Origin of the sequence: Noviherbaspirillum aerium (genome assembly GCF_008929045.1) — a bacterium.
GTDB classification, from domain to species: Bacteria; Pseudomonadota; Gammaproteobacteria; order Burkholderiales; family Burkholderiaceae_D; genus Noviherbaspirillum; species Noviherbaspirillum aerium.
The window spans coordinates 512,452-625,434 of the sequence record NZ_VFAH01000001.1; the positions used below are offsets into that span (position 1 = coordinate 512,452).

At 60.7% G+C, this 112,983-nt stretch carries 103 protein-coding genes and 4 tRNA genes (2 of these 107 cut by a window edge); 71 read left to right on the plus strand and 36 right to left on the minus strand.

Features of this window, described 5'->3' with window-relative positions:
* Positions 1-101 carry the 3' end of a hypothetical protein gene (locus FH061_RS02290; protein WP_151632528.1) on the plus strand. It extends 319 nt beyond the left edge of the window, so the window shows 101 of its 420 coding nt (coding positions 320-420); the start codon falls outside the window, past its left edge; its stop codon occupies positions 99-101.
* Positions 102-275: 174 nt separating this feature from the next.
* Here the strand turns inward: FH061_RS02290 and FH061_RS02295 are convergent, their stop codons facing one another.
* Positions 276-830, minus strand: a complete 555-nt coding sequence (locus tag FH061_RS02295; protein WP_151632530.1) for a fasciclin domain-containing protein — start codon at positions 828-830, stop codon at positions 276-278.
* A gap of 137 nt (positions 831-967) precedes the next feature.
* Complete coding sequence (locus tag FH061_RS02300) at positions 968-2,242, minus strand: NAD(P)/FAD-dependent oxidoreductase (RefSeq protein ID WP_151632532.1); 1,275 nt, start codon at positions 2,240-2,242, stop codon at positions 968-970.
* An 89-nt stretch (positions 2,243-2,331) separates the two neighbouring features.
* Between FH061_RS02300 and FH061_RS02305 the strand changes: the two genes are divergently transcribed.
* From FH061_RS02305 to FH061_RS02315, 3 genes are all read left to right on the plus strand, one after another.
* Complete coding sequence (locus tag FH061_RS02305; RefSeq protein WP_192804871.1) at positions 2,332-2,715, plus strand: nucleotide pyrophosphohydrolase; 384 nt, start codon at positions 2,332-2,334, stop codon at positions 2,713-2,715.
* 306 nt (positions 2,716-3,021) lie between these two features.
* Positions 3,022-3,831, plus strand: coding sequence for a hypothetical protein (locus FH061_RS02310; RefSeq protein ID WP_151632534.1), 810 nt, complete (start codon positions 3,022-3,024; stop codon positions 3,829-3,831).
* A 171-nt stretch (positions 3,832-4,002) separates the two neighbouring features.
* Positions 4,003-5,169 (plus strand): ABC transporter substrate-binding protein, encoded by a 1,167-nt coding sequence (locus FH061_RS02315; RefSeq protein WP_151632536.1) that lies wholly within the window; start codon positions 4,003-4,005, stop codon positions 5,167-5,169.
* 40 nt (positions 5,170-5,209) lie between these two features.
* Here FH061_RS02315 and FH061_RS02320 read toward each other — a convergent pair whose 3' ends face one another.
* The 5 genes from FH061_RS02320 to dnaA form a co-directional block, all read right to left on the minus strand.
* The gene (locus FH061_RS02320) at positions 5,210-5,629 is read right to left on the minus strand and encodes a hypothetical protein (protein WP_151632538.1); all 420 of its coding nucleotides are present in this window, start codon (positions 5,627-5,629) and stop codon (positions 5,210-5,212) included.
* Positions 5,630-5,634: 5 nt separating this feature from the next.
* Positions 5,635-6,474: a DUF6402 family protein gene (locus tag FH061_RS02325; RefSeq protein ID WP_151632540.1), complete on the minus strand. Its 840-nt coding sequence runs from the start codon at positions 6,472-6,474 to the stop codon at positions 5,635-5,637.
* Positions 6,475-6,751: 277 nt separating this feature from the next.
* A complete protein-coding gene (gene gyrB, locus FH061_RS02330) occupies positions 6,752-9,250 on the minus strand; it encodes a DNA topoisomerase (ATP-hydrolyzing) subunit B (RefSeq protein WP_151632542.1) in 2,499 nt (832 codons plus the stop codon).
* 245 nt (positions 9,251-9,495) lie between these two features.
* On the minus strand, positions 9,496-10,602 hold the full coding sequence (gene dnaN, locus FH061_RS02335; protein WP_151632543.1) for a DNA polymerase III subunit beta: 1,107 nt from the start codon (positions 10,600-10,602) through the stop codon (positions 9,496-9,498).
* A 234-nt stretch (positions 10,603-10,836) separates the two neighbouring features.
* Positions 10,837-12,261 (minus strand): chromosomal replication initiator protein DnaA, encoded by a 1,425-nt coding sequence (gene dnaA, locus FH061_RS02340; protein WP_225984450.1) that lies wholly within the window; start codon positions 12,259-12,261, stop codon positions 10,837-10,839.
* A 492-nt stretch (positions 12,262-12,753) separates the two neighbouring features.
* Between dnaA and rpmH the strand changes: the two genes are divergently transcribed.
* The 5 genes from rpmH to mnmE all read left to right on the plus strand — a co-directional run bounded on the left by rpmH (position 12,754) and on the right by mnmE (position 16,766).
* Positions 12,754-12,888 carry a 50S ribosomal protein L34 gene (gene rpmH, locus FH061_RS02345; protein ID WP_057289000.1) on the plus strand — a complete coding sequence of 45 codons (135 nt, stop codon included), beginning with the start codon at positions 12,754-12,756 and terminating at the stop codon, positions 12,886-12,888.
* A 30-nt stretch (positions 12,889-12,918) separates the two neighbouring features.
* Positions 12,919-13,299, plus strand: coding sequence for a ribonuclease P protein component (gene rnpA / locus FH061_RS02350; RefSeq protein ID WP_151632545.1), 381 nt, complete (start codon positions 12,919-12,921; stop codon positions 13,297-13,299).
* The gene (gene yidD, locus FH061_RS02355; RefSeq protein WP_151632546.1) at positions 13,296-13,556 is read left to right on the plus strand and encodes a membrane protein insertion efficiency factor YidD; all 261 of its coding nucleotides are present in this window, start codon (positions 13,296-13,298) and stop codon (positions 13,554-13,556) included. Before rnpA ends, yidD begins: the two co-directional genes overlap by 4 nt.
* A 29-nt stretch (positions 13,557-13,585) precedes the next feature.
* The gene (gene yidC, locus FH061_RS02360; RefSeq protein ID WP_151632547.1) at positions 13,586-15,244 is read left to right on the plus strand and encodes a membrane protein insertase YidC; all 1,659 of its coding nucleotides are present in this window, start codon (positions 13,586-13,588) and stop codon (positions 15,242-15,244) included.
* Positions 15,245-15,383: 139 nt separating this feature from the next.
* Positions 15,384-16,766, plus strand: coding sequence for a tRNA uridine-5-carboxymethylaminomethyl(34) synthesis GTPase MnmE (gene mnmE, locus FH061_RS02365; RefSeq protein ID WP_151632549.1), 1,383 nt, complete (start codon positions 15,384-15,386; stop codon positions 16,764-16,766).
* A gap of 285 nt (positions 16,767-17,051) precedes the next feature.
* Here the strand turns inward: mnmE and FH061_RS02370 are convergent, their stop codons facing one another.
* The 4 genes from FH061_RS02370 to FH061_RS02385 all read right to left on the minus strand — a co-directional run bounded on the left by FH061_RS02370 (position 17,052) and on the right by FH061_RS02385 (position 20,819).
* A complete protein-coding gene (locus FH061_RS02370; protein WP_151632551.1) occupies positions 17,052-17,273 on the minus strand; it encodes a hypothetical protein in 222 nt (73 codons plus the stop codon).
* A gap of 247 nt (positions 17,274-17,520) precedes the next feature.
* Positions 17,521-18,495 (minus strand): CAP domain-containing protein, encoded by a 975-nt coding sequence (locus tag FH061_RS02375; protein WP_151632553.1) that lies wholly within the window; start codon positions 18,493-18,495, stop codon positions 17,521-17,523.
* A 234-nt stretch (positions 18,496-18,729) separates the two neighbouring features.
* Positions 18,730-20,139 carry a sensor histidine kinase gene (locus FH061_RS02380; protein WP_151632987.1) on the minus strand — a complete coding sequence of 470 codons (1,410 nt, stop codon included), beginning with the start codon at positions 20,137-20,139 and terminating at the stop codon, positions 18,730-18,732.
* Entirely contained in the window at positions 20,139-20,819 is a 681-nt protein-coding gene (locus FH061_RS02385; protein WP_151632555.1) for a response regulator, read from the minus strand. Before FH061_RS02385 ends, FH061_RS02380 begins: the two co-directional genes overlap by 1 nt.
* Positions 20,820-21,138: 319 nt before the next feature.
* On the opposite strand from FH061_RS02385, the gene FH061_RS02390 reads away from it, so the two are divergent.
* Both FH061_RS02390 and FH061_RS02395 read left to right on the plus strand, forming a co-directional pair.
* On the plus strand, positions 21,139-22,062 hold the full coding sequence (locus FH061_RS02390) for a tripartite tricarboxylate transporter substrate binding protein (RefSeq protein ID WP_151632989.1): 924 nt from the start codon (positions 21,139-21,141) through the stop codon (positions 22,060-22,062).
* A gap of 111 nt (positions 22,063-22,173) precedes the next feature.
* On the plus strand, positions 22,174-23,223 hold the full coding sequence (locus FH061_RS02395) for an AbrB family transcriptional regulator (RefSeq protein WP_151632557.1): 1,050 nt from the start codon (positions 22,174-22,176) through the stop codon (positions 23,221-23,223).
* A 60-nt stretch (positions 23,224-23,283) separates the two neighbouring features.
* Here the strand turns inward: FH061_RS02395 and FH061_RS02400 are convergent, their stop codons facing one another.
* Positions 23,284-23,922 carry an NAD(P)-dependent oxidoreductase gene (locus FH061_RS02400; RefSeq protein ID WP_151632559.1) on the minus strand — a complete coding sequence of 213 codons (639 nt, stop codon included), beginning with the start codon at positions 23,920-23,922 and terminating at the stop codon, positions 23,284-23,286.
* 123 nt (positions 23,923-24,045) lie between these two features.
* Between FH061_RS02400 and FH061_RS02405 the strand changes: the two genes are divergently transcribed.
* Positions 24,046-24,963: a LysR family transcriptional regulator gene (locus tag FH061_RS02405; protein ID WP_192804872.1), complete on the plus strand. Its 918-nt coding sequence runs from the start codon at positions 24,046-24,048 to the stop codon at positions 24,961-24,963.
* Positions 24,964-25,098: 135 nt separating this feature from the next.
* On the opposite strand, the gene FH061_RS02410 is transcribed toward FH061_RS02405, so the two are convergent.
* Together FH061_RS02410 and FH061_RS02415 are read right to left on the minus strand one after the other, a co-directional pair.
* A complete protein-coding gene (locus FH061_RS02410; RefSeq protein WP_151632563.1) occupies positions 25,099-25,650 on the minus strand; it encodes a hypothetical protein in 552 nt (183 codons plus the stop codon).
* Complete coding sequence (locus tag FH061_RS02415) at positions 25,647-28,265, minus strand: chemotaxis protein CheW (RefSeq protein ID WP_151632565.1); 2,619 nt, start codon at positions 28,263-28,265, stop codon at positions 25,647-25,649. The genes FH061_RS02410 and FH061_RS02415 overlap by 4 nt, the downstream gene beginning before the upstream one ends.
* A 394-nt stretch (positions 28,266-28,659) precedes the next feature.
* Between FH061_RS02415 and FH061_RS02420 the strand changes: the two genes are divergently transcribed.
* A complete protein-coding gene (locus tag FH061_RS02420; protein ID WP_151632567.1) occupies positions 28,660-29,418 on the plus strand; it encodes an L-asparaginase in 759 nt (252 codons plus the stop codon).
* Here the strand turns inward: FH061_RS02420 and FH061_RS02425 are convergent.
* From FH061_RS02425 to FH061_RS02435, 3 genes are all read right to left on the minus strand, one after another.
* On the minus strand, positions 29,375-29,965 hold the full coding sequence (locus tag FH061_RS02425) for an MOSC domain-containing protein (RefSeq protein ID WP_151632569.1): 591 nt from the start codon (positions 29,963-29,965) through the stop codon (positions 29,375-29,377). The two genes, FH061_RS02420 and FH061_RS02425, sit on opposite strands and share 44 nt — an antisense overlap.
* Positions 29,962-31,125 carry an MFS transporter gene (locus tag FH061_RS02430; RefSeq protein ID WP_151632571.1) on the minus strand — a complete coding sequence of 388 codons (1,164 nt, stop codon included), beginning with the start codon at positions 31,123-31,125 and terminating at the stop codon, positions 29,962-29,964. The genes FH061_RS02425 and FH061_RS02430 overlap by 4 nt, the downstream gene beginning before the upstream one ends.
* A gap of 105 nt (positions 31,126-31,230) precedes the next feature.
* On the minus strand, positions 31,231-31,668 hold the full coding sequence (locus FH061_RS02435) for a CBS domain-containing protein (RefSeq protein WP_151632573.1): 438 nt from the start codon (positions 31,666-31,668) through the stop codon (positions 31,231-31,233).
* 398 nt (positions 31,669-32,066) lie between these two features.
* Between FH061_RS02435 and FH061_RS02440 the strand changes: the two genes are divergently transcribed.
* A complete protein-coding gene (locus tag FH061_RS02440; RefSeq protein WP_151632575.1) occupies positions 32,067-32,486 on the plus strand; it encodes a DUF2917 domain-containing protein in 420 nt (139 codons plus the stop codon).
* Here FH061_RS02440 and FH061_RS02445 read toward each other — a convergent pair.
* Positions 32,464-33,450: a D-2-hydroxyacid dehydrogenase family protein gene (locus FH061_RS02445; protein WP_151632577.1), complete on the minus strand. Its 987-nt coding sequence runs from the start codon at positions 33,448-33,450 to the stop codon at positions 32,464-32,466. The two genes, FH061_RS02440 and FH061_RS02445, sit on opposite strands and share 23 nt — an antisense overlap.
* 353 nt (positions 33,451-33,803) lie before the next feature.
* Between FH061_RS02445 and FH061_RS02450 the strand changes: the two genes are divergently transcribed.
* Positions 33,804-35,660, plus strand: a complete 1,857-nt coding sequence (locus FH061_RS02450) for a phosphoenolpyruvate carboxykinase (GTP) (protein WP_151632579.1) — start codon at positions 33,804-33,806, stop codon at positions 35,658-35,660.
* A gap of 553 nt (positions 35,661-36,213) precedes the next feature.
* Positions 36,214-37,152 carry a DUF808 domain-containing protein gene (locus FH061_RS02455; RefSeq protein ID WP_151632581.1) on the plus strand — a complete coding sequence of 313 codons (939 nt, stop codon included), beginning with the start codon at positions 36,214-36,216 and terminating at the stop codon, positions 37,150-37,152.
* Positions 37,153-37,185: 33 nt separating this feature from the next.
* Here the strand turns inward: FH061_RS02455 and FH061_RS02460 are convergent, their stop codons facing one another.
* Entirely contained in the window at positions 37,186-38,091 is a 906-nt protein-coding gene (locus tag FH061_RS02460; protein ID WP_151632583.1) for a LysR substrate-binding domain-containing protein, read from the minus strand.
* 166 nt (positions 38,092-38,257) lie between these two features.
* Here FH061_RS02460 and FH061_RS02465 point away from each other — a divergent pair, with 166 nt between their 5' ends.
* Both FH061_RS02465 and FH061_RS02470 read left to right on the plus strand, forming a co-directional pair.
* Entirely contained in the window at positions 38,258-39,106 is an 849-nt protein-coding gene (locus FH061_RS02465; RefSeq protein WP_151632585.1) for a CmcJ/NvfI family oxidoreductase, read from the plus strand.
* 2 nt (positions 39,107-39,108) lie between these two features.
* Complete coding sequence (locus tag FH061_RS02470) at positions 39,109-39,747, plus strand: 2-hydroxychromene-2-carboxylate isomerase (protein ID WP_151632587.1); 639 nt, start codon at positions 39,109-39,111, stop codon at positions 39,745-39,747.
* Here the strand turns inward: FH061_RS02470 and FH061_RS02475 are convergent.
* Positions 39,741-40,712, minus strand: coding sequence for a pyridoxamine 5'-phosphate oxidase family protein (locus FH061_RS02475; RefSeq protein ID WP_151632589.1), 972 nt, complete (start codon positions 40,710-40,712; stop codon positions 39,741-39,743). The two genes, FH061_RS02470 and FH061_RS02475, sit on opposite strands and share 7 nt — an antisense overlap.
* Positions 40,713-40,720: 8 nt before the next feature.
* Entirely contained in the window at positions 40,721-41,350 is a 630-nt protein-coding gene (locus FH061_RS02480; protein ID WP_151632591.1) for a glutathione S-transferase family protein, read from the minus strand.
* A 136-nt stretch (positions 41,351-41,486) separates the two neighbouring features.
* Here FH061_RS02480 and FH061_RS02485 point away from each other — a divergent pair, with 136 nt between their 5' ends.
* The 3 genes from FH061_RS02485 to FH061_RS02495 all read left to right on the plus strand — a co-directional run bounded on the left by FH061_RS02485 (position 41,487) and on the right by FH061_RS02495 (position 46,582).
* Positions 41,487-42,389: a LysR substrate-binding domain-containing protein gene (locus tag FH061_RS02485; RefSeq protein WP_151632593.1), complete on the plus strand. Its 903-nt coding sequence runs from the start codon at positions 41,487-41,489 to the stop codon at positions 42,387-42,389.
* 160 nt (positions 42,390-42,549) lie between these two features.
* The gene (locus tag FH061_RS02490) at positions 42,550-44,118 is read left to right on the plus strand and encodes a methyl-accepting chemotaxis protein (protein ID WP_151632595.1); all 1,569 of its coding nucleotides are present in this window, start codon (positions 42,550-42,552) and stop codon (positions 44,116-44,118) included.
* Positions 44,119-44,419: 301 nt separating this feature from the next.
* A complete protein-coding gene (locus FH061_RS02495; RefSeq protein ID WP_151632597.1) occupies positions 44,420-46,582 on the plus strand; it encodes a DUF1631 family protein in 2,163 nt (720 codons plus the stop codon).
* 78 nt (positions 46,583-46,660) lie between these two features.
* On the opposite strand, the gene FH061_RS02500 is transcribed toward FH061_RS02495, so the two are convergent.
* Positions 46,661-47,995, minus strand: a complete 1,335-nt coding sequence (locus FH061_RS02500; RefSeq protein WP_192804873.1) for a hypothetical protein — start codon at positions 47,993-47,995, stop codon at positions 46,661-46,663.
* A gap of 398 nt (positions 47,996-48,393) precedes the next feature.
* On the opposite strand from FH061_RS02500, the gene FH061_RS02505 reads away from it, so the two are divergent.
* Positions 48,394-48,960, plus strand: a complete 567-nt coding sequence (locus FH061_RS02505; RefSeq protein ID WP_151632601.1) for an NnrU family protein — start codon at positions 48,394-48,396, stop codon at positions 48,958-48,960.
* Positions 48,961-48,974: 14 nt separating this feature from the next.
* Here FH061_RS02505 and FH061_RS02510 read toward each other — a convergent pair whose 3' ends face one another.
* Positions 48,975-49,874, minus strand: coding sequence for a LysR substrate-binding domain-containing protein (locus FH061_RS02510; protein ID WP_151632603.1), 900 nt, complete (start codon positions 49,872-49,874; stop codon positions 48,975-48,977).
* A gap of 89 nt (positions 49,875-49,963) precedes the next feature.
* Here FH061_RS02510 and FH061_RS02515 point away from each other — a divergent pair, with 89 nt between their 5' ends.
* Positions 49,964-51,130, plus strand: a complete 1,167-nt coding sequence (locus FH061_RS02515) for a mandelate racemase/muconate lactonizing enzyme family protein (protein ID WP_151632605.1) — start codon at positions 49,964-49,966, stop codon at positions 51,128-51,130.
* Positions 51,131-51,928: 798 nt separating this feature from the next.
* Here the strand turns inward: FH061_RS02515 and FH061_RS02520 are convergent.
* Positions 51,929-54,103, minus strand: a complete 2,175-nt coding sequence (locus FH061_RS02520) for a bifunctional diguanylate cyclase/phosphodiesterase (RefSeq protein WP_151632607.1) — start codon at positions 54,101-54,103, stop codon at positions 51,929-51,931.
* Between the two features lie 382 nt (positions 54,104-54,485).
* Between FH061_RS02520 and FH061_RS02525 the strand changes: the two genes are divergently transcribed.
* From FH061_RS02525 to FH061_RS02560, 8 genes are all read left to right on the plus strand, one after another.
* Positions 54,486-55,310 carry a substrate-binding periplasmic protein gene (locus FH061_RS02525; RefSeq protein WP_151632609.1) on the plus strand — a complete coding sequence of 275 codons (825 nt, stop codon included), beginning with the start codon at positions 54,486-54,488 and terminating at the stop codon, positions 55,308-55,310.
* A 37-nt stretch (positions 55,311-55,347) separates the two neighbouring features.
* The gene (locus tag FH061_RS02530) at positions 55,348-57,021 is read left to right on the plus strand and encodes a GGDEF domain-containing response regulator (protein ID WP_151632611.1); all 1,674 of its coding nucleotides are present in this window, start codon (positions 55,348-55,350) and stop codon (positions 57,019-57,021) included.
* 184 nt (positions 57,022-57,205) lie between these two features.
* Complete coding sequence (locus FH061_RS02535) at positions 57,206-58,771, plus strand: class I adenylate-forming enzyme family protein (protein ID WP_151632613.1); 1,566 nt, start codon at positions 57,206-57,208, stop codon at positions 58,769-58,771.
* 97 nt (positions 58,772-58,868) lie between these two features.
* On the plus strand, positions 58,869-59,732 hold the full coding sequence (locus FH061_RS02540) for an acyl-CoA thioesterase (RefSeq protein ID WP_151632615.1): 864 nt from the start codon (positions 58,869-58,871) through the stop codon (positions 59,730-59,732).
* A 56-nt stretch (positions 59,733-59,788) separates the two neighbouring features.
* Positions 59,789-60,562: a TSUP family transporter gene (locus FH061_RS02545; RefSeq protein WP_151632617.1), complete on the plus strand. Its 774-nt coding sequence runs from the start codon at positions 59,789-59,791 to the stop codon at positions 60,560-60,562.
* A gap of 154 nt (positions 60,563-60,716) precedes the next feature.
* The gene (locus tag FH061_RS02550) at positions 60,717-61,715 is read left to right on the plus strand and encodes an LLM class flavin-dependent oxidoreductase (RefSeq protein WP_151632619.1); all 999 of its coding nucleotides are present in this window, start codon (positions 60,717-60,719) and stop codon (positions 61,713-61,715) included.
* Between the two features lie 20 nt (positions 61,716-61,735).
* Positions 61,736-61,972, plus strand: a complete 237-nt coding sequence (locus tag FH061_RS02555; protein WP_151632621.1) for a hypothetical protein — start codon at positions 61,736-61,738, stop codon at positions 61,970-61,972.
* A 198-nt stretch (positions 61,973-62,170) separates the two neighbouring features.
* Entirely contained in the window at positions 62,171-63,904 is a 1,734-nt protein-coding gene (locus tag FH061_RS02560) for a monovalent cation:proton antiporter-2 (CPA2) family protein (protein ID WP_151632623.1), read from the plus strand.
* Between the two features lie 24 nt (positions 63,905-63,928).
* On the opposite strand, the gene FH061_RS02565 is transcribed toward FH061_RS02560, so the two are convergent.
* Positions 63,929-64,810, minus strand: coding sequence for a response regulator (locus FH061_RS02565; RefSeq protein WP_151632625.1), 882 nt, complete (start codon positions 64,808-64,810; stop codon positions 63,929-63,931).
* 176 nt (positions 64,811-64,986) lie between these two features.
* On the opposite strand from FH061_RS02565, the gene ltaE reads away from it, so the two are divergent.
* The 3 genes from ltaE to FH061_RS02580 all read left to right on the plus strand — a co-directional run bounded on the left by ltaE (position 64,987) and on the right by FH061_RS02580 (position 67,396).
* Positions 64,987-66,054, plus strand: coding sequence for a low-specificity L-threonine aldolase (gene ltaE, locus FH061_RS02570; RefSeq protein ID WP_151632627.1), 1,068 nt, complete (start codon positions 64,987-64,989; stop codon positions 66,052-66,054).
* Between the two features lie 46 nt (positions 66,055-66,100).
* A complete protein-coding gene (locus tag FH061_RS02575) occupies positions 66,101-67,027 on the plus strand; it encodes a hypothetical protein (RefSeq protein WP_225984451.1) in 927 nt (308 codons plus the stop codon).
* 126 nt (positions 67,028-67,153) lie between these two features.
* Positions 67,154-67,396, plus strand: coding sequence for a DUF2061 domain-containing protein (locus FH061_RS02580; protein ID WP_151632629.1), 243 nt, complete (start codon positions 67,154-67,156; stop codon positions 67,394-67,396).
* 63 nt (positions 67,397-67,459) lie between these two features.
* Here the strand turns inward: FH061_RS02580 and FH061_RS02585 are convergent, their stop codons facing one another.
* The gene (locus FH061_RS02585) at positions 67,460-67,930 is read right to left on the minus strand and encodes a Dps family protein (protein ID WP_151632630.1); all 471 of its coding nucleotides are present in this window, start codon (positions 67,928-67,930) and stop codon (positions 67,460-67,462) included.
* 175 nt (positions 67,931-68,105) lie between these two features.
* Here FH061_RS02585 and FH061_RS02590 point away from each other — a divergent pair, with 175 nt between their 5' ends.
* Positions 68,106-68,546 carry a GFA family protein gene (locus tag FH061_RS02590; protein WP_151632632.1) on the plus strand — a complete coding sequence of 147 codons (441 nt, stop codon included), beginning with the start codon at positions 68,106-68,108 and terminating at the stop codon, positions 68,544-68,546.
* 40 nt (positions 68,547-68,586) lie between these two features.
* On the opposite strand, the gene FH061_RS02595 is transcribed toward FH061_RS02590, so the two are convergent.
* Entirely contained in the window at positions 68,587-71,004 is a 2,418-nt protein-coding gene (locus tag FH061_RS02595; RefSeq protein WP_151632634.1) for a penicillin-binding protein 1A, read from the minus strand.
* A 317-nt stretch (positions 71,005-71,321) separates the two neighbouring features.
* Between FH061_RS02595 and FH061_RS02600 the strand changes: the two genes are divergently transcribed.
* The 4 genes from FH061_RS02600 to FH061_RS02615 all read left to right on the plus strand — a co-directional run bounded on the left by FH061_RS02600 (position 71,322) and on the right by FH061_RS02615 (position 72,724).
* Positions 71,322-71,714 carry a hypothetical protein gene (locus FH061_RS02600; protein ID WP_151632636.1) on the plus strand — a complete coding sequence of 131 codons (393 nt, stop codon included), beginning with the start codon at positions 71,322-71,324 and terminating at the stop codon, positions 71,712-71,714.
* A gap of 1 nt (position 71,715) precedes the next feature.
* On the plus strand, positions 71,716-71,973 hold the full coding sequence (locus FH061_RS02605) for a DUF5985 family protein (RefSeq protein WP_151632638.1): 258 nt from the start codon (positions 71,716-71,718) through the stop codon (positions 71,971-71,973).
* Positions 71,974-71,977: 4 nt separating this feature from the next.
* On the plus strand, positions 71,978-72,238 hold the full coding sequence (locus FH061_RS02610; protein WP_225984452.1) for a DUF5985 family protein: 261 nt from the start codon (positions 71,978-71,980) through the stop codon (positions 72,236-72,238).
* A gap of 63 nt (positions 72,239-72,301) precedes the next feature.
* On the plus strand, positions 72,302-72,724 hold the full coding sequence (locus tag FH061_RS02615) for a hypothetical protein (protein ID WP_151632640.1): 423 nt from the start codon (positions 72,302-72,304) through the stop codon (positions 72,722-72,724).
* 107 nt (positions 72,725-72,831) lie between these two features.
* Here the strand turns inward: FH061_RS02615 and FH061_RS02620 are convergent, their stop codons facing one another.
* On the minus strand, positions 72,832-73,260 hold the full coding sequence (locus FH061_RS02620) for a hypothetical protein (protein ID WP_151632642.1): 429 nt from the start codon (positions 73,258-73,260) through the stop codon (positions 72,832-72,834).
* A gap of 14 nt (positions 73,261-73,274) precedes the next feature.
* On the minus strand, positions 73,275-73,592 hold the full coding sequence (locus FH061_RS02625) for a hypothetical protein (protein ID WP_151632643.1): 318 nt from the start codon (positions 73,590-73,592) through the stop codon (positions 73,275-73,277).
* A gap of 177 nt (positions 73,593-73,769) precedes the next feature.
* On the opposite strand from FH061_RS02625, the gene FH061_RS02630 reads away from it, so the two are divergent.
* Positions 73,770-74,747 (plus strand): LysR family transcriptional regulator, encoded by a 978-nt coding sequence (locus FH061_RS02630; RefSeq protein ID WP_151632645.1) that lies wholly within the window; start codon positions 73,770-73,772, stop codon positions 74,745-74,747.
* 617 nt (positions 74,748-75,364) lie between these two features.
* Positions 75,365-75,532, plus strand: coding sequence for a hypothetical protein (locus tag FH061_RS30265; protein WP_192804874.1), 168 nt, complete (start codon positions 75,365-75,367; stop codon positions 75,530-75,532).
* A gap of 91 nt (positions 75,533-75,623) precedes the next feature.
* On the opposite strand, the gene glmS is transcribed toward FH061_RS30265, so the two are convergent.
* Positions 75,624-77,441, minus strand: a complete 1,818-nt coding sequence (gene glmS / locus FH061_RS02635) for a glutamine--fructose-6-phosphate transaminase (isomerizing) (RefSeq protein ID WP_151632647.1) — start codon at positions 77,439-77,441, stop codon at positions 75,624-75,626.
* 155 nt (positions 77,442-77,596) lie between these two features.
* Between glmS and FH061_RS02640 the strand changes: the two genes are divergently transcribed.
* A complete protein-coding gene (locus FH061_RS02640) occupies positions 77,597-78,061 on the plus strand; it encodes an Lrp/AsnC family transcriptional regulator (protein ID WP_151632995.1) in 465 nt (154 codons plus the stop codon).
* 123 nt (positions 78,062-78,184) lie between these two features.
* On the opposite strand, the gene glmU is transcribed toward FH061_RS02640, so the two are convergent.
* The gene (gene glmU, locus FH061_RS02645) at positions 78,185-79,543 is read right to left on the minus strand and encodes a bifunctional UDP-N-acetylglucosamine diphosphorylase/glucosamine-1-phosphate N-acetyltransferase GlmU (RefSeq protein WP_151632649.1); all 1,359 of its coding nucleotides are present in this window, start codon (positions 79,541-79,543) and stop codon (positions 78,185-78,187) included.
* 18 nt (positions 79,544-79,561) lie between these two features.
* On the opposite strand from glmU, the gene FH061_RS02650 reads away from it, so the two are divergent.
* Positions 79,562-80,449: a DUF6279 family lipoprotein gene (locus FH061_RS02650; RefSeq protein WP_225984453.1), complete on the plus strand. Its 888-nt coding sequence runs from the start codon at positions 79,562-79,564 to the stop codon at positions 80,447-80,449.
* A gap of 86 nt (positions 80,450-80,535) precedes the next feature.
* Here the strand turns inward: FH061_RS02650 and ttcA are convergent, their stop codons facing one another.
* Genes ttcA through FH061_RS02665 form a run of 3 tightly spaced genes read right to left on the minus strand, consistent with a single transcriptional unit; the run spans position 80,536 to position 82,645 of the window.
* Complete coding sequence (gene ttcA / locus FH061_RS02655) at positions 80,536-81,456, minus strand: tRNA 2-thiocytidine(32) synthetase TtcA (RefSeq protein WP_151632651.1); 921 nt, start codon at positions 81,454-81,456, stop codon at positions 80,536-80,538.
* 14 nt (positions 81,457-81,470) lie between these two features.
* Positions 81,471-81,863 carry a dihydroneopterin aldolase gene (locus FH061_RS02660; protein WP_151632653.1) on the minus strand — a complete coding sequence of 131 codons (393 nt, stop codon included), beginning with the start codon at positions 81,861-81,863 and terminating at the stop codon, positions 81,471-81,473.
* A 14-nt stretch (positions 81,864-81,877) separates the two neighbouring features.
* The gene (locus FH061_RS02665; RefSeq protein WP_151632999.1) at positions 81,878-82,645 is read right to left on the minus strand and encodes an SDR family oxidoreductase; all 768 of its coding nucleotides are present in this window, start codon (positions 82,643-82,645) and stop codon (positions 81,878-81,880) included.
* Between the two features lie 126 nt (positions 82,646-82,771).
* Here FH061_RS02665 and FH061_RS02670 point away from each other — a divergent pair, with 126 nt between their 5' ends.
* The 5 genes from FH061_RS02670 to FH061_RS02690 all read left to right on the plus strand — a co-directional run bounded on the left by FH061_RS02670 (position 82,772) and on the right by FH061_RS02690 (position 87,739).
* Positions 82,772-83,926: a class I SAM-dependent methyltransferase gene (locus FH061_RS02670; protein ID WP_192804875.1), complete on the plus strand. Its 1,155-nt coding sequence runs from the start codon at positions 82,772-82,774 to the stop codon at positions 83,924-83,926.
* A 51-nt stretch (positions 83,927-83,977) separates the two neighbouring features.
* Positions 83,978-84,172 carry a DUF2905 domain-containing protein gene (locus FH061_RS02675; protein ID WP_151632655.1) on the plus strand — a complete coding sequence of 65 codons (195 nt, stop codon included), beginning with the start codon at positions 83,978-83,980 and terminating at the stop codon, positions 84,170-84,172.
* Positions 84,173-84,185: 13 nt separating this feature from the next.
* Positions 84,186-84,401, plus strand: a complete 216-nt coding sequence (locus tag FH061_RS02680) for a DUF2905 domain-containing protein (RefSeq protein WP_151632657.1) — start codon at positions 84,186-84,188, stop codon at positions 84,399-84,401.
* Between the two features lie 117 nt (positions 84,402-84,518).
* Positions 84,519-85,949 carry a DHA2 family efflux MFS transporter permease subunit gene (locus tag FH061_RS02685; protein ID WP_151632659.1) on the plus strand — a complete coding sequence of 477 codons (1,431 nt, stop codon included), beginning with the start codon at positions 84,519-84,521 and terminating at the stop codon, positions 85,947-85,949.
* 161 nt (positions 85,950-86,110) lie between these two features.
* Complete coding sequence (locus tag FH061_RS02690; RefSeq protein WP_151632661.1) at positions 86,111-87,739, plus strand: response regulator; 1,629 nt, start codon at positions 86,111-86,113, stop codon at positions 87,737-87,739.
* Positions 87,740-87,757: 18 nt separating this feature from the next.
* Here FH061_RS02690 and arsC read toward each other — a convergent pair whose 3' ends face one another.
* Entirely contained in the window at positions 87,758-88,111 is a 354-nt protein-coding gene (gene arsC, locus FH061_RS02695; RefSeq protein WP_192804876.1) for an arsenate reductase (glutaredoxin), read from the minus strand.
* Positions 88,112-88,279: 168 nt separating this feature from the next.
* Here arsC and FH061_RS02700 point away from each other — a divergent pair, with 168 nt between their 5' ends.
* The 14 genes from FH061_RS02700 to rpoC all read left to right on the plus strand — a co-directional run bounded on the left by FH061_RS02700 (position 88,280) and on the right by rpoC (position 103,612).
* Entirely contained in the window at positions 88,280-89,251 is a 972-nt protein-coding gene (locus tag FH061_RS02700) for a gamma-glutamyl-gamma-aminobutyrate hydrolase family protein (RefSeq protein WP_151633005.1), read from the plus strand.
* Between the two features lie 159 nt (positions 89,252-89,410).
* Positions 89,411-89,496: transfer RNA gene (locus tag FH061_RS02705), tRNA-Tyr, on the plus strand.
* Between the two features lie 50 nt (positions 89,497-89,546).
* Positions 89,547-89,620: transfer RNA gene (locus FH061_RS02710), tRNA-Gly, on the plus strand.
* Between the two features lie 83 nt (positions 89,621-89,703).
* A tRNA-Thr gene (locus tag FH061_RS02715) sits at positions 89,704-89,778 on the plus strand.
* A 74-nt stretch (positions 89,779-89,852) separates the two neighbouring features.
* On the plus strand, positions 89,853-91,043 hold the full coding sequence (tuf, locus tag FH061_RS02720; RefSeq protein WP_151632663.1) for an elongation factor Tu: 1,191 nt from the start codon (positions 89,853-89,855) through the stop codon (positions 91,041-91,043).
* Positions 91,044-91,121: 78 nt separating this feature from the next.
* Positions 91,122-91,197, plus strand: a tRNA-Trp gene (locus FH061_RS02725).
* A 39-nt stretch (positions 91,198-91,236) separates the two neighbouring features.
* Entirely contained in the window at positions 91,237-91,620 is a 384-nt protein-coding gene (gene secE, locus FH061_RS02730; protein WP_151632665.1) for a preprotein translocase subunit SecE, read from the plus strand.
* Positions 91,621-92,199, plus strand: a complete 579-nt coding sequence (nusG, locus tag FH061_RS02735) for a transcription termination/antitermination protein NusG (protein ID WP_151632667.1) — start codon at positions 91,621-91,623, stop codon at positions 92,197-92,199.
* Between the two features lie 157 nt (positions 92,200-92,356).
* Positions 92,357-92,788, plus strand: a complete 432-nt coding sequence (gene rplK, locus FH061_RS02740; RefSeq protein WP_057293073.1) for a 50S ribosomal protein L11 — start codon at positions 92,357-92,359, stop codon at positions 92,786-92,788.
* The gene (gene rplA, locus FH061_RS02745; protein WP_151632669.1) at positions 92,788-93,483 is read left to right on the plus strand and encodes a 50S ribosomal protein L1; all 696 of its coding nucleotides are present in this window, start codon (positions 92,788-92,790) and stop codon (positions 93,481-93,483) included. The genes rplK and rplA overlap by 1 nt, the downstream gene beginning before the upstream one ends.
* Before the next feature lie 298 nt (positions 93,484-93,781).
* Complete coding sequence (gene rplJ, locus FH061_RS02750; protein ID WP_151632671.1) at positions 93,782-94,279, plus strand: 50S ribosomal protein L10; 498 nt, start codon at positions 93,782-93,784, stop codon at positions 94,277-94,279.
* 68 nt (positions 94,280-94,347) lie between these two features.
* A complete protein-coding gene (rplL, locus tag FH061_RS02755; protein ID WP_119769705.1) occupies positions 94,348-94,725 on the plus strand; it encodes a 50S ribosomal protein L7/L12 in 378 nt (125 codons plus the stop codon).
* 357 nt (positions 94,726-95,082) lie between these two features.
* A complete protein-coding gene (gene rpoB, locus FH061_RS02760) occupies positions 95,083-99,189 on the plus strand; it encodes a DNA-directed RNA polymerase subunit beta (protein ID WP_151632673.1) in 4,107 nt (1,368 codons plus the stop codon).
* Between the two features lie 175 nt (positions 99,190-99,364).
* On the plus strand, positions 99,365-103,612 hold the full coding sequence (rpoC, locus tag FH061_RS02765) for a DNA-directed RNA polymerase subunit beta' (RefSeq protein WP_151632675.1): 4,248 nt from the start codon (positions 99,365-99,367) through the stop codon (positions 103,610-103,612).
* Positions 103,613-103,737: 125 nt separating this feature from the next.
* Here rpoC and FH061_RS02770 read toward each other — a convergent pair whose 3' ends face one another.
* Positions 103,738-105,531, minus strand: coding sequence for a phosphoethanolamine transferase (locus tag FH061_RS02770; protein ID WP_151632677.1), 1,794 nt, complete (start codon positions 105,529-105,531; stop codon positions 103,738-103,740).
* Positions 105,532-105,956: 425 nt separating this feature from the next.
* Between FH061_RS02770 and rpsL the strand changes: the two genes are divergently transcribed.
* From rpsL to rplB, 9 genes are all read left to right on the plus strand, one after another.
* Positions 105,957-106,340 (plus strand): 30S ribosomal protein S12, encoded by a 384-nt coding sequence (rpsL, locus tag FH061_RS02775; RefSeq protein ID WP_151632679.1) that lies wholly within the window; start codon positions 105,957-105,959, stop codon positions 106,338-106,340.
* Between the two features lie 160 nt (positions 106,341-106,500).
* Entirely contained in the window at positions 106,501-106,971 is a 471-nt protein-coding gene (gene rpsG / locus FH061_RS02780) for a 30S ribosomal protein S7 (protein WP_119769701.1), read from the plus strand.
* A 125-nt stretch (positions 106,972-107,096) separates the two neighbouring features.
* On the plus strand, positions 107,097-109,199 hold the full coding sequence (gene fusA, locus FH061_RS02785) for an elongation factor G (RefSeq protein WP_151632681.1): 2,103 nt from the start codon (positions 107,097-107,099) through the stop codon (positions 109,197-109,199).
* Between the two features lie 90 nt (positions 109,200-109,289).
* Positions 109,290-110,480 carry an elongation factor Tu gene (gene tuf, locus FH061_RS02790; protein WP_151632663.1) on the plus strand — a complete coding sequence of 397 codons (1,191 nt, stop codon included), beginning with the start codon at positions 109,290-109,292 and terminating at the stop codon, positions 110,478-110,480.
* A gap of 89 nt (positions 110,481-110,569) precedes the next feature.
* Positions 110,570-110,881, plus strand: coding sequence for a 30S ribosomal protein S10 (gene rpsJ / locus FH061_RS02795; protein ID WP_019139724.1), 312 nt, complete (start codon positions 110,570-110,572; stop codon positions 110,879-110,881).
* A gap of 170 nt (positions 110,882-111,051) precedes the next feature.
* Entirely contained in the window at positions 111,052-111,756 is a 705-nt protein-coding gene (rplC, locus tag FH061_RS02800; protein WP_404822416.1) for a 50S ribosomal protein L3, read from the plus strand.
* Between the two features lie 3 nt (positions 111,757-111,759).
* Complete coding sequence (gene rplD, locus FH061_RS02805; protein WP_151632685.1) at positions 111,760-112,380, plus strand: 50S ribosomal protein L4; 621 nt, start codon at positions 111,760-111,762, stop codon at positions 112,378-112,380.
* Positions 112,377-112,694 (plus strand): 50S ribosomal protein L23, encoded by a 318-nt coding sequence (gene rplW, locus FH061_RS02810; RefSeq protein ID WP_151632687.1) that lies wholly within the window; start codon positions 112,377-112,379, stop codon positions 112,692-112,694. Before rplD ends, rplW begins: the two co-directional genes overlap by 4 nt.
* Positions 112,694-112,983: the 5' end (the start) of a 50S ribosomal protein L2 gene (gene rplB, locus FH061_RS02815; protein ID WP_151632689.1), read on the plus strand. It continues 538 nt past the right edge of the window; the window shows 290 of its 828 coding nt (coding positions 1-290); the start codon lies at positions 112,694-112,696; its stop codon lies beyond the right edge, outside the window. Before rplW ends, rplB begins: the two co-directional genes overlap by 1 nt.

Genomic DNA, 112,983 nt, shown 5'->3' on the forward strand with positions numbered 1-112,983 from the left:
TCGCACGTTATGGCGTCGGCGCTTTGACGCTTTCCAACGGCCGCCTCAAGGGCAAGACGATGTTTCTTCATTGCGCGAAATGCGAGGAATGGAATCGCTGACGCAGGCATGGCTGCGAGTGACGGCTCATCGCTTATTACTCGCATGTTCGCCGCAGCACGCGGCCGGCCTTGTTGGCAGCCGGCCGCGTGCCAGTCTGCCGCCGCATGCCGCGGGCATGCATATCGGAATCATGCCCGCCCCGGCAGGAGCAGGACATGAAGTCCGGCACCTACTTACTTCGGCATCAGCACCGTATCGATCACATTGATCACGCCGTTCGACTGGTACACGTCATAGGTGCTGATATTGGCGGCACCGCCCTTTTCATCCATCACCTGAATGTTGTGCATGCCGTTCATCACGAACGTGAGCTTGCCGCCGCCGGCTGTCGCCAGGGTGGCCTTGCCGTTCTGCTTCTTGATCTCGCCCTGCAAGGCATTGAAGTCATACTTGCCCGGCACGACGTGATACGTCAGCACCTTGGTCAGGGTTTCCTTGTTCTCGGGCTTGACCAGCGTATCGACGGTGCCGGCAGGCAGCTTGCCGAACGCGGCATTGGTCGGCGCGAAGACCGTGAACGGCCCCTTGCCCTTGAGCGTGTCCACCAGGCCGGCCGCCTTGACGGCGGTGACCAGCGTGGTGTGATCGGCGGAATTGACGGCGTTGTCGACGATGTCCTTGGTCGGGAACATGCTCTGTCCGCCTACCATCACGGTATTTTCCGCGATGGCGAAAGGTGCGGCGGCGAGAGCTGCGGTAACGACGAAAGCTTGGGCGATTTTGCGCATGAGGTGTTCTCCTTCGGTATCGAGTGTTGTTAGAGACTGCGAAGGGATATACGCCAACACCGCGCAAGCGGATTCAAGAATTTTCAGCGGGGTTTAGCCGGTGTACCAGGGCTCGGCGGTCTTCGCCGGCCCGGCATTCAGAATCGTGCAATGCTGAAAGGCGCAAAGCGGGCCATGTCGAATTGTCCGCGCATGCCTTGCGCAATCCAGCGCGCGGTATTGATCGATCCGGTCACGCCGAGATGGCCGTGTCCGAATGCGCACCACAGTCCCGGATGGCCCGGCACCGGGCCGAGGACCGGAAGCGAGTCCGGCAGGCAGGGACGATGTCCCATCCATGCCGATGCCGCATCAAGCCGCAGTCCGGGAAGGCCTTCCCGGCCCGCCGCGCCGAGCAGTTCGGAGCGGCGCTCGCTCGGCGGCATCGACAGACCGCCGAATTCGACTGTGCCGGAAATCCGCAGGCCGGTTTCCATCGGCACCATGAATACCTTGCGGTCGGCAAGTACGAGCGGCCTCGAGATGGACACGCCGGGGTCCGTCACATGCAGGTGATAGCCGCGCTGGCTCTCCAGCGGCACGCGCAGGCCGAGCGTGCGCAGCAGATCGGCGGACCAGATGCCGGCGGCAATGACGAGCTGCTCCGCCTGGAGACTGGACTGCGCGCCTTCCACCTGCCATGTGCCGCCCGGGCTGGACGAAGGCATCCGCCGCACGCGCCGCACGCTGTCGCGGATGAATTGCACACCCTGCCGGCGTACCGCATGCGCAATTGCGCCCGCGTAGAGGAAGGGCTCCGTTACGGCGCCCTGCTCCGGCATGAACACGCCTGCGCGGTAGACATCGCTGACGGCGGGTTCCAGTGCGCGGACGCCCCTGGCATCCAGTTGTTCGATGCGCACGCCATGCCTTTCGCGCAGGCGCCAGCTTCCCGCATCCTTGGCGAGTGCCGCCGTATCGCGATACAGGTGAAGCTGGCCGGTCTGCACCACCCGCTTGGGACAACCGATCTCGCGCGCGAGTGCCTGGTGATGTTCCAGTGCGCCGGCAAACAGATCCTGCAACGCGCTCGCTATCTGCTCGACACGCTGCGGCGTGGCGGATGCGACAAAGCGCCGCAGCCAGGGTGCCGCGCGCAGCCAGTAATGCCAGGGTACGTGCAGCGGACTGTCGACATCGAACAGCATGCCGGCCGCACTCTTCATGATGCCCGGCATGGCCAGCGGCGCCACGGAACCGGCGGAGATGGCGCCGGCATTCCCGAATGAACATTGGGATCCGGGTTCCTCCGGGTCGATGATGCTGACCTGATAACCGGCCTTGCGCAATTCATGCGCAACACACAAGCCGACAATGCCGGCGCCGATGACGACGACCGAAGACGCCGATGATGCTTGCCTTGTTTTCTCCATCCGGCAATGCTAACCCGTTGCGGCCGCTGATGCTGGCAGCAGCCGCAAAAGCGGTGCACACTGACGCGAACTCAACGAAGGGAAACGATATGGCCGACCTGGAGGCAATCCGAACGATGCTCATCCGCTTTCGCGACGAGCGCAACTGGAAACAGTTTCACAACCTGAAGAACCTGATCATCTCGCTCAATCTCGAAGCGGCGGAACTGCTGGAACTGACCCAGTGGAAATCCGATGAGGAATTGCTGCGCCTTTCCTCGACGGATGCCAGCTTCCGCGAGCAGCTTGCCGACGAGTGCGCGGATGTCCTGCTGTATCTCCTGCTGGTGGCGGGGGAAGGCGGCATCGACTTGCTGAAGGCGGCGGAAGACAAAATACGAAAGAATGCGGAGAAATACCCGGTGGATCAATCGTATGGGTCTGCTGCGAAATACACCGAGCTCAAGCAGCGAAGCAGGAAAGGCAGGTCCTGACTGGCGCGGTATTGGAACGATATTGCCATCACGTTGCCTTCATTGCCGTGGCGCCGCTGCGATGGAAGACACCGCGCGAGCCGTCGCAATCAGGCGGGTAAGTGGCTGATCAAACGTATTTATCTTCATCGATTCGGGCCTGTCGCGCAAGCCGGGAATGCAACATGCATGTCAATGTGGCATTAGAGGAACAGCGCACTTAATGAAAATCAAAGCCGGCGCAGTTCGCCGAAGACGCCTCGAATAGTCGATTAATCTCGACTAACCCCAAACGGGGATTCATCACAATTCGCTTCGAGGTGTTACATGAAATCAGGGATTCAAGGCTTTATCGGTGCATGCATCTGCGTTCTTCTGGCTGGCTGCGGAGGCAGCGAGCCCACCGCTTCATCAGGTTCTTCTGCAAGCCTGCCATCTACTGTCGCCGTGAGCGGCAACGACACTGCAACGTCGCCATCCGCGGCTGAAAGCCGTACCGCATCGACTACGTTCGCCGCCATGCTGCTTGAGGCGCCGGCCGACGGCGGCGCGCCCAAGGGCACCGTTCGCCTGCAGGTGCGCGGCAGCGGGCTGGAAAATGTCGAACTTCTTCCGACCGGCAGCTACCTGCCCAGGCTCGGCGTATTCACCATCTCCGCCGACAAGACACTGGCATGGCTGGATTTCGACACGACCTCCCTGCCCAACGGCGAACTGCTCGCCCGCATCGTGGCCTTCAGCGCGCCGGCAGGCCAGGGCGGCATGGCGGTCGAGGTGATGCCGACGCGTCGCTGGTACCTGTTCAATGATCCGCAGCCCGCCCTCAAAGGCGCCATCCCTGCCGCCTTCTACATGCCGCAGGTATTGCTCACGATGGCGGATCTCCCGTATGTCAATCCGCAGCCCCTGCGCGACATGATGGCCCTTGGCGATGGCGCGTATCAGCAAATGCTGAACAGCGACGGCGCACGCGTGCGGCAGACGCTGCGCACCTATCTTCCCGCGCATGTCGTCCTGATTCCTGCACCGAGGGGATTCATGGGGCCGTGGGACTCCTGCCTGCAGTCGCTGGGCGCTCCCGCCTGCCGCAGTGCCATGAGCTCGATGATTTCACTCATGGACAACAAGCCGCATTGAACATAGCAAGCCCTCTCTACCCACGGACTCCTTCCCGGATTCCTTCCAAGTATGGCAACAGCATGAGAAGTCGGGCCGTGCGTGAAACGCGGCCCGCAGTCGTCAAGTCTCTCTTCGGACGAACAAAGGCATGGGCTTTATAATCTTCACTTTCTTAGCGAAGGAAAGTCCATGCCCTCTCCCATGCGCCGCCTGTCCGCTCTCTTGTCCCTCAGCCTTGCGATGGCGGCAGCACCGTCCTTCGCGCAGATCAAGATCGGCATCACCATCTCCTCGACCGGCCCTGCCGCCGCCATCGGCATTCCGACCAAGAATGCGATGCTGCTCTGGCCCAAGGAAATTGCCGGTCAGAAGGCCGAGTACATCATCCTCGACGATGCATCCGACGTGACCAATGCCACGCGCAACATGCGCCGCCTCACCGCCGAAGAGAAGGTGGACGCGGTGGTAGGGCCGGTCACCACGCCGAATGCCTTGGCAATGCTGGACATTGCCGCGGAAACGGAAACGCCGATGATCGCACTGGCGGCATCTTCCGCCATTGTCGAGCCGATGGATGCGAAGCGCTTCTGGGCATTCAAGATGCCGCAGAACGACTCCCACATGGCCACCATCATCACGCAGCACATGTCCGACAACGGCGTGAAGACGGTCGGCTTCATCGGCTTCGCCGACGCCTACGGCGAAGGATGGTGGCGCGAGTTTTCCAAGGTGGCGGAGATCCGCAAGCTCAAGATCGTCGGCAGCGAGCGCTATGCGCGCACCGACACCAGCGTCACCGGGCAGGTTCTCAAGCTGATATCTGCGCAGCCGGATGCGATCCTGGTCGCAGGTTCGGCAACGCCAGCGGTACTGCCGCAGAAGACGCTGGTCGAACGCGGCTACAAGGGACGCATCTACCAGACGCACGGCATCGGCACGCTGGACTTCCTGCGTGTCGGCGGCAAGGATGTCGAAGGCACTTTCTTCCCTTCCGGCCCCGGCGTGGTAGCAAAGACCCTGCCCAATTCCAATTCCATCAAGAAGACCGGAATGGATTTCCTGCGCCGCTATGAAGCCGCCTACGGCCCCGATACGATGACGCAATTCTCGGCCGATGCCTGGGGTGCTTACCTGCTGCTCGAAAACGCGATGCCGCAGGCGCTCAAGAGCGCCAAGCCCGGCACGAAGGAATTCCGTGCCGCGCTGCGCACGGCAATCGAGAATACGAAGAACCTGATGGTGCCGCAAGGCGTGATCAACATGAGCCCGAAGGATCATGTCGGCCTGGATCAGCGTTCGCGCGTGATGGGAAGGATTGTCGGCAACAAGTTCACGTACGCCTACGGCGGCGAATAGAACCATTCAGCCCGACACCAAAAGGCCCGGTGGTTGCGATTCACCGGGCCTTGTTTTTTCGGAGCCGGTTGCTGATCCATGGCGCCAGGCAAGCCGCGAGCAGCAGCATGCCGTTTGCCGCCAGCAGCCAGTAAAGCTCCATTTGCGTAGGCGACAGCGCAGGCGCCGCATGGGCATCATCATGGTTGGACGGATAGGTTGCCAGGAAATAGAGTATCGATGCGATGCATGCGGCCAGGGTAATGCTCAGCATCTGGCGCGCGGCAAACACCCGAAACAACGCGCTGACGCAGAGAATGGCAATCCCGCCATAGGCAACGCCAAGCAGCAGCCGATCGAACGCGCCGGCGGACCAATGAAAACTGATCGTATCCTTGACCTCGACATATCCGGCGAAGGCAATGGCGCTCAGTAGCGAGACAAGCAATAAGCAGGAAGTGCTCAGTGTACGGAAGACCATGGCGCTCAAATCCTCATGATCAAGGGTTTTGCGAGCGACTTGGTCAGGATGTCGGAGAAGACGACAAAGTCTCCGCCGCGCGCATGTTGCCTTCGCCATTCCCGGAAGCTGCGGTTCTCGACGAACACCTTGCCGGTGCTGTACAGGGTTGATGCGCCTTCGCGCCCCCAGTGGCCAAGAGGCTCGTCATCCGCCGTAAAGTCATAGTTATCGCGCACGTAAAAGTGAAGCGCATGGACTTCGACCTGGTGGGAACAGCCATCGCCCCGTTTCGGCAAGGGTTGCACAAAGCCGCTCACAGCCATATGCAGGGTGAAACTGCCGAGCGCGCAGTCGAGTGCATCGGTGCTGTTGCTGAAACCGACGCTGATCATGTTCAGGTGAGCGGTCTCGTGAAGAGCAACGACATCGTTCGTGTTGCCAATTGCGCGGCGGGCCCCGGTCAGCAATCCTGAACGCATGAGCACCCTTTTCAGTTCCCGTTCTGCGGCTGGCGTCTGCGTGCGCTGCAACTCCAGCAGCGACATGGCCTGCGCTGCGCGGGCAAACCCGGCCAGCCATGACATCTTCAGAATGGCGGTATCGATATTTTTCCTCGAGACTGCGCGAAAGTCGACCGTACCTGACTTCCATGAAGGCGGCAGTACAAAGGGAGGGCTGTTGAACCAGCGTTTCATCAATGCAGCCCCGACAGCGGCATTCATCCGGGACATGACGTCCGGGATCTCGACCAGCTGAAAGTCCTTGAAACATGCTTCGTTGGATTGCGCCAGGGTGGCGGCTTCGGTAGAGACGACGCGCATGACGTTCGCATAGGTGCCGCGCAATGCTTCACTGATCGACATTGCCATCCTTTCAACAAAAGAGGGTTGAGGATAACAATGAAGTTGATACTGTTGCAACTTGACCTGTCTATCTGGTGTTGGGCATTTGCCGAATCCGAGGCTGAATCGCCAGGTAGTACTCTGCATCAGCCATATCGATTGATGTCAGTCCACCCATCCACCCGCATCAATGACAAAGGGCCAATCGACAACCGACTGGCCCTTCCTTTTTTCGCTCATCGCAAGGTGGACTCGCTGCTCCGCTCAGGCAAGCTTTGCGACAGTCCGCAATCTCGCATCAAACGTCGATATTGCCCGCCTGCAGCGCATTGAGCTCGATGAAAGCCCTGCGCGGCTCGACGTCGTCGCCCATCAGTGTGGTGAAGATCTGGTCGGCTGCGATCGCATCCTCGATCTGCACTTTCAGCAGGCGGCGTACGGTCGGATCCATCGTGGTTTCCCACAGCTGCTCGGGGTTCATCTCGCCCAGTCCCTTGTAGCGCTGCTTGGACACGCCGCGTTCGGCTTCGTCGCGCAGCCAGGACATCGCTTCGTGGAAGTCGCGGATCGCGAATTCCTTGGCCTTGTCGCCCTGGCCGCGGCGCACGATCGCGCCCGGGCCGATCAGGCCCTTGAAGGTGGCGGCGGCGCTGGACAATACCTGGTAGTCGGGGCCATGGACGAAATCGGCATCGATGGTGCTGATCTTCAGGTTGCCGAAGTGGCGGCGCTGGATGCGCAGCATGTGCTTGTCGGACAATTCGTCGGATTTTACGAGCACTTCGACGTCCGGATCGTTGATGGCCCGGGTCAGCGCCTGTGCCGAGTCTTCCGCATTGGCCACGGTGTCGAGATTGAGCGTCACGCCGGTCATGATGGCCGACAGCGCCGCATCGTCGACCGCGCGCGACAGGCGCATGATGATGGCATTGGCGGTGTTGTACTGGCGGACCAGCTCCGACAGCGAGTCGCCGATGATCGGCTGGCCGTTTTCCGTCGGGATGAGCGCGGCATCGTTGAGCGCAATCTGCATCATGTACTGCGCTTCCTCGACATCATCCTTGAGGTAGCGCTCGTCGCGGCCATGCTTGACCTTGTAGAGCGGCGGCTGGGCGATGTAGACATGGCCGCGCTCGACCAGCTGCGGCATCTGGCGATACAGCAGCGTCAGCAGCAGGGTGCGGATGTGGGCGCCGTCGACGTCCGCATCGGTCATGATGATAATGCGGTGGTAGCGCAGCTTCTCGACATTGAATTCATCCGGTCCGATGCTGGTGCCGAGCGTGGCGATCAGGGTCGTGATCTGCTCCGAGGACAGCATCTTCTCAAAGCGGGCCTTCTCGACGTTGAGCACCTTGCCGCGCAGCGGCAGGATGGCCTGGAACTTCCGGTCGCGGCCCTGCTTGGCGGAACCGCCCGCGGAGTCGCCCTCGACGATGTAGAGTTCGCACAGCGCCGGATCCTTTTCCTGGCAGTCGGCCAGCTTGGCGGACAGGCCGAGGCCGTCCATCACGCCCTTGCGGCGGGTCAGCTCGCGCGCCTTGCGGGCGGCTTCGCGGGCGCGCGCGGCTTCGACGATCTTGCCGCAGATGATCTTGGCATCGTTCGGCTTTTCCATCAGGTAGTCGGTGAGCGTCTTGGCGACGATTTCCTCGACCGGGCCGCGCACTTCGGACGACACCAGCTTGTCCTTGGTCTGCGAGCTGAACTTCGGCTCGGGCACTTTCACCGACAGCACGCAGGTCAGGCCTTCGCGCATGTCATCGCCGGCGATTTCCACCTTGGCTTTCTTGGCGAAGTCGTTTTCCTCGATGTATTTGTTGATGACGCGCGTCATCGCCGCGCGCAGGCCGGTGAGGTGGGTGCCGCCGTCGCGCTGGGGAATGTTGTTGGTGAAGCAGAGCACCTGCTCGTTGAAGGCGTCGTTCCACTGCATGGAGACATCGACGCTGATCAGCGTGCCCTGCTCGGACATCTTTTCGCCGGTGGCCTGGAAGACGGTCGGATGCAGCACCGTCTTGGCCTTGTTGATGTATTCGACGAAACCGCGGGTGCCGCCTTCAAATGCGAAATCCTCTTCCTTGCCGGTGCGCTGGTCGGTCAGCTTGATGTGCACGCCGTTGTTGAGGAAGGACAGTTCGCGGATGCGCTTGGCGAGGATGTCATAGTGGAATTCGACGTGGGTGAAGATTTCCTCGTCGGCCCAGAAATGCACCTCGGTGCCGCGCTTGTCGGTTTCGCCGATGACCTTGATCGGCGAGGTAACGACGCCGTCTACGGTTTCCATTTCGCGGTTCTGGACGACACCCTTGGAAAACTCCATGGTATGCACCTTGCCGTCGCGGCGGATGGTCAGCTTGAGCAGCTTGGACAGGGCGTTCACGCAGGAGACGCCCACGCCATGCAGGCCGCCCGAGACCTTGTAGGAATTCTGGTCGAACTTGCCGCCGGCATGCAGCTCGGTCATCACGATTTCGGCGGCGCTGCGCTTGGGATCGTGCTTGTCGTCCCACTTGATGCCGGTAGGAATGCCGCGGCCGTTGTCGGTGATCGAGATGGAATTATCGGAGTGGATGGTGACATGGATCTCGCTGCAGTAGCCTGCCAGCGCTTCGTCGATCGAGTTGTCGAGCACTTCGAACACCAGGTGATGCAGGCCGGTGCCGTCAGACGTGTCACCGATATACATGCCGGGGCGCTTGCGTACCGCTTCCAGGCCTTCCAGGATCTGGATGGAGGAGGCGCCGTACTGGCTTTGTTGCGGTTGCGGGATGGTTTCTTGTGGAATCGCGGACATGGCTGCTTTCTGATGAAACGAATGACGGCTAAAAGAACGATCCGGCTGCCGGTTCCGCCTCTTGCGGAGGCGGGCGCGGGAAGAATTGTCCGCGCAGATCACTGAATCTGCGCCAAACCTGCTTCCTCGCGGCGTTTTCCGATGCGGGAGACCGCTCGGCAGCCGGAAATTAATATTTCTTAAATGCGGCAAAGGGGCTCGCTTGACTGCAGCGGCCCCCTTTGCTTGCTTCCTTGTTCAATGAATCAAATACGCATCGGCATCACGACATACTTGAAGTCGCCGTTCTCCGGCACGGTGATCAGTGCCGACGAGTTGGCGTCTCCGAGCGCAATGTTGATGTTGTCGCTTTTGAGGTTGTTCAGTACGTCGAGCAAATAGGTCACGTTGAAACCGATATCGATGCTGTCGCCGCCGTAATCGATTTCGAGCTCCTCGACCGCTTCTTCCTGATCGGCGTTGGTCGAGCTGATCTTCAGGCTGCCCGGGCTGATGATGCAGCGCACCCCCTTGAACTTGTCGCTGGTCATGATGGCCGCGCGCTGCAGGGAATGCAGCAGCGTCTGGCGGTCGATCGTGAAGTTGTTCTTGTAACCCTTGGGGATCACGCGGGTATAGTCGGGAAACTTGCCTTCGACGAGCTTGGAAATCAGTTCGATGTCGGCAAAGCTCAGCTTGACCTGGTTGTTGGCGATCTCGAGGTCGACCGTCTGGTCGCTGTCTTCGAGCAGGCGCTGCAGTTCCAGGATGGTCTTGCGCGGAATGATGACTTCCTGGCGCTCGAAATCCTGGTCGGTCTCGACCTGGCAGAACGCAAGACGGTGGCCGTCGGTGGCGACCGCGATCACGTTCTTGCCGTCGACGACCAGCAGCAGGCCGTTCAGGTAATAGCGGATGTCCTGCTGGGCCATCGAGAAATGGACCATGTTGAACAGATGCTTGAGCGTCTTTTGCGGCAGGGTGACCTTGGCATTGAAGTGCTCCGCCTGGGCGACCGTCGGAAACTCTTCCGCGGCCAGCGTCTGCAGGGCGAAGCGCGACTTGCCGGACTGGACCGTCATGCGCTTGTTGGCCAGCGACAGCGTCACGTCGCCGGAATCCGGCAGCGCGCGCAGGATATCGAGCAGCTTGCGTGCCGCCACCGTGGTGGCCGCCACTTCGGCGCCGGCGCCTACGTCGGCATGCGTGGTGATCTGCACTTCGATGTCGGTCGACAGAAAAGACACCTTTTCGCCGTCCTTACGAATGAGGATATTGGCCAGAATCGGCAGCGTGTGCCGACGCTCGACAATACCACTCACAATCTGCAGCGGCCGGAGAAGCGTGTCGCGTTGGGTTTTCACCAATTGCATGCTTTTTATCCTTGTGTGAGTTGAGACGATGCTGTGAATCGGAGAAAAGGCCGGTCGCTTTGCAGCTTCTGCGGGAAGTGACGCGGGCCTGATTTCATTAGCGCTGAATACCCTCTATTCTGACAGAAAAAGGTTCCCTTCAATGAAATAGAAGGTCGGTTTGTTAACGGAGTGGCAAGGAAACTTCACGCCCCCGGCATGCGACTTATCCACAAGCCGCCGGGCAGCCGCGGATCAACCCTTGAGCGTCTGTTCGAGCACATGCAGCTCGTGGTTGACTTCCGGGTTCTTGCTGCGGTCGGCAGCGATCTTGCGCACCGCATGCAGAACCGTCGTGTGGTCGCGGCCGCCAAACAGCTCGCCGATCTCGGGCAGGCTCTTCTGCGTCAGTTCCTTTGCCAGATACATCGCAATCTGGCGCGGACGGGCAATGTTGGCCGGACGCTTCTTGGAATACATGTCGGCCACCTTGATGTTGAAAAAGTCGGCGACCGTCTTTTGAATATTCTCGACCGATATCTGCCTATTTTGGACCGAAAGCAGATCTTTCAATGCTTCCTTGACAACGTCGATCGTAATATCTTTGCCGTGGAAACGGGAATAGGCGAGGATTTTCCTCAATGCGCCTTCCAGTTCGCGCACGTTGGAACGCAGATGCTTGGCAACGAAGAAGGCAACGTCGTCCGACAGAACAGCGCCTTCCTGTGCAGCTTTCTTGAGCAGGATGGCAACACGCATTTCCAGCTCGGGCGGCTCCACCGCGACCGTCAGGCCGGAGTCGAAACGGGAGATCAGGCGGTCATCCATGCCGCTGATTTCCTTGGGATAAGTATCGCTGGTGATGATGATCTGCTTCTTCGCCGCGATCAGCGCTTCGAAGGCGTAGAAGAATTCTTCCTGGGTGCGGCTCTTGCCGGCGAAGAATTGAATATCATCGATCAGCAGCATGTCGAGCGAATGATAGTAACGCTTGAAGTCGTCGAAGCCCTTGCGCTGGTAAGCGGTCACTACGTCGCGAACATACTGTTCGGCATGGATGTAGCGGATCCGGACATTGGGATTCTCGCCGAGCAGCTGATTGCCGATGGCATGGATCAGGTGGGTTTTTCCGAGTCCGACGCCGCCGTACAGAAACAGCGGGTTGTAGGATACCCCGGGGTTGTTGGCCACCTGGATTGCCGCGGCGCGGGCCAGCTGATTGGCCTTGCCGGTGACGAAGCTTTCAAAGGTCAGCGCGGCGTTGATCTTGCTCTGGTCGCGCTTTTTCGTATCCTCGATAACGATGTCGGCACGCTCGATCGGGTCCGGGATATCGTCGAGCGGATTGCCTTGGGCATGCTGGGCAGCCTGACTGTTGGCGGAAGGCTGGCCGGCAGCTGCCGAAGACGGCGGGGAAACCGGCTTGCGCGCGTTGTTTCCTCGCGGATCGAGCACGAACTGCACGTCAATGGGAGCTTCCCAGTACTCATGCGCCAGAGTGGTGATGCGGCTGGCGAACTGGGTTTTCACCCAGTCGAGCTTGAAGCGGTTCGGCGCTGCGATGCGCAGGCGGCCTTCTTCGAAGTCGAGCGGAGCCAGCGGCTTGATCCAGGCGCTGAACTGCTGCGGCGTGAGTTCCTGCTCCAGCATAGCGGAGCAAGTCTGCCAAAAATCTTCCATGTACTTTTCTGTTGTCTTGTTATGTGGAACAGACTTGGCCTGCATCCGGCACCGCTTCTCCCAAAACCTGCCCCTTGGCGCCGGCATCTGCCTGCCGGACGGTTCCAAACAGGGGGAAAAGAGGCTTTCCGACCTTGAAGGCGGTCCACACGGGAGAGCTATTCTAACCTCGGGAACTTGAGTTATCCACAGGCTGCGTCATTTTTCCTACACAATAAATTGCTTGCCATCCGCAGGAATTTCGGCATGCGCGAGCCGATCCGCACGGTTGTTCTTATTTAATGCAAGGAAATATATACCAAGTATTCACGACGCCGTAATGGCAATGCCAAACTACCAATTTGCACTTTGCGTTTGCCTAAATAATTGACAGGGAAATGCAAAACAGTGTCTAATTGCGGGTTCACTGCCTGTTGCGTTTTGTGTATAGCGCACAAAACAAGAATGGGCCGCTGATGATTCCACCCATTTTTGCTGAATAGCGAGACCAACATGAAACGTACTTACCAACCTTCCGTCGTCCGCCGCAAGCGCACCCATGGCTTCCGCGCACGTATGGCAACCCGCGGTGGCCGCGCTGTCCTCAACGCTCGTCGCGCCAAGGGCCGCAAGCGCCTGGCCGTCTAAGCCACGTCAGTCCAACCGACGCTGCCAGCCGTGGGCGAATCTCGTTCACACAGCTACGCACGCGATCGGCGAATCGTTAAAACGGATGATTTTTCATCCGTTTTTCGTTTGCGGCCTGTCTACCGGACCGCACATTTCGTCCTCTACGCGCGCAGCAACCAGTTGAGCCATGCCAGGCTCGGCATTGTCGCTGCCAAGCGCTTTGCGCCGCGCGCCGTTACCCGCAATACCATCAAGCGCGTCACGCGCGAGCTGTTCCGCCAGTCCGAACTGCCGCCGATCGACTGCATCGTCCGTCTTTCCAGACCCGTGAACGCCAAGGCCGATCCGGCTACCACGTCCGGCCTGAAAGCCGTGCTGCGTGCCGAACTCTCTCAGTTGCTGCTTTCCCAGACCCGGGCGCGAAAATGAAATCGGTTTTGCTGCTACTATTGCGCGCGTACAAGTTGGGCATCAGCCCATTCCTCGGGCCCAAATGCCGTTTCCACCCAAGCTGCTCCGAATACGCGACCGAAGCCATCCGGGAACATGGCGCGGCGGCGGGCAGCCTGCTGACGGCAAAACGCTTGTGCAAGTGCCATCCATGGCATCCCGGGGGATTCGATCCGGTGCCGGAAAAGAAACCTGCCGCGCCGGAAGACAAAACTTGCAGTTGCCATCATCACTGAATTTTCCTGACCACTGACTGACTATATTTATGGATATCCAACGTACCGTCCTGTGGGTTGTGTTCTCGTTGTCCCTGCTGCTGTTATGGGATAACTGGATGCGCCACAACGGCAAGCCCTCGATGTTCTTCCCGGGCACCACCCAACAGGCAGCCAAGCCGGCCGCGGCAGGCGGCAACCCGGTCAAGGGCGACGTGCCCCAGGCCAGTGCGGGCGCAACGCCAGGCGCCAGCGCCGCGGCCGTTCCCTCGGGTGCACCTGCGGCAAAAAGCGAGATCATCACCATCACCACCGACGTCGTGAAGGTGGATGTCGACACCATGGGCGGCGAGATCAAGCGTCTGGAACTGCTCAAGCACAAGGACGCCACCGATCCGACCAAGAACATGGTCTTGTTCGAAGCGGGCGGCAAGCATACCTATATCGGCCAGACCGGCTTGATCGGCGGCGATTTCCCGAATCACAAATCGGTCTTCAGCGCCCGTCCGGGTCCGCGCACGCTCGACAACAACGAAACGGTGCAACTGGTGCTTGAGGCGGAGCAGGGCGGCGTCAAGCTGATCAAGACCCTGAGCTTCAAGCGCGGCGATTACACCATCGGCACGCGGCACGAAGTGGTCAACAACAGCGGCGCACCGATCAACCCGTCGCTGTATCTGCAGCTGGTACGCGATGGCAACAAGCTGGAAGGCGAGTCCTATTTCTACAGCACCTTCACCGGTCCGGTGGTCTACACCGATGTGGAAAAATTCCAGAAGATGACCTTCGAGGAAATTGCGGAAGGCAAGGCAAAGCATGTGACCAAGGCCAACGACGGCTGGGTGGCGCTGGTCCAGCATTATTTCGTGACCGCGATCCTGCCGCCGCAAAATGTGGCGCGTGAAATCTATACCAAGAAAATCGGCGACAACCTGTACTCGACCGGCACTATCCTGCCGGTCGGCACGGTCGCTCCCGGCGCTGCCTCCGCCATTGATTCGCGCCTGTATTCAGGGCCGCAAGAGTCGGACACGCTGGAAAAGCTGGCGCCTGGCCTGGACCTGGTCAAGGATTACGGCATCCTCACCATCATCGCCAAGCCGATCTTCTGGCTGATGGTGCAGATCCACAAGGTGCTCGGCAACTGGGGCTGGACCATCATCGCGCTGACCGTGCTGATCAAGCTGGCCTTCTTCCCGCTGTCGGCCGCAAGCTACCGCAGCATGGCGAAGATGAAGACCGTGACACCGAAGATGCAGTCGATCCGCGAGCGGTTCAAGTCCGATCCGGCCAAGATGAACCAGGCCATGATGGAACTGTATCGCACCGAGAAAATCAATCCGCTGGGCGGCTGTCTGCCGATTCTGGTGCAGATTCCGGTCTTCATCGCGCTGTACTGGGTGCTGCTGGCGTCGGTGGAAATGCGCAATGCGCCATGGCTGGGCTGGATTCAGGATCTGGCCGCACCTGATCCGTGGTACATCCTGCCGGTGCTGATGGCGGTCTCGATGTTCATCCAGACCAAGCTCAATCCGACACCGCCGGACCCGATCCAGGCCAAGGTGATGATGTTCATGCCGATCGCATTCTCGGTGATGTTCTTCTTCTTCCCGGCCGGCCTGGTGCTGTATTGGGTCGTCAACAACGTGCTGTCGATCGCGCAGCAGTGGGTGATCACCAAGAACATCGAAAGCGGCAAGACGGCATAATTGCTCCTGCCGCCGATAAAAAGCCCGTGCGCTGCACGGGCTTTTTTATTGGTCTTTCTAGGCTGTGTTTGTGGTAAATCGGCACCTTGCCGCACTCCGGCAGTTGCCGGCCGCAAACTTCGAAAACTACAATCGATTCATGAATTACGACTCTTCTCCTATCGCAGCTATCGCCACCGCACCCGGACGGGGCGGTATCGGCGTGGTGCGCGTCTCCGGCAAAAACCTGAGCGCCGTCATGTCCGCCGTATGCGGCACCGTCGGGCTGCAGCCGCGCCACGCCACCTATCTGCCGTTCCGCAATGCCGACGGCAGCGTGATCGATCAGGGGATCGCCCTGTATTTCAAGGCGCCGCACTCCTATACCGGCGAAGATGTGCTGGAACTGCAGGGCCACGGCGGCCCGATCGTGATGCAGATGCTGCTCGCGCGCTGCCTGGAAGCCGGCGCCGATATCGACCTGCGACTGGCGCAGCCCGGCGAATTCACCCATCGCGCCTTCCTCAACAACAAGCTGGACCTGGCCCAGGCGGAAGCGGTAGCGGACCTGATCGAAGCCTCCACCGAAGCGGCCGCAAAATCGGCTTCGCAGTCGCTGTCGGGCGTGTTCTCGAAAGCCATCCATGAACTGGTCGACAAGGTGATCCACCTGCGCATGCTGGTGGAAGCCACGCTCGATTTTCCGGAGGAGGAAATCGACTTTCTGGAAAAATCGGACGCGCGCGGCCAGCTGGAACGGATCCGCGCCAACCTGGCGGAAATCTTCGAGAATGCGTCGCAAGGCGCGCTGCTGCGCGACGGATTGAATGTCGTGCTGGCCGGACAGCCGAATGTGGGCAAGTCGTCATTGCTCAATGCGCTTGCCGGCGCCGACGTCGCAATCGTGACCCCGATTGCCGGCACCACGCGCGACAAGGTGACCGAAACCATACAGATGGAAGGCATTCCTCTCAACATCATCGACACCGCCGGAATCCGCGACGCGGGCGATGAAGTGGAACGCATCGGCATTGAGCGGACCTGGGGTGAAGTGCACAAGGCCGACGTTATCGTCCACCTGCTCGACGCCAGCCGCGGGCCGACCCGGGCCGACGAGGAGATTGTCAGCCGCTTTCCGCCGAACGTGCCGGTGCTGCGCATCTGGAACAAGATCGACTTGTCCGGCCACAAGCCGGCAATCGACCGCATGAGCGACGCCACCCATATCTACCTGTCGGCGGCGGACCGCCGCGGCATCGACCTGCTGCGCGCCGAACTGCTGCGGGTGGCAGGCTGGCAGCAGACCGGTGAATCCCGCTTCCTGGCGCGCGAACGGCATCTGCTTGCACTGAGGGCGGCGCGGGATCATCTCGACATGGCGGCCGATTATGTAGTTCAGGGCAGCCAGACCAGCGACCAGGCACTGGACCTGCTCGCCGAGGAATTGCGGATTGCCCAGGAACGGCTCAACAGCATCACCGGCGAATTCACCTCCGACGACTTGCTTGGGGTGATTTTCAGCCGGTTCTGCATTGGAAAATGACTACGGTCGTCGCCGCTCCTTGATGCGCACCTCGCGCAGACGCAGCGAGCGGCGCATCGCCAATGTGGTGCCGATCAGCACCAGATAACTGCCAAACGCGATAACGATATCGAACATGTCGCACTCCTTATGGTCGCTTGCCGGAGTTAGATGCAAGAGCCGTTCCCGCAGCCCTGGTTTTGATCAAGGAAAAATATTCCTGACATATCATTGACTTAGGGTAATTTCTCGTCGCTTATCCACATGCTTGTCCACCGGATTTGTGAACAAGTCGATGCGAAAAAATCAGGCGGTCACATCCGCAAGAAGGCGATGGGCAAGGGCGGTGGCCTGCTCAAGCGCCTGTTCCGGGCTGTCCGAAGGTGCGGCGACGGTATGCCGGGCTTCCTCGCTTGACTTGCCTCGCTCCCGGCTGACCAGCACGACTCCCTGGAACTGACCGTTGTCCAGCTCCTGGATGTCAGCCTGCGCGACCCAGTCTGCCTTGGTGTATTTCACTGCTGCCATGGCGTTCTCCTTTGTTCACATCTTCAAGTCGATATAGGACTATGCGAAGCGCCAGATGTTCGCGCCTGCCCCCATTTTGACCATGAAGAAAAAACCCTTTGGAAACAATGCATTAAGCATGTTGGTCCGGCCTTATCCACAGGATTGGGCACAGGAAATGTGAACAATGCGGGCAGGCTGGACGGAAAGAGAAACGGCACCCCGAAGGTGCCGTTTCCAAGGCAATGCCCAGTTGGGACGCTTACTCTTACTGGGTCGTGAAGGACCAGCTGCGGTTGATATTGCTGGACCAGGGCACGTTGTTGGCGCCGATTCCCGATACCTTGCCGACGAAGCGGACATCGTAGACCGTACCCGCGGTCAACGGTGTAAGCGGAACGATCGCGGCGGCCGACTCGGGCGTCTGCGGATCATCCACCTTTCTCAGCAGCCGGGCAGGCAATGCATTGCCGCCGCGCGGCGTGATGGTGAAGGTTTGCACTTCGATGCTGTCGGTGATGTTGGCATGCACGCTGACCGGGTAACCCACTTCATTCGCATTCGGGACCGGGTCCGGCGATTCATTGTCACTGAAAAAATTGCGCGGTACCCGGGTCTGATCGGCTACCGGATAATGCACGATGTTTCCTTGCGCCAATCCGCCGTTCAGCCCCAGCGCGGTGAAATTGGTCGTGAAGTAGGTGAGTCCGCCAGAACGGCCGGCGGAGCCGACGCCGGCTTCCTTGAACATCGGCTCGAAAATCACGAAGCGGTGGTAGATTGCCGCGATCAGGTCTTCGGCGGCATTGGCGCCGGAAGTGTCTGTGGTGGCGGAAATCACTTCGCCGTAGGCGAAGCCGGCACTGGAGGTGAGCGGATAGCCGGCCGCGCGCAGACGGTCGCCGGCGGTACGTCCGGTGAAGCCTGGCTTGCCTACGGTTTGCTCATGGGTGATCGTGTCGTTTTCACGCTGATAGACCGAATGGCCGAGCGCCGCGCTATCGATCACCGTATTGCGGTTGACCGCCTGGATGCCGAGCTGGCGGCGGCGGAAATTGAACCAGTTGAACCCGTCGGTCGCGGTATTGCCGGTTGCCTGCGGAACTCCCGTGTCCTGGGGAGCGACCGATGCTGCGGCATTGGCAGAGGTGGTGACGCTGTTGTTTTCGCCGCCACCGCCGCAGGCGGTCAAAATCAGCGACGAGAGAAGGAGGGGGATGATCGAGCGCTTTGTTCGCCCCATGAGGATTCCTTTGGCAAATTGAGTATGCTGAGACGGCATACCGTAAAGATAAAACGCCGGTTAGACGGCGGGTATTACATTCAGTTGCAGCTGGTCCGGAAATTATGGGCATGAGACCGCCTTCGGACAGTTGCCGGCGGCGCGGATAATGAGGTCGGCAAGCAGGCATGGCTTTCCACCCTAGTCCAAAACAGGGCCGCTCGTGTTGATGTATCCATAGCTTCGGTCAAAACATCAGGCTGGCAGGAGCGGAAAACGGATGCTGACTTTCAGTCCGGGGCCTTGCCGGCCATCCGACAGTGTTATCGCGGCCTTGTGCATTGCGGCAATATCCCGCACGATGGTGAGGCCGAGGCCGCTGCCATCGGCATTGGCAGCCTGGGATGATGCCGCGCGGTAAAAAGGGGCGAACACCTTGTCGCGCTCCGTCTGCGCGATGCCCGGGCCGTTATCTTCGATTTCCAGCAGGCCGCCGCCGTCGGCGCTGACGCGCAGGCTCACCTTGCCGCCGGCGGGCGTATAACGGATGGCATTGTCGACCAGATTGGAAATCATCTCGTGCAGCAGCAGCGGATTGGCCAGCACCATCACCTCGCCGCCGGCGTCCAGCTCGAGGTCGATCTCCTTGCGCACCGCCTGCAGCGCCAGGTCGAGACCGACCTGGCGGGCGGTTTCCACCAGCGATACCGGCTGCAGGTCGGCAACCGCGGCGCCATGCTCGGCGCGGGCCAGCGTAAGCAGCCGGTTGGCCAGGTGCACGGTGGCATCGGTGGTGCGCGCAATGCTTTCGACGATGTCGCGCATGGCCTGGGGATCATTGGCCCGCAATGCCAGTTCGGCCTGGGTCTTGAGAACGGTGAGCGGCGTGCGCAGCTGGTGCGAGGCATCGGCGATGAAGCGGCGCTGGCCGGAAATGAGGGTTTGCAGGCGCGCCATGTAATCGTTCATCGCGGCAACCAGCGGGCGTACTTCGCGGTGCACCAGGTCGGGGTCGAAATTGGACAGATCGGTGGGCGAGCGCGCCTCCACGTCCGCGGTCAGCTGCATCAGCGGCCGCAGTACGAAGCGCACCGCGAACCAGGCCAGCACCGCCGCGGCGAGCACCAGCAGCGCCTGGCGCGACAGGGTGTCGAGCAGGATCTTGCGAGACAGTTCATGCCGTCCCTGCAGCGTTTCGCCGACTTGAATCAGCGCGATGCCGCGCATCGAATCGTCGTACACCGGCTGGTACAGGGCGGCAATGCGGACCGGCTCGGTACGGTAGGTGGCGTGATAGAAATACACCAGTGCCGGATAGGCGTCGGAGCGCGCCACATGCTTGGGCAGGGACGGCAAGTCTTCGTAGCCGGAAACATGTTCGCCCTTGACGCCCGTGACCCGGTAATAGATCCGTCCTAGCGTATCGGTCTCGAAACTGTCGAGCGCGACGTAAGGAACGTCGGCCACCACCCTGCCGTTGGCAATCGAGACCCGTTCGGCCAGCGCGCGGGTCGAGGCCAGCAGCGACCGGTCATAGGCCTGGTCGGCCGCTTCCAGCGCATTGTTGTAGACGGAGACCGCATCGATCACGACCAGCGCCGCCAGCGGAATCAGCAGCCAGCGCAGCAGTTGCGAGCGCAGGCTGCCGAGCGGAGCCAGCGGCATCATTGCGGCTTTTCTTCCAGCAGGTAACCCAGTCCGCGCAGCGTGGTGATGGCAACGCGCCCCGGTTCGCCGCGTTCGAGCTTCTTGCGCAGACGGTGGACATAGATTTCAATCGCATCGGTGCTGGCATCGTCGTCGAGCGCGAACACTTCGTCGAACAGTTTCTCTTTCGACACGGCGCGGCCGGCGCGGGTCAGCAGGACTTCCAGCACCGCATGCTCGCGCGGCGTCAGCGCCAGCGGCGCGCCGCCATAGGTGAACATGCGGGAGACGGTGTCGAAGGACAGCGCACCGCAGGTCAGGGTGACGGCTTCATTGCCTTGCGAGCGGCGCAGCAGCGCCTTGACCCGCGCCTCCAGTTCGGCCAGCTCGAACGGCTTGGGCAGGTAGTCGTCGGCGCCAAGGTTGAGCCCCTGCACGCGTTCATTGAGGCCGCCGCGCGCGGTCAGCACCAGCACCGGCGTCTTGCTGCCGCGCGCGCGCAGGCGCTTGAGCACTTCGAGACCGTCCATGCGCGGCAGCGTCAGGTCGAGGATGATCAGCGCGTATTCCTGGGTATGCAGCAGGGCATCGGCATCGGCGCCGTCCATCGCGCATTCGACCGTCAGGCGCGCATCCTGCAGCGCCTTGCTGATCCAGCGCGAGAGTTCGGCATGATCTTCGACCAGGAGGATTCGCATGTGATGTCTCGATGAAGAATGAAAATCGTGGCGGCTCTGTGGCCGGGTGAAACTGAAAGCCTGTTGAAAGCCAATTGAAAGCTGCGGCGGTTATGTTGCCCCGACAACGGCGCCATATGGCGTGAACAGCCTTGCGCCGCACATGATACGCATTTCAACCCGCTTGCAAAAGCATGCCAGCATGCGCTGCGGGATGGCGCGATAATCAGCGGCATTGGCAACGTCGGCAACATCGGCGGCAGGCAGAGGAGGCGAAGTGAACAATCAAAGCGCAGGAAAGATACTGCTGGCGGCATGCCTGGCGGTGCTGCTGCCTGCGATGCCGGCAGCGGCGCGCGGGCCGGAATGCATCGTTCCCGCCAAGCCCGGCGGCGGCATGGACCTGACCTGCAAGCTGGCGCGCAAGGGCCTGAGCGCGGTTTACGAGGCGACCAGGGTCGACCCGGCCTTGCATATCAATTATTTGCCGGGAGGCATCGGCGCCGTCGCATGGAATTCCATCCTGACGCAGCGGCGCGCGGACGCCGACACGCTGATCGTGTTTTCCGGCGGCTCGCTGCTCAATCTTGCGCAAGGCAAATACGGCAATGCCTCGGCGGCCGATGTGCGCTGGGTCGCGGGATTGGGAACCGATTACGGCATGATCGCGGTGCGCAGCGACTCTCCCTACAAGACGCTGGCCGATCTGCTGGATGCGCTCAGGCGCCACCCCGGCCGGATCTCCATCGGCGCGGGCGGCACGATCGGCAGCCAGGACTGGCTGAAGGTATCAATCATCGCCCGGCAGGCGCGCATCAATCCGAGAAAGCTCCGCTTCGTGGCCTTCGAGGGCGGCGGCGAGTCCATCACCGCGCTGCTGGCCGGACATGTGGAGGCGGTGTCGGGAGACGCCTCGGAGGCGGCGCTGTATGCGGCCAATGGCGGCATCCGGGTGCTGGCCGTCATGAGCCACCAGCGCCTGCCGGGCGTGCTGGCCGGCGTGCCGACCGCGCGCGAGCAGGGCTTCGACGTGACCTGGCCGATCGTGCGCGGCTTTTACATGGGGCCCGGCGTGCCGGACTCGGAATACCGCAAATGGGTGAACGCCTTCGACAAAATGATGGCGGAGCCGGGCTTCGATGCGCTGCGGGCGGCGCATGGCCTGTATCCGTTTGCGCTGACCGGCGACGCGCTGACCGCCTACGTCCGCAAGACGGTCGATGAGTACGGACGGCAGGCCAAGGAGCTTGGGCTGTCGAGATAGCAAATCCCCTTGCCGCATAAGGCACAAGACGAAGACACAGGCTTTCGTCTCCATCATCCTTCCTGCGCGAAGGCATCCATATCATCAAGGCAACAGATCCGGCACCGCATCATGGCATTTTTGAACAGGCAGCGCTCCTTCCTTCTCGCACTCGGCATCGGCCTGATATCCGCATTGCTATGTGCCTGGCTGCAGACGCCGCTGCCCTGGATGATCGGCCCGCTGTGCAGCACGGCGGCAGGCTGCATGGCCGGCCTGCGGCTGTCGGCCCCGGTGCAGGTGCGCGAAGGCGGCCAGTGGGCGATCGGCACCGCGCTCGGCCTGTATTTCACGCCGGCGGTCGTCAAGGTGCTGGTGTCCTACAGCGGCTATATCGCCGCCGGCGTGGCATTCGCGCTGCTGCTCGGCGCGGCCTGCGCCTGGCTGCTGCACAAGCTCTCGGGAGTCGACCGCACCACCGCATTCTTTGCCATGGCCGTCGGCGGTGCATCGGAAATGGCCAGCCAGGGGGAGCGCCACGGCGCGCAGGTCGACCGGGTCGCGGCCTCGCACAGCCTGCGCATCATGATGGTGGTGATCATCATTCCCTTTTTGTTCAAGTTTGCCGATGTGCACGGCCTGGATGTGTTCGTGCCGGGAACGCGGACGGTTCATGCCGGCGGGCTGCTGGCGCTGATCGGGCTGACTTCGGCCGGCGCGCTGCTGTTCAAGCGCCTGAAATCGCCGAATGCCTGGGTGCTGGGTCCGATGGCGGTGGCCATCGGCCTGACCGCTTCCGGCGTCAATCTGTCGGCGCTGCCGGAATGGATGGTGCATCTGGGCCAGCTGTTCATCGGCATTTCCCTGGGCACGCGCTTCACGCCGGAATTCCTGCATACCGCGCCGCGCTATCTGGCCAGCGTGGCGCTGTGCACCCTGGCCGCGCTGGGCGTCGCCGCGGCCTTTGCCTTCGGGCTGTCCTCATTGAGCGGGATTCATCCGGCAACCGCCATCCTCGCCACGTCGCCGGGCGGCATCGCGGAAATGAGCCTGACGGCGAAAACGCTGCAGCTCGGCGTGCCGATCGTGACCGCTTTTCATGTGACGCGGCTGGCGTCGCTGGTGATCATGATCGGTCCGCTGTTCCGCCTGGGGCAGCGCCTGCAGCGCGGCCCGAAATAAAAAGGAGCGGCCCGCGAGGGCCGCTCCAACGCAGGCAATGTCCGTTTCGCCGCTCTGGATTCAATAGCCGACGGTGAAGCGGCGGCGCGCATGATTCGGCCGCTCCAGCTCATCGATCATTGCAATTGCATAATCCTCGACGGAAATGTGGCTCTGGCCATTGGCATCGATCAGCAGTTGATCGGTGCCGAGGCGGAAGCGGCCGGTGCGCTCGCCGGGGGCGATGATGGCCGACGGGCTCAGCATGGTCCAGTCCAGCGCTTCCTCCTGCCGCAGCAGCTTGAGCGCCTCGCGCGCGCCTTCGGCAGTCGCCTTGTACTGCGCCGGAAAGTCGGGCGTATCGAGCACCTGCAGGCCGGGCGCGACTTCCAGGCTGCCGGCGCCGCCGACCACCAGCAGGCGCGGCACGCGCACCGATTTCACGGCGCCGAGAATGGCGCGGAAGCCCTTGACGTAGTAAGCGAAGACATCGTCATGGGCATGGCCGCTGAAGGCGCTGATGACGGCATCATGCCCGCCCAACTGCTCCGCCAGTCTGGCCTGGTCCGCCACGTCCGCGGCAACCGCGCGCAGGTTGGCGGCGGCAGCCAGCTTTTCCGGATGGCGCACCAGCGCGGTTACCTTGTGGCCGCGTGCAAGCGCCTCTTTCAGCAGCGCTGAGCCGATGAAGCCGGAGGCGCCGATCAATGCGATGTTCATGTTTTCTCTCCCGGGAAGTGAATGAAGTGGGAGCATCATCACGGAAAAGATTGATTCGATAAATGCCTGCACTGATAATTCATTGTTATTGAATCCTTATCAATCCTTTACTCTACGTTCATCATGTCACTGCTCGGACAGATCGACCTCAACAGCCTGCTGATATTCGACGCCGTGGTGGAGAGCGGCAGTTTCACGGCCGCCGCCGAAAGGCTGGGCATTGCCAAGGCCAAGGTCAGTATCCTGATCAGCCGGCTGGAGCAGGCGATCGGCGCGACGCTGTTCCACCGCACCACCCGCCGCGTCAGCCTCACCGATGCCGGCCGCGAGCTGCATGCGCAATGCCGGCCGCTGCTCGACGGCCTGGAACATGCGGTGGCGCAGGCCGGCCAGGAATCGGCCCAGCCGGCGCAGTTGAGCGGCATGCTGCGCATCACCGCGGCGGTGGATCAGGCGGTGCTGTCGGTGGCGCCGGCCATGGCGCGGTTCGCGCAACTGCATCCGGCGCTGCAGTTCGATTTGCGCGCCGGCGATACGGTGGCCGATCTCGTGGATGAAGGCATCGATCTCGCCATCCGTTACGGCTGGCTGCGTGATTCGTCGCTGCGCGCGGTCAAGCTCGGTGAGTTCTCGCAGATGGTGGTGGCTTCGCCGCAATACCTGGAGCGGCATGGCCGCCCGCGCCGGCCGGAAGACCTGACCGACTGCGAATGGATAGCGCTCAGCCTGCTGCCTACGCCGCTGACATGGAAATTCACCTCGCGCAGCGGCGAGACGCGTTCGGTGCAGGTGAAGTCGCGCATGCGGGTGAATTCGCCCGCGGCGCTGCGTGCATTGCTGCGCGAAGGCGCCGGCGTGTCGGTGCTGGCGCAGCAAAGCGCCGAGGAAGGCATCCGCGACGGCTACCTGGTGCGGCTGCTGCCCCAGTGGTCGCTGCCGCAGGGCGGCATCTATGCGGTCGTGCCGCCGGGGCGGCACATGCCGGCACGGGTGCGCGCCTTCATCGACTTTTATCGCGCCTACCTGGAAAAGCCTTATTGAAACATCACATCCATTGATCCGGTTCGAAAAATGGTTCATTTTCGGGCCGATGATCGCACCCTCTCCCTCTGGGAGAGGGTCGGGGTGAGGGGAGCCGGCTCGACATGTTTTCGGGCCGGATCTATATCACCAACACTACGAAAACGACAGCCGTGCCGGCGGCCAGGCGCGCAGGCCGTCTTCAGAGGATCGCCGCGACGGAAACATGCCGGCGGCCGTCACCTTCAACCGGTCCAGCGAAAACTGCCGCAGGTGCTGAAACACGCTCTGGTTGATGCCCATGGTGGCCTGCATCACCAGCATGTCGATTTCCGGCTGCATCGCCTCCTGCTGTTCGGCGGCGGCGGCGGCAGCAGCGGCAGCGGCTGACTTCTGCCTTGCGGGACGCGCGCGGGATGCCTGCTCCGACATCGCGCAGCGGAAGGCGTCTTCCAGCGTCAGCTGGCTGGTTTCGCAGGCCAGCGTCCAGCTCTGCGCCTGGCCGGCGGGCTGCAGCACCTGTTCGCGGCAGAGGATATTGCACAGCCTGACCAGTTCCCTGGCGGGCCGCCCGCTCAGTTTTTCCAGCTGCTCCAGGCTGACGGCGCGCGGCGCGCTGGCCACGAAGTGGCCGAGCAGTTTCGTGATCAGGCATAAACGTCCATACAAAGCGCTGTCGCCCAGCAAGTAGTCATCAACGGCGCTCATGCTGCATTCTCCAATGTTTCATGTTCAAGTTGCGTTTCATTCAACAGCATTGCTTCGGACAGGTTCAATACCGTCGGCAGGGCGGGATCCTTGAGGCAGGCGAACAGTTGCGCGACATCGAGCGCCTGCACCAGCAGCCGGCCCTCGTTGGCCTGGATCACCTGCTTGACCAGCAAGCCCTGTGCCGTGGCGGCAAAGGGCGTGCGAATGATTTGCGCCGGCCGGAATTCCGGCACGCCGTGCAGTTCGTCGACCAGCAGGCCGATGTCCTGATCGTTGTGCCTGACCACGATCACCTGGCTGCCCGCCTCGATCCGCGCCGGCGCGCCGCGCATGAGATGCCGCAGGTCGAACACCCAGACGAAATGCCGGCTCTCGCCATGGCGCTGCAATGCCAGCACGCCGACGCGCTCGGCGCGCCCGCCCATCGATACCGGCGACACTTCCGAAGCCGGCAGCGCTTCCATCACCTGCGCCGCGGGCATCGCAAACAGCATGCCGTCGATGTAGAAGGTCGCATACTCGATGCCGCCGCTGGCCGTCACGTCGTTCTCGATCACCGCATCCTGGCGGTTCAGCGCGCCGCTGCGTTCGCGCACTTCGCCGAAGCTGTCGTACACCAGCGCAATGACGTCTTCCCTGTAGCCGTCGGACACCTTGAATTCCCGGTAGCCATTGGACACGGTGCAGCCCATGATCGCGTAATGGCCATCGTGCACCAGGATGCGCGAGGCACTGCTGCCGTTGGCCAGCGACAGCAGCTTGCGGTCGATGTCACGGCCGACATCGAGCTGCATGCCGGCCGGGCGCAATGGATCGGTGCTGGAAATCACGCGGCCATGGCGGTCGACGAAGAGGGCGGACATGCCTTCCTTGTCGGCCAGCGCGCCGCGCAGCATGGCCTCGAATTCCGGCTGCGCGTCGAACACGATGCCGATGCCGCCGACCACGATGCTGTCGTTGTGCGGATCGCGGATGGCCGCGTGGTAGATGTAGGTGGGCCGGTTGCCGTACAGCGGCGCGGGCTCGAACGGCGAAACGTAATAGTCCTGCTCGCTGCGCAGCGCCAGTACATGCGACAGCGTGGCGGCGTCGACTGATTTGCCGACCACCGATACGCCGTTCTCCATCTCGTTCGTGCTGGCAATGATGCGGCCGTCGCGGTCGTAGACGAAGATGCGGGTATAGACGGTGTAGAGGCGGTTGATGTAGTCGAGAATGGTGCTCAGGTTGTCCAGCGTTTCCGTATCCCTTTCTTCGCTGGCCAGCGCCGTGCGCAGTTCCGGCGTCAGCGCCCACCAGCGACAATCATCCGAACGTTCGTACAGATTGCGGTCCAGCAAATCCACCAGCAGGTGCGAAACGAATTCGGCGTCGCGCAGGCTTGATGCCAGCACGGTTTCATACAGGTCGCGGATGGATTGCGAGAACAGTTCATTGCTGCGCATGCCGGTTTCGCTGATCTGGTCGAGGATGGTCTTGAGCTTCTGCAGTTCGCCGCGCTGGCTGGCCGTCATGACCTGGCCGTTCCACACCACGCGGCGTATGGTGTCGGCGGCGGTCATGATTTCGAACAGCGGCGGGCAGAAGGAGCGCGCATGCGAGAGCAGGCCTTCGGCAACCGCCGGGTCCAGCGAAGACAGCGCATTGGAAACGCCGCCATGGAAGGCGACATCGACCGGGATCATGACCTGGCCCTGCCAGCCGGGCGGCCCCATGTAACCCTGGTAGCCCGCGGCGGCGAGGGTGCGCACCAGGTATTCGCGGCCGCCGTGGATCAGCAGCCTGGGCTCGGCGGAACGATTGACCGGCACGGTGGCGCCGACCGGAATCCAGAGTTCGTCGGCACTGGCGATCACCCGGTTGTCGCCGTCGAGCAGCAGCATGTTGGCGCGCTCGTCGGCATCGCGATGGGAACGGAAAATGCCTGCCATTTCCTCTTCGAAATGAAAGCACAGGCACAGCACGCCGACCGGAACGCCGGTGTCGGGATGCAGCATGCGGCGTGAGTAGATCAGCGCCTGCTTCTTGAGAGGACGCAGGTCGGTGGCGCGGAAGGTTTCGACATAGCCGTCGGCGGCCAGCGTCTCTCCGATCAGCGGATCGGTGCTGCCTTCGATCGGCGAGGCTTCGTCGATCTGGACCAGCACGTTGCCGGCGGTATCGAGCAGCAGAATTTCATCATAGACGGTGTACTTGCTGCGGTAGGAGCGCAGCCGGTAGCGGATGGCGTCGCTGTTGTCATGCATGCCGGCGACGAAGGCGCAGAGCTCGCGGTCGGTGGCGAGGAAGCCGACATCGGCGGTGCGCTCGAAGAGGTTGCGAATGACGATATCGATCACATATTGTGCCTTGGTGGCGATTTCATCGAGCACGTTGCCGACTTTTTCGCTGACCAGGCTGTGAACGAGTTCGTGTTCCAGGCGATTGAAGCCGGCGCGTGTCGCGGCCATGGTGGGAAGGATGGTCTTGGCTTCGACCGGGCAATTCATCTTGGCCGACGCTTCGATCATGCGCCACATCAGGTTGAGTTCGCGCAGCGATTGCTCGCAGCGCACCACGTCACGCATGTAAGGCAAAAAGGTATCGACAGGTAAGGGTGTGGATGCACGCATGGCAGCTGTCCTGAATATTGTTATTGCACAGCCGGGGACGCTCCCGGATAGGGAGCGTCCGACGATTTTCGGCACAAATTAGTGCGCTGCAACAATCTTGCAATTAATAGGCCAGCTTGGGAATTTCCTTGTCTTTGCGCTCTCCAATACAGGTTTTCACGCGGCTTGCCTGATGCCCAGGCAACAGCAACCGCCAAGAACCGCGGAGGCACCGCCTTGAGTCCGGGGACGTGGCTGGATAAGTTGCAGGCCAGCCCTGAAATGGTGCTTCGATAAAGTTCCCGCGAATCGCATGCTCAATGTTGGTGCTTGATACAAAGCGACCAATCGATCTGTTTTTGTGCCTGTTTTACGAATCCCGATACACTAGACTTTCATTGCAAGCGAAACCGATATGAAACCTGTTGCACCCGGCACCGTCATCTTTCATCGCCACCGCGGCTATGGCGTCATTACTTCGGTCAATCTGCTGACCGGATGGGTGGCGGCCCGCTTCGGCGACGAAGTGCGCACGCTGGATCTGAACCTGTCGCATGACGATCTGCAGCATGCGGATGGCGAGCCGATCCGTTTCCGGCGCGATGCGCCCGACCGCATGCCGCATGCGCGGCTGATGGCGATGGTGCGCGAACTGCACCGCGCCGGCTATCAGCGGCTTTACCTGTACAGCTGGCCCAAGCCGTCCGGCCTGCACTGGCGCTGGCATCTGTTCACCGGCCAGCGCAACTGGATCGACCGCGCCTGGCGCGAAGGCTGGTATGGCTCCGGCGCCGATTACAACTTCAATCCGGTAATGGGATGGGGCGACCAGCCGGGCGCGACCGCCTCCGAACTGGTGTCCGCCTTCGCGCGCTTCGATCCGCAGGGGGTGGCCCAGGCGCTCAAGCGCGACGAGGATCACACCGCCTGGTTCGATGCGGTTTGCGAAGCGCTGCTGCCGAATTACGCTTACACCCTGGGTTGGGATTACCGCGACGGCCCGGTGCCCGACCATCTGCCGGTGATTCCGGTGCGGCGCGGCGTGCCGGCCTACTCCGGGCCGCCGCTGCCGTGGCCGCCGGGCTGGACGAAACTCTGGACCGGCGGACGCGCGCTGGTCACGTCATCATTCAAAACAAATCCTGCTGACGCCCCTTCCGGCGTCGTTCGTTGATCTGCATGATCGACGTCTCGCGCGGCCCGGCGATGAGCGCAATCGCATCGCCGGCCGCGATCTCGCCCGTCTCCACCACGCGCAGGTAGAAGCCGCTGTAGCCCGACTGCAGCATGATCTTCGCGGCGTGGCCGAAGCCCATCTTCGCATTGAACTTGTAGCAGGGATGACGCGGCTCGGTTACCTGCAGCAGCGTGCTGCCGATCCGCAGCCGGTCGCCGATCCAGACATCGTTCTCCAGCAGGCCCTGAATGGTCAGGTTTTCCCCCATCGCACCCGGCGCCAGCGCTTCCTCGCGCTTGAGGGCCGCGGTGCGCTGCGCCAACCAGAATGCATAGTGCTCGGACGGATAGGCGTACACCGCCTTGTTCAATCCGCCATGCACGGTGAGATCGGCCTGTTCGTCGCCGGCCAGGCCGATCCTGCCGACGGCGACAGGCCCGTCGAGCGGCTGCTTGTGAATGCCGGTGGCGACGCGCCGCATCGCGTCGGACTGGCGGACGAAGAGATCGCCGACCGTGCCGACGTTGACGCTCAAGACTCTCATGCTGCCTCCATGGCATTGCGCCGCAGCGCCAGATTGCCGGCGAGATGGGATACGCCGATCGCGATCGCCAGCGGCGCCGCGGCGAAGTAGGACAGGGTGCCGGTGCCCTGTGTCGACACGATCAGGCCGCCGAGCAAGGCGCCGGCCGCCTGGCCGAGATAGATGGCCGACGAATTCAGCGACACCGAGGCCGACGCCAGCTGCGGCGCCATGCCGACCAGCCGTGCCTGCTGCGAACCGTTGATGGCGAAGCAGCCCAGCCCCCACAGCAGCATCAGTGTAGTGGCCACCGGCAGCGAGCCGTGCGACAGCGGCCACAGCAGCACCGCCGCCAGCATGCAGACCATGGCAGCGATGCCGACCTGCTTCGGCCCCGCGCGATCCATCACGCGCGCGCCGATGATGTTGCCGATCACGCCGGTGATGCCGAAACAGAGGAAGAGCAGGCTGATGACGACCGGCGTGGCATCGATCGCATCCTTGAGCACCAGCGCCATGTAGGAAAACATGGTGAACATGCCCAGCGCCTGGATGGCGGTGACCGAGATGGCCAGCAGCAGCGGCGTATCGGCGAACAGTGCCTTCCATGCGGCACTGTCCATTGGCGCAACGAACAGGCGCGCGGGAATCTGCATCCATACCGCGCCGGCGAAAAGCAATGACAGGAGACCGACCAGGGCGAGCGTCGGGCGCCAGCCGATGTGCGCGCCGAGATAGGAACCGATCGGCGTGCCGATCACGGCGGCGATCGACCAGCCGAGGAATACCAGGCCGATGGCCTTGCCGCGCATGTCGGCCGGCACCATCAGTCCGGCCGTGGCGGCCGCCTGCGCGGTGAAGATGGCGCCGCCGATGGCGGTGACGATGCGGGCGATCAGCAGGAGCTCGTACCCGGGCGCCAGCGCGGCGGCGAAATGCATGAGGGCATACAGCAGCAGTGATGCCGTCAGCAGCTTGCGGCGGTCAATGGCGCTGGTCCAGCTGGCGAGAAAGGGGCCGCTGATGCAGATCGTCATGGCAAACGCGGAAATCAGCCAGCCGATGCGCGCGGGCGATACGCCGAGGTCTGCGCTCAACTCGTTGAGCATGCCCGGCACCACCATCACACCGGTGCCGATGGCGAAGTTGCCGAGGGTAAGAGACCACAGTCTGGGTTGCATGGAGGCTCCGCGAAGTGAGGCTCCAGTGTAGCGAAAGGCGCACGGTCGTGCTGAAACACCCGGCGACGCCGGCGGCGGCATGAACTCCGCAGGCTCGGTCTTGCTTCAGCGCTCGCCGCGAATGTAGTGCTCGAGCTGCTCGATGATGAATTGCTGTTCCGAAATGATGTCCTTGACCAGATCGCCGATGGAGATCAGTCCGGCCAGCTTGCCGTTGTCGATGACGGGCAGATGGCGCAGCCGGTTCTCGGTCATCAGGGCCATGCATTGCTCGTTGGTGGTATCGGGACGCACATACATGACCTCGGTAGTCATGATGTCGCGCACCGGCGTTTCGGTGGCGGTCCTGCCCCTGAGCACCACCTTGCGCGCATAGTCGCGCTCGGTGACGATGCCGACAATGTTGTCCCTTTCCATCACCAGCAGCGCGCCGATGCCTCTTTCCGCCATCAGCTTGATCGCATCGATCACCTTGGCATCCGGCGCGATCGTATACACCCTGTTGTCCTGCTTGGTCTTGAGAATCTGTGCAACGCAATGCATGGCGATCTCCTGAACGTGTCGGTCAATCCATTCTAGGCAATGCCGCGCGCGGATTTGTTGACATCGGATAGACAATGCGAGCTTGCCGTGTGCGCCGACGCCTTGCATTTCGCTGCGAGAAACTTCTTGCCTTTATGTTGATCGCTTGGCATGATCAATTCCATGCCCGCCTCACGCCTCTTTTCGATGAATCCCGTTTCCGTACCGTCCACCGGTACGGCGGCACTTCATTGCGGCGCATGCATTTCCCTGCTGTCCTGTCCTTCCATTTCCTCCAAGCGAATTACTCGGGGCCATTGAGCTGCGGCGCGTCCGGTGCTCGGTGTCCCTGAACCAGTTCATCTGCGTCGTCTGACGCAGGGTCCCGTTTCCCTTTTATTGCTTATGGAGTAAAGATCATGCCCACATGGTGGACAGGAGGGCGCTCGTCCGCGCTTTCATCAGACCCGGTCAATGCAACCGCTTGTGCAACACTGAACCCGGCGCATCTGCGGCGGATGCTGTCATCCGCGCATGTCGACTGCCAACTCGAAGAAAACAAGCCGGTGCGCCTTCGCCATGCGTCCGGCTTGCAGCTGACATGCGTCGAAGGCATTGCATGGATCACCTTTCACGGCGAACAGGAAGATCTGATGCTGCACGCGGGCCACGCCACCGTGGTGCCGAACGGCGGCCTGGTTCTGATGGAGGCGGTCGGACAGGCGAGGCTCCGGCTTGCGCTTGAACCCGGCGTCATGCGGAACCGCGCCGGCAATCCGCTCGACGCGGTCATGCAGCGGCTTCCATCCCTGCTGTTCAGGCGAGCGCTTCCGGATTGAGCACGTTCTTCGGCGTGCCGTTGGCGAAGTCGACGATGTTGCGGAATGCCGCGCCGAAGTAAAGCTCGTAACTGTCCTTTTCCACATAGCCGAGATGCGGCGTGGCCAGCACGTTGGCATAGCGCAGCAGCGGCGAGTCGGACGGCAGCGGCTCGGTTTCGAAGACGTCGAGCGCGGCGAAGCCGGGATGGCCGGCGCGCAAGGCGGCATCGAGCGCGCCTTCCGCCACCAGTTCGGCGCGGCTGGTATTAACGAACAGGGCGGAGCGCTTCATCCGCATCAAATCATCGCCGGTGACGATGCCGCGCGTCGCATCGTTGAGCCGCAGGTGCAGCGACAGCACATCGGCCTGCTCGAAGAAGGCTTCGCGCGATGCGGCGGCTTCGAAACCGTCGCGCGCGGCGGCGTCGCGGCTGGCGTCGCGGCCCCAGACGATGACCCGCATGCCGAATGCCTTGCCATAGCCCGCCACCATTTTGCCGATGCGGCCGTAACCCCAGACCGCCAGCGTGCGTCCCTTGAGCACCGTGCCCAAGGTATTGAGCTCCGGCGTCACCGATGCGGTTTGCCACAAGCCGTCGCGCAGGTTGGCCGCGTACTGGGGAATCTTGCGCGAGGACGCCATGATCAGCGCCCATGCCAGCTCGGCCGGCGCGGTCGGATCGCCGACGCCTTCGACGATGGCGATCCGGCGCTCGCTGGCGGCCGCGACGTCTACATGGCCGCTGACCTTGCCGGTTTGGGAAATCAGCTTCAGATTGGGCAGCCTGGAGAGCAGGGCTCGCGTGATCGCGGTTCTTTCGCGTATCAGCACCAGCGCCTCGAACTCCGCTAGACGTATCGCAAGCTGGCCGATGCCGCGCGCGCTATTGTTGAAGACCTTGACTTCATGACCGTCGAGTAATCGGAAACAGTCGAGCTGGCGGACGCAGTCCTGGTAGTCGTCGAGAATGGCAATTTTCATGTTTGTTTTACAATTTTTTAACAGATTCGTAAGAAAAATACGACTATGCGGAAAATCGATAAATCCTTACTACAAAACTCAACAATTTTTCCTACATTTTTGTTGTAAATCATTGAGCACGGGTATCCCGGCGTGTACAATCGGCTCCTATTTTTCGCTTTGTCAACGACATTGTGAACCCACCAGCCCGTTTGATTATTCCATTTTTCGGGCCGTTGCGCGGTCATGACATGATCGCCTCCGACAAGACCGCCGTACCGCTGGCATGCTTCGCCAGCCGAGCCAAAAGCTGACGACGATCCTGCCGTGCCGGGACAAGACAGAATTCTTTATTGGCATTGGAGGAAGTACTTATGAACCAACCCGTAATGGGAGGCATCGCAACCGTGAATGCACCTAGCTATGTCAAACAGCAGAAGCTGATCAACTGGGTTACGGAAATCGCCGCCCTTACAAAACCCGAGCGCATCTACTGGTGCGACGGCTCGCAGGAAGAGTACGATCGCCTGTGCGCGGAGATGGTTGCCGCCGGCACCCTGAAAAAGCTCAACGAGGCCAAGCGCCCGAACAGCTATCTCGCCTGCTCCGATCCGTCGGACGTGGCGCGCGTCGAAGACCGTACCTACATCTGTTCCGCCAAGCAGGAAGACGCCGGCCCGACCAACAACTGGGTTGCTCCCGCGGAAATGCGCGTCACCCTCAACGGCCTGTTCGACGGCTGCATGCGCGGCCGCACCATGTATGTGGTGCCGTTCTCGATGGGCCCGCTCGGTTCGCCGATCGCCCATATCGGCGTTGAGCTGTCCGATTCGCCGTATGTCGCGGTCAACATGCGCATCATGACCCGCATGGGCAAGGCCGTGTACGACGTGCTCGGCACCGACGGCGACTTCGTGCCCTGCGTGCACACCGTTGGCAAGCCGCTGGCCCGCGGCGAGCAGGATGTGCCGTGGCCTTGCAACGACACCAAGTACATCGTCCATTATCCGGAAACCCGCGAAATCTGGTCCTTCGGTTCCGGCTACGGCGGCAACGCGCTGCTGGGCAAGAAATGCTTTGCGCTGCGCATCGCTTCCACCATGGGCCGCGACCAGGGCTGGCTGGCCGAGCACATGCTGATCCTCGGCGTCGAATCGCCGGAAGGCAAGAAGCATTACGTGGCGGCGGCCTTCCCGTCCGCCTGCGGCAAGACCAACTTCGCCATGCTGATTCCGCCCAAGGCCTTCAACGGCTGGAAGGTGACCACCATCGGCGACGACATCGCCTGGATCAAGCCGGGCGCCGACGGCCGCCTGTATGCGATCAATCCGGAAGCCGGCTATTTCGGCGTGGCGCCGGGCACCAATGCCAATTCCAATGCCAACTGCATGGCATCGCTCAACGCCAACACCATCTTCACCAACGTCGCGCTGACCGACGACGGCGATGTCTGGTGGGAAGGCATGACCAAGGAAGCGCCGGCGCACCTGATCGACTGGCAAGGCAAGGACTGGACACCGGAAATCGCCAAGGAAACCGGCCGCAAGGCTGCGCATCCGAACGCGCGCTTCACCGTGGCCGCGACCCAGAATCCGGTCATCGATCCGGCCTGGGACGATCCGGCCGGCGTGCCGATCTCGGCCTTCATTTTCGGCGGCCGCCGTTCGACCACCGTGCCGCTGGTAACTGAAGCCCGCAACTGGGTGGAAGGCGTGTACATGGCCGCGACCATGGGTTCGGAGACCACTGCCGCCGCTGCCGGCCAGCAAGGCGTGGTGCGCCGCGATCCGTTCGCGATGCTGCCGTTCATGGGCTACAACATGAGCGACTATTTCCAGCACTGGCTCAACATCGGCAAGAAGGTGGCTGCATCGCCGGCGGAAATGCCGAAGATCTTCTGCGTCAACTGGTTCCGCACCGATGAGAACGGCAAGTTCGTCTGGCCGGGCTTCGGCGACAACATGCGCGTGCTCAAGTGGATGCTGGACCGCATCGAAGGCAATGCCGGCGGCAGCGAGCACATCTTCGGCGTCACTCCGCGCTATGAAGACCTGCAGTGGGAAGGCATCGACTTCACCCGCGAGCAGTTCGACCGCATCACCTCGATCGACAAGGCCGCATGGGAAGCCGAGCTCAAGCTGCACGAGGAATTGTTCGACAAGCTGAAGTACCACTTGCCGAGCGAGCTGGAGTCGACCAAGGCGCAGCTGGAGAAGCGCCTGGCGGCCTGATGCCCGATCGCTGATCATCGGCTTCACTTTCCGCTCTACAAGAAAGGCACCGCAAGGTGCCTTTTTCTTTTGCTGCGCCGCGTTGACCATGGGAAGCATGACGGCGCGGCCGCACCGGGCAGTCACATTTCTTGCATGGTCGGATCCGAGGCAATACCGCACTGGACCGTGCCGAAGGCAGCGCGCTGCGTCGGCTGCCGGAAGATGCATGGCGGGCTTGGGTTGACGGTCATGGACAAGCCTTCCGGCATGGACGACAGGGCTGGCATGTGCGGGCTGGCAAAAAGCTTGCTGTACCGGGCGGAGTGGTTAAAAATACAATGCCTTGTTTTCAGGCATGAATGAATCGCATGCATTGAGCAGTGACTGCCAGAGGGGCATTCTCCGTGCATGACACGCTTGAACTCCCCGACTATGCCCGCCAGCGCAAGGCCGCAGGTTTTTCCTTATTACGAAGACTTTGAAAAACTTGCCCGATTTTCAGCAAAAGTCGTGTCCGGCGGTGTTTTCATCAACATGAATTATCGATACGCATACAAAAAAGGATTCCACCATGGCCGCAAGCTTGCTCACCCTGCTCGATGACATCACCCTGTTGGCGGATGATATTGCCGTCATGTCGAAAGTCGCCGCGAAGAAAACCGCGGGCGTGCTGGGGGATGACATCGCGTTGAACGCGAACCAGGTGACAGGCTTTGCGCCAAGCCGCGAGCTGCCGGTTGTCTGGTCGGTTGCCAAGGGATCGGCAATCAACAAGGCGATCCTGGTTCCGATCGCGCTCTTGCTGGTTGCCTTCGCACCCTGGTCATTGACGCCGCTGCTGATGATAGGCGGCGCTTTTCTGTGCTTTGAAGGCGTGGAAAAAGTCTTTCACAAGCTGCTGCATTCCAAGGAAGAAGACAAGGCACACCACACCGAACTGGTGAATCATGTCCAGCTGTCGCCGGAGCAACTGCTTGCCGCGGAAAAGGAAAAAATCAAGGGCGCAGTGAGGACGGATTTCATCCTGAGCGCGGAAATCGTCGCGATTTCCCTGGGCACCATGCAGGGCGCCCCGTTCATGACCCAGGCCACCGTGCTGGTGGCCATTTCCATTCTCTTCACGGTCGGGGTGTATCTTGTGGTCGCCGGCGTGGTCAAGCTGGACGATCTGGGCATCTACCTCAGTTCCGGCGTCAGCAAGGCCCGGCAAGGCATGGGACGTTTCATCCTGTGGGTGACGCCCTATCTGATGAAAACCCTGTCCATCGTCGGCACCGCCGCCATGTTCCTTGTCGGCGGCGGCATCATCGCTCACGGCTTTCCGTTCCTGCATCACTTTGTGGAAAACGCCGAGCACAAGGCACAGGCGCTTCCCACGGTCGGCAGCATCCTCGCATTCGGCACGCCGCTGCTGATCAACATGCTGATCGGCCTGGTGGTCGGCTCGATCGTTCTCGGGCTTGTTCACCTGTACAAGAAGGCATTCAGGAAAGGGGCGGTTGCCCATTGAGCATGGAGCGCCGCGGGCGGAACGCAGGCCTGCTCAGTCCGCTCCCGCCTCGACCCGCTGCAGTATCCAGTCATACAGGATGCCGACCTCGGCACGCCCGGCTCCGGGAGCCCGCACCAGCCAGTAGGCGTAATCGCTGACGCCGGCATCGGCGCCGGGATGCGCAACCAGACGGCCGTCCCTGAGCATCGGCCTGACCAGCGCAAGCCGGCCGAGCGCCACGCCATGTCCGTCCAGTGCGGCCTGTATCACCTGGTCGTACTGGTTGAAATGCAGGAAGCGGCGCGGCCTCGCATCGGACAGGCCCTTGGTGCCCAGCCAGTCCGACCAGCGGAGCCACGGCCGGCCGCGCTCATCCCATTCCAGCAACACCTGCTGCAGCAGCGCCTCGTCGCTGGCGAATGCCTTCTGCGCAAGCGCCGGATGCGCAACCGGCACCACCTGTTCATGGAACAGTCTCACCGCACCGGCCGGCGCCTGCGCCTGCCGGCAATAGCGGATTGCCAGGTCGATGCCTTCCTGAACGAGATCGAGCACGCTGTTATGCGCGGCGACCCGCACGTCGATCCCGGGATGCGTGCTCTGGAAAGCGCCGAGCCAGGGAAGAATCCACAGCGAGGTCACACCGATGCTGGCGGTGATCGTCACCGGCCGGGGCCGTGATCCGCCGCGCACCGACTCGGAAAATTCGCCGATGCGGTCCAGCCAGGGGGAAGCCATTTCGAACAATTGCTCGCCGACTTGCGTGAGCGCGATGGCGCGGTGCTTGCGCACCAGGAGCGGCGTGCCGAAATGCGCCTCCAGCGCCTGTACCTGCCGGCTCAGTGCCGACTGGGTAAGGCAGAGATCCTGCGCCGCGAGCGTGATGCTCATGCGGCGCGCCACCGCGACGAAACCGCGCAGGGCGTCCAGCGGGGGCAGGGCGAGGAGCTTGCTCATGGAAGGCCTTCATGGTTTTGCATGCCTGTGGCGCATGCGAGGCATGCATAAATTGCGCTTGAGGCGGCACACACGTTAGATACACTGGAGATGTCTGCAGTGATTCTATCGCATGAAATTCTGTCATGCGACGAGCTGCACCATGCCATCGGAAACAGGAGGCAACATGAATGCCCATGCAGCGCAAATGCAGCAGCATGCCTTTGTCACGGGAAACCTCGGCTATCTCGCGCCGTCGCAGGACAAGCCCTACCAGTACATGACGCCGCCGCCGGCCGGCGCTGCCTGGCACAACACCGATTACGAGCAGCGCGCCTGCCGCATCGTCAATGCCCGGCGGGTGGCGGCATCGCTGTCTCTGGAAGACAATGGCTTCGAATTGCTCGACTGCCCGAGCAAGGTCGCGGACTTCAATGACGCTGCGCAGGTGCAGGGAGTCTATTACCGAGAACTGGAACAGCTCGCGCTCGAGCTTACCGGCGGCCTGCATGCGCTGGTATTCGATCATCAGTTGCGGCAGCGCGAAGCGGGCCGGACGGCACTGGGCTTCGGCCGCGAAGCCGCCTTGCCGACGCCCACGGCGCTGGGGCGCGTGCATAACGACTACACCGAATCGTCGGGTCCGCGCCGCCTGCGGCAGCTGATGCCGGAAATGGCGCAGGACCATCCCTTCCTGATCCTGAATTTCTGGCGGCCGGTGGCGCATGCCGCCATCGATACGCCGCTGGCACTGTGCGACGCGCGCAGTTTCGCGATGCAGGATTGGGCATGTGCGGACCTGATCTATCCGGACCGCAAGGGAGAAATCTATCTCGGCCGATATGCGGACGGCCATCGCTGGTACTACTATCCGGCCATGACGCCGGAAGACATGCTGGTCTTCGTGTCCTTCGATTCTCGCCTCGACAGCACGGCGCGCATGACGCCGCACTGCGCCTTCGACGATCCGCTGGCGCCGGAGGATGCGCCGCCGCGGCGCAGCATCGAGGCACGCTGCCTGGTGATACTGGACTAGCCATGAATACCACCGTACCCGATGCCGCCGCGCAAAAGCCCTCGATCGAATTCTGGTTCGAGTTCGGCAGCAACTACAGCTATCTGAGCGTGATGCGCATCGAAGCGCTGGCACGCAATGCCGGCGTCGATATCGCATGGCGGCCTTTCCTGCTGGGGCCGATCTTTCGCGACTTCGGCTGGAGCAGCTCGCCGTTCGTGCTGCAGGAAGAGAAGGGCCGCTATGTGTGGCGCGACATGGCGAGGCAGGCGGCAAAGCATGGACTGCCGTTCAACAAGCCGAGCCGCTTTCCGCGTTCGGCGGTGCTGCCGCTGCGCGTAGCCCTGCTCGGCACGCAGCAAGAGTGGCTGCCGGCCTTCTGCCGCGCCGTGATGCGGCAGAACTGGGTCGATGACATGGAGATCGACTCCGTCGCGAGCGTCAGGCTCGCGCTGCAGCCGCTGGTCGGCGATCCGGACGGCATCATCCATGATGCCCAGGGCGAGGACAACAAGCTTGCCCTGCGCCGCCAGACCGAACAAGCACGGCGGCGCGGCATCTTCGGTGCGCCGACTTTCTTCGTGGGCGAAGAGATGTTCTGGGGCGACGACCGGCTCGATGATGCGATCGCCTGCGCGCAAGGAAAGCTTGCGCCTTACTGATCCCAGACGCCGGTATGGTCGAGGTGCGGCGATGGTTCCTGCAGCGCCCAGCGCAGCGGAAAAGCCTTCTTTCGCAGCAGCCAGCGCGTTCCCGAAAAGCGCAGCAGGCGCTTGGCTCCGGCAAACCGTCGCAGCCGTTCGCCTTCCCATTCCACCGAAGCGCTGCCGGTCAGCTGCAGGAGGTCGCCCTGCGCAAAATCGATGAACAGGAGGCCGGCGCGGCCGTCCGCGGTCAGGTTGCCGATGGTGTTGAAAAAATTGTTGCCGACGAAATCCGGCCAGCAAAGGGTGCCGTCGGCATCCACCGAGACGAATCCGGGCCTGCCGCCGCGATGCGACACATCCACCCCGTGCGCGGCGCCGGTGGCGGCTTCGGCGGCGGTTGCAATGAAAAAGGTGTCGCTGCGCCGGATCAGCGCAGCCGCTTCCCGCGGCAGCGCGCCGTCTCCTGTCAGCACCTCGCCGCCGGTCGCTTCAGCGGCCGCGTTCGCGATCTCGCGCGTCTGGATGTACTTCGGGCAGTTGCCGAAGCTTTGCTGCACCGCCAGCGTGAAGCCGTGCCCGTCCAGGTCGCTGATGATGCCGTTGGCGCGGTTGCGGCGGCGCGTCTCGAACTGCAGCCCGAGCGCGCCGAGGCGCCGTCCGGGCTGCATCGAGTCGGCCAGCGGATCCTGCGCCGCCGGCAGCGCCTCGATGCGCAGGGTCCGCTTGTCGGGCGAGCTGACGAAGCCGGGCTCGCCCCAGAGGATGGAAGCCCAGACTTCATCATGCCGGTCGACGCCGCCCAGGAGCAGCGTCGGCAGCAGCGGGAAAAATTCGCGGTGCTGCTCCGGCATGTAGTCGCGCATGACGACGGCGCCGACCCTGGCCATCTGCTCGCGCACGCCGGCCCGTTCCTGGGCATCCATCTCGCCGCGGTGAAACGGCGCCGGATTGCGCGAATCGGCGGGAAGCTTGGTTTCCATGGGACCTCCTAGGCGGCGCTTGCCGCAGGCTTGACGAGTTCGATCATCGGCAGAAATCGCGGCAGCGACTCGATGCGCTGCAGCCATGCGCGCAGGGCAGGATAAGGCGCCAGCGAGACATCGCCTTCCGGGGCGCGGGCAATGTAGCTGTAGGCGGCGATGTCGGCAATGGTCGGATGGTCGGCCGCGAGATAGCTGCGCGCCTGCAAATGCGTTTCCATCAGCTTGAACAGGCGGTGTGCCAGATCGGTCGCCGCTTCCATGTTGACCGGGCGGCCGAACTGCTTGCCGATGCGCGCCAATCCCGGGCCGAAGGCGATTTCGCCGGAGGCCACCGAGAGCCAGCGCTGGACATTGGCCGCGCCGACCGGATCGGGCGGCAGCCAGGCGTCGCCGCCATATTTGCGCGCGAGATAGACCAGGATGGCGTTGGAGTCGCTGACGATGGTGCCGGCGTCGTCAATCACCGGCACCTGGCCGAAGGGATTGAGCCTGAGGAATTCCTCGCTTTTCTGCTGGCCGGCGCGCAGGTCGATGTCGATGGCTTCATACGGCAGATCGAGCAGCGACAGGAACAGTTCGGCGCGATGCGCGTGTCCGGAAACGATGCTGCGGTACAGCTTGATGGTGTCGGGCATGACAGGCTCCTTGTTGAAGTGAACATCACGGCAGCCATTCTGCCTCGTGCGGATTGCTGAATAAATGGCAGGGAACAAAGCAAATTGCTTCATAATCCGGAGTAATCATCGAACGATGGCATCGTGCCTTAGCGCCATGGATAAACTTCGCGGCATCCAGACCTTCATCGCCATCGCCGAGCGCGGCAGCTTAACCGCGGCGGCGGATGCGCTCGACATGTCGCTGCCGACCGTGGTGCGCAGGCTGGCCGAACTGGAAGCCAGCCTCGGCGTGCGCTTGTTCAACCGCACCACCCGGCGCATCCATCTGACCGATGAAGGCCTGCGCTACCTGGCGATCTGCAAGACGGCGCTCGGCCAGCTGGAAGAGGCGGAGGAAGCGCTGTTCGATGCCAAGGCCGAGCCGAGGGGCAAGCTGGTGCTGACGGCGCCGGTGCTGTTCGGTCGATTGCATGTGGCGCCGCTGGTGGCGGAATTCATGCGCCTGCATCCGGCGCTGTCGGTGGAAATGCTGCTGCTCGACCGCAGCATCGACCTGATCGAGGAGGGCGTCGATCTCGCGGTACGCATCGGGCACCTGGCCGACTCCACCCTGCATGCGGTTCCGGCCGGACAGCTGCAAAGGGTCTTCTGCGCCAGTCCGGCCTACCTCAGGCAGCATGGCATGCCGAAGCATCCGAACGAGCTCGCCGGCCATGCCGGCATCCGCTTCACCGGACGCAGCGTGCTGTCGGAATGGCATTTTCGGGAGAACGGCCGCGACCTGACAGTGCGCTTCACCCCGCGCCTGATGACCAATTCCGTCGATGCGGCCATCAATGCCTGCCGCGATGGTCTCGGCATCGGCGCCTTCCTGTCGTACATGGTCCAGGCGCCGGTACGCGCCGGCGAACTCAAGCCCATCCTGCGCAGGTATGAGTCCGAGCCGCTGCCGATCCACTTCCTCTATCCGCATTCCAAGCTGCTGTCTGCGCGGGTGCGCGCCTTCATCGATTTTGCGGTGCCGCGGCTCCGGACACAGGATTTCATCGGCTTTTGACGTCGATGCAAGGCCTGCGCCGCACTCGTTTGGTGCAACGTCCGGAATTTCAATTGGCACCGAGCAGTCACGGGACAACGCAACGCATTTCCACCATGCAAGCTTTGTTTTCAAGTGCTATTCTGATTTTCTAATTCCCTTATCCTTTTCAAGCAATCCCATGCGACTCAATCATTTGAAAATCGGCACCCGCCTTGCCTTGCTGGCCGGATGCCTGCTGGCAGCACTCATCGCCATCGGCCTGCAGGCATGGCTGACGCTGGAAGCCGGCCATCGCGCCGAAACCGCCGACCTGCGCAGTGCCACGCAAATGCAGGAAGCCATCAATCAGGCCAGAACGGCGCAGGTGCAGTTCAAGATCCAGGTGCAGGAATGGAAGAACATCCTGCTGCGCGGCGGCGATCCGGCGCTGTTCGCCAAATACCGCGACGATTTCGTCAAGACCGGCAAGCAGACCCAGGATCAGTTGCAGCAGCTCAGGAAGACCATGCAGGACCTTGGCCTGGACATCGCGCTGGTGGACGATGCCGCGAGCGCGCATCGCACGTTGGGCGAACGCTATCTCCAGGCGCTCGGCAAGTATGACAGCGCCAATCCGGACAGCGCCCCCCTGGTCGATGCCGAAGTCAAGGGCATGGACCGCGCACCCACGAAGAAGATCGACGACATCGTCGCCTATGTAGTGGAACAGTCCAGGCGCAAGGCGGAGGCGGCCGCCAAGGCCGCCAGCGTACGCGTTGACAATGCCGCATTGCTGCTGCTGACGAGCACGCTGCTGGCCGCCGTCATCGGTGCGATTGTCACGGTCTGGCTCAGCCGCAGCATCACGCGACCGCTGAGCCAGGCGGTGCAATTCGCGCAGACGGTCGCATCGGGCGACCTGCGTACCCGCATCAACGCCGCCGGCAGCGACGAGACCGCCCAGCTGCTGCGCTCGCTCAGCGAAATGAATGCCAGCCTTTCCCGCATCGTAGCCGACGTGCGCAGCGGCACCGATACGATCGCCGCGGCATCGTCGCAGATTTCGGCCGGCAACCATGATCTGTCGGCGCGCACCGAGCGTCAGGCCAGTTCGCTCGAAGAGACAGCCTCGTCGATGGAAGAATTGACCGGCACCGTGCGCCAGAATGCCGACAATGCCCGCCAGGCAAGTCAGCTGGCCGGTTCCGCATCGGAAGTGGCGGCGCAGGCCGGCGCGGTGGTGTCGCAGGTAGTGCAGACGATGGCCTCAATCAACGACTCGGCGCGGCGCATCGCCGACATCATTTCGGTCATTGACGGCATCGCCTTCCAGACCAATATCCTGGCGCTCAATGCGGCGGTCGAAGCGGCGCGGGCCGGTGAGCAGGGCAGGGGTTTTGCCGTCGTGGCGACGGAAGTGCGCACACTTGCGCAGCGCTCGGCGGCGGCGGCAAGGGAAATCAAGGAACTCATCAGCGACTCCATGCAACGCGTCGAGGCGGGCACCGGCCTCGTCGACAAGGCGGGCGAGACCATGAAGGAGGTAGTAGCCAGCGTGCACCGGGTCAACGACATCATCGGCGAAATCAGCACGGCCAGCCAGGAGCAGACGGCGGGCATCGAGCAGGTGCATGCGGCGGTCGCGGACATGGACGGCACGACGCAGCAGAACGCCGCTCTCGTCGAGGAGGCTGCCGCTGCGGCATCGGCGATGCAGCAGCAGGCAAACAATCTTGCCGCCACGGTGGGCGTCTTCAAGCTTGCATGAAATGAAATGGGATGGGCTAGGCGCGGGCTGGGTCGGGCTGAAATCGGCCGACTTGGCTTTTGCATCTACGCTGCGGTATTGTAAGCGCCTACTTTGCCGCCAAGCCACGCCGGCTCGGATCTGCCATGTTAAAGTACGGCACATTCCGAGCCATGTCATTCTTGCAGTAACGAATCATTACAATTTCATATTTAGGCTTATCTTGCCGTAAGGCAATATTTGAGCAAGAATGCAGCGGTATCCTTGGTAATCTCTCCAACTTCCGGGCCTTCAAAGGCCCGACTAACCTGGCAGTCCTTTCATGGCTTCCCACACTGGCGACGGTGCTCCTGCTGCTTGTGCAATTCCGGCTGAACGACGCGGCGAGATCCTGCGGGAACTCGCGGTGCTGGCGTCGAATGCCGCCAATGCGCAGATCGACGGCCTGACGACCCGCTTGTCGGAAGCCCTGCTGCGCGCTTCGGCGGCCTGCATCGATCCGGCCGATGCGCGCCTGCATTTCGGCGCCGCCAACCTGCTGAAGAAAAACCGCTATCCGTTCTACTACGTCGTCTCCGAACGCCTGGGCGCGGTGCTGACACAGGAAGTCGGCATGGCCGCCAATCCGGAATTGCCGCCGGACGACGGCGGCGACGCACCGCCCACGCTGGACCCGGAAGTCGAGATCGACAAGCGGCTGTCGCTCGTCAAGGTCAGCCGCGCGATCGAGAATGAGCATGCCGATCGCCTGCATGCGCTCGGCATGCGCCTGGGCTGCCTGCTCGGGCGCCATCCGCTCATCACCGCGGAAAACCCGTTCCGCCCGCATGTTTTCCTGGCCGTCGTGCATGACGCCTGGTGCGAATTCCAGCCCGATACCAAGTCCCATCACGTGGTATTCCCGCTGCTCGGCCCCGAGCTCTGCCTCGACATGGGGCCGATACTGCATGCGCTCAACACGGCCCTGATCAAGCTCGGCATCATGCCGCAGCTCGTGCAGGCCAGCCGCGACGCCGACGGCGTGGCCGCTGCCGGCGAGATCGAGGACCCGGAGAATGAAGAGCTGCTGCCGCGTCTGCGCCGGCTGTTTCCCGACAGGGAACGGAAAACGGCCGACCGGCCGCTGAGCGGCGGCTTTCCCTCGCTGTTCGATGACGATGCCGTTGTCGCCAGCGTCGCCCGCAATGCGCTGCTGGGCTACCTCACCGGCTTCGACAAGCACCGCGCCGGCCCGCCGCCGGCAGGCCTGCTCGACGAGATCCGCCGCAACGCGCCGCGCGATGCGCTGAGCGAAACCGACGACAATGTGCTCAGGCTGTTGGCAAAGGTATTCGAAGTCGTGCAGGCTGATTCCCGCATCGCGCCCGAACTGCAGAAGATTTTGCGCGAATTGCAGCTGCCGGCACTGAAAGCGGCGATGGCGGACCAGACATTTTTCTTCAAGCGCAGCCATCCGCCGCGCCGCGCCATTGAATTGCTGGTCGGCCTTTGCGGCGGCTGGGAGCCGGGCCTCGGACAGTCCGATCCGCTTTACCTGCTGATCGAGCGCAGCATCCACCGCATTGCGCAGGATGCCGATCGTCGCCCCGCCGTATTCGCCGAAGTCGTCGCCGACCTGGAGGCGTATCAGCAACGCGAGCAGACCGCGGCAACGCAGACACTGACCGCATCGATCGCCAGCGCATTGCAGCAGGAAAAAATGCTGGAAGCCGAGCGCGCCGCCAGGCATGAAGTCGGATTGCGCATCGGCACCGGCGAAGTGGTGGCCTTCGTCGAAGCCTTCCTGCAGGAGAGATGGGTGCCGGTCCTGACCCTGGCCTACAGCGTGAAGGAGGAAAAGCCGCAGGCGGTCGACAACGCGCTCAAGACCATGGACGACCTGGTGTGGAGCGTGAAACCCAAGATCACGCCGGAAGAACGCAAGGAACTGCTGTCCAAGCTGCCGGCGATCGTCGCCTCGCTCAATAAATGGCTGGACGTGATCCGCTGGAATGACGACGCGCGCACCAAGTTCTTCAGCGACTTGGCGAAATGCCATGCCTCCATCGTGCGGGCGCCGGTGGAGCTGTCTCCGGAGCGACAGCTGCAGATGGCACTGGCAGTGGCAAAACATGCGACCGAGCGCCGCCTGCGCAAGCAGGCCAATGCGGTGCCCGAGCCGGCGCCGGATGAATTCGATGCGCTGGTGGCCGGTCTGGAGCAGGGAAACTGGGTCGACTTCGGGCGCGAGGACCGCACGCGCAGGCTGCGTCTCGGCTGGGTCAGTCCGCTGCGCAACCTGTATGTGTTCGCCACCCATGAACGGCGCGAAGCGCTGTCGCTGACCGCGCAGGAACTGGCGAAAGCCATCCGTGAAGGCCGCGCGCATGTCGCGCCTGGCGCGGGACTGATCGGCAAGGGATTGGCACAGGCGCTAGGCGTCGAGCGCGGCCAGGCCAATGCCAGCAATGCCGACGCCAACATGGCCGACAAGTCGGCAGCCTGACTGCCTGGGCGACGCACCGCAAAAGACACGCAGAAACGCATGCGGGCACCCGAAGAGGTAACGCAATGGCAAGTTCTATCATTTCGTTTTCGAAGTGAAACGATGTATCGCCATTTCATATACAGAGGTATCGATGTGATATCCCATCAGCATGCCGGGCCTGGGATTGTCGCGTTGACGCATGGGCACCGGTTCGTCGCCCAGCAACATGGAGTTGCCCTGAGCATCCTTCGCCCATTGGAATGTGGCGGCATCCCCGGGCTTGACATCGAGCTTGAGGTGAACAAGGCCCGGATGCTTGAATCCCATCCCTTTCAAGTGGCTTAACAGGCTCTTGGCCGGCGCCTTTACGTTATCCAGCGTAATGGCAATGCCGCGCGGCGCACGGTAATCATATCCATGCGGCGCTCCCCTGATTGCATCTGCTGCTTGCTTGTTATTGAGCAGCACGGGGTCGAGCAGCACCATTGCTGGCTTGTGCTGGCCTGAACCGCCCCGGCTTTCATAAGCTGCCTTGAAGTACTGCGCATAGGCCCCTCCCAATGAATGACCGGCAACCATATCAACGTTCAGAGTCCCTTTTTCTGACAAATCGGCCAGCACGGCCGCGGCCTCCTTCACCTCGGCAAATGTATCGCCACGCGCCCTTAGCACTGAGTTCATGATCTCCCGAGTGTCGCGCCCGATCCGGCCCCTGAAAGCCAAGGCCTGCGTGCGCTCCTTCCAGCCCGACGCCGCCCGCGAGCTGTCGAAATACAGCGCCAGCGTGGGCCGCTCATGTCCGCTTACCATGACGATGTCCATGTTGGCGTGCTTCTTGGCTTTTTTCAACATGCTCGCCTGTTCGGGACTCATGCCGAGATTTCGTTGAAATGCCGGATGATCGAGGTTCTCGTCCTTGATGACGGCCATGCGGACCTCCTGTTGAGGCACGAAACCATGGGGGCTCGTGGACTGGTTCAGCACGCAATTGACAAGCTCGAACATCTGGTCAAGACGGCCGGCGATGCTTTTTTCGAGGCGGTGGAGATCCTGCGTCCACGGAATGTTCAAGGCCGAGGTCATCGCCGTGATTTCAGCGGAACTAAGCTGGGTGATGTCATCGGCATAAATCTGCCTTTCGGAAGGCAGGCTGTTTATCCTGACTTTTTCATGCAGCGGCGCTTTCATATCCTTGTGCGCATTCGCATTCGCAACGGGATCTTCCTTCGGACTCTGCTTCAACATGCCATGCAACCGGGAAGCCATTCCGTTGCCCGCGTTGCGCAAACGCGCCTGCGTGGGTGCCGTTGTCGAACCGTAGGAAGCAGCCTGCGGTTCCGGTGCCGGCGCTGACGGCTTTTTTTCCTCTATGCCAGGCAAGGAGATCGAAGAGGACGGCTTGGAAAAGCGCGGACATTGAAACCAGTTCATCGCTGCCCATCCTTGACTGTAGGTCGTCCGGCGAAAAGCGAGTGCTCACCGAGCCGCCGGCGCAGTGCGAGTACGGGCGGCGAGGGCAGCGATTCGTCAGGTAAGAGCATGAGGTCACATTTTAGAAAGCCTTTGCAATATATGTGTGATCACACCATGGATGCGTTCCACCCTATCTGCGCGGTCATGAGCAAACAGGCTGAATCTCCCGGCCATCAGAGTGCCTTGCCGAATGCCCGTGGCCGGTTTCCGCAGTCCCGAACCATCGAAAATGCCGAAGGTACAAGCAATGCGTCCTTGACATATATTCATGAATTGGCGTCGCATACGGATATGGTGGTGCTCGCCGCGTCCGAACGGTCCGGCAGCATCATTCCAATAACTCGCAGGAGGGCTTCATGGCATTACTGATCGCAGGCATCGTATTGTTCATCGGCATCCATCTCGTTCCCGTGCTGACCGGGCTGCGCAACGGCCTCTTCCGCAAGCTTGGGGAGAAGCGCTACAAGGCGGTGTTTTCGCTGGCATCGGCACTCGGCCTGGTGCTGATCATCATCGGGTATGCGCGCGCGCCGTCCGAGCCGCGGCTGTTCGCGCCGTTTCCTGCCGCCGTCATGGCGGCGCCGCTGGTGATGCTGCTGAGCTTCGTGCTGTTCGCATCGGCCAACATGAAGACTTACATCCGTAGCCGCCTGAAGCATCCGATGCTGCTCGGCCTGCTGCTATGGTCCGGCGTGCACCTGCTGGCCAACGGCGAATTGCGCGCCACGATCCTGTTCGGCGCCTTCCTCGCCTATGCGGTAATCGACCTGATTTCCGCGACCAGCCGTCATGCGGTCAGGCAGTTCACGCCGGTGGCGCGCCAAGACCTGATGGCGGTGACGGGCGGCGTGCTGCTGGCGCTTCTGGTGATGACTTTCCACCGCCAGCTGTTCGGCGTGGCGTCGGTGCCCTGGGGAAGCTGATAGATTTCCGCGATTCATCCGGTCTCGAATTCCGCCGCCAGGAAATCGATGAAGGCACGTACCTTGGCCGGCAGGTTGCGGCGGCTGGGATAGAACACGAACAGGTCGGCCGGCGCCAGCGCGTAATCGGGCAGCACGATGCGCAGCCGGCCGCTTTGCAGATACCTGGCAACATCCCACTCGGAACGCACCAGAATGCCGTGGCCTTCCAGCGCCCAGTTGAGCACCACGTCTCCGTCATTGCTGGAGAGCGTGCCGCCGACTTTCACCGTATCGGTCCGGCGCCCCTTCTGCAGCCGCCAGATGCCATGCGCATCGTCATTCTGGCGGTGGACGATGCAGTTGTGGCTTGCCAGTTCATCGGGCGTCGTCGGCTCGCCGTGCTTCTTCAGATAGGACGGCGCGGCGCACAGGAAACGCTTGTTCGACATGATGCGGCGCGCGCTCAGGCGGATGTCGGGCAATTCCCCGAAACGGATGCCGAGATCGAAAGCTTCCTCCACCAGGTTGATCGGCCTGTCGGTCAGCTGCAGCTGGACCTCCACATCGGGATAGTGCCCGGCGAATTTCGAGACCAGCGGCGCGATGGTGGTGCGCCCGAAACCCAGCGTCGCATTCACCCTCAGCAAGCCCTGCGGCGCATCGCGGCTGGCGCGCAGCTGCTCCTCCATGTCGCGCATCGCTTCCAGGATACGGCTGGCATGTTCGAGGTACAGCTCGCCCTCGCTGGTCAGGCTGAGGGTGCGGGTGGTACGGTTGATCAGGCGCACGCCGATCCGCTGCTCCATCTGCGCCAGGCGCTTGGTGACGGCGGGCGGGGTGATGTCAAGTTCGCGCGCGGCGGCGGACAGGCTGTCCTTGCGCGCCAGCACGGCGAAAAATGCCAGTTCGGAAAGATTGTCGTTCTTAACCATGGGTGAAAGATACTTTAATAATAGGGAAATTATACGCAGCCGCTGCGGAGCTACACTGGCGCTTCCCTGATCCTTCCTTCGAGAACGCCATGAAGATCGTTGAAATCCGCGAAAAGACCCTTCCCATCAGCTCCAGCATCCGCAATGCCTACATCGACTTCAGCAAGATGACGCTGAGTCTGGTGGCCGTGATCACCGATGTGATGCGCGACGGCAAGCCGGTGGTGGGCTACGGCTTCAATTCCAACGGCCGCTACGGCCAGGGCAACCTGATGCGAGAGCGCTTCATTCCGCGCATTCTCGCCGCCGACCCGGCTTCGCTGATCAACGACGACGGCAGCAATCTCGATCCGCACAAGATCTGGGACTGCATGTTCACCAATGAAAAGCCGGGCGGCCACGGCGAGCGCTCGGTTGCCATCGGCACCATCGATATGGCCATCTGGGACGCGGTGGCGAAGATCGAGAACAAGCCGCTGTTCCGCCTGCTGGCCGAGCGCTATGGCGACGGCACGGTCAACAAGGACGTGTTCGTGTACGCGGCGGGCGGCTACTACCATCCCGGCCAGGACCTCGATGCGCTCAAGGATGAAATGCGCAGCTATCTCGACCGCGGCTACACCGTGGTGAAGAAGAAGATCGGCGGCGCCTCGCTCGATGACGACCTGCGCCGCATCGACGCCGTGCTGTCGGTGCTGCAGGACGGGCAGAAACTGTGCGTGGATGCGAACGGCCGCTTTGACATGGATACCGCGATCGCCTATGCGAAGGCCCTGTCGCAGTACGACCTGTTCTGGTACGAGGAAGCGGGCGATCCGCTGGACTTCGAACTGCAGGCGGTGCTGCGCAATTATTACGACAAGCCGATGGCCACCGGCGAGAACCTGTTCTCGATGCAGGATGCGCGCAACCTGGTCCGCTACGGCGGCATGCGGCCCGACCGCGACTGGCTGCAGTTTGACTGCGCGCTGAGCTACGGACTGGTGGAGTATCTGCGCACGCTGGACATGCTCAAGCAGCACGGCTGGTCGGCCAGCCGCTGCATTCCGCATGGCGGGCATCAGATGTCGCTCAACATCGCTGCGGGACTGGGGCTGGGCGGCAATGAATCGTATCCCGACCTGTTCCAGCCCTTCGGCGGATTTCCGGATGGGGTGCGGGTGGTCGACGGGCGGGTGACGATGCCGGAGTTGCCGGGGATCGGGTTTGAAGGGAAGGCGAATTTGTATGAGGAGATGCGGGCGCTGAGCGCTTAGTATTTCTTCGGGCGGGAAGCGGTTGGTGCAGGCACGGAGGCCTGCATTAGAGCGCTTTCGGTTTGACTGTACTGACGATGCCGGAACATTTGCTCGCAGTACTGCGTTGTGTCTCCTTGCCATGGCCCCGCCATGTCGCGTCACCACGCCTTGTCCTGCGCTCAAATCTTCTCGGCCTCGCCTAGTCCAGTCAAGCCGAAAGCGCTCTAGCGTAACAGGAAGGCTTTTCCGACAAAAAGGGAGGCCATGCCAACGCATAGAGGCTGTCGAAAATCCCCTTTTGACAATGCCAAAAGAGCGGGCGCCAAAGCGGAAAAAGAAGCGCGGATGTCTGAGCCGCAGGCGAGTTTCCGCGCTTCCCGCTTTGGCGCCCGCTCTTTTGGGGACCCCGAAGGGGCATTGGCAACGGGGTCGCCTTTCTTTGCCTACTTTCTTTGGCGAAGCAAAGAAAGTGGGTGGCCCGCCGGGGCCAGACCCGGCCAGCATCCACGGAGAGACCAACGCTCAAACACGCTATGAACGACTGTGCTTAGTGTGGGCAAGAAACTAATCGTTAATTTCCGGCTGTGACTTATCAATTCATCAACCTCTCCGTGGATACTTGCCGGGGGTGGCCCGGCGGCCACCTACTTTTCTTGTCTCGCCAAGAAAAGTAGGCAAAAGAAGGCGACACCTCTACCGCCGCCCCTGCGGGGTTCCCAAAAGAGTGCGACGCCAAGCGGGAAGCGCGGAAACTCGCCTGCGGCTCAGACAGTCCGCGCTTCTTTTTCCGCTTGGCGTCGCACTCTTTTGGCGTCGTTAGAAGGGGATGCTTAACAGCCTCTTTGCGCTGGCCTGGTCTGCTCTATCAAGCAGTGATTCCGGTATGTGTCTGAGGCACATCTCCCCAAACACCTCCGCCTCCACCGGCCCCCCAAAATAAAACCCCTGCACCTCATCACACCCGTTCTCCATCAAGAACCTCCGCTGATCTTCCTCCTCGACCCCCTCCGCCACCACCCGCAGATTCAGAATATGCGCCAGTGAAATCACCGCCTTGACGATGGCCGCGTCATCCTGGTCGGTCGCGATGTCGTGAACGAAGGAGCGGTCGATCTTGAGCGTATCCACCGGGAAGCGCTTGAGATAATTCAGGCTGGAGTAGCCGGTGCCGAAATCATCGATCGAAATACGCACGCCCAGCTCCTTGAGCTTCCTGAGGATGGCCAGCGAATTGTCCACATCGCGCATCAGCACGGTTTCCGTGATTTCCAGTTCGAGGCAGCCGGGAGCCAGGCCGGTGGACTGCAACACATCGGCAACCAGGTCGACGATATCGTGCCTTGCCAGCTGGCGCGGCGACAGGTTGACCGAGATCGGGATGCACGGGCGGCCGGCGCGCTGCCAGGCCACATTCTGCACGCAGGCCGCGCGAAGCACCCACTCGCCGATGGCCATGATCATTCCGCTTTCCTCGGCGAGCGGGATGAAGCTGGATGGCGGCACCAGGCCGCGCACGGGATGCCGCCAGCGCAGCAGGGCTTCGGCGCCCACCACGCGACCGCTGGCGAGATCCACCTTGGGCTGGTAATGCAGCAGCAATTCCTCGTTGCTCAGCACCTGGCGCAAACTGTTGAGCATTTCCAGCCGCGCGGTGGCATCGAGGTTCATGGCGGCGGTGAAGTATTCGAAGTTGTTGCGGCCAAGTTCCTTGGCCTTGTACATGGCCGAGTCGGCATTGCGCAGCAGGGTCTCTGCATCCTGGCCGTCATTCGGGCAAACGCTGATGCCGACGCTGCAGGTTACATGCAGGTCGATGCCGTTGTGCGTCCAGGGTTCGGCCACCACGGCGATGATGCGCCGCACCGTATCGGTAACGGCCTCGATGCTTTTCTGCTGGGTCAGCACCAGGACGAACTCATCGCCGCCCTGGCGCGCCACGGTGTCGGTGGCGCGCACGCAGGACTTCAGCCTCGCGGTCACGACCTTGAGCAGCTCGTCGCCGGCCAGGTGCCCAAGGCTGTCGTTGATGAACTTGAACTGATCGAGGTCGATGAATGCCACCGCGGTGATGCCGTGCGTGCGCTGGCTGCCGTGAATGGCCTGCTGCAGGCGGTCGTACAGCAGGTTGCGGTTGGGCAGGCCGGTCAGCGCGTCATGCGTGGCCTGGTGGCGTATCCTGGCTTCGTACATCCTGCGTTCGGTGATGTCGACCACCGTGCCTTCGAAGAACAGGATGCGGCCATGCCCGTCACGCACGGCTCTCGCATTCTCGGAAATCCAAATGAGATTGCCGTTGCGCTGCCTCACCTGGGATTCGAAATTGATGACTTGACCATGGCAATTCATCTGATCGAGGAAATCCAGGCGGCGGCTGCCGTCGACATACAGTTGCTGGTCGATGTCGCGCAGGGTGTCGATCATCTGCTCGGGCGACGCGTAGCCGTACATGCGCGCCAGCGCGGGATTGACCGCGAGATAGCCCATGTTGGGCGTGGACTGGAAAATGCCTTCGACCGCGTTTTCGAACAGGCTGCGGAAACGCCGCTCGGCCTCGTGCAGCGCCTGCTCGGATTGCTTGCGCCGGGTGATGTCCTGGATGAACCCCTCCAGCGCGATATAGCCGCCGCTGCCGCCGCGCACGCCGGTACCCATTTCCTGTACCCAGCGCACGGCGCCATCGCGGCGCACGATACGGTACTCGATGCTGAAACGCTCGTTGTTCTCCAGTGCGGCATAGATGCAGTCGCGCACCCGCATGCGGTCTTCCGGGTGGGTAATTTCCTCATAGGCGAGCCCGCCGGTCGTGAAAATTTCCGGGGAATGGCCGGTCAGCGGTTCGCTGCCGGTGCTGAGAAATTCCATCGTCCGGTTCTCGTCGATGCGGCAGCAATACAGCATGCCGTCGAAACTGGCGAGCAGCTTGCCAAGCAGGCGCGCCTCCCCGGCCATGCCGGCGGGCAGGGATGATGTCGTGTCTGGCGTCGTTGCCATTGGGCGTGTCCTTGTATGCGGGTTGAAGCGGTTCAGCCCGGCCTTCGCAAAAAGCCGATTTCCCTTAAGCAATATCGATGCCATGCTCCAGGCCGTGGATTCCAACGGAATACGACAGCCATTGCGGCGGTGCCTGCAAGTTGATGTAACGTCATGCACTGTCGTAGTGCGTCCCCGGATCGGGCGGGGGAGCTGGAGCAAACCTGGTCCGGGCTCCGGAAAATGTGGCGAATTGCCAGGAATTTCGCCTTTTCCCGCAAGACATACTATTAGCTCTGGGCTACACTCTTCCCATAGACATGGGATAGGCGGATGCACTGCACGACAAGGCGGGCTGATCGGAGATGCGAATGCTTTTTCGTGAAAGCATGAAGGAACAAGGATGAGGCGCGGACTGCGCGGCATGTCGCACGGCCTTTTCATGGCCCTGGCGTGCTCGGCGCTGCCGGCCGGCGCTGCTGGTGTCGTTGGTGCCTTGGGTGCCTCGGGTGCCGACGCACCCAAGGTCATGCGTCTTGCCAGCCTGGAATGGCTGCCGTATGTCGGCGCCGCGCTGGACAGGCAGGGATGGTCGGGCCATATCGTATCACTGGCATCCCGGCCGGAAGGATACCAGGTAAAGATCGATTATTTTCCCTGGACGCGTGCGGTGCAGCTGGGCATGCGCGATGCGCAGTATGCCGGGTACTTTCCCGCGTATTACACCGTTGAACGGGCGCGCCTGTGCCATTTCTCGCTGCCCATCGGCAGCAGTACCGTCGGCTTCGCCTATCTGAAGGACACGCCGCCGAGCTGGAATGCCCTTCAGGATCTGGCCCACCTCAAGATTGGCGTCGTCGCCGGATTTTCCAACGGGCCGGTGTTCGACAATCTGGTAAGCGAAGGCAAGCTGACAGTCGACGCCTCACCCAACGACATGCTCAACCTGCGCAAGCTGCTGGCCGGACGAGTCGATACGGTAGTCATCGACAAGCTGGTAATGCGGTATCTGCTGCTGAGCGAGCCAAGTCTCGCGCGCGAGCGCGGCCGCATTGCCTTTCATGAAAAGCCTCTGGCGGAACTGCCCCTTCATGTGTGTTTCCAGCGGACGCCGGAGGGAAGGGAAATGCAGCAGGCATTCAACAGGAGCGTGCGGGACATGTCCCTGAAGAAGCTCGAAAGCGATTACTTTCAGCAGCTTGAGCGCAAGGCGCCGGCTGTGCAATGAAACCAGAGGCTCAGCCCGCATCGTCCTCACTATTGTCATGAACAACCAAGACCAAGCCGACGATCTTGAACAAACGCTACGCGCGATCGAAGCCGCTTATGCGGCCAACCTGCCGTCACGGCTGGACAGCCTGCGCGAGGCGCTTGATCTGTGCATCCAGCACCCGGACGTGCCCGGCCATCTCAATGCGCTGCTGATCAAGCTGCATGGTCTGGCGGGATCGGCCGGCACCTTCGGCTTCGCCAAGCTGGGCCAGCAGGCCAGTGAACTGGAAATCCGGCTGACCGCCTGCATCAAGGGCAGCGCGCCCTCCGGCAAGGATTTTTCGCCGGTTGCCGCCGGCATCCGGAAATTGCTGCGCTGGGCCGCCATCGATCCCAATGACGGCGAAATTGAACAGGACACCCAGGACACGCAGGAAGGCGTCGCGGCCACTCCTGCCGCCGACAGCGAGCCCGATGTCGGGCGCCTGATCTATCTGGTGCATGACAATGGCGAATCGGTCGCCGATATGGCCGCCCAGTTCCAGTATTTCGGCTATGAAGTCGTAACTGTCGGCGGACTGGACGAACTGGCGCTGGCAATCCGCGTCCGGCCGCCGGCGGCGGTGGTGATGGATCTGGCTTTTCCTGCCGGGATCCTGGCAGGCGCCGAGCAGATCGCCCGCATCAAGGCGGGCTGCCGGCAACGCTTTGCCGTCATCTTCATTTCCACCCGCAGCACTTTCGAGGCACGCCTGGCAACGGTAAAGGCGGGTGCCGACGGCTATTTCTCCAAGCCGCTGGACATGGTGGCGCTGGTCGACCTGATCGACCGGCTGGTCGCGCGCGACGAGGAAAAGGCCGGCCGCATCCTGATCGTCGATGACGAAGTGGAAACCGCCGACTATCACGCCACGCTGCTGCGCCAGGCCGGCATGGACGTGCGCACGCTGTACCACGTGGAAGACATCCTGCAGGTGATGGGTGAATACCGCCCCGAGCTGATCCTGATGGATGTCTACATGCCTGCCTGCGACGGCATCGACGTCGCACGCGTCATTCGCCAGGATGCAATGTATCTCGACGTGCCCATCGTCTTCCTGTCGAGCGACAGCAATCTGGACAATCAGCTCAATGCCATCGCGTCCGGCGCCGACGAATTTCTCACCAAGCCGATCCGGCCGCTGCACCTGATCTCCGCCGTGACCAGCCGCGTCAAGCGCAATCGCGAACTGCGCAGCCTGATCATGCGCGACAGCCTGACCGGCCTGTTCAATCACTCGGCGGTGAAGGAACACCTGGTGCGGGAGCTGGCCACGGCGCGCCGCATGCAGAAGCCGCTGTCGCTGGCCATGCTCGACATCGACCGTTTCAAGAGCGTCAACGATACCTACGGCCATCCCGTCGGGGACCAGGTCATCCGGGCGCTGTCGCGCCTGCTGCAGCAGCGTCTGCGCCGCAGCGACATCATCGGACGCTACGGCGGCGAGGAATTCGTGGTCATCATGCCGCATACCACGGCGGCCGCGGCGGTGCCGGTGCTCGACCAGATCCGCGCCTCCTTCTCCAATATCCGCCATCATGCGGAGCACCAGGATTTCACTTCCAGCTTTTCCGGCGGCGTGGCTGAAATCGCGCCGGACAGTGATGCCGAGGAATTGCTGCGGCGGGCCGACGCGGCGCTGTACCTGGCGAAGGATGGCGGTCGCAACAAGATCATCCAGGACTGAGCTTGCCATGCCGCCGTGCAGGCCGGCTTTGCCGTGGCACCCGACAAGTTCTCTCCGGGCATTCTTTGGCTTGGTCTTGTTTCGCTCTGCGGTTTTTTAACGTGAAAATTGAAACTGGAATAGTATGGAGGCCGAGCGCACTCCCGCGCCGCCTTGTTTCCTCCATTTTCCGCAGATGAACAGCATGAGCGATCCACTCCATATCGACACCATCCTCGAAGACAGCTTTCATACCCTGCCGTATCTCATCCACCTGCATGCGAAGGCGCGGCCGGATCATCCGGCGCTGGTGCAGGACGGGAAAACACTAAGCTATGCCGAACTCGACCAGCTGATGGATCGGGTCGCGGCGGCGCTGCAGCGCGACGGCATCCAGCCGCGGGACGCCATCGCCATCTGCGCCGGCACTTCGCTGTTCTATGCGGCGGTCTTCCTCGGCAGCCTGCGCGCCGGCGTCGCGGTGGCGCCGCTGGCGCCGTCATCGTCGCCGGAAAGCCTGGTCGGCATGGCCGGGGATGCGGATGCGAAGCTGCTGTTCGTCGACCATGCGGTCGCGCAGCAGCTGGTTCCGGTACGCGGCCAGCTGTTCATGCCGGTCATCGCGCTCGACGGCAGCGACGCCGGCCGGGCGATCGAAGACTGGCTGGCGCCGGCGGGCAGCCGGCCGCAGGCGGTGGATGTCCAGCCCGACTGGGCGTTCAACATCATTTATTCCTCCGGCACCACCGGCGCGCCCAAGGGCATCGTGCAGCCGCATTCGATGCGCTGGACCCATGTGCAGCGCGGTCGCATCAATGGCTACGACGAGAACGCGGTGACGCTGATCTCGACGCCGCTGTATTCCAACACCACGCTGGTCTGCTTCTTCCCGACCGTATCGCTCGGCGGCACGGTGGTGATGATGGCCAAGTTCGACGCCGGCGCTTACCTGTCGCTGGCGCAGCAGCATCGCGTCACGCATACCATGCTGGTGCCGGTGCAGTACCAGCGCATCATGGCGCGCGAGGATTTCGGCCAATTCGACCTGTCGTCATTCCGCATGAAGTTCTGCACCAGCGCGCCGTTCTCGGCGGCGCTGAAGGCCGATATCCTGAAGCGCTGGCCGGGCGGGCTGATCGAGTATTACGGCATGACCGAGGGCGGCGGCACCTGCGTGCTGGCCGCTCATGAGCATCCGGACAAGCTGCACACGGTCGGCCAGCCGGCGCCGGGCCACGACATCCGGCTGATCGACGATGCCGGCCGCGAAGTCGGGCCGGGCGAACTCGGCGAAGTGGTCGGCCATTCGTCGGCGATGATGGCCGGCTACCACAAGCAGCCGCAGAAGACGGCCGAGGCGGAATGGTTCGATCCGAGCGGCAAGCGCTTCATCCGCACCGGCGACATCGGCCGCTTCGACGCCGACGGCTTCCTGACGCTGATGGACCGCAAGAAGGACATGATCATTTCCGGCGGCTTCAATGTCTATCCTAGCGACCTGGAAGCGGTGCTGCACCAGCATCCCGACGTGGTCGAGGCGGCGGTGGTCGGCATGCCGTCGGTGAAGTGGGGCGAAACCCCGGTCGCCTTTGTTGTGGTAAAAACAGGGTCGGCGCTGGATGCGCCGGCGCTGCGCGCCTGGGCCAATGAGAGGCTGGGCAAGACGCAGCGGCTGGCCGCCGTGGAACTGGCCGAGGTCCTGCCGCGCAGCGCCATCGGCAAGGTGCTCAAGCGCGAGCTGCGCGACGGCTTCAAGGCAAAGCTCGATTGACGCCAGGCTGGGAGGCCGGCGGCGCCGGACACCGGAAACGCCGGAAACATCGGCAACGCGCCGGAATTTTCATTTGAACAACTCGAACAAAGAAACAATGCAGGATCCCTCTCTTTTCAATACGCAGGAAGTGCTCGACCTGCTCAAGCTGGAGCAGATCGGCACCGACTGCTACCGCGGCCAGAGCCATTTCATGGGCAGCCCGAACGTGTTCGGCGGCCAGGTCGTCGGCCAGTCGCTGTATGCGGCGGGCATCACGGTGCCCGAGCGGCGCGTGCATTCGCTGCATTCGATGTTTCTTCTGCCCGGCAATTTCCGTTTGCCGATCGACTATGAAGTGGAAAGGGTGCGCGACGGCGGCTCCTTCAGCACGCGGCGCGTGGTGGCCTCGCAGGAGGGGCGGCGCATTTTCGTGATGTCGGCTTCCTTCCAGCAGGAAGAGGAAGGCCTGTCGCACCAGAGGCCGGCTCCCGCTTCGTCGGACCCGGAAACCATTGCCTCCAACATCGAGGAATGGAAACGGATGCCGCCGAACCCGAAGCGCCCGTTCATGCCGACGCCGGTCGACTTCCGCGCCGATTTCCAGGGCGACATCCTGAGCGGCAACGAAGGCAAGACCACCCGCCAGATCTGGACGCGCGCGCCCATCGAACTGCCGCAGGACCGGCTGATGCATGAAGCGCTGTTCGGCTATGTGTCGGACTACGGCCTGCTGTGGACCGCGCTGCAGCCGCACGGCATCCGCGTCGGCGATCCGCGCCTGCAGATCGCCAGCCTCGATCACACCATCTGGTTCCACCGTCCGTTCCGCATGGATGAATGGCTGCTGTTTTCCATGGAAACGCCGAATGCCTCCGGCGGCCGCGGCCTGTGCTTCGGCCATGTCTACGACCGCCAGGGGGGGCTGGTGGCCAGCATGGCGCAGGAAGGCCTGATCCGCCTGCGCAACAAGCAGTCCTGATAACAACAAGCCGCCATGGCAGGCTTGGCCTGCTTGCGCTTCCCATAGGAACTGGAATGGATTTTGTCTTGTCGCCGGAGATTCTTGCCGGCTTGTTCGCGGCCGCCGCGATCGCGGGTTTCGTCGATGCCATCGCCGGCGGCGGCGGGCTGATCACCATCCCGGTGCTGCTGCTGGCACAGGTGCCGCCGCTCCATGCGCTGGCCACCAACAAGCTGCAGGGCAGCTTCGGCTCGCTGACGGCCTCGCTGATGGTCTTGCGGCGCCGGCTGGTGCGCTGGTCGGAAATGCGGCTGCTGTTCGTCTGTTCGCTGGTCGGCTCGGCCATCGGCGCTTTCGCGGTGCAGTTCGTGAGCGCCCAGACGCTGGACATCGTGATTCCCATCGTGCTGGTCAGCATCGCCATGTATTTCCTGCTGGCCCCGAATGCCGGTTCGGTGGAAAAGAAGCCGCGCGTCAACGAAGCCGCTTACCGCGGCATGGTGGTGCCGGGCATCGGTTTCTATGACGGCATGTTCGGGCCGGGCACCGGCTCCTTCTTCTCGCTGGCCGGCGTGGCGCTGCGCGGCCACAACCTGCTGACCGCCACGGCCCAGGCCAAGGTACTTAATTTCGCCAGCAACATCGCATCGCTGGTGGTCTTCATCGCCGGCGGCAAGGTGCTGTGGACCGCCGGCGCGGCCATGATTGCCGGCCAGGTGCTGGGCGCCTGGGGCGGCTCCCATGCGATGGTGCGCGGCGGAACCAAGCTGATCCGGCCGATGATCGTGACGGTCTGCGTGGTGATGCTGGGCCGCTATCTGTGGCAGAAGGGCATGCTGTCATTCTGACAAGCCGCCGGCCGGCTGCCCGGGAAGCTGGCAAAGAGTGCTTGCGGGATGCTTGCATACGCGGAAGCCGTGCCCATGTAACTACTCCATACTTTTGTGCCGCGAACGGTCGCCGGTTGTCACCGGCGGTCATCCATGACAAGGCTTGCATGCCATGAAACAACTCAAGCAGACTCCGCTCTCGATTCTCGACCTGTCGCCCATCACCCAGGGCAGCACCGCCGCCGACGCCTTCCGGCGCACGCTCGATCTGGCACAGCATGCCGAACGCTGGGGTTACAACCGTTACTGGCTGGCCGAGCATCACGGCATGCCCGGCATCGCCAGCGCCGCGACCTCCATCCTGATCAGCCATGTCGCCGCGCATACCTCGCGCATCCGCGTCGGTTCCGGCGGCATCATGGTGTCCAACCACGCGCCGCTGGTCATCGCCGAGCAGTTCGGCACGCTCGAATCGCTCTATCCGGGCCGCATCGATCTCGGACTCGGACGGGCGCCGGGTTCCAACCAGCTGACCGCCCGCGCGCTGCGCCGCACCCTGCAGGGCGATGATGAATTCCCGCAGCAGCTGGCCGAACTGCGCGCCTACCTGCAGCCGGAAACCAGCGCGCCGCGCGTACGCGCCGTGCCGGGAGAGGGGCTGGACATTCCGATCTGGCTGCTCGGCTCCAGCGATTTCAGCGCCCAGCTGGCAGGCCATCTCGGCCTGCCCTTCGCCTTCGCCGGGCAGTTCTCGCCGGCCTACATGCAGACCGCGCTGACGCTGTACCGCGACCGCTTCCAGCCCTCCGAAGTGCTGGACAAGCCGTATGCGATGGTCGGCCTCAATATTTTCGCCGCCGAGTCCGAGGAAGAAGCGCGCTTCCTGTCCACCTCGCACCAGCAAAGCCATGTCAACCTGCTGCGCGGCACTCCGGGGCAGATCCCGCCGCCGGTCAGGAGCATGGACGGCCTCTGGTCACCGCCGGAGCAGGCGTCGGTGCAGGCCACGCTGCGCGCCTCCATCATCGGCGACCAGGCCATGGTGCGCGAGCAGTTGCAGTCCTTCCTCGATGCCACCCAGGCGGATGAACTCATCATCAATTCCATGATCTTCGATCATGCGGCCCGCCTGCGTTCCTATGACATCATCGCGCAGGCCTGGCAGGGCTGAACACGGCAGCGGAGACAGCGATGTACATGGTGTACTGGACGGAAGTCGCCAATGGCGAATCCTGCGCGCAGGGCAAGGATTTTCCCTCGGAAGAGATGGGCAGCGCCCTGAAGTTCATGGAAGAACTGCGCACCCGGCAAAGAGCGGGCGAAGGCATCTGCTTCGTCACCATGTCGTCGGAGAATCCGGATTCGGTCGGTCATCCCGGCGCGGCCGATCCGTCGCCGGATTACAACTGGAAAAAGCGCAGGCGCTGAGACGAGACGCGGCCCATTGCGCAATACCCGTGCAATTTGCTCGGGGTTAAGGCGGGCAAGATATGCCAAACTTGGAGCGCCGGGCGGATTCCATGTCCGCCCGGCGCTCTTTTTTGCTCGGTCGGATTCGCATCTTGCCTTGGCTTGCTGCCGGGCGTGCAATCCGATCCCTCCGTCGCTTTTCCGGGAATCTTTGAAGTGGAAGTCCATCAGGCCCTGCCTTATCTGCGCGAAACCATCCTGTTCCTTGCCCTGACCGGGGTGCTTATTCCGCTGCTGCAGCGTTTTCGCATCAACCAGGTGCTGGGCTTTCTTGCCGCCGGCACGCTGGTCGGGCCTTTCGGCCTCGGCCTGTGGACGCAGGACATGCCTGCCCTGGCCAATTTCACCTTTCCCGACCGCAGCGGCGTTGCCGCGCTGGCGGAATTCGGCGTGCTGTTCCTGATGTTCATGATCGGCCTGGAGTTGTCCGCCGAGCGCCTCTGGGCGCTGCGCCGCTGGGTATTCGGCGCCGGCACGGCCCAGGTGCTGGTGAGCGCCGCGCTGATCGGGATGCTGGCATGGCTGTTCGGCAATCCGGTGGAGGTGGCCGTGATTCTCGGCTTCGTGCTGTCGCTGTCCTCCACCGCGGTGGTGATGCAATTGATGAACGAGCAGCGCACGCTCGGCACGCCGCTGGGCCGCGCCGGCTTTTCCATGCTGATGCTGCAGGATCTGGCGGTGGTGCCGCTTCTGATCCTGATGGGCGTGCTGGCCAAGGGCAGCAGTGAAGGCGTGGCGACGCTGGCGTTGCTGACGATGCTCAAATCCGTCGGCGCCATCCTGCTGATCTACCTGCTCGGCAGGCGCGTGATCCGGCCGCTGTTCCTGGCTTTCGCCCGCCAGCGCCAGCCCGACGTGTTCATGGCGCTGACCCTGCTGAGCACGCTCGGCATCGCGGCGCTGACCGAGATGGCGGGACTGTCAATGGCGCTCGGCGCCTTCCTTGCCGGCCTGCTGCTGGCGGAAACCGAATTCAAGCATGAGGTGGAAGTCACCATCGAGCCGTTCAAGGGCTTGCTGATGGGCCTGTTCTTCATGTCGGTGGGGATGGCGATCGATGTCCGGGAAGTGGCGAAGTCGCCCTTCTTGCTGCCGTTGTCGGTGCTCGGCCTGTTTGCCATCAAGACCGCGGTGATCGCACTGATTCTGCGCATCGGCGGCTTTGGCTGGGGCAGGGCGCTCGAGGGCGGCACGCTGCTCGGCCAGGGCGGGGAATTCACCTTCATCGTGGTGGGCCAGGCGATTGCCACGCAACTGATGCCGGAGCCAACCGGGCAGTTCATCATGCTGGTGGTCAGCTTGAGCCTGTTTGCCACGCCGATGGTAGCCAAGGCCGGCCAGCTGCTGAGGGCCTGGCTGGAACATCATGTGCCGCCGGTGCCCGGCGGCGCGGAAGATGCGCCACAGCCGGCGGCCGGCCGCATCATCATTGCCGGCTACGGACGCGTCGGGCAACTGGTCGGGCAGATGGCGGCGGCGCAGGATATTCCCTATGTGGCCTTTGAAACCGATGCGCGCGTGGTCAGCAAGCTGCATGCGCTCGGCCTGCCGGTATATTTCGGCGATGCCGCCCGCCTGGAGCTGCTGCGCACCGTCAAGGCGGAAGAGGCCGCCGCGATCGTGCTGACAATGGATCATCCGGCATCGGCGCTGCATGCGGTCAAGGCGATACGGCGCGAATATGCGCACATTCCGATCTATGCGCGCTCGCGCGACGAAAAGCACGCGGTGGCCTTGCGGCATGCGGGCGCAACGAAAGTCATTCCCGAAACGCTGGAAGCCGGCCTGCAACTGTCGGCCCTCGTGCTGCAGGGCCTCGGCATGTCCGAGGGCGGCACGGCCCATGTGATCCAGATGGAGCGCGAACGGCGCATCGAAGAGATCAGCTGACGCTGCAGGCACTGCCAGCCGCTGCTAGCCGGTCCTCGCCAGCAGGGCCTGCGCGGTGTCGCGCGCGCTCGGCAGGAAGCGGGCGATCGTGGACAGCAGTTCATCCTCGCCGACCGGCTTGCCGAGATAGGCGTCGCAGCCGGCCCAGCTGCCGCGGAACTTGTCGAACGCCGATGCCCGGCTGCTGAGCATGACCACCGCCGCATCGCGTGTGGCGCTGCTGGACTTGATGCGCTTGCATACCTGGTAGCCGTCCATGCCGGGCATCAGGATATCGAGAAAGATGCAGGTGTAGGACTTTGCCTGCGCCATGTCGATGGCCTTCTCGCCGTTTTCCGCATAATCGACATCGAACTGGAACGGCGTCAGCCTGGAGCGCATGAAGGCGCGCACCGTGGCGCTGTCGTCGACCACCAGCACCGATTCCTGCAGGCGGCGTTCCTCGAACAGCGGCCGGTGCGGCGCGTGGCGGTCGCAGGCACGGCGCGAAATGCCGCCACGCCATTCGGTACCGCCTGCCGCGCCGTTTGCATTGCAGCGCCGGGCGCGTTCATTGATGGCCAGGCGCATCTGCAGATCAAGCTGCTCGAATAAACGCATCCAGTGAATCGGCTTGGTTACCAGAGGCCAGGCCAGCGCATCCTGCTGCCGGCCGATCAGCACCGCCGGCACATGCACGCTCGGCGCGCGCGCGTTCAACTGCCACATCGCCAGCGGATTGTCGGCATTGACCAGGTAGATGTCGGTGCGCTCCTGCGGCGCGGCGGCTTCGACATAGTGGAAAGGCCTGCGGCCAGTCAGGCGGAAGGTAGAAATCAGCAGGCTTTTTTCGGCATCGCTGAAGCCGATGGTCTCGAGAACGAAGCGCTGTGCCGCTGAAGAGTCGTGATGAGATGAAGATGCCATTTTGATGGAAGATGACTGCAATTGCCAGAAAGAAAAAGTATTTTGCCGCCATGAATTAACTAAATGATAACAGAGGCGATGCGTCCTTTCGCCACTTTCTGTTTCACATTCCTTGTGCCGCAGGATTTTTGCAAAACACCGATAATGTCGGTTCGCAAATTTGTAGGAAGCTCACCATGATCGATTTTCGTAGCGACACCGTGACGCAGCCGACTCCGGCAATGAAGCAGGCGATGCTGGAAGCGCCGCTCGGAGATGATGTATTCGGCGACGATCCGACCATCAACCGCCTGCAGGACATGGCGGCCGACATGCTGGGGTTCGAGGCGGCGCTGTTCGCGCCCAGCGGCACGCAGACCAACCTGATCGCGCTGATGGCGCACTGCCAGCGCGGCGAGGAAGCCATCGTCGGCCAGCAGTGGCATACCTACCGCTGGGAGGCGGGTGGCATGGCGGTGCTTGGTTCGATTCAGCCGCAGCCGCTGGAAAACCAGCCGGACGGCACCATCGCCCTGGCCGATATCGAGGCGGCCATCAAGGTCGACGATCCGCATTTCGCCCGCACCCGGCTGATCGTCATTGAAAACACCCACGGCGGCAAGGTGCTGCCGCCCGCCTACATGCGCGACGTGCAGGCGCTGGCGGAACGGCACGGACTGCGCACCCATATCGATGGCGCACGGCTGTTCAATGCCGCGGTCGCCAGTGCCGGCGAAGGCGGCGATCCCGTCGTCCAGGCGCGCCAACTGTGCAAGTCCTACGATTCGCTGTCGCTGTGCCTGTCCAAGGGCCTCGGCGCGCCTGTCGGTTCGCTGCTCCTCGGTTCAAGGGAATTCATCGCACGGGCAAGGCGGGTGCGCAAGATGCTGGGGGGCGGCATGCGCCAGGCCGGCGTGCTGGCGGCGGCGGGAATTTATGCGCTGGAAAACAACGTCCGGCGGATGGCCGAGGACCACGCCAACGCGCAACTGCTGGTGCAGGGACTTGGCAAGGCGGTTGACGCGCATCCCAGGCTGGCGGGCAAGGCGAACGTGCATCCGGCGCAGACCAATATCGTGTTCTTCGACATCGACGCCGACATCGCCGATGCCTTCATCGCCCATCTGGCGGCCAACGATATCCGCGTCACCAGCGGCTATTACAAAACCAGGGAAAAAGCCATGAAACGCATTCGCTGGGTCACCCATCTGGATGTCGGACGCAGCGATGTCGAGCGCGCGCTGGATGCGGTAACGCGCTTCTGACTTTCCTCCTCGGCTTCATCTGCCTGGCGGAATTTTTCCGCCGGGCATGACCGTTCTCTTCAAGGATTCTTTCCAAAGAATCTACTCAGGTCTTCATCAGACACCGCACTCACCTGCGTTCATTGATAGCTGGCAACAACATTCTGTATTTTCCTTCAACGTTTCATTAACTTCGCTCATTTCCAAGAAAAAATCTGGAACTGGTGCAATACATGGCAGTCACATGCGCCTGTATGCCGTGCAATTTTGCGTCAGTGAAAACTTGCCGGTTGTTCTTGCTTTCCATAGGAAACACATAGTGAAGAAAACGTTTGCAGCTTTAGGTTTGATCGCAGGATGGATGATGACAAGTACTTCCCATGCCGAAGTCGGTGTGGCGGGCGAAATAGGAACAACGGGTATCGGCTTCCATGCCAGCATTCCCGTGCAGCCGAATCTGAATGCCCGCCTCGGGCTTGGATACCTTGGTTATTCCTACAGTGGCAGCACCAGCGACATGGACTACAAGCTCAAGCTCAAGGCCAATACCTATGATGCGCTGCTCGACTGGTATCCGAACGCGGACAGTTCCTTTCGGGTGACCACCGGTCTCGCCTACAACGGCAACAAGATCGATGTCGATGCCCAGCCCAACGCGGCGGGCAGCTATACGATCAATGGCCGCAGCTATAGTGCCGGCAGCGTCGGGCAGGTGACCGGCAAGGTCAGCTTCAACAAGATCGCCCCTTATCTTGGCATCGGCTGGGGCCGTCCCTCCAGCAAAGACAAGGGCTGGTCATTCTCCACCGATATCGGCGTTCTGCTGCAGGGCTCGCCGCGCACGACGCTCAGCAACACCGGCTGTGGCGCGGCATCAGCGGTCTGCACCCAATTCACCAACGATCTTGCGCGCGAAAACGAACAGTTGCAGGACGAGGTAAAGCGGTTCAAGGCTTACCCGGTGCTGCGTGTCGGCGTCAGCTATAAGTTCTGACATTCATGATATAGAAAAATACTATTAAATTTCCTTGATAAATCAATTTGTTCTATCAAACGCGAATCATTATCATCTGCTGCATGAAGTCTGTGAAGTCTGGATTCGCAAGGAAAGGGATAGAACATGGTTATTGCCGCTAAAACTGTCAGTCAGATCGCCGTTCACATGGCTGTGGCCTTCATCACCATGTATGTCGTGACCGGCTCCATTGCCTTCGGCGGACTTGCCGCCCTGCTTGAACCGATCTGCAATGTCATCGTGATGCCTTTCCACGAAAAGTTGTGGGAACGCATCCGCCAGAGAATGGAAGAGCGCAAACCGGCCCCGGGCGCTTCCTCCAGTGCAGCCATGCCCGCCGCGATGTAGTGCATCAAAAGCGGGCCAGATGCCGCAAGGCAGCCGGCCACATTACCGGATACCTCGCCGGCATTAGTTCTCCAATAGCGAGCGCAGCATCCACGCCGTCTTTTCATGGATCTGCATGCGCTGCGTCAGCAAGTCGGCGGTCGGCTCATCCGACGCCTGATCCACGGCCTTGAACATCGACCGCGCGGTACGGATGACCGCTTCCTGATCCTGTACCAGCTGGCGGATCATTTCCTGTGCATTGGGCACCCCGTCCGGCTCCTTGATCGTGGACAGCCGCGAGAAATCGCCGTAGGTGCCTGGCGCGAAACTGCCCAGCGCACGTATCCGTTCCGCGATCACGTCCACCGCGGCGGCCAGTTCGGTGTACTGGGTTTCAAACATCAGATGCAATGTCTGAAACATGGGGCCCGTCACATTCCAGTGAAAATTGTGCGTCTTCAGATACAGCGTATAGGTGTCGGCCAGGAGGCGCGACAAGCCGTCGACGATGCTGCGGCGATCCTGTTCGGAAATTCCGATATCCATTTCCATGCTTCACTCTCCTGTCGGGTTGTGGGTTGTAGGGTTGTAGGGTTGTAGGGTTGCCAACCCTACGACCGCTTGCCCTGTCCGGGGTTCGGCCGGGTTCCGCGGCACCGGGGCGGACCGTGGCAGATTTTTGCGCGGCTGCCGTGGTCTACATGAGGTGGAATCAAGGAGGCCTGCCATGATGAAGGACTATTCAGGCGGTTGCGCATGCGGGGCAGTACGCTTCAGGTGTGCCGCAGCCCCGCTTGCGATGTACAACTGCCATTGCCGCAGTTGCCAGCTCGCAAGCGGAAGCGCATGGGCGCCATTGCTCGTGGTGGCCGGACATGCATTGCGGATCGAAGGCAATCCGAAACAGCACCGGCCGCAGAGGTCAAGAGGCAACCATGCAACCCGCGCTTTCTGCCCCGAATGCGGCTCATCCCTGTTCGCACTGGCCGACAACAATCCCTCCGTGATGCTGGTGCATGCCGCAGCCCTGGACTCCCCGGATACCTTCAAGCCGGTGGCCGATATCTGGACCGTCGACGCACTGCCGTGGGTGCGCATGGATCGGCATATTCCGAAGATGTTCAAGTCGCCGCCGATACTGGAGCCGGAGGACGAAGTCACGTTGTGACCGCGCCCGACGGGGGGAATCCATTAGCAGGGACGATCGATTACTGTCCAGGTGCGGGGAAAAGGTCGCCGCCCGCGTTCCAGGTGCCGGCCGGGGTGCTGCCGCTGCTCTCGACAGGTATGCCGGACGATGCCGACTGGCGTCCGCTGTCGCCAAGAAAGCGGCCGAGTTCGTCTTCGCCCTGCGATGCGACGGGCGCGCGCACGCGTGCGGCGGTCGGCGCCTCCTGCTCCTGTCCCGCAGGTCCGACCACGACGGTGGTGCCGTTCTGCTGGATCACTCCATAGCCGGGCGGCGGCATCGGCTGCATGTTTTCCGTGACGCGGTTGATCCAGTCTTCCGACGGCTCCTTGACGATCATGGGCGGCGGACGCTTGGGCTGGGGGAACTTGGCCTTGGTATCGATCATCTTGGCCTTGAGCGTGTCACGAAAGAAGTCGCCCACCAGCAGGAGGGCATTGTGGCCGCCCTGGCCCCAGTAGTCGCTGCGCATGGCGACGCGCGAGTCGTTGAAACCGACCCAGGCGCCGGCCACCAGGCGCGGATGCATCAGGATGAACCAGCCGTCGGTATTGTTTTGCGTGGTGCCGGTCTTGCCGGCGATGTCGGCGACGATATTGAAGCGGTTGCGCACTTCCGTGCCGGTGCCGTAGCGCACTACGCCGCGCATCATGTCAATCAGCTCGACCGCGGTCTCCTCCGACATGACGCGCTCGGGTTCGGAACCGAATTCGGCGATCACATTGCCATGGCGATCGGCGATCTTGCGCACCACGACCGGCTTGCGATATTCGCCCACCCTGGCAATGGTCGAATAGGCGGACACCATTTCAAACAGCGTGACCGGACTGGTGCCGAGCGACAGGGAGGGCACGGGATCGAGCCGGCTGTTCTCGATGCCGACCGCCCGCGCCAGGCGCAGCACATTGGGCAGGCCGACGTCCTGCATGACTTGCGCCGTGATGGTGTTTTTTGAATACACCAGCCCTTCGCGCAGGCTCATCATGCGATTGCTGAAGCCGGACATGTCGGTCGGCCGCCACACGCCGCCGTCCACCAGCCGGATCTCGACCTGACCATCCGGATAGATGCGGTCCGGACGCAGCCCCTGCTCCAGTGCCGCTCCGTAGACGATGGGCTTGAAGGTGGAGCCCGGCTGGCGTTCCGCCTGGGCGACATGGTCGAACTGATCGCGCTCGAAATCGCGGCTGCCTACCCATGCCTTGACTTCGCCGCTCACCGGATCCATCGCCAGAAAGCCGGCCTCGAGCCGGGTCTTGCCGTCCTGCAGGCGCGTCATGAACTTTTCGTTGGCCTTCAGGCTGGCCAGCACGTCTTCGTCCGCGCGGCCGGCCGCGACCGCTTTCTTGTATTCGCCGGTCTCGCGAATAAAGGTATCGAGCAGGTCGGCGCGCTCTTTCCAGAAGTGGCTGAACGGCTCGACCTTCTTGCGCAGCGCGGCATAGGCGGTCGGCGTATGCGAGGCAACGCGGCTGGTCTTGCTTCCCCATTCCACGTCGGCGATGTCCTGCAGCACCTTGGCCTGACGTTCCACCGAAGCTTCGGCCGCCTTCTGCAGCTTGTCGTCCAGCGTGCTGTAGATGGTCAGGCCGTCGGTGTACAGGTTGTAGTCGTTGGCATCGGCCCATTCCAGCATCTGGCGCCGCACATAGCCGGCGAAATGGGGCGCCGAGCCGAGCGGATCAGGCTGGCGCGTCAGCTTCACCTGCAGCGGCTGTTCGCGCAGCGCCTGATATTCATCCGCGGAAAGCACGCCGTGCTTGTGCATTTGCGCCAGCACCACGTTGCGCCTCTTCTGCGCGCGGTCGGGATTGAGGATGGGATTGTAGTAGCTGGTGCCCTTGAGCATGCCGACCAGCGTTGCGCTTTCCAGCACGTCGAGGTCGGTCGCCGGCTTGTCGTAATAAGTGCGGGCTGCCATCTCGATGCCGATCACGTTGTACAGGAAAGGCACGCTGTTGAGGTAGGTTTCCAGGATCTGGTCCTTGCCGTAGGCCTTTTCTATCTTGATCGCGGTGATGATTTCCCTGACCTTGCGCTCGACGGTGCGGGAGCGGCCGATTTCCTCGGGAAAGACGTTGCGCACCAGCTGCTGGGTGATCGTGGAGCCGCCCTGGGCATCGCCGCGCAGCGTATGCACGATGGCAGACAGGCTGCGGCTGATGTCGATGCCCGGGTGATCGTAAAAACGGTGGTCTTCGGTGGCGATGAGCGCCTTGAGGACATGCGGCGAGATCTGCGCCAGGGTCACCTGCTCCTGATGTCCGCGGGCGAATGTGGCCAGATGCGTCCCCTCGGCCGACAGCAGTACGCTCGGCTGCGCATCCCGCACGGCTTTCAGGTCCTCGATGCCTGGCGTGGTCGGCGCAATCTTGGCAATATAACTGCTGATCGCCACCGCAACCGCCACCAGCATCGTAAAAAGGAGCGCTGTCATGGTGAGAACGACGCGCTTCACTATGCGACGGCCCCGGTGCGGGGCAGGTTGATGCGGCTTGGGAAACTGATGCGGATTTGGCTTGGGCTTACTCTTGTTGTCCACCTTTGGTGCCTTTTCGATAAGATCGATATTTTGGACAAAAGGCACCTTGTTTGGTTTTACCCATTTATTGGAAAAAGCTTAACGACTTCCCAGGATTCCGTCACTTCAACTTGAGCCATATCAAGTCCGATCTTCATCAAGAAGACATATGTTAGCGGGCTCAGTAAGATGCTGTTTCTTTACTGCATCTTTGCTTGCATGCAATTTGCCGGATGATCAAAGCCTCTGCCATTGCTGATGACGTACGCCGCTTCGTGCTGACCAGTATTCCTTCGATTCCTTATCTCGAAGCGATGCTGCTGCTGCGCAATGAGGAAGGCAAAGGCTGGGACCACCGCATTCTTGCGCAACGCCTCTACCTGAGCGAAAAGACTGCCGCCGGACTGCTCGCCGAATTGCACGAAGCAGGCATCCTCCGCACCGAAGGCCAAGATCCGGTGCTTTATTTTTATGCGCCCGATTCGGATAGTCTGCGTACCATCATCGACCGTGTGGCTGCAACCTATTCGACACATCTGGTCGAAATCACCAATCTGATTCATTCCACTTCCGCACGGAAGGCGCAGCAATTTGCCGATGCCTTCAAATGGCGAAAGGATTCCTGACATGCCCGCCATCATTTATTCGCTATGCGCGATCACGTCGATGCTATGTACCTGGATGCTGCTGCGCGCCTACCGGCGCAACGGTTACCGTCTGCTGTTCTGGAGCGGCCTGTGCTTCGCCGGCATGTCCGTCAACAACATCCTGCTGATCCTGGACCGGATCGTGTTTCCAACCACGGTCGACCTGATTCCCTGGCGCCTGGCTTCGGCCCTGATTGCCTTGCTGCCGCTGCTGTACGGCCTGATCTGGGAAGAATGAGAACATGATGAATACTATGCTGCTCGGCGCGATCGTCATGGCTTCATCCGTTGTCGGCCTGTTTTTCCTGCGCTTCTGGCGTAGTACCGGAGACCGCTTCTTCCTATTCTTTGCGCTGTCCTTCTTCATCGATGCGCTCAATCGGCTGATACTCGGCCCTTCCAGCCAGATGGAAGACAATACGCCGTTCTATTACCTGATCCGCTTGGTCAGCTATGGCCTGATCCTGTTTGCGATCTATGACAAGAACCGGCCCAAGACCTGACTTCCGGGTCTATCATGGAAGTCGCCAGCTCTGCTGCACAAGCCGATAAGGAAATTGCAATTCATGTCGCGCGACCTTTCCTGCTATTACCTTGATGAGCCCCTGTGCGAAGCGGAACTGGACTTTGCCGGCGGCATATTGCTTGGTCCGTGGGCAAGGTTTCGTACGGGAGCCTCGGCGCTGACGCAAAAACGCGTGCCTGCCGTACTGCCGCTGCCCGACGACCATGGTGTGTACGGGCAGACGCGGGAAGAGCGCGCCCGCATAGTCGGTGCCAATTTGCGTCATGCGGGCATACGCCAGGACAACGGGCGCCAAGTGGTTTGGGTCATGCCGCATGACAAGGAATGGGATGCCATCTTCCAGTTCGCCATCCGCAAGGAGACCGGGTACGGCCCCTATGTCGTGCAGCGTGCTGCGGACGAAAGCGACATGCAGAACGGCATGCGCGTTATTGATACCCACATGCTGTTAAGCCGGCTGTGACGCGGAGACCGGAAGAGTAGACCGCTGAGGGTGAGCGCATGAAATGGCATGAAAAAACCCTGCGGGCTTGCACCGGCAGGGTTTGAAGGCGAGCAACGCTGAAAGATTCAAGCGAGATAGTCGTGCCGGGGCCGCAATCCACGCAGGACGCTACGGCCGGCATGGAGCTGCTCGGTGACGGCGGCAATATCTCCATAGCCCAAACCTTGCTGCCAATCCATGCGGGCCACGGCCAGACCACGGATCTTGCGTGCCAGCAAACTTGCCACATACACCAGAGGAAACAGCAGCGGCCACAGCGTGAGCCAGCTTTCCAGCCAGCCGTGCAATTCGACACCAACAGCATCGATCGCCAAGCCGTGCAGCAGTACGCTGACCAGGAGGCTGGCAGCGCCGCTGAAGCATAGCGCCGGCATCATGGAAGCCAGGCTGCGCGAATGGCGTACAAACTGGGCGCATTCGATCAGCAGGCGCGGTGATTCAGCCGGATTATCTGAAACAGCAGAAGCGCTGGCAGAACGCGACAACGTATACATGCGACCGGTCTCCGTTAATTGCGCGATGCCAGGGCACGCAGTTCACTGGCCAGATTCGGATGCACCCCATCAAGGTCGCGCGCCATGCTGTTGAGCATCAGGATGCTGCGCAGCGTGCTGCGGGCGGAACGCTGTTCCAGGGTTTGACGCGGCTTGAGCACCAGAAGGCCGGCGCGAAGCAGGCCGATGAGCAGAGGCTTGAAAGCGACCAGTACGGCGGCAAGCAGGCTCAGTCCCAGCATCGGGCGGATGATTCCAACGAAATTCCCGGCAAATGCCTGTATCGTCGGCAACGCGGCTTCAATCGGAAAAGCGATGGATAACAACGACATGATTTACTCCCAATATTTTTGCTTGCTACTATCTTCTTTTGCTGCATTGCAGTATAAGTAGGAAGAAGTTATAAAACCAATTTACATTTTGCATATCAGCTATACTTCACATGAATATCAATGGCTGATCTGGTGATTTGTTTTATTTCTTGAGGCCTTTTCCTTACGAGCCAGACTATGAGTTTCCTTACCCTTGACCTGAACCTGTTGCGTGTTTTTGATGCGGTAATGACCGAACAAAACCTGACGCGCGCCGCCAGCCGTCTGGCAATGACGCAACCAGCCGTATCAAATGCGCTGCGCCGGTTGAGGGATGCCCTGGGTGATGAACTGCTGATTCGCACCGCGCACGGCGTCAAGCCGACCCTCCGGGCGGAAACCCTGTGGCCCGCGGTGCGCCGCGCGCTGTCCGAGCTGGAAGAAGCCATTACTCCGGAACAGAATTTCGACATCGCAACCGCGAGCAACACCTTTCGCATGGCAATGGCCGATGCCACAGCCGCACTCTGGCTTCCGGCGCTGGTGCGTTCCATCGAGCGCGAAGCGCCGGGCCTGACCATCCGCATGGTGCCGCTGACCACACGCGAGCCGCGGCCGATGCTGCTGCGCGGTGATATCGATCTGGCGGTCGGATTCTTCCCTGGCGTGGTGGCCCAGTTGGCCGGAGGGCAGGGCGCCTCGGTATCGCCCATCCGCCATGAACAGCTGTATTCCGGGCATTACGTCTGCGTAATGCGCAAGAACCATCCGCTGGCGAAAGAAGAGCTGACGCTGGACAGCTACTGCGCGGCCAATCATTTGCTGGTGAGTTTCTCGGGCAGGGCGCACGGCCTGATTGATGAAACCCTGGCGCAGCTCGGGCGCGAACGCCGCATCCTGCTGACCGTCAACCAGTTCTTCACCGCCGGCCGCGTGGTGGCGACTTCGGATCTGATTACCGTATTGCCGCGCCACCTGATTGCGTCGACCGGCATCACCGGCGCGCTGATCACCAAGGAGCTGCCGTTCGCCACGCCGAACGTGCATGTGGACATGTTGTGGCATGAGCGGGATACCCGCAGCCCGGCGCATAAATGGCTGCGTTCCCATCTGAGCGGCACAACCAGCGAAAATTTCATCAAGCTGAGCACCACTGCCGAGAAGCGCGCGGTCTGATACAAAACGCACGGACAACAGGCAACAAGCAGAAGAGGGACCAAGCAAGTGCCTTCTTCCGCGTCGAACCAAAACAGAAAAGCCCGCCAAAACGGTAATGCCGTTCACTGAAGGTTTTTCTTCGGGTAACGAACGGCATGACGTTCAGAGCAGGATTCGACGCCAAGGGGGCATTCACAGCCCCTTTCGTTTTCCAGGATGGTTAAGGTCAAGCGTTCGCGCAGGCGCTGCAGCAAGTGTTGCACACTGCCATAGCGCGGATTGCTGGTGGGTGTAGGGAAGAATAGGTCTGCCTTGGCATGCAGTGCAGGGTGCAGGGAGCGCCGTATGGCGGGGCCACGCCAGCGACGAACAAGCCGCCATGCGCCCACGGCAGGCCGAGGCAACCGTAGATTCATCTGCCATCCGCTCTAGGGATTTGTGAAACCCTGCCTCCGCCCGGAGACAATCTTCCTCAACCTCGTCCTGTCCAGTGAGAACGAAAGCGCTTTACACCGCATCATCCATGTAACAGGACGATTCAATAGTTGACGCTGTGCAATGTCCTGCTTAGCCTGATGTGAAATGATCGCGGTTTTCCTCTGCGACTCCACTCGTTTTTCATTCGGGGCATCATCATGCAAGCATCAAAAATCACATCTCTGCTCATCGCAGCCATCACTCTTGTCCTGTCCGGCTGCGTAGTCGTGCCGGACGTGCCGTCTGCACAAGTTGTCATTACTGGCGGCGGCGGTGGTGGCGGTTATCACTGCCCGCCCGGACAGGCGAAGAAGGGCCGCTGCTAAGTTCTCTGATCCGATTCATTCAGAGCGGATTGCAAAACAAAAAGCCGACTGCAGTTGCCTGCATGTCGGCTTTCTTATTTTTCGCGGCAGATTACTCGACCGTCACCGACTTGGCCAGATTCCGCGGCTTGTCGACATCGGTACCGCGCGCCAGCGCGGTGTGATAGGCCAGCAGCTGCAACGGCACCACATGCAGGATCGGCGACAGCGCGCCATAGTGTTCCGGCATGCGGATCACATGTACGCCTTCGCTGGGCATGATGCGGGAGTCGGCGTCGGCGAACACATACAGCTCGCCGCCGCGGGCGCGCACTTCCTGCATGTTGGACTTCAGCTTTTCGATCAGGGTGTCGTTCGGCGCGACTGTCACCACCGGCATTTCCTTGGTCACCAGCGCCAGCGGACCATGCTTGAGCTCGCCGGCCGGATAGGCTTCCGCGTGAATGTAGGAAATCTCCTTGAGTTTCAGCGCGCCTTCGAGCGCGATCGGATAGTGCAGGCCGCGTCCGAGGAACAGCGCGTTTTCCTTGCGCGCGAATTCTTCTGCCCAGGCGATGATCTGCGGCTCCAGCGCCAGCACCGCGCTGATCGATACCGGCAGATGGCGCATGGCTTTCAGATGCGCCGCTTCCTGCTCTTCGCTGAGGTGGCCGCGCACCTGTGCCAATGACAGCGTCAGCAGGAACAAGGCGGTCAGCTGCGTGGTGAATGCCTTGGTCGAGGCCACGCCGACTTCAACGCCGGCACGCGTGATGTAGGACAGCATGCACTCGCGCACCATTGCGCTGGTGGCGACATTGCAAATGGTCAGCGTATTGACCATGTCCTTCGACCGCGCATGCTTGAGCGCGGCCAGCGTATCGGCGGTTTCGCCGCTCTGGGAAATGGTCACCACCAGTGCATTCGGATTCGGCACGCTGTCGCGATAGCGGTATTCGCTGGCGATTTCGACGTTGACCGGGATATGCGCAATCGATTCGATCCAGTATTTCGCGGTCAGGCCGGCATAGTAGCTGGTGCCGCAGGCGAGGATCAGGACCGAGTCGATCTTCTTGAACACGCTGTAGGCCTTGTCGCCGAACAGCTCGGGCATGATCGATGAGACGCCTTCGAGCGTATCGCCGATGGCGCGCGGCTGTTCGAAGATCTCCTTCTGCATGTAATGGCGGTAAGGGCCGAGTTCGGCGGCGCCGGTATGCGCATGCACGGTACGCACTTCGCGCTCCACCGGCTTGCCGGCGGCATCCACGACCCAGTAGCGCTGCAGTTGCAGGTCAACCACATCGCCTTCTTCCAGGTAGATGATCTGGTCGGTGGTGCCGGCCAATGCCATGGCATCGGACGCGAGGAAGTTTTCACCCTTGCCCACGCCGACGATCAGCGGCGAACCCTGGCGCGCGCCGATGACGCGATGCGGCTCGTCACGGCTGAAGACCGCGATCGCATAGGCGCCCTGCAGCCGGCGCACCGCCTGCTGCACGGTCTCGAACAGGTCGCCGGTGTACATGTGGTCGACCAGGTGCGCGATGACTTCGGTGTCGGTCTGGCTTTCGAAGACGTAACCGGCGGCGGTCAGCTCCGCGCGCAGTTCGTCGTGGTTTTCGATGATGCCGTTGTGAACCAGGGCAATCCGCTCGCGCGAAAAATGGGGATGCGCGTTGTGCGACGCCGGTGCGCCATGAGTCGCCCAGCGGGTATGCGCGATGCCGGTAAAGCCTTCCAGGCTTGCCTTTTCGACTTGCGATTCGAGATCGGCCACGCGCGAGGTGCTGCGTGAACGTTGCAACTTGCCGTCCACATGCAAGGCGACGCCGCAGGAATCATAGCCGCGGTATTCGAGCCTTTTCAGGCCTTGCAGAAGAATCGGAGTGATATTGCGCTGGGCTACTGCGCCGACGATGCCGCACATGACTTGCTCCCTTAGTGATGATGGTGACGGTGTTATCGTAGAAGACTGCGCATGAAATAAGCAGTCTAAATTCGATAACTTATGAATTTTTATTTCGTTGTGGGATAAAGATGAAATATAATTTCAGAAAATGCTCTTTGTTTTAATATTTGAATATGAAAATCCAGCTAGATGATCTGGACCGGCGCATCCTGAATGCGCTTCAGAATAATGCCGCTCAGACAAACAATGAGCTTGCAGCAAGTGTGCATGCTTCCCCGCCGACATGTTTGCGGCGAGTCAAGCGTTTGATTGAGGCAGGCGTGATCGAGCGGCAAGTCGCGATTCTGGCTCCAGAAGCGGTGGGTCGAACCCTGGCCGCGATCGTGGAAATCACGCTTGAGCGGCAAGGAACGGAATATCTGCTGGAATTCGAGGCGCTGGTAGCCAAGGAAGATGAAGTCCTCCAGTGTTACCGGGTCTCGCAAGGGCCTGATTTCGTGCTGATTGTCCAGGTGTCCGACATGCCGGCCTATCATGCACTGGCTCACAGGGTCTTCGCAGGCCATGCGAATGTGCGCAATGTGCGCAGTTTCTTTTCGGTTCACCGAAGCAAGTTTGAAACTCGCATCACCGTTTGATGGCGTTGCTGCCGGGGGCTGGAATGCTTCGCGGGGAGGGCGGCGGGATGCTGCCTCCATTCCGTTGGAAGGGCGGCAGCACTGAACGTAGCGTAGCGGCTTGCGGGGACAAGCCGCCAGGCTTTATTTCTTGACCTTTACCGGACGCTGCCAGCCTTCGATTGTCATCTGCTTCGGCCGCGATACGGTCAGCTTGCCTTCGGGCGCATCCTTGGTCAGCGTGGTGCCGGCGCCGAGCGTGGCACCCTTGCCGACGCGTACCGGGGCAACCAGCTGCGTGTCGCTGCCGATGAAGGCATCATCCTCGATGACGGTGCGGAATTTGTTGGCGCCGTCATAGTTGCAGGTGATGGTGCCGGCGCCGATATTGACGCGCGAGCCTACCGTGGCGTCACCCACATAGGCCAGATGATTGGCCTTGCTGTGCGCTGCGATCTGGCTGTTCTTCACTTCGACGAAATTGCCGATGTGAACGTCTTCTGCCAGTTCGGTTCCGGGGCGCAGGCGCGCATAGGGCCCGATCTGGGAATCGGCGCCAATGACCGCATCTTCAATGTGGCAGAACGGCTTGATCTGCGCGCCCCTGCCGATACGGGCGTTGCGAATGACGCTATGCGCGCCGATGATCGCTCCGTCCTCGATCTCGACCTTGCCTTCGAATACGCAATTGACGTCGATGCTGACATCGCGTCCGCAGCGCAGCTCTCCGCGCACATCGATGCGCGCCGGATCGGCCAGCGTAACGCCCTGCTCGAGCAGGGCGTTGGCGATATTGCGCTGATGGATGCGCTCCAGTTCGGCGAGCTGGACCTTGCTGTTGACGCCCAGGGTTTCCCATACCGCGCCCGGCTGTGCCGAGACAACTTCCACATCGTCGGCCACCGCGCGGGCAACGATATCGGTCAGGTAATATTCCTTCTGCGCATTGTTGTTCGACAGCATGCCCAGCCACGATTTCAGTTTCGCAGTGGGAACGACCATGATGCCAGTATTGACTTCCCTGATCGCCCGCTGCTCCTCGGTCGCATCCTTTTGTTCGACGATGCCCACGATCTTGCCGTTCTGCCGCACGATACGGCCGTAGCCGGTCGGGTCTTGCAGCTCGACAGTGAGTATCGCCAACTTATTGCCGGCGGCATTGTCCAACAATTGCTGCAACGATTCGCGGGTCGTCAGCGGAACGTCGCCGTAGAGCACCAGGGTCGGCACATCGTCCCGCAGATGCGGTACTGCCTGCATCACCGCATGCCCGGTTCCCAGCTGCGGCTCCTGCTTGGCGAAGCCGATGTCCGGTGCCTGCACTGTTTGCGGCACGACGTCGCCGCCATGGCCATAGATGACACAGAGCGCGCTCGGCGAAAGCATGCGCGCAGTGTCGATGACATGAGAGAGAAGCGGCTTGCCCGCCAGAGGATGCAAAACCTTCGGCAACGCGGATTGCATGCGCTTTCCCATGCCGGCAGCGAGGATGACAACGTTCATAGAATACCAATGGAAATAATGCAAAAGTTTATCATGTGGCCTTACCGCGCCTTTCTGCTCCGATACGGCATTTTCCTGTTCGCCTGCCTTCTGGCCGGCTGCAGCGCGCTGCGGCTGGGCTATGCCAACGGCGACACCGTGGTTTACTGGTGGCTCAACTCCTACATCGACATCAATGAAGAGCAAAAGCCTTGGGTCAGGCAAGATATCGAGCGCTTGTTCGCCTGGCACCGCAAGACCCAGCTTAACGATTATGCGCAATACATGGAACAGATACAGCAGCGGTTACAGCGTCCGGTCAAACCGGAAGAGGTGATGCAGGATTATGCGGGCATCAGGAAACGCTCCATGGTTGTCATTGACAAGGCACTGCCGGAGTTGACCCGCCTGGCGATGGATCTGCAACCCGAACAGCTTACCCACTTGGAAAAGAAGTTCGCCTCCAACAACGAGGCTTATCGTAAAGAGTACTTGCGGGGCAATCTTGAGGACCGTCAACTTTTCCGTTTCAAGAAAGTGCTCAAGCAGGCCGAGTACTGGTTCGGCAACTTCACTACGGAGCAAGAGGCGCAGATACGCAAGGCTTCCGATGCGCGGCCTCTAGACAATGAGTTATGGGCGGAGGAACGCCGCCAGCGCCAGCAGGAATTGCTGCGCATCCTGCGCAAGATCCAGTCTGACAAGCCGTCAAGGGAAGACGCGTCGGCAATGTTGCGCCAGTACATCGAGCGGAACTTCGAAAACTTCACCTATGCGCAGCACAAGGACTTTTTTGATGATACGCGCGCCGGTTCGGCAAACATGGTGGCGGTGATTGCCAATGTCGCTACGCAAGAGCAGCGCGATCATGCGCGCGAGCGGTTGCAGAAATGGATAGATGATTGCCGCTCGCTTGCGGCGAAATGAGGTTGGCGTCGAGGTGGGAATAAGGGGCGGCCGCTGCGGTCCCTGCCTGCACGGAACCTTCGCTGCCGACGCCCCCGATCAGCTGATCAGTCGTCCAGTCCGGAAAACTTCACCACGTTGACGCCGGTGGAGCAGGGCTCCTCATCAAAGGCGATATCGCCATTCGGCACCGCTTCTCCAGTGGCGCGCAGGCCGGCGAAGCCGAACAGGTCGCGATCCATCAAATGCGAGGGTACTACGGTGGACAGCGCGGAGAAGGTATTTTCCACGCGGCCGGGATGCTTCTTTTCCCAATCACGCAGCATCGCCTTGATCTGCTTGCGCTGCAGGTTTTCCTGGCTGCCGCACAGGTCGCAGGGAATGATCGGGAATTGCCTGATCTCGGCGTACCGTTCCATATCGACCTCTTTCACATAAGCCAGCGGACGGATCACGATGTGCTTGCCGTCATCCGACTGCAGCTTGGGCGGCATGCTTTTGAGCTTGGCGCCGAAGAACATGTTGAGGAAAAAGGTTTCGAGGATGTCGTCGCGATGGTGTCCGAGCGCGATCTTGGTGGCGCCCAGTTCATCGGCAACCCTGTAAAGGATGCCGCGCCGCAGGCGGGAGCAGAGCGAGCAGGTGGTTTTCCCTTCCGGAATCACGCGCTTGACGATGCTGTAGGTGTCCTGGTTCTCGATGTGGAAGGGCACGCCGATCTTCGTCAGGTATTCCGGCAGCACATGCGCCGGGAAATTCGGCTGCTTCTGGTCGAGATTGACGGCGACGATATCGAAATGGATAGGCGCCCGCTCGCGCAGCGTCAGCAGGATGTCGAGCAGGCCATAGCTGTCCTTGCCGCCCGACAGGCAGACCATCACCTTGTCGCCTTCCTCGATCATGTTGAAGTCGCCGATCGCCTGGCCTACCTGGCGGCACAGGCGCTTGTGCAGCTTGTTGTTTTCGTAGGCGATCTTTTCCGCCTTCTTCGCGCTGATCGCCGCGTCGTCATGCAAGACTTCGTTCATGTTGCGCTCCATCCTTATTGCTTGATGTGGATGACTTCCACGCCCACGCTGTCGCAGTCCGGGTAGACGTCAGGCTTTTCGGTCGATACCCGCACCGCCCGCACCTTCGGGTGGGCCAGCATGGCACGGGCGACATCGTCGCACAGGGTTTCCTGAAGATGAATGTGGCCCTGCGCCATGCGCTTGGCGATGGTGTCGCGCATGAAGTCGTAGTCGACCACTTCATGCAGATGGTCGCCCGTGGGCGTGGATTCCGCCAGGGGGATGAACAGATCGACATTGACCAGCACGCGCTGCTCGCCTTTCTTTTCAAATTCATGGACGCCGATATTGATCATGACTTCATAGTTGCGCAGGAACAGGCGGCGGCAGTCGGTAAGGCTGGGATGCGAAAGAGTGGAAAGCATAGAGTAGTCAACAATTATTTGGCGATGAACATGACATCGCGCTGAAGGGGAATCAAATGCTGGCCGCCGTCGACCAGCAGCGTGGTGCCGGTGATCGCCGGCGACTCGGCGGCAAAGCAAACAGTGGAAGCCACGTCCTGGGGCGTGCTGGAGCGGCCGAGCGGTGTAACCTGGTGGGCCTTCGCGAAGCCGTCGTCGGACTGGTCGCCCGATACCAGCGTGATACCCGGCGCCACGCCGACGACGCGCAGCTTCGGCGCCAGTGCCTGTGCCAGCATCACGGTGGCTGTCTGCAGCGAAGCCTTGGACAGCGTGTAGGACAGAAAATCGGGATTCAGGTTGAACAGCTTCTGGTCGAGGATATTGATGACGACTGCCTGCGCCCCGACAGGCGTCATTGCATGCAGCGACTGCGCCAGCAGGATCGGGGCTGCAAGATTGACATGCATGTGCCGGTTCAGCGCATCCTGGGAAAATGCCGCGGCATCATCGAAGGCAAACAGAGAGGCATTGTTGACCACGCACGATATGCCGCCAAGCCGTGCCGCCGCTCGCGGCAGCAGATCCCTTACCGCCTGTTCGTCGGACAGGTCGCACTGCACGGCAACGGCACGCCGGCCCAGTGCTTCGATGTCGCGCACGGTCGCCTCGGCTTCGGCAGCGGAAGTGCCGAAATGCACGGCGACGTTCCAGCCGCGCCGTGCCATCTCGAGCGCGATTTCACGACCGATGCGTTTGGCGGCGCCGGTCACCAGAGCGACTTTGTCGTTTCCTGTTGTCATCGTCATGTCAGCTATCGATTGTCGTAATCGCCCGTGACGGCGGTTTATGGCCTTGGTCCTTCGGTGCGGAAGCGCGGGCATGGATTAATTTCCGCGTGCCGTGCCGATTTCAATACAATACGGGGCATGCAACTGCAACTCCCCGAACCCTCTCCCGATGCCCTGGCCGCATCGCGCTCGCTGCACCAGCTGATTGCCGATGACATCAACCGCAATTCCGGCTGGATTTCCTTCGCCCGCTACATGGAACTGGCGCTGTATGCTCCCGGGCTCGGTTATTACAGCGGCGGCGCGGCGAAACTTGGCAAAGACGGTGATTTTACAACCGCACCTGAAATCACGCCGCTTTTTGGCGCCGCGCTGGCGCATGTTGCGGCTGACCTGATGGCGCAGACGCAGCCGCGGATTCTCGAGTTCGGCGCCGGCACCGGCCAGCTGGCCTTCGACATGCTGACCGAAATGCAGGCCATGGGTTTCGCCGTCGAGCAATATGCGATTGTCGAATTGTCAGGGGAATTGCGGGCGAGGCAGCAGGAAAAACTACGCGCATTTCCGCAGGTCGTCTGGCTGGACCGCTTGCCCGGGTCTTTCTCGGGCGTTGTCCTCGGCAACGAGGTGCTCGATGCCATGCCGGTCAATCTGGTCGTCAAGACTGCCGGCGGCTGGCTCGAGCGCGGCGTTGCCCTCGGCCAGAACAGGCAATTTGTTTTTCGGGATCAGCCTTGCACTGCCGCTCTGGCCCGGCAGATTCCGGATGCCGAGACCTTGCCGGAAGGGTATGTCACCGAAGTGCATGCGCAGGCCGAGGGCTTCATGCTTTCGCTGGGAACCATGTTCAACCAGGAGGCGCATGCCGGCGGTGCCGCAATCCTGATCGACTACGGCTTTCCGGCGCACGAGTATTACCATCCGCAGCGCAGCCAGGGTACGCTGATGTGCCATTACCGGCATCATGCCCACCCCGATCCTTTCTACCTGCCGGGCCTGCAGGACATCACGGCCCATGTCGATTTCACCACGATGGCGCAGGCAGCCGTCGACAGCGGACTGGAAATGATGTCCTATACCGGCCAGGCCGCCTTTCTGCTTGATGCCGGGATCGGCGATCTGCTGCTGCGCACGCCGCCCGATGATGCGCAGCGCTATCTGCCCCAGGCCAATGCCCTGCAAAGGCTGGTGTCCCCGGCCGAAATGGGTGAACTGTTCAAGGTGCTCGTGGTCGGCAAGGGAGCGGCCCTGCCCGACAGGTTTGCACTGCATGACCGCAGCCATCGGCTTTGAAGGAAACCCCATGTCAGGCATCGGCTTGTATTCTTGTACCGGAGGCAGCAAATGATTCGATGGATCCTCACCATTTTTATCGGCCTCATCGTGTTTTCAGCGGCGCTGCCATGGTTGGAAAAGCTGGGCATCGGCCGCCTGCCCGGTGATATCCGTTTCACCCTGTTCGGTCGCAAGATCCTGCTGCCTTTCGCGTCGACCATCCTATTGTCGCTGACCGTCATGGCGGTGGCGCGCCTGGTCTGATGGAAGCCCGTTCATGATTCGCTGGGTTGCCGCGATCTTCATCGCTCTTTTTGTTTTCTATCCCCTGCTGCCTTTTCTCGACAAGCTGCGGGTCGGGCGCCTGCCGGCCGATATCCGCTTCCGCCTGCGTGGCGTGGTGATGTGCCTGCCGTTCGGCTCGACCGTGGTCTGGTCGTTCATCGCTTTTCTTATCGCTGAAATCGTCAGCTATACCTGCGTCTTCTGCTGATTCTCCGGCTGCCGGAGATGGCAGCGCAATGACTCGGGCCATGCGCTTACCCCCACGCAAACGGCCGGCTTGTCAAACCCCTATACTGTCCGGCTGTATCCACCTTTCCAAGCTTCCATGCAACCGACCCTGGAACAACTGCGAGAGCGCTATGGACAGCGCTACAAATGGCTGGTCCTGATGACCGTGATGATCGGCACCATGGCATCGATCCTGTCGTCGACCATCGTCAATGTGGCCGTGCCGGATCTGAGCCGGCATTTCACGCTGGGTCAGGAACGTGCGCAGTGGGTGTCGGCGGGATTCATGCTGGCGATGACGCTGTCGATGCTGACCACTCCCTGGCTGCTGCTGCGCTTCGGCCTGCGCCGCACCTACAGCGGCGCGATCCTGCTGCTGCTGGCCGGCGGCATTGTCGGCGGTTTCAGCCTCAACTATCCGATGCTCTTGTCCATGCGCGTAGTGGAAGGGCTTGCCGCCGGCGTGCTGCAGCCCATTCCCTCGATCGTGGTGCTGCGCGCCTTCGAACAGCATGAGCAGGGCAAGGCCATGGGGGTCTTCGGCTTCGGCGTGGTGCTGGCCCCGGCGCTTGGACCGAGCGTGGGCGGCTTCCTGGTCGAGCATTTCGGCTGGCGTTCCATCTTTTTCGTTGTCGTGCCGTTCTGCCTGCTGGTGCTGTTCCTGGTGCAGCGCCTGCTCGCGGTGAATTCCCCGATGATGGGAGAACGCCGCCCGCTGGACTGGAAGGGCCTGCTGCTGGCCAGCGTTGGCATCATGAGCCTGCTGAACGGACTGGTACACCTGCATGACAGCCTGGGCCAGGCCGTGGTGATGCTGTCGGCGGGCATCGGCGTCGTTGCGGGTTTTGTGTACTATCAGGTCAACACGTCGCATGGCCTGATCAACATGAGCCTGTTCCGCCATCGCCAGTTTGCGATGGGCGCGCTGGTGGCTTTCATCTATGGCGCGGGCCTGTTCGGTTCGACCTATCTGCTGCCGGTGTACATGCAGATGGCGTTGCATTATGCGCCATCGCAGGCCGGCCTCGTGCTGCTGCCCGCCGGCATGGTACTGGCAGTGACCATCATCCTGGCGGGCAAGCTGGCCGACCGTTTTCCTCCTCATGTGCTGGTGTCCGTCGGGCTGGTCCTGCTGGCGCTTTCCTTTGTACTGATGGCCATTGGATCCAAGGCGTCGAGCTACTTTGCTCTGATTGTTTGGGCAATCATCGGCCGTATCGGACTGGGTTTCGTCCTGCCCGCCCTGAGCCTGGGCGCCATGCGGGGCATCGACTCCGCCATGATTGCGCAAGGCGCCAGCACCATCAATTTCCTGCGGCAACTGGGGGGCGCGATTGGCGTCAGCCTCGTAGGAATCGTGCTGCAATGGCGGCTCATCGTCCATCAGTCCGCATCTGCGGCTCAGGAAAATGCGCAGATACCGGCGTTTCACGAGACCTTTCTCCTGGTCGCCTTTTTTTGCGCAGCGGCAGTGCTGGCTGCCTGGCGCATGCGTCCGCATACAAGCGCCAAGCGTGGCAAAGGCTGATCTTCCGACAATGGATGCGGTTTTCCGGCCTGTTCCGGGGTTGCTTTTCCGCATGACAATGGTATTTTGGCGATTAGCGCCAAAGGCCGCGCATTACCGCCGGAATTCCTCTTTCCGGCTCTTGTCCCAGAACAGCTTGCGATGCACGGAAGTCCCCGACAATGACCTCGCTTCGAAGTTTGACCGCATTGATTATCGAGCCGCAGTCCGGCATGCGGGCCAGCATTCACAACATGCTGAATCTGTGCGGCGTCACGAAAATCGACCATGCGGTCAGTTCCGGGACAGCCATCCGCCCGCTGAAGAATCGTTCTTACGACCTCATTCTCTGCGAATACGATCTGGGCGACGGACAGGATGGCCAGCAATTGCTGGAAGACCTGCGCCATAACAAGCTGATTCCGCTGTGGACCATTTTCATTATCGTGACCGCCGAACGTGCCTATGAAAAGGTGGTGAGCGCGGCGGAACTGGCTCCCACGGATTACATCCTCAAGCCTTTTACTGCGGATACGCTGCTTGAACGCATAGCTCGGGCCATTGAAAAACGCACCGCGTTCCTGCCCGCGTATCACCTGATGGAGCACGGCAACCTGCACGAGGCGATTGATATCTGCCTCCTCGGAGAGGAAAAATACCGCCGCTATGCGCCCGACTTCATGCGCTTGCGGGCCGAACTGCATGTGATTCTGGGAGAGGCTGAGGCGGCCGAAAGAATTTATCAGAACCTGCTTGAAACGAAGGCGGTCGCCTGGGCGCGCCTCGGCCTCGCCAAAACCTTGTTCATGCAGCAAAAGTTTGGCGAGGCTGAAATGCTGCTCAAGTCACTGGTCGAGGAAAACAGCAAATACATGGATGCCTATGACTGGCTGGCCAAGACCCATGAAGCAGCCGACAGGCTGAACGAAGCGAAGGATGTGCTTGCCGATGCCGTTACCGTCTCCCCGCATGCCGTCCGGCGCTTGCGAAAGCTCGGGGAAGTCGCGCTTGAAACCGGTGACATCGATACGGCGGAAAAATCGTTCCAGAAAGTCATCGCGAAAGCGAAGTATTCGGAATTCCGCGATCCGGAAGACCATGTGCGCCTGGTGCGGACCCTGGTAAAAAAAGGTGATGCGCAGACCGCCGCCACTGTCATCCGCGATATGGAGAAGTCTCTTAGCAATCTTGACAAGACGCCGGTCTGCAAGGCGTTTTCAGCAGCCTTGGTCAATATCGAGCTCGGCCATGCGGAACGGGCGTCCGAGGCACTGAGTGCCGCCGTCCTGGCATGCCGCAACACCGATGGCATTTCCAATGACTTGAAAATGGAACTGGCCAGAAACTGCCTGGAGCGCGATATGGACAATAGCGCTTCGGAAGTCATGCGCGATGTCATGAGCAATGCGGCAGACGAGGCGGCCTTTGCCAAAGCCATGAAAGTGTTCGAGCAGGCGGGGAAGACGCAGCTTGCTGAAACCGTTGCCAAGGAAAGCCGGCGCCAGGTGGTCGAGTTGGTTTCCTCCGGTGCGGAGAAAGCAAAGCAGGGCGATTACAAGGGAGCTGTGGAATTGATGACCGCAGCAGTGCGGAAATTGCCGGAAAACCCGCAGGTAGTCTTCAATGCGGCCGTCGCCGTCCTCAAGTATCTGGAAAACCTGGGTTGGGACAATAAACTGGGCGATCAGGCGCGCGGCTATATTGAATCGGCCAGGCGCCTCGATCCGGGCAATCCCCGCCTGGTGCCGCTCAAGCAGCTTTATCAGTCCATCATGAAAAAATACGGCATTCGTTCCCCCGGGACGGACTAAGGACGTGCGGTATGCTTGCTAGCGCAAGAAGTCGTGCAGTTTTTCGGGCGGCCGTGCAATAACGGCCTTGCCCCGATAAACCACAATCGGCCGTTGCAACAGCCTTGGGCAAGCGGCGATCGCCTTCAAAACCGTTTCGTCGTCGGCCTGTGAAAGGCCCATGGCCTTGTATTCATCCTCGTTCTCGCGCACCATCGTTCCGGCTGGAGCGCCCAGCTGTTCAAGAAGCTCGGCAAGCTGTGCCTGCGTCTGAGGAGTCTCCATATACTCGATTATTTCCAGTGACATCTCGTAGTGTCGGCAATATTGCTCGACCATCGCCAATGCTTCCCGCGATTTGGAACATCGTGGATTGTGGTAAATCTTGATCATGATCGGGCACCTGCGCGTTTACTGGACAAGATGCCATTTTAGCCTTCTCTTCAACCACGGAATTGAACTGGATAAACTCATTCATGTCAGAAACATTTTCTGAATGACTTGTTTGGGCATTGCGCTGTTCGATGCTCCAGAGACAAGCATAAATCTCCTACGACCTCTATGTCAGACACAAGCAAGTACGGACCGGACACCTTGGAAAAACCGGCGCCTGGTTCCACTTCCCCATCACCATCCGGCGCAGACGATCCATATTCCTTCACTACCCGAAGCGGCGAGCAGCCATGGGCACAGGCTCGACGGCTAGTGAGCGCACGCCTGCGCTCACTGTCGGACCGATTCTTCCGCCGCATTACCCACCGTACTCTGAAAATCGGCATTTCAGCCCGCATCTTTCATCCTGAGGCAGGCGCGAAAGGCCTCAAGAGCAAGAATTTGCAGTATCTGGAAGAATCCATTGCCCATTGGGTCATGTCGCGTGACGTTCTCGTATTCATGATCCCGACCGTCAATGCCGCCGGGCTCCTTCATCCAAGCAATATCCGCTTGCGAGACTATGCCAAGCACTTGGACGGACTGGTTTTGCAAGGCGGCGCCGATGTTTCACCTCAAACTTATGCGGAAGTTGCAACCCGTCCGGAATGGACCGGGGACCGCGCCCGGGACATGTACGAACTTGAGCTGCTCCATGAATTTGTCGAAGCGGGAAAGCCCGTGCTCGGCATCTGCCGAGGGTGTCAATTGATCAATGTCGCATTCGGGGGAACGCTTTATCAGGATATCGCTTCCGACGTGCCGGCAGCTATCGAGCATGTTAACGATTTATACGACAGTCACTACCACATGATCCATTTTCCGCAGGGGTCGAGCCTCGGGAAACTGTTTGCGGCGCGTTCGGAAGCACTGGTCAATTCCATTCACCACCAGGCAGTGAAGGATCTCGGAAAAGATCTGGTTGTGGAAGCCGTATCAGGCAAGGACAATATCGTCGAGGCGGTCCGCTACCGCAAGGCGCGGTTCGTCATGGGATTGCAGTGGCATCCCGAATTCCATCGCGGAGGCAGCTCCGAGCTTCTCGACTGCACACCTATTCTCGACGACTTCCTCGGCGCCGCCCGCGAAACCCGGTTCTAGGGACAGGCAACCCGGCCGCTTCCCCGGGTAAAATGCCGCACCCCCCCAGATAAGACGGCTCCGCCACAGAATTTCCGCGGAAGTTAAAAAATTACTCGCAAAACAGATTTTGGAGTTGACGAGGCAAGGTGATTAGCCTATAGTTTGGGGTTCCCCGACGGAGGGGTGGCCGAGTGGTTAATGGCAGCAGACTGTAAATCTGCCCTCTTACGAGTACGCTGGTTCGAATCCAGCCCCCTCCACCAGCGGTAACGCGGGAAATGCAGTAGAAGTGCGGCTGAAGTTGAAGGTCCTTGCGGGTGTAGCTCAATGGTAGAGCTGAAGCCTTCCAAGCTTATGACGAGGGTTCGATTCCCTTCACCCGCTCCAGTTTTTAAATTGGACGTATGCCAATACGGACAATAAAGATCTTCGGGAGGTATCGCTTTGCGAATTCTCGAACGATCCTGAAAGCCCTTGTAGCTCAGTGGTAGAGCACTCCCTTGGTAAGGGAGAGGCCACGTGTTCAATCCACGTCAAGGGCACCAGCTTTCTGGTTTTATCCATGCAAGACAGTCAGGCACGTGCCTAGACATTCTCATCAAATCGTTAGGAGTCTAAAATGGCAAAAGGCAAGTTTGAGCGGACCAAGCCGCACGTGAATGTGGGCACGATCGGTCACGTTGACCATGGCAAGACCACGCTGACTGCAGCAATTGCAACCGTGCTGTCGGCCAAGTTTGGCGGCGAAGCAAAGAAATACGACGAGATCGACGCAGCGCCGGAAGAAAAGGCGCGCGGCATCACCATCAACACCGCACACGTCGAATACGAAACCCAGAACCGCCACTATGCGCACGTTGACTGCCCCGGCCACGCTGACTATGTGAAAAACATGATCACCGGCGCCGCGCAGATGGACGGCGCGATCCTGGTGTGCTCGGCCGCTGACGGCCCGATGCCGCAGACCCGCGAGCACATCCTGCTGGCCCGTCAGGTTGGCGTGCCGTACATCATCGTGTTCCTCAACAAGTGCGACATGGTTGACGACGCCGAACTGCTCGAGCTGGTCGAAATGGAAGTGCGCGAGCTGTTGTCGAAGTACGAGTTCCCCGGCGACGATCTGCCGATCGTGCGCGGCTCGGCCAAGCTGGCCCTCGAAGGCGACAAGGGCGACCTCGGCGAAGGCGCCATCATGAAGCTGGCCGAAGCGCTGGACACCTACATCCCGACACCGGAACGTGCCATTGACGGCGCCTTCCTGATGCCGGTGGAAGACGTGTTCTCGATCTCCGGCCGCGGTACCGTGGTGACTGGTCGCGTCGAGCGCGGCATCATCAAGGTCGGCGAGTCGATCGAGATCGTTGGTATCCGTGATACGCAGACAACCACCTGCACCGGCGTGGAAATGTTCCGCAAGCTGCTGGACCAGGGTCAGGCCGGCGACAACGTTGGTGTGCTGCTGCGCGGTACCAAGCGTGAAGAAGTCGAGCGCGGCCAGGTGCTGGCCAAGCCGGGTTCGATCAAGCCGCACAAGCACTTCACCGGTGAGATCTACGTGCTGTCGAAGGACGAGGGTGGCCGTCATACACCGTTCTTCAACAACTATCGTCCGCAGTTCTACTTCCGTACGACCGACGTGACCGGCGCGATCGAACTGCCGGCCGACAAGGAAATGGTTATGCCTGGCGACAACGTGTCGATCACGGTCAAGCTGATCAACCCGATCGCGATGGAAGAAGGTCTGCGCTTTGCGATCCGCGAAGGCGGCCGTACCGTCGGCGCCGGCGTCGTTGCCAAGATCATCGAGTAATATCCGAGCTGATGCGCTGCATATTGTCGAGCTGAGCTCAACATTGCAGCGCAATCAATTCACGCAAGTTTTAAGCGTAGGGGTATAGCTCAACTGGCAGAGCGTCGGTCTCCAAAACCGAAGGTTGGGGGTTCGATTCCCTCTGCCCCTGCCACCGATACAAAGGTGCAGGGCACCGAAAGAAATCACTAGTATGTCTAACCAACCCGTAGAAACCGTTGGTACATCGAGCGACAAGGCAAAGGTCGCTCTTGCTATTTGTGCCGTCATTGCGGGTATCGTCGGTTTTTATTTTTTATCGGATAAGCCCACCGTGGTCCGTGCGGCTGCTCTGGTTGCCGGTCTGCTTGTGGCAATCGGTGTAGCATGGACATCCCAGCCTGGCCGTGACTTTTTGAATTTTGCCAAAGAGTCAGTGCGTGAGGCAAAGAAGGTGGTGTGGCCGGCCCGCAAGGAAGCGATGCAGATTACTGCAGTTGTCTTTGGCTTCGTGCTGGTCATGGCAATCTTCCTTTGGGGTACCGATAAAGTTCTTGAATTTGTGTTGTACGACCTGATCCTGGGCTGGAAAAGTTAAATGAGCGAAAACGTACAAGAGACCGCAGTGGCTCAGCCAACGGGCGGCAGCAAGCGCTGGTACGTCGTTCATGCCTATTCCGGCATGGAGAAGAGCGTTCAGCGTGCATTGGTCGAACGCATCGAGCGTGCCGGCATGCAGGATAAATTCGGACAGATCCTCGTTCCGACCGAGGAAGTCATCGAAGTTAAAAACGGACAAAAATCCGTTACCGAGCGCCGGTTTTTTCCTGGCTATGTTCTGGTCGAGATGGAAATGACCGACGAGACTTGGCATCTTGTGAAAAACACAAGCAAGGTGACCGGATTCATCGGCGGAAAATCCAACAAGCCGACACCTATTCCACCACACGAAGTCGATAAAATTCTGCATCAAATGCAGGAAGGCGTTGAAAAGCCGCGGCCGAAAGTGTTGTACGAAGTCGGGGAAATGGTCCGCATCAAGGACGGCCCCTTCACAGACTTCAATGGCAACGTGGAAGAGGTCAACTACGAGAAATCGCGAGTTCGCGTCTCCGTCACGATTTTTGGTCGGGCCACTCCAGTCGAACTGGAATTCGGCCAGGTCGAAAAGGTCTAAAAGCCCCTTCAAGACAAGATTGCAAATGCGCCCTTGGAGCGTTGCCGGTATATTGCCGGCAAAATCCGAATCGTCGTACCGCAGTAAGGAGGAGCCCCAGTAGTTCACCGTAAGCTGAACGACCAGGCGCTATCACTCAATCAACGTAGGAGCCATCATGGCAAAGAAAATTATCGGTTTTATCAAGCTGCAAGTGCCGGCTGGTAAGGCCAACCCGTCTCCCCCGATCGGTCCGGCGCTGGGTCAGCGCGGCCTGAACATCATGGAATTCTGCAAAGCCTTCAATGCGCAAACACAAGGCGTTGAGCCGGGCCTGCCGATTCCTGTCGTGATCACTGCATTCGCGGACAAGTCCTTCACTTTCGTGATGAAGACGCCGCCGGCAACGATCCTGATCAAAAAAGCCGCTGGCATCCAAAAGGGCTCGGCAAAGCCGCATACCGACAAGGTCGGCAAGATCACCCGCAAGCAGGCGGAAGAAATCGCAACAACAAAGATGCCGGATCTTACGGCAGCTGACATGGAAGCCGCTGTGCGTACAATCGCCGGTTCCGCTCGTTCCATGGGTATCACGGTGGAGGGTCTGTAATGGCTAAGCTGTCCAAACGCGCTCAAGCAATCAAGGCAAAAGTTGATCGCACAAAGCAGTATGCATACGACAACGCTATCGCGCTGATCAAGGAATGCGCAACTGCCAAGTTCGATGAGTCGATCGATGTCTCCGTGCAGCTGGGCGTCGATGCAAAGAAATCGGACCAGGTGGTTCGTGGTTCCGTCGTCCTGCCCGCAGGTACAGGCAAGACTGTCCGCGTCGCCGTGTTCGCATCCGGTGACAAGGCCGAAGCCGCAAAGGCCGCTGGTGCAGACATCGTCGGCATGGAAGATCTGGCAGACCGCATCAAGGCCGGCGACATGCCTTTCGATATCGTGATCGCATCGCCGGATACCATGCGTATCGTTGGTACTCTCGGCCAGATCCTCGGTCCGCGCGGCATGATGCCGAACCCGAAGGTTGGCACCGTTACACCGGATGTCGCGACTGCCGTGAAAAACGCCAAGGCAGGTCAGGTTCAGTATCGTACCGACAAGGCTGGCATCATTCACGCAACAATCGGCCGCAAGTCCTTCAGCGACGCAGATCTCAAGTCCAATTTGCTGGCACTGATCGACGCACTGAACAAGGCAAAGCCGGCGACCAGCAAGGGTGTATACCTGCGCAAGGTAGCAATTTCCTCGACCATGGGCGCAGGCGTCCGTGTCGATCAGGCGACGCTGGCTGCTTAAGTAAGAATTAAGCCCTCGCATGCAACAGGTGCGAGGCGAATCTTTGGGCTGGTTCCGTTTTCGGTGTACTAGAATCCGGAACCAGATTATCAAAGACCGTTGGGCGGCGTGCATTGCAACTCGATGCACAAAGTTAAAAACCGGCAGCGCAATCTCCGGCACCCAACGCAGATGGTGACCCGAACAAGTTTTTGTAGTCTCAACGCTGGATGCAAGCCAGTAATGAACTCCTGAACTTCGGACGCCGTGTTCGAACCGATGTGAGGCATTTGCCGAACATTATTTTTGGAGGTTGATCTTGAGTCTCAATCTGAATGACAAAAAGGCCGTCGTCGCCGAAGTCTCCGCAAAAGTAGCAACTGCGCAGACTATCGTCGTGGCCGAATACCGTGGCATCCAGGTTGGTCACTTGACGCAACTGCGCGCCAAAGCGCGTGCCCAGGGTGTGTACATGCGCGTGTTGAAAAACACGCTCGCACGTCGCGCCGTTGAGGGTACGCCGTTTGCTGGCCTCGCCTCCGAAATGACCGGCCCGTTGATCTACTCGATCTCCGAGGACGCCGTTGCAGCCGCTAAAGTCGTTTACGACTTTGCGAAAACCAACGACAAGCTGGTTGTTAAGGCAGGCAATTACGCAGGCAAGTCGCTCGATAAAGCGGGCGTTGCTGCGTTGGCCAGCATTCCGAGCCGTGAAGTCCTCATCGCCCAGTTGTTGGGTGTCATGCAGGCTCCGGTTTCCGGCTTCGCCCGCGCCTTGGCTGCTCTCGCAGCGAAGAAGGAAGCCGAAGGCGCGTAATCGCCTTTTGCACTTCTTGCGTCAGTACCGATTAGATGTAATTACCGAATCAAAATTAGGAGTTTCAAATGGCAATTAGCAAAGACGATATCCTGGAAGCAGTAGGTCAGATGTCCGTGATGGACCTGAACGATCTGGTCAAGGCTTTTGAAGAGAAGTTTGGCGTTTCCGCAGCAGCTATGGCAGTTGCTGGTCCGGCGGCAGGCGGCGGCGCAGCTGCAGCAGCTGAAGAGCAGACTGAGTTCACCGTTGTTCTGGCTGAAGTGGGCGCAAACAAGGTTGGCGTCATTAAGGCAGTTCGTGAAATCACCGGCCTGGGTCTGAAAGAAGCAAAAGACCTGGTTGATGGTGCACCGAAGCCCGTCAAGGAAGGCATCGCCAAGGCAGACGCAGAAGCAGCCAAGAAGAAGCTGGAAGAAGCTGGCGCGAAAGCTGACCTTAAGTAATATCGGCTTGTCAGGGCAACCTGAATATCGCCGGAGTCAAGGCCCGGAACTCTCTCGAAAGGGCGAGTTCGGCCTTGGCTCCTTTGTCGTTTTCGAGTTTTGAAGAGCCAGTCCCGGGCTCAAAGCAATAAAGTCAACAAAGGCAATCCAAAGGATGGCCGGCGTTGCAAGTCGTATCTGGGAAGGAACCCGGTCAGTCGAAAGCGGTATGCGCTTTGCGGCATATTGGGCAACAAGCAGTCTAGTTAAGTCAGAAGAAGGACCGAGACTTGAGGTTTCGCGGGCAGGAGCCACATAGCAGTTCCCCGCGTAGCGAATCCTGAATTCTCAATCCTTCCTGTCACTCACGGAGTGTCCATGCACTACTCATTTACTGAGAAGAAGCGCATTCGCAAATCGTTTGCGAAACGCGCTAACGTTCACAACGTTCCGTTCCTGCTGGCGACCCAGCTCGAGTCCTATACGAGCTTCCTGCAGGCCGATAAAGTACCATCGCAACGTAAGAACGAAGGTCTTCAGTCCGCCTTCAGCTCAATTTTCCCAATCGTATCGCACAATGGTTTTGCACGGCTAGAGTTTCTCTCGTATGTGTTGGGCGACCCTCCGTTCGACGTCAAAGAGTGCCAACAGCGTGGCCTGACCTTCGCGTCGCCGCTCCGCGCCAAAGTCCGCCTTGTGATTCTGGACAAGGAATCTCCGACCAAGCCGGTCGTCAAGGAGATGAAGGAACAGGAAGTGTACATGGGTGAACTGCCGCTCATGACTGCAAACGGCTCTTTCGTAATCAACGGTACCGAACGTGTGATCGTTTCTCAGCTGCATCGTTCCCCGGGCGTGTTCTTCGAACACGACCGCGGCAAGACGCACTCGTCCGGAAAGCTGCTGTTCTCGGCACGTATCATTCCTTACCGCGGTTCCTGGCTCGACTTCGAATTCGACCCGAAAGACATTCTGTTCTTCCGCGTCGACCGCCGCCGGAAGATGCCGGTGACGATCCTGCTGAAGGCGATCGGCATGACGCCGGAACAGATCCTTGCGAACTTCTTCGTGTTCGATAACTTCACCGTCCGTTCGGAAGGCGGCGAAATGGAGTTTGTCGCCGAGCGTCTGCGTGGCGAAGTTGCGCGTTTTGACATTACCGACAAGTCCGGCAAGGTCATCGTTGCCAAAGACAAGCGCATCAACGCCAAGCATGTGCGTGAAATCGACGCAGCCGGCATCAAGCATATTTCCGTTCCGGAAGACTATCTGCTGGGCCGCGTCCTCGCCAAGAACATCGTTGACGCCGACACCGGCGAAGTCATCGCCAATGCCAACGACGAGCTGACGGAAGAGGTCCTCGCACGTCTGCGCGATGCAGGCGTCACCGACATCCAGACCTTGTATACGAACGACCTCGACCAGGGCGCCTATATTTCGCAGACACTGCGCATGGACGATACCGCCGACCAGATGGCCGCGCGCGTTGCAATCTATCGCATGATGCGTCCCGGCGAACCGCCGACGGAAGATTCCGTCGAGGCGCTGTTCAATGGCCTGTTCTACAGCGAAGAGCGTTACGACCTGTCCGCAGTCGGCCGCATGAAGTTCAACCGCCGCATTGGCCGCGATGAACTGACCGGCGCAATGACGCTGTCGAATGACGATATCCTGGCCGTCATCAAGATCCTGGTGGAACTGCGCAACGGCCGCGGCGAAGTCGACGATATCGACCACCTCGGCAACCGCCGAGTGCGCTGCGTCGGCGAACTGGCGGAAAACCAGTTCCGTGCCGGCCTGGTCCGCGTCGAGCGCGCTGTCAAGGAGCGTCTCGGCCAGGCCGAAGCTGACAACCTGATGCCGCACGACCTGATCAATTCCAAGCCGATCTCGGCCGCCATCCGCGAGTTCTTCGGTTCGTCGCAGTTGTCGCAGTTCATGGACCAGACCAACCCGCTGTCGGAAATCACGCACAAGCGTCGCGTTTCCGCACTCGGCCCGGGCGGTCTGACCCGCGAGCGCGCAGGCTTCGAAGTCCGCGACGTGCATCCGACCCACTACGGCCGCGTATGCCCGATCGAGACGCCGGAAGGCCCGAACATCGGTCTGATCAACTCGCTGGCGCTGTACGCCCGCCTGAATGAATACGGCTTCCTCGAGACGCCGTACCGCAAGGTCGAGAACAGCCAGGTGACCAACCAGATCGACTACCTGTCCGCGATCGAAGAAGGCCGCTATGTGATCGCCCAGGCGAACGCCACGATCAGCAATGAAGGCAAGCTCTCCGATGAACTGGTTTCCGCCCGTCAGGCTGGCGAAACCATCCTCGTCTCGCCCGAGCGTGTCCAGTACATGGACGTCGCGCCAGGCCAGGTTGTTTCGGTTGCAGCGTCGCTGATTCCGTTCCTGGAGCACGATGATGCGAACCGCGCGTTGATGGGTGCGAACATGCAGCGCCAGGCCGTCCCCTGCCTGCGTCCGGAAAAGGCGTTTGTCGGCACCGGCATCGAGCGTACGGTCGCGGTTGACTCCGGCACGACTGTCCAGGCACTGCGCGGCGGTATCGTCGATTACGTCGATGCGGGCCGTATCGTGATTCGCGTCAATGACGACGAGGCGGCGGCAGGCGAGGTCGGTGTGGATATCTACAACCTGATCAAGTACACCCGTTCCAACCAGAACACCAACATCAACCAGCGTCCGATCGTGAAAGTGGGCGACCGTGTCGCCAAGCATGACGTGATCGCCGACGGCGCATCGACCGACCTCGGCGAACTCGCGCTCGGCCAGAACATGCTGGTGGCGTTCATGCCGTGGAACGGCTACAACTTCGAGGATTCGATCCTGATCTCGGAGCGCGTGGTTGCCGACGACCGTTACACATCGATCCACATCGAAGAACTGTCCGTCGTTGCGCGCGATACCAAGCTCGGCGCGGAAGAAATCACCCGCGACATCTCGAACCTGGCGGAAAACCAGCTGGCTCGCCTGGACGAGTCGGGCATCGTCTACATCGGCGCGGAAGTCGAGGCTGGCGATACGCTGGTCGGCAAGGTGACGCCGAAGGGCGAAACCCAGCTGACGCCGGAAGAGAAGCTGCTGCGCGCGATTTTCGGCGAGAAGGCATCCGACGTGAAGGATACGTCGCTGCGCGTGCCGTCCGGCATGGTCGGCACCGTCATCGACGTGCAGGTCTTCACCCGTGAAGGCATCCCGCGCGACAAGCGCGCTCAGCAGATCATCGATGATGAACTGAAGCGCTATCGCCTCGACCTGAACGACCAGCTGCGCATCGTCGAAGGCGATGCCTTCCAGCGTCTGGAAAAGATGCTGATCGGCAAAGTTGTCAACGGCGGTCCGAAGAAGCTGGCCAAGGGCGCGCAGATCACCAAGGAATACCTGGACGATCTGGACAAGTATCACTGGTTCGATATTCGTCCGGCCGAGGACGACCTCGCCGCCGCGCTCGAAGCTATCAAGGAATCGATCGCCGAGAAGCGCCACCAGTTCGACCTCGCGTTCGAAGAGAAGCGCAAGAAGCTCACCCAGGGCGATGAACTGCCGCCGGGCGTGCAGAAGATGGTCAAGGTCTACCTCGCGGTCAAGCGCCGCCTGCAGCCTGGCGACAAGATGGCGGGCCGCCACGGAAACAAGGGTGTGGTCTCGCGCATCGTCCCGGTGGAAGACATGCCCTACATGGCAGACGGCACACCGGCCGACATCGTGCTGAACCCGCTGGGCGTTCCGTCGCGTATGAACGTCGGCCAGGTGCTGGAAGTTCACCTCGGCTGGGCGTCGAAGGGCCTCGGTCTGCGTATCGGCGAAATGCTCAAGGCGCAAGCCAAGGCGGCCGAACTGCGCAAGTTCCTGACCACGATCTACAACGAGTCCGGCAAGTCGGAAGATCTGGACAGCTTCAGCGATGATGAAATCCTGTCGCTGGCCAGTAACCTGAAGAACGGCGTGCCGTTCGCGACTCCGGTGTTCGACGGTGCGCATGAGGATGAGATCCGCCGCATGCTCGACCTCGCCTATCCGGACGAGATCGCCAAGCAGCTCGGCATGACGCCGTCGAAAAACCAGGTCACCATGTATGACGGCCGTACCGGCGAAGCCTTCGAGCGCACCGTTACCGTTGGCTACATGCACGTGCTCAAGCTGCACCACCTGGTCGACGACAAGATGCACGCTCGTTCTACCGGCCCGTACTCGCTGGTGACCCAGCAGCCTCTGGGCGGCAAGGCGCAGTTCGGCGGCCAGCGTTTCGGCGAGATGGAAGTCTGGGCACTGGAAGCCTACGGCGCGTCGTACGTGTTGCAGGAAATGTTGACCGTGAAGTCGGACGACGTGACCGGCCGTACGAAGGTGTACGAGAACCTGGTCAAGGGCGACCACGTGATCGATGCCGGCATGCCGGAATCCTTCAACGTGCTGGTGAAGGAAATCCGTTCCCTCGGTATCGACATCGACCTGGAACGTGACTGATCCGCGATGGATCATGCAGCAAGCAGTTTGGGAAGCGGTGTTTGTTCCCGGTATCGACGGAACTCTCGCCAATACGGATGGCAGGGCCCTCCCGTCGATGCGAACAGGGTAGAAGCACATGCCGCTTCCTCGCAATACCGCGAAATGATTTTCACGCCTTACTGGAGTGATACAAATGAAAGCACTGCTCGATCTATTCAAGCAAGTACAGCAAAGCGAACAATTCGACGCGATCAAGATTGGCCTCGCGTCGCCTGAAAAAATCCGTTCCTGGTCCTACGGTGAAGTCAAGAAGCCGGAAACCATCAACTACCGTACGTTCAAGCCCGAGCGCGACGGTCTGTTCTGCGCCAAGATCTTCGGCCCGATCAAGGACTATGAGTGCCTGTGCGGCAAGTACAAGCGCCTGAAGCATCGCGGCGTCATCTGTGAAAAATGCGGCGTCGAAGTCACGCTGGCCAAGGTGCGCCGCGAGCGCATGGGCCACATCGAACTGGCATCCCCGACCGCTCACATCTGGTTCCTGAAATCGCTGCCGTCGCGTCTGGGCATGGTGCTCGACATGACGCTGCGCGACATCGAACGCGTCCTGTACTTCGAAGCCTACGTCGTGACCGATCCCGGCATGACGCCGCTGAAGAAGTGCCAGATCATGTCCGAGGACGACTACGCAGCCAAGTACGAAGAGTACGGCGATGACTTCACCGCCTTCATGGGCGCCGAGGGCATTCGTGAGCTGCTGCGTTCGATCGACATCGACCGCGACGTCGAGACCCTGCGCCAGGAACTGAAGGACTCCAAGTCCGAAGCCAAGATCAAGAAGTATGCGAAGCGCCTGAAAGTGCTCGAGGCATTCCAGCGCTCCGGCATCAAGCCGGACTGGATGATCATGGAAGTACTGCCGGTGCTGCCGCCGGAACTGCGTCCGCTGGTTCCCCTGGACGGCGGCCGCTTTGCGACCTCCGACCTGAACGATCTGTATCGCCGCGTCATCAACCGCAACAACCGTCTGAAGCGCCTGATGGAACTGCGCGCGCCGGAAATCATTACGCGCAACGAAAAGCGCATGCTGCAGGAAGCGGTTGACTCCCTGCTGGACAACGGCCGTCGCGGCAAGGCGATGACCGGCGCCAACAAGCGTCCGCTGAAGTCGCTGGCTGAAATGATCAAGGGCAAGGGCGGCCGTTTCCGTCAGAACCTGCTGGGCAAGCGCGTCGACTACTCCGGCCGTTCGGTCATCGTGGTGGGCCCGCAGCTCAAGCTGCACCAGTGCGGTCTCCCGAAGCTGATGGCGCTCGAGCTGTTCAAGCCTTTCATCTTCAACAAGCTGGAACTGATGGGTCTCGCAACCACCATCAAGGCAGCGAAGAAGCTGGTCGAAATCCAGGAACCGGTGGTCTGGGACATCCTTGAGGAAGTCATCCGCGAACATCCTGTCATGCTGAACCGTGCGCCGACGCTGCACCGTCTTGGCATCCAGGCGTTCGAGCCGGTCCTGATCGAAGGCAAGGCAATCCAGCTGCATCCGCTCGTCTGCGCGGCGTTCAACGCCGACTTCGACGGCGACCAGATGGCTGTCCACGTTCCGCTGTCGATCGAAGCACAGATGGAAGCCCGCACCCTGATGCTGGCGTCCAACAACATCCTGTTCCCGTCCAACGGCGAACCGTCGATCGTGCCGTCGCAGGATATCGTGCTGGGGCTGTACTACGCCACTCGCGAGAAGATCAACGGCAAGAACGAAGGCATGATGTTCCCCGACGTGGCCGAAGTCATCCGCGCCTACGACAACAAGGAAGTCGAGCTGACCACGCGGATCACCGTGCGCATCACCGAGTATCCGAAGGATGCCGAAACCGGCGAATTCGTGAAGACCGTCAAGCGCTACGAGACCACCGTCGGCCGTGCGATCCTGTCGGAAATTCTGCCGAAGGGCCTGCCCTTCACCGTGCTCAACCGCGCGCTGAAGAAGAAGGAAATCTCGAAGCTGATCAACACGTCGTTCCGCAAGTGCGGTCTGCGCGCGACCGTGGTCTTCGCCGACCAGCTGATGCAGTCCGGCTTCCGTCTCGCGACGCGCGCCGGTATCTCCATCTGCGTGGACGACATGCTGGTTCCGCCGCAGAAGCACACCATCATTGCCCAGGCCGAGCATGAAGTGAAGCAGATCGAACAGCAGTACGCGTCCGGTCTGGTCACGGCAGGCGAGCGCTACAACAAGGTGGTCGACATCTGGGGCAAGGCCGGCGACGAAGTCGGCAAGGCCATGATGGAGCAGCTCAAGGTCGAGGAAGTTACCAAGCGCGACGGCAGCAAGGGCACCCAGGAATCGTTCAACGCCATCTACATGATGGCCGACTCCGGCGCCCGCGGTTCCGCAGCGCAGATTCGCCAGCTCGCTGGTATGCGAGGCCTGATGGCCAAGCCGGACGGCTCGATCATCGAGACGCCGATTACCGCGAACTTCCGCGAAGGCCTGAACGTGTTGCAGTACTTCATCTCGACACACGGTGCTCGTAAGGGTCTGGCAGATACCGCGCTGAAGACAGCGAACTCCGGTTACCTGACACGCCGTCTCGTCGACGTCACCCAGGATCTGGTCGTGACCGAAGACGATTGCGGCACTTCCAACGGCGCGTCGATGAAGGCGCTGGTCGAAGGCGGTGAAGTCATTGAAGCGCTGCGCGACCGTATCCTCGGCCGTGTCGCCGCAACCGATGTGGTCAATCCGGAAACTCAGGAAACCGCATACGAAGCCGGCACGCTGCTGGATGAAGATGCAGTCGAAGACATCGAGCGTCTGGGCATTGACGAAGTGAAGGTGCGTACGCCGCTGACCTGCGACACCCGTTATGGTTTGTGCGCCAAGTGCTACGGCCGCGACCTCGGCCGCGGCATGCTGGTCAACTCCGGCGAAGCCGTCGGTGTGGTCGCTGCGCAGTCGATCGGCGAACCGGGCACGCAGCTGACCATGCGTACGTTCCACATCGGTGGTGCGGCCTCGCGTGCAGCGGTTGCATCCAGCGTCGAAGCAAAGTCGAACGGAACCGTCCGCTTCACCGTGACCATGCGTTACGTCACGAATGGCAAAGGCGAGCAGATCGTCATTTCCCGTTCCGGCGAAGTGCTGATCACGGACGATCATGGCCGTGAGCGTGAACGTCACAAGGTGCCGTACGGTGCGACCCTGCTGGTCAAGGATGGGCTCACCATCAAGGCCGGCACCGCCCTGGCGACATGGGATCCGCTGACCCGTCCGATCATCACCGAATACTCCGGTACGGTGAAGTTCGAGAACGTCGAGGAAGGCGTGACCGTGGCGAAGCAGATCGACGAAGTGACCGGTCTGTCGACCCTCGTGGTCATCGATGCGAAGCGCCGCGGTCCGAGCACCAAGGTCGTTCGTCCGCAGGTCAAGCTGCTCAACGAACGTGGCGAGGAAGTCAAGATCGCCGGCACCGAGCATGCCGTGACCATCGGCTTCCAGGTCGGCGCGCTGATCACCGTGAAGGACGGTCAGCAGGTTTCCGTCGGTGAAGTGCTGGCGCGTATTCCGACCGAATCGCAGAAGACGCGTGACATTACCGGCGGTCTGCCGCGTGTCGCGGAACTGTTCGAAGCGCGTTCGCCGAAGGATGCGGGCATGCTGGCGGAAGTCACCGGTACGGTCGCATTCGGCAAGGAGACCAAGGGCAAGCAGCGCCTGGAAATCACCGACATGGAAGGCAACAAGCACGAGTTCCTGATCACCAAGGACAAGCAAGTGCTGGTGCACGACGGCCAGGTGGTCAACAAGGGCGAGATGATCGTGGACGGCCCGGCCGATCCGCAGGACATCCTGCGCTTGCTGGGTATCGAAGCGCTGGCGCGCTACATCGTCGACGAAGTCCAGGACGTGTACCGCTTGCAGGGCGTGAAGATCAACGACAAGCACATTGAAGTGATCGTGCGTCAGATGCTGCGCCGCGTACAGGTGGTCAGCGCCGGCGATACGGCCTATATCCCGGGCGAGCAGGTTGAGCGCTCCGAGCTGCTGGACGAAAACGATCGCGTCATTGCCGAGGGCAAGCTGCCGGCCACGTACGAAAACGTACTGCTCGGTATTACCAAGGCATCGCTGTCGACCGACTCCTTCATTTCCGCGGCATCGTTCCAGGAAACCACTCGCGTGCTTACCGAAGCCGCAATCATGGGCAAGAAGGACGGCCTGCGTGGTCTGAAGGAAAACGTCATCGTCGGTCGTCTGATCCCCGCTGGTACCGGTCTGGCTTATCACCGTGCCCGCAAGGAAAAGGAGACATGGGAAGCGGAAGAGCGCACCGCCCTGCTGCAGGCCGAAGAAACGGCCCGCGCATCAGAAGTGGAAGCGGAAACTGCGGCAACCATCGTCACCGACGACAACCCGGGCAGCGACCAAGCCTGATTGTCTCGGCCTCAATGAAAACGGCACCGATTTCGGTGCCGTTTTTTTTCGTCATCGCACTCGACATGCCGCGAAATGCAAACGTGCCGGCGGAAAAGGACAGGCGGACAGGCCGCCTCGCCGAATTACTTTTCCTGCGTCAGAGGCTTGTCCCTGCCGATGACTTCGCGGCAATCCCCCTTGAATGTGGCATTGTCGTAGTCAGTCCAGCCATAGCTGTCGACATACCGCTTGTGCCGCTGGAGTTGCGGACTGAAGAAACTCCACTCCAGACGTTCCGTCGGATAGCGGATATCGGCCATGTCGAGCAAGGAGTGAAAAACGTTTTCCGTTGCCAGCTTCGCATGGCGGTTCCTTAGCAGCCCGGCAACCTTTTCAGGATGCTTCCGGCGGTACGCATCGGAATACCACACCAGCGCAGGAACATGAAACTCATGCTGGGTATTGTGTCCGTGAAAGGCCAGCTTGCAACTGCCGTCGTACAGGGTTTGCCCATGGTCGGCGATGTACATCATGCCGGCAACCTGCCTCGTATCCTTGAGTTCGCCGATCACATTCGCCAGGAACCAGTCGGTATAGAGAATGGAATTGTCATAGCTGTTGTTCAGCCTTGTCTTCATCGCGGGGTCGGTATGGACGGGGTTCTCCACATCGAAGAGCGATGGCTGCCATTTGTCGAATGCCTGCGGATGGCGATGGCTGTAATTCCAGTGATTGCCAAGCGTATGGAGGACAATCAGCTTTTTCGGAGCGGGATCCCGCAATGCCGCATGCAAAGGATTCAACAACACCTCGTCGTAGCTGGATCGTTTCTTGTAGCTGCCGAAATTAAGGAATTGAACGACATGTGCTTCCTTTGCAAACACCGAGACCGGCGTATCGAATTCACCGAATGACATCTGGTTGGAAACCCACCAGGTCTTGTAGCCGGCTTCACGGAATGCGCTGAGAAAGGACTTCTCCGAGAATCCGGCCTTCAGGCTGGAGCGCGCCGGCTTGCGCGAAACCAGCACCGGAACCGACAGGCGGGTGGCCGAAACAGCGGTAACAACATCCGAAAGCGAGACCAGGTTGGGTTCGGTTTTGAGCAAGGGATTCGTCTCGCGCTCATAGCCGTTCAGGCTCCACCGGTCATAACGGGAGGACTCGCCGATGACCATCACAACGGTACGACTGGTGTCGCTGTCCTCGTCCTGCACCGCGCCAAAGCGGAATGTGCGACTGGAGTCGGAGAGCGCGGCAAGATGTTTGCGTTCTTTCCAGAACTCGTACGCCGCAACGCCTAGACCAAGTGGCCGCGTACGGCCGAAACGCTCCGCATTGATGGAAAAAGTCGCCCAGCTTGGAAGTGCGGGCAATTCCCAGCTAGACACCAAGCTTGAATCGAACCTGACGACACGCCGAGCATCTTGCCCGGAACTGCCAGTGAGAGAACCGTACAGGACCAATACGCCTGCCAGCCCGAACACTGTCAGCAAGACCTGGCGCGATCGATCCGTCCAATCAAGGTCCGCGCTTCGCAAGCAGAGCAGCCAGCATCCGCCCCACCATGCCAGTGCAATGAGCACCAGCAGGCCGGCCAGCCAGGCACGATGTCCAAGGAACTCCATGGCCTCGCCAGGGTTTGTTTCAGCAATAATCGCGAAATGGTGGGCGGACAGGGTTTGTCCGTAATAAGCCTGCAAGTACAGATCAAGCGGTATGGCAATGAACGCCGGCAGCAGCAACGGATGAAAGCAAGCAGGGCGTTTGAATACCGCCCAGAGCATCATCCACGCAATCACCTGCATGCCAAGAAGCTGCGTCCACCCGGTTACATCGCGGCCAAGCAGCAGCGGAACGAAAGGCGTTGCCGACACAAGCAGATAGCTGGAGAGGACAAACAGTTTGGATATACGTGGCACAACCGGCAGACGCATGGCAGAGTGCCGCATTAAAGCAACATTCCAGTAAGCAATACAGTAGTGTATGCGCAAGCAGGCCCGCCGTCAGTCACTCCTTGTGCTGTTCTCCGCATTTCAGCACATGACAAGCTAGTGTGATCCGCAGGCCACAATTCCTGCCGTTCCATCGCGAAGAACAAGCCCCAAGCGACTGATTCTATTGATAATACAAAGCACATAGCACCGTTGACTCATGTACGCAATAGGCATATACTCGCGAGTTCTCGATTTTAAGCTCTCCGGGCTTAAGCGTTCTTTGGTCAAGTTTCCCGCCTCCGCGACGCTTATTTCCATTCCAGTTTCAAATCGACGCGCCTAGCGCAATGGTTTTCCCCTCAGCTTCGGGCAATCGATTTCGAAGCTGCATTTATCAACGTAGTATTTTGTTGGATTAAAGACCGATGCCAACCATCAATCAACTTATTCGCAAGCCCCGGACTTCCGGCGCTGTGAAGAGCAAGTCGCCGGCGCTGGAGAACAGCCCGCAGAAGCGCGGTGTTTGCACCCGTGTGTACACCACCACTCCGAAAAAGCCGAACTCGGCGCTCCGTAAGGTTGCCAAGGTTCGCCTGACCAATGGTTTCGAGGTCATCTCGTACATCGGCGGCGAAGGCCACAACCTGCAAGAACACAGCGTCGTGCTGATCCGCGGCGGCCGTGTCAAGGACTTGCCGGGTGTGCGTTACCACATGGTTCGCGGTGCACTGGATACCCAGGGCGTCAAGGATCGTAAGCAGGCACGTTCGAAGTACGGTGCCAAGCGCGCGAAAGCCGCCAAGAAGTAATTGAATTTTTCCGCAAGGAGGTTTGCCTCCCGGTGCTTCACCGCGCGGAATGTGAGTCGGCCCCGACTGGGTCGAGTAAGTGGTTGGTCATGATGGCCACCGCGAGCGAGCGGTAAATCACTCAGTGCCGTCGCTCAACTGAAGAGTGAAAGGAATAGAAATGCCACGTCGTCGTGAAGTCCCCAAGCGGGAAATTCTGCCGGATCCCAAATTCGGCAATGTTGAAGTTGCGAAATTCGTCAACGTCCTGATGCTGTCCGGTAAAAAATCGGTCGCCGAGAACATCATCTATGGCGCGTTTGACCACATCAAGCAAAAGTCCGGCAAGGATCCGCTCGAAGTATTTACCGCAGCCCTCAACAACTGCAAGCCGATGGTCGAAGTCAAATCCCGTCGCGTGGGTGGTGCAAACTACCAGGTGCCGGTTGAAGTGCGTCCTGTCCGCCGCATGGCTCTCTCCATGCGCTGGCTGCGCGAAGCTGCCAACAAGCGCAGCGAGAAGTCCATGCCGCAGCGTCTCGGCGGCGAGTTGATGGAGGCCGCGGAAGGTCGCGGCGGTGCGATGAAGAAGCGTGACGAAGTGCACCGCATGGCAGAAGCCAACAAGGCGTTCTCCCACTTCCGTTTCTAATAGCAATAACACAATAGTTGCCTTCGCATCGTTGAAGGCTCTGCAATGTAACTTGGTTAAAACCGGGCGTATCCCTTGAAAAAGTGGCGCTCGGTTTTCTACCATTAAAAGACTTAGGATTGAATATGGCTCGCAAGACCCCTATTGAGCGCTACCGCAATATCGGTATTTCCGCTCACATCGATGCCGGTAAAACAACCACTACCGAGCGTATCCTGTATTACACCGGTGTCAACCACAAGATCGGTGAAGTGCACGATGGCGCAGCGACCATGGACTGGATGGAGCAGGAGCAGGAGCGGGGCATCACCATTACCTCCGCTGCAACGACTTGCTTCTGGAAGGGCATGGCGAACAACTTCCCTGAGCACCGCATCAACATCATCGACACCCCGGGCCACGTCGACTTCACCATCGAGGTGGAGCGTTCCATGCGCGTCCTGGATGGCGCATGCATGGTGTACTGCGCAGTGGGTGGCGTGCAGCCGCAATCCGAGACCGTATGGCGTCAGGCCAACAAGTACGGCGTTCCCCGTCTGGCATTCGTCAACAAGATGGACCGTACCGGCGCAAACTTCTTCAAGGTGTATGAGCAGATGCGCGCTCGCCTGAAGGCCAACCCGATCCCGATGCAAGTGCCGATCGGCGCCGAAGAGAACTTCGAAGGCGTTGTCGACCTCGTCAAGATGAAGGCCATCTATTGGGACGACGCGTCCCAGGGCATGAAGTTCGATTACCGCGATATCCCGGCCGAACTGCAGGCGACTTGCGCCGAGTGGCGCGAAAAGATGGTCGAGGCCGCTGCCGAAGCCACCGAAGAGCTGATGAACAAGTACCTGGAAGAGGGCGACCTGTCCGAAGCCGAGATCAAGAAGGCAATCCGCCAGCGTACCATCGCCGGTGAAATCGTCCCGATGATGTGCGGTACCGCGTTCAAGAACAAGGGCGTTCAGGCAATGCTCGACGCCGTGATCGAATACCTGCCGGCGCCGACCGACATTCCGCCGGTTGAAGGCACCGACGAGAACGAACAGCCCGCGCTGCGCAAGGCCGACGACAACGAGAAGTTCTCCGCGCTCGCGTTCAAGATCATGACCGACCCGTTCGTCGGCCAGCTGATCTTCTTCCGCGTGTATTCGGGCGTCGTCAACTCCGGCGATACCGTCTACAACCCGGTCAAGGGCAAGAAAGAGCGTATCGGCCGTCTGCTGCAGATGCACGCAAACCAGCGTGAAGAAATCAAGGAAGTCCGTGCCGGCGACATCGCTGCCGCGGTCGGCCTGAAAGAAGCGACTACCGGTGAAACCCTGTGTGATCCGGAAGCCGTCATCACTCTGGAGCGCATGGTGTTCCCGGAGCCGGTCATTTCCCAGGCTGTCGAGCCGAAGACAAAGGCTGACCAGGAAAAGATGGGCCTGGCGCTCAACCGTCTGTCGCAGGAAGATCCGTCGTTCCGCGTCAAGACCGATGAAGAATCCGGCCAGACAATCATTTCCGGTATGGGCGAACTGCACCTGGAAATTATCGTCGACCGTATGCGTCGTGAATTCGGTGTCGAAGCAACCGTCGGCAAGCCGCAGGTTGCCTATCGCGAAACCATTCGCAAGACTTGCGAAGAAATCGAAGGCAAGTTCGTCAAGCAGTCCGGCGGACGCGGTCAGTATGGCCACGTGGTTCTGAAGATTGAACCGCAGGAGCCGGGCAAGGGCTTCGAATTCGTCGACGCAATCAAGGGTGGTGTGGTTCCGCGTGAATACATCCCTGCAGTCGAAAAGGGTATTCTCGAAACGCTGCCGGCCGGCGTGATGGCAGGCTATCCGGTCGTTGACGTCAAGGTAACACTGTTCTTCGGTTCCTACCACGACGTTGACTCCAACGAAAACGCCTTCCGCATGGCGGCTTCGATGGCATTCAAGGATGGCTGCCGCAAGGCCAGCCCGGTCCTGCTCGAACCGATGATGGCAGTTGAAGTCGAAACGCCGGAAGAAAAAATGGGTGACGTGATGGGCGACCTGTCCTCACGTCGCGGCATGATCCAGGGTATGGATGACATCCCGGGCGGCGGCAAGATCGTCCGCGCCGAGGTGCCGCTGTCCGAAATGTTCGGCTACTCGACAACCCTGCGTTCCCTGACTCAGGGTCGTGCGACATACACGATGGAGTTCAAGCATTACGCTGAAGCTCCGAAGAATGTTGCCGACGCCGTGATCACTGCCAAGGGCAAGTAAGACCCATGCAGCATCAAGCCATGAGACTCATGGCTTGATGCGCAAAATGAAAAACACTTAACAAATCGTTCTTTTTGAAGGAAGCATAAAATGGCAAAAGGCAAGTTTGAGCGGACCAAGCCGCACGTGAATGTGGGCACGATCGGTCACGTTGACCATGGCAAGACCACGCTGACTGCAGCAATTGCAACCGTGCTGTCGGCCAAGTTTGGCGGCGAAGCAAAGAAATACGACGAGATCGACGCAGCGCCGGAAGAAAAGGCGCGCGGCATCACCATCAACACCGCACACGTCGAATACGAAACCCAGAACCGCCACTATGCGCACGTTGACTGCCCCGGCCACGCTGACTATGTGAAAAACATGATCACCGGCGCCGCGCAGATGGACGGCGCGATCCTGGTGTGCTCGGCCGCTGACGGCCCGATGCCGCAGACCCGCGAGCACATCCTGCTGGCCCGTCAGGTTGGCGTGCCGTACATCATCGTGTTCCTCAACAAGTGCGACATGGTTGACGACGCCGAACTGCTCGAGCTGGTCGAAATGGAAGTGCGCGAGCTGTTGTCGAAGTACGAGTTCCCCGGCGACGATCTGCCGATCGTGCGCGGCTCGGCCAAGCTGGCCCTCGAAGGCGACAAGGGCGACCTCGGCGAAGGCGCCATCATGAAGCTGGCCGAAGCGCTGGACACCTACATCCCGACACCGGAACGTGCCATTGACGGCGCCTTCCTGATGCCGGTGGAAGACGTGTTCTCGATCTCCGGCCGCGGTACCGTGGTGACTGGTCGCGTCGAGCGCGGCATCATCAAGGTCGGCGAGTCGATCGAGATCGTTGGTATCCGTGATACGCAGACAACCACCTGCACCGGCGTGGAAATGTTCCGCAAGCTGCTGGACCAGGGTCAGGCCGGCGACAACGTTGGTGTGCTGCTGCGCGGTACCAAGCGTGAAGAAGTCGAGCGCGGCCAGGTGCTGGCCAAGCCGGGTTCGATCAAGCCGCACAAGCACTTCACCGGTGAGATCTACGTGCTGTCGAAGGACGAGGGTGGCCGTCATACACCGTTCTTCAACAACTATCGTCCGCAGTTCTACTTCCGTACGACCGACGTGACCGGCGCGATCGAACTGCCGGCCGACAAGGAAATGGTCATGCCTGGTGACAACGTGTCAATCACTGTCAAGCTGATCAACCCGATCGCCATGGAAGAAGGTCTGCGCTTTGCGATCCGCGAAGGCGGTCGTACCGTCGGCGCCGGCGTCGTTGCCAAGATCATCGAGTAAATTACGGGTTGCCGGATTTATCTCCGCTCTTTGACAAAAATTGCCGCGGGCATACCCCGCCCGCGGTTCGCTCTTTTTAAGGACTTACCATGCAAAACCAGAAAATCCGCATCCGCCTGAAGGCATTCGACTATCGCCTGATCGACCAGTCCGCGCTGGAGATCGTTGACACCGCCAAGCGCACCGGCGCAGTCGTCAAGGGCCCGGTACCGCTGCCGACACGCATTCAGCGTTTCGACATCCTGCGTTCGCCGCACGTCAACAAGACTTCGCGCGACCAGTTCGAAATCCGTACTCATCAACGCCTGATGGACATCGTTGATCCTACCGACAAGACAGTTGATGCACTGATGAAGCTCGACCTGCCGGCTGGCGTCGACGTCGAAATCAAACTGCAATAATTGTTTTGCAATCGCGTTGTAACCTGGCACATACCACATTTATCTGAAAATGTGGGTTGTGAGTTGAAAAAACGCAGGTTATAATGCTCGGCTTCGGTATCGGCACGGGTGCTCCCGTGCCGATACGTTTTAGTTGTACAAACATCAGCCCCGCCCAATCGCAGGCGGGAATGGAGAAAACAATGAGCCAAAATCTTGTTGAAGGCAAGGTTGAGGGTAAGCGCTTGGGTCTTGTCGGTCGTAAGGTCGGCATGATGCGCATCTTCACGGACGACGGAGATACGATCCCCGTCACCGTGCTCGATGTGTCAAACAATCGTGTTACTCAAATCAAAACACCTGAGACCGACGGCTATTACGCTGTTCAGGTTGCATACGGTCAGCGCCGCGCTTCCCGCGTCAATAAGGCTGCAGCTGGTCACCTCGCCAAGGCGGGTGTCGAAGCTGGAACCGTCCTCAAAGAATTTCGTATCGATGCCGATAAGGCCGCTGAACTGAAGGCTGGCGACGTGATCGCTGTCAGCATGTTCGAAGCTGGCCAGAAGGTCGACGTGCAAGGCGTGTCGATCGGTAAGGGCTACGCCGGTACGATCAAGCGCTACAACTTCAGCTCCGGTCGCGCAACGCACGGTAACTCCCGTTCGCACAACGTGCCGGGCTCGATCGGTATGGCGCAGGATCCGGGTCGCGTCTTCCCCGGCAAGCGCATGACGGGTCACCTCGGTGACGTCACCACTACTGTTCAAAACCTCGAAATCGCCCGCGTCGACGCAGAGCGTCAGCTCATTCTCGTCAAGGGTGCTGTTCCGGGTGCGAAGAACGGTCAAGTGATCGTTGTTCCCGCAGTCAAAGTTAAAGCAAAGAAGGGAGCGTAATCGATGGAACTCAAGCTCCTGAATGACCAGGGTCAGGCTGCATCGAATGTTGCAGCACCGGACACCATTTTCGGTCGTGACTATAACGAAGCACTGATTCACCAGATCGTAGTTGCTTACCAGGCCAACGCACGCAGCGGCAACCGCAAGCAAAAAGATCGTGAAGAAGTCAGCCACACAACCAAGAAGCCTTGGCGCCAAAAAGGTACGGGCCGCGCTCGTGCCGGTATGTCCTCCTCGCCGCTGTGGCGTGGTGGTGGTCGCATTTTCCCGAATACACCGGACGAAAACTTCTCCCACAAGGTCAACAAGAAGATGTATCGCGCAGGTGTCTGCTCGATCCTCTCCCAGTTGGCACGTGAAGACCGCTTGTCCGTGATCGAGAATTTGTCGGTCGATGCGCCCAAGACAAAGCTGCTCGCGCAGAAACTGAAAGGCATGGGCCTCGAGTCCGTGCTCGTCATTACTGACAATCTCGACGAAAACCTGCTGCTCGCTTCGCGCAACCTGCCGAACGTGCTGGTCGTCGAGCCGCGTCATGCCGATCCCGTTTCGCTGGTGTTCTACAAGAAAGTGCTGATCACCAAGCCGGCATTGGCAAAGATTGAGGAGATGCTGGCATGAACGCGACTGTGAAGCATAGCGAAGAGCGTTTGATGAAAGTGCTGCTCGCTCCGGTAATTTCGGAGAAGGCCACTTTCGTTGCGGAGAAAAACGAGCAAGTCGTTTTCCGCGTAATGCCTGATGCAACCAAGCTGGAAATCAAAGCCGCTGTGGAATTGCTGTTCAAGGTGCAGGTGGAATCTGTCCAGGTGCTGAACCGCCAGGGCAAGCAAAAGCGCGCAGGCCGTTTCACCGGTCGCCGCAACCACGTGCGCCAGGCATACGTTAGCCTGAAGCCAGGCCAGGAAATCAACTTCACCGAGGAGGCTAAATAATGGCACTCGTGAAAATGAAACCGACGTCGGCCGGTCGCCGCGGTATGGTCAAGGTCGTCAATCCCGACCTGTACAAAGGCCGTCCGTTCGCCGCCCTCGTCGAAAAGAAGTCCAAGACCGCAGGTCGTAACAATAACGGCCATATCACGACACGTCATATCGGCGGTGGTCATAAGCACCACTACCGCGTAATTGACTTCCGTCGCAACAAGGACGGCATCGCGGCAAAGGTTGAGCGTATCGAATACGACCCGAACCGCAGCGCGCATATCGCATTGCTGTGCTATGC

What these genes read in the sequence shown, in the direction of transcription:
- FH061_RS02295 (WP_151632530.1), bottom strand. Translation starts at nt 830, where the DNA reads ATGCGCAAAATCGCCCAAGCTTTCGTCGTTACCGCAGCTCTCGCCGCC.
- FH061_RS02300 (WP_151632532.1), bottom strand. Translation starts at nt 2,242, where the DNA reads ATGGAGAAAACAAGGCAAGCATCATCGGCGTCTTCGGTCGTCGTCATC.
- FH061_RS02305 (WP_192804871.1), top strand. Translation starts at nt 2,332, where the DNA reads ATGGCCGACCTGGAGGCAATCCGAACGATGCTCATCCGCTTTCGCGAC.
- FH061_RS02310 (WP_151632534.1), top strand. Translation starts at nt 3,022, where the DNA reads ATGAAATCAGGGATTCAAGGCTTTATCGGTGCATGCATCTGCGTTCTT.
- FH061_RS02315 (WP_151632536.1), top strand. Translation starts at nt 4,003, where the DNA reads ATGCCCTCTCCCATGCGCCGCCTGTCCGCTCTCTTGTCCCTCAGCCTT.
- FH061_RS02320 (WP_151632538.1), bottom strand. Translation starts at nt 5,629, where the DNA reads ATGGTCTTCCGTACACTGAGCACTTCCTGCTTATTGCTTGTCTCGCTA.
- FH061_RS02325 (WP_151632540.1), bottom strand. Translation starts at nt 6,474, where the DNA reads ATGTCGATCAGTGAAGCATTGCGCGGCACCTATGCGAACGTCATGCGC.
- gyrB (WP_151632542.1), bottom strand. Translation starts at nt 9,250, where the DNA reads ATGTCCGCGATTCCACAAGAAACCATCCCGCAACCGCAACAAAGCCAG.
- dnaN (WP_151632543.1), bottom strand. Translation starts at nt 10,602, where the DNA reads ATGCAATTGGTGAAAACCCAACGCGACACGCTTCTCCGGCCGCTGCAG.
- dnaA (WP_225984450.1), bottom strand. Translation starts at nt 12,261, where the DNA reads ATGGAAGATTTTTGGCAGACTTGCTCCGCTATGCTGGAGCAGGAACTC.
- rpmH (WP_057289000.1), top strand. Translation starts at nt 12,754, where the DNA reads ATGAAACGTACTTACCAACCTTCCGTCGTCCGCCGCAAGCGCACCCAT.
- yidD (WP_151632546.1), top strand. Translation starts at nt 13,296, where the DNA reads ATGAAATCGGTTTTGCTGCTACTATTGCGCGCGTACAAGTTGGGCATC.
- yidC (WP_151632547.1), top strand. Translation starts at nt 13,586, where the DNA reads ATGGATATCCAACGTACCGTCCTGTGGGTTGTGTTCTCGTTGTCCCTG.
- mnmE (WP_151632549.1), top strand. Translation starts at nt 15,384, where the DNA reads ATGAATTACGACTCTTCTCCTATCGCAGCTATCGCCACCGCACCCGGA.
- FH061_RS02370 (WP_151632551.1), bottom strand. Translation starts at nt 17,273, where the DNA reads ATGGCAGCAGTGAAATACACCAAGGCAGACTGGGTCGCGCAGGCTGAC.
- FH061_RS02375 (WP_151632553.1), bottom strand. Translation starts at nt 18,495, where the DNA reads ATGGGGCGAACAAAGCGCTCGATCATCCCCCTCCTTCTCTCGTCGCTG.
- FH061_RS02380 (WP_151632987.1), bottom strand. Translation starts at nt 20,139, where the DNA reads ATGCCGCTGGCTCCGCTCGGCAGCCTGCGCTCGCAACTGCTGCGCTGG.
- FH061_RS02385 (WP_151632555.1), bottom strand. Translation starts at nt 20,819, where the DNA reads ATGCGAATCCTCCTGGTCGAAGATCATGCCGAACTCTCGCGCTGGATC.
- FH061_RS02390 (WP_151632989.1), top strand. Translation starts at nt 21,139, where the DNA reads ATGCCGGCAGCGGCGCGCGGGCCGGAATGCATCGTTCCCGCCAAGCCC.
- FH061_RS02395 (WP_151632557.1), top strand. Translation starts at nt 22,174, where the DNA reads ATGGCATTTTTGAACAGGCAGCGCTCCTTCCTTCTCGCACTCGGCATC.
- FH061_RS02400 (WP_151632559.1), bottom strand. Translation starts at nt 23,922, where the DNA reads ATGAACATCGCATTGATCGGCGCCTCCGGCTTCATCGGCTCAGCGCTG.
- FH061_RS02405 (WP_192804872.1), top strand. Translation starts at nt 24,046, where the DNA reads ATGTCACTGCTCGGACAGATCGACCTCAACAGCCTGCTGATATTCGAC.
- FH061_RS02410 (WP_151632563.1), bottom strand. Translation starts at nt 25,650, where the DNA reads ATGAGCGCCGTTGATGACTACTTGCTGGGCGACAGCGCTTTGTATGGA.
- FH061_RS02415 (WP_151632565.1), bottom strand. Translation starts at nt 28,265, where the DNA reads ATGCGTGCATCCACACCCTTACCTGTCGATACCTTTTTGCCTTACATG.
- FH061_RS02420 (WP_151632567.1), top strand. Translation starts at nt 28,660, where the DNA reads ATGAAACCTGTTGCACCCGGCACCGTCATCTTTCATCGCCACCGCGGC.
- FH061_RS02425 (WP_151632569.1), bottom strand. Translation starts at nt 29,965, where the DNA reads ATGAGAGTCTTGAGCGTCAACGTCGGCACGGTCGGCGATCTCTTCGTC.
- FH061_RS02430 (WP_151632571.1), bottom strand. Translation starts at nt 31,125, where the DNA reads ATGCAACCCAGACTGTGGTCTCTTACCCTCGGCAACTTCGCCATCGGC.
- FH061_RS02435 (WP_151632573.1), bottom strand. Translation starts at nt 31,668, where the DNA reads ATGCATTGCGTTGCACAGATTCTCAAGACCAAGCAGGACAACAGGGTG.
- FH061_RS02440 (WP_151632575.1), top strand. Translation starts at nt 32,067, where the DNA reads ATGCCCACATGGTGGACAGGAGGGCGCTCGTCCGCGCTTTCATCAGAC.
- FH061_RS02445 (WP_151632577.1), bottom strand. Translation starts at nt 33,450, where the DNA reads ATGAAAATTGCCATTCTCGACGACTACCAGGACTGCGTCCGCCAGCTC.
- FH061_RS02450 (WP_151632579.1), top strand. Translation starts at nt 33,804, where the DNA reads ATGAACCAACCCGTAATGGGAGGCATCGCAACCGTGAATGCACCTAGC.
- FH061_RS02455 (WP_151632581.1), top strand. Translation starts at nt 36,214, where the DNA reads ATGGCCGCAAGCTTGCTCACCCTGCTCGATGACATCACCCTGTTGGCG.
- FH061_RS02460 (WP_151632583.1), bottom strand. Translation starts at nt 38,091, where the DNA reads ATGAGCAAGCTCCTCGCCCTGCCCCCGCTGGACGCCCTGCGCGGTTTC.
- FH061_RS02465 (WP_151632585.1), top strand. Translation starts at nt 38,258, where the DNA reads ATGAATGCCCATGCAGCGCAAATGCAGCAGCATGCCTTTGTCACGGGA.
- FH061_RS02470 (WP_151632587.1), top strand. Translation starts at nt 39,109, where the DNA reads ATGAATACCACCGTACCCGATGCCGCCGCGCAAAAGCCCTCGATCGAA.
- FH061_RS02475 (WP_151632589.1), bottom strand. Translation starts at nt 40,712, where the DNA reads ATGGAAACCAAGCTTCCCGCCGATTCGCGCAATCCGGCGCCGTTTCAC.
- FH061_RS02480 (WP_151632591.1), bottom strand. Translation starts at nt 41,350, where the DNA reads ATGCCCGACACCATCAAGCTGTACCGCAGCATCGTTTCCGGACACGCG.
- FH061_RS02485 (WP_151632593.1), top strand. Translation starts at nt 41,487, where the DNA reads ATGGATAAACTTCGCGGCATCCAGACCTTCATCGCCATCGCCGAGCGC.
- FH061_RS02490 (WP_151632595.1), top strand. Translation starts at nt 42,550, where the DNA reads ATGCGACTCAATCATTTGAAAATCGGCACCCGCCTTGCCTTGCTGGCC.
- FH061_RS02495 (WP_151632597.1), top strand. Translation starts at nt 44,420, where the DNA reads ATGGCTTCCCACACTGGCGACGGTGCTCCTGCTGCTTGTGCAATTCCG.
- FH061_RS02500 (WP_192804873.1), bottom strand. Translation starts at nt 47,995, where the DNA reads ATGAACTGGTTTCAATGTCCGCGCTTTTCCAAGCCGTCCTCTTCGATC.
- FH061_RS02505 (WP_151632601.1), top strand. Translation starts at nt 48,394, where the DNA reads ATGGCATTACTGATCGCAGGCATCGTATTGTTCATCGGCATCCATCTC.
- FH061_RS02510 (WP_151632603.1), bottom strand. Translation starts at nt 49,874, where the DNA reads ATGGTTAAGAACGACAATCTTTCCGAACTGGCATTTTTCGCCGTGCTG.
- FH061_RS02515 (WP_151632605.1), top strand. Translation starts at nt 49,964, where the DNA reads ATGAAGATCGTTGAAATCCGCGAAAAGACCCTTCCCATCAGCTCCAGC.
- FH061_RS02520 (WP_151632607.1), bottom strand. Translation starts at nt 54,103, where the DNA reads ATGGCAACGACGCCAGACACGACATCATCCCTGCCCGCCGGCATGGCC.
- FH061_RS02525 (WP_151632609.1), top strand. Translation starts at nt 54,486, where the DNA reads ATGAGGCGCGGACTGCGCGGCATGTCGCACGGCCTTTTCATGGCCCTG.
- FH061_RS02530 (WP_151632611.1), top strand. Translation starts at nt 55,348, where the DNA reads ATGAACAACCAAGACCAAGCCGACGATCTTGAACAAACGCTACGCGCG.
- FH061_RS02535 (WP_151632613.1), top strand. Translation starts at nt 57,206, where the DNA reads ATGAGCGATCCACTCCATATCGACACCATCCTCGAAGACAGCTTTCAT.
- FH061_RS02540 (WP_151632615.1), top strand. Translation starts at nt 58,869, where the DNA reads ATGCAGGATCCCTCTCTTTTCAATACGCAGGAAGTGCTCGACCTGCTC.
- FH061_RS02545 (WP_151632617.1), top strand. Translation starts at nt 59,789, where the DNA reads ATGGATTTTGTCTTGTCGCCGGAGATTCTTGCCGGCTTGTTCGCGGCC.
- FH061_RS02550 (WP_151632619.1), top strand. Translation starts at nt 60,717, where the DNA reads ATGAAACAACTCAAGCAGACTCCGCTCTCGATTCTCGACCTGTCGCCC.
- FH061_RS02555 (WP_151632621.1), top strand. Translation starts at nt 61,736, where the DNA reads ATGTACATGGTGTACTGGACGGAAGTCGCCAATGGCGAATCCTGCGCG.
- FH061_RS02565 (WP_151632625.1), bottom strand. Translation starts at nt 64,810, where the DNA reads ATGGCATCTTCATCTCATCACGACTCTTCAGCGGCACAGCGCTTCGTT.
- ltaE (WP_151632627.1), top strand. Translation starts at nt 64,987, where the DNA reads ATGATCGATTTTCGTAGCGACACCGTGACGCAGCCGACTCCGGCAATG.
- FH061_RS02575 (WP_225984451.1), top strand. Translation starts at nt 66,101, where the DNA reads ATGACCGTTCTCTTCAAGGATTCTTTCCAAAGAATCTACTCAGGTCTT.
- FH061_RS02580 (WP_151632629.1), top strand. Translation starts at nt 67,154, where the DNA reads ATGGTTATTGCCGCTAAAACTGTCAGTCAGATCGCCGTTCACATGGCT.
- FH061_RS02585 (WP_151632630.1), bottom strand. Translation starts at nt 67,930, where the DNA reads ATGGAAATGGATATCGGAATTTCCGAACAGGATCGCCGCAGCATCGTC.
- FH061_RS02590 (WP_151632632.1), top strand. Translation starts at nt 68,106, where the DNA reads ATGATGAAGGACTATTCAGGCGGTTGCGCATGCGGGGCAGTACGCTTC.
- FH061_RS02595 (WP_151632634.1), bottom strand. Translation starts at nt 71,004, where the DNA reads ATGACAGCGCTCCTTTTTACGATGCTGGTGGCGGTTGCGGTGGCGATC.
- FH061_RS02600 (WP_151632636.1), top strand. Translation starts at nt 71,322, where the DNA reads ATGATCAAAGCCTCTGCCATTGCTGATGACGTACGCCGCTTCGTGCTG.
- FH061_RS02605 (WP_151632638.1), top strand. Translation starts at nt 71,716, where the DNA reads ATGCCCGCCATCATTTATTCGCTATGCGCGATCACGTCGATGCTATGT.
- FH061_RS02610 (WP_225984452.1), top strand. Translation starts at nt 71,978, where the DNA reads ATGATGAATACTATGCTGCTCGGCGCGATCGTCATGGCTTCATCCGTT.
- FH061_RS02615 (WP_151632640.1), top strand. Translation starts at nt 72,302, where the DNA reads ATGTCGCGCGACCTTTCCTGCTATTACCTTGATGAGCCCCTGTGCGAA.
- FH061_RS02620 (WP_151632642.1), bottom strand. Translation starts at nt 73,260, where the DNA reads ATGTATACGTTGTCGCGTTCTGCCAGCGCTTCTGCTGTTTCAGATAAT.
- FH061_RS02625 (WP_151632643.1), bottom strand. Translation starts at nt 73,592, where the DNA reads ATGTCGTTGTTATCCATCGCTTTTCCGATTGAAGCCGCGTTGCCGACG.
- FH061_RS02630 (WP_151632645.1), top strand. Translation starts at nt 73,770, where the DNA reads ATGAGTTTCCTTACCCTTGACCTGAACCTGTTGCGTGTTTTTGATGCG.
- FH061_RS30265 (WP_192804874.1), top strand. Translation starts at nt 75,365, where the DNA reads ATGCAAGCATCAAAAATCACATCTCTGCTCATCGCAGCCATCACTCTT.
- glmS (WP_151632647.1), bottom strand. Translation starts at nt 77,441, where the DNA reads ATGTGCGGCATCGTCGGCGCAGTAGCCCAGCGCAATATCACTCCGATT.
- FH061_RS02640 (WP_151632995.1), top strand. Translation starts at nt 77,597, where the DNA reads ATGAAAATCCAGCTAGATGATCTGGACCGGCGCATCCTGAATGCGCTT.
- glmU (WP_151632649.1), bottom strand. Translation starts at nt 79,543, where the DNA reads ATGAACGTTGTCATCCTCGCTGCCGGCATGGGAAAGCGCATGCAATCC.
- FH061_RS02650 (WP_225984453.1), top strand. Translation starts at nt 79,562, where the DNA reads ATGCAAAAGTTTATCATGTGGCCTTACCGCGCCTTTCTGCTCCGATAC.
- ttcA (WP_151632651.1), bottom strand. Translation starts at nt 81,456, where the DNA reads ATGAACGAAGTCTTGCATGACGACGCGGCGATCAGCGCGAAGAAGGCG.
- FH061_RS02660 (WP_151632653.1), bottom strand. Translation starts at nt 81,863, where the DNA reads ATGCTTTCCACTCTTTCGCATCCCAGCCTTACCGACTGCCGCCGCCTG.
- FH061_RS02665 (WP_151632999.1), bottom strand. Translation starts at nt 82,645, where the DNA reads ATGACAACAGGAAACGACAAAGTCGCTCTGGTGACCGGCGCCGCCAAA.
- FH061_RS02670 (WP_192804875.1), top strand. Translation starts at nt 82,772, where the DNA reads ATGCAACTGCAACTCCCCGAACCCTCTCCCGATGCCCTGGCCGCATCG.
- FH061_RS02675 (WP_151632655.1), top strand. Translation starts at nt 83,978, where the DNA reads ATGATTCGATGGATCCTCACCATTTTTATCGGCCTCATCGTGTTTTCA.
- FH061_RS02680 (WP_151632657.1), top strand. Translation starts at nt 84,186, where the DNA reads ATGATTCGCTGGGTTGCCGCGATCTTCATCGCTCTTTTTGTTTTCTAT.
- FH061_RS02685 (WP_151632659.1), top strand. Translation starts at nt 84,519, where the DNA reads ATGCAACCGACCCTGGAACAACTGCGAGAGCGCTATGGACAGCGCTAC.
- FH061_RS02690 (WP_151632661.1), top strand. Translation starts at nt 86,111, where the DNA reads ATGACCTCGCTTCGAAGTTTGACCGCATTGATTATCGAGCCGCAGTCC.
- arsC (WP_192804876.1), bottom strand. Translation starts at nt 88,111, where the DNA reads ATGATCAAGATTTACCACAATCCACGATGTTCCAAATCGCGGGAAGCA.
- FH061_RS02700 (WP_151633005.1), top strand. Translation starts at nt 88,280, where the DNA reads ATGTCAGACACAAGCAAGTACGGACCGGACACCTTGGAAAAACCGGCG.
- tuf (WP_151632663.1), top strand. Translation starts at nt 89,853, where the DNA reads ATGGCAAAAGGCAAGTTTGAGCGGACCAAGCCGCACGTGAATGTGGGC.
- secE (WP_151632665.1), top strand. Translation starts at nt 91,237, where the DNA reads ATGTCTAACCAACCCGTAGAAACCGTTGGTACATCGAGCGACAAGGCA.
- nusG (WP_151632667.1), top strand. Translation starts at nt 91,621, where the DNA reads ATGAGCGAAAACGTACAAGAGACCGCAGTGGCTCAGCCAACGGGCGGC.
- rplK (WP_057293073.1), top strand. Translation starts at nt 92,357, where the DNA reads ATGGCAAAGAAAATTATCGGTTTTATCAAGCTGCAAGTGCCGGCTGGT.
- rplA (WP_151632669.1), top strand. Translation starts at nt 92,788, where the DNA reads ATGGCTAAGCTGTCCAAACGCGCTCAAGCAATCAAGGCAAAAGTTGAT.
- rplL (WP_119769705.1), top strand. Translation starts at nt 94,348, where the DNA reads ATGGCAATTAGCAAAGACGATATCCTGGAAGCAGTAGGTCAGATGTCC.
- rpoB (WP_151632673.1), top strand. Translation starts at nt 95,083, where the DNA reads ATGCACTACTCATTTACTGAGAAGAAGCGCATTCGCAAATCGTTTGCG.
- rpoC (WP_151632675.1), top strand. Translation starts at nt 99,365, where the DNA reads ATGAAAGCACTGCTCGATCTATTCAAGCAAGTACAGCAAAGCGAACAA.
- FH061_RS02770 (WP_151632677.1), bottom strand. Translation starts at nt 105,531, where the DNA reads ATGCGTCTGCCGGTTGTGCCACGTATATCCAAACTGTTTGTCCTCTCC.
- rpsL (WP_151632679.1), top strand. Translation starts at nt 105,957, where the DNA reads ATGCCAACCATCAATCAACTTATTCGCAAGCCCCGGACTTCCGGCGCT.
- rpsG (WP_119769701.1), top strand. Translation starts at nt 106,501, where the DNA reads ATGCCACGTCGTCGTGAAGTCCCCAAGCGGGAAATTCTGCCGGATCCC.
- fusA (WP_151632681.1), top strand. Translation starts at nt 107,097, where the DNA reads ATGGCTCGCAAGACCCCTATTGAGCGCTACCGCAATATCGGTATTTCC.
- tuf (WP_151632663.1), top strand. Translation starts at nt 109,290, where the DNA reads ATGGCAAAAGGCAAGTTTGAGCGGACCAAGCCGCACGTGAATGTGGGC.
- rpsJ (WP_019139724.1), top strand. Translation starts at nt 110,570, where the DNA reads ATGCAAAACCAGAAAATCCGCATCCGCCTGAAGGCATTCGACTATCGC.
- rplC (WP_404822416.1), top strand. Translation starts at nt 111,052, where the DNA reads ATGGAGAAAACAATGAGCCAAAATCTTGTTGAAGGCAAGGTTGAGGGT.
- rplD (WP_151632685.1), top strand. Translation starts at nt 111,760, where the DNA reads ATGGAACTCAAGCTCCTGAATGACCAGGGTCAGGCTGCATCGAATGTT.
- rplW (WP_151632687.1), top strand. Translation starts at nt 112,377, where the DNA reads ATGAACGCGACTGTGAAGCATAGCGAAGAGCGTTTGATGAAAGTGCTG.